The following is a 115,061-nucleotide window of genomic DNA, read 5'->3' as shown; positions in this document are numbered from 1 at the left end:
ATAATTACACTACAAATTACAATTTTAAATTTCTCAATCGTAAAGCATTTACAATTACTGAGACAGAACTCAAACTCATTGCTACAGCAGCCAACATCGGCGAAAGCAATATTCCTAAAAACGGATATAAAATTCCAGCAGCAATTGGCACTCCCAAAGTATTATAGATAAAAGCAAAGAATAAATTCTGTTTGATATTTGACATTACAGCATGGCTGAGGTTTTTGGCTTTTACAATTCCGTTTAAATCGCCTTTTACCAAAGTAATTTTAGCACTTTCGATGGCAACATCAGTTCCCGTTCCCATTGCAATTCCGATGTTGGATTGAGCCAAAGCAGGTGCATCATTGATTCCGTCACCCGCCATTGCTACAATTTTTCCTTGTGCCTGAAGACGTTCGATTTCTTTTAATTTATCTTGCGGAAGACAATCGGCTTTGAAAGAACTCAAGTGCAAATGTTCTGCAACTGCTTTTGCGGTATTATGATTGTCTCCTGTCATCATAATAACCTCAACGCCCTGAGAAATTAACTCTTTAATAGCTTTTGCGCTATTTTCTTTAATAGCATCGGTAATGGCTACGAAACCTAAAACGCTTTTTTCAATAGCGATGTACGAAATGGTTTTTCCTAAATTTTGCTCAGAAATTACTTTTTGTTCTAAATCATTAGAAATAGGAGCACCAATTTCTTCCATTAGTTTTTTATTTCCTAAAGCAACTTTTATATTTTCTATAGTTCCTAAAACACCTTTTCCTGCAATAGTTTCAAAACCGTGAACTTCTTTTAATGAGCTATTTTTTGCTTTCGCGAAATTTACTACGGCTTGCGCTAAAGGATGTTCGCTATGCTGATTTAGAGAAGCAATGTTTTCAAGCAGAAAATCTTCGTCATTATTGATGGCATAGATTTTTTCTACGGATGGTTTTCCTTCAGTGATCGTTCCTGTTTTATCGGTAATCAAAACATCAATTTTATTCATGTTTTCCAATGCTTCGGCATTTTTAATCAAGATTCCGTTTTGTGCCCCTTTTCCAACTCCAACCATAACGGACATCGGAGTTGCCAGTCCAAGTGCACAAGGACAGGCAATAATTAAAACGGCAATCGCATTAATTAATCCGTAAACATAAGCGGGTTCTGGACCAAATTTTGCCCAGACAAAAAAGGTTATAATTGAGATGATAACTACGGTCGGTACAAAATATTTAGAAACGCGATCGGCTAATTTCTGAATTGGAGCGCGAGATCTGCTGGCATCATTGACCATTTGAATAATCTGCGAAAGCATCGTTTCTGAACCTACTTTTTCGGCAATCATCACAAATGATTTTGTTCCGTTTATAGTTCCAGAAATTACTGCATCGCCTGTTTTTTTATCTACCGGAATTGGTTCTCCCGTAATCATCGATTCGTCAATACTGCTTTCGCCAGTAGTTATTTTTCCATCAACGGGAATTTTTTCTCCAGGTTTTACACGGAGCAAATCGCCTTTTTTAATGTTGTGAATGGAGATTATTTTGTCAATTCCATTTTCAACCAAAGTTGCTTCAGTAGGAGCTAATTTTAATAATTCTTTTATGGCACCATTGGTTTGTCCGTGAGCTTTGGCTTCTAATAATTGTCCTAATAAAACTAAGGTGATAATTACCGTTGCCGCTTCAAAATACAAATGAATGGTTCCGTGATGTGATTTGAATTCGGATGGAAAAATATTTGGAAAAAACATTCCCACGATACTAAATAAGAAAGCAACACTGGTTCCAATTCCGATTAAAGTGAACATATTTAAATTCCAAGTCACAATTGATTTGTATGCGCGAACGAAAAACATCCATCCGGCATAAAACAAAACGGGAATCGAAAACAAAAGCTGAACCCAATTCCATTTTTCAATCGACATGATATTGTACAATGGATTATTCGGAATCATTTCTGACATTGAGATGATGAAAATTGGAAGCGTAAACAAAATCGCAATTTTCATTTTCTTCAATAAATCAGAATAGGTTTTGTTTTCTTCGCTTTCAGAAGCCTGCATCGGAACTAAATCCATTCCGCAAATTGGACAATCGCCTGGTTCGTTTGAAACAATTTCTGGATGCATCGGACAAGTAAATTGTGTTGCAGTTATAGCAACTTGTGGTACTAAGTCCATTCCGCAGACCGGACAATCTCCGGGTTTGTTATATGTTTTGTCGCCTTCGCAATGCATTGGACAATAATAAACGCCATTTGCACTGTGCTGATGTACTTTTTTAGTTGCTGTTTTATGATGACTATGATCGTGATTCTCTTTTTTATGACTTGAACAGCAAGATTTAGTTTCTCCGTGATTTTTGGGAGAATCCATTTCAATGGTATAATTTCCTGCAGCAGATAAAACTTCTTGAAATTTTTCTGTTGGAACGTGCTTATCCATTGTTATGGTTGCTATTGGCGGATTCAAACTAACTTCTGCATGAACGCCTTCAACTTCATTTAAAGTTTTTTCGACTTTGGTTCGGCATCCATTGCAAGACATTCCTGAAATTATATATTGATGAGTCATAGTATTGGTTTTTAAGTATTACAATGCAAATTTCCGAAGTATGTGCGAGTTCGGTTTGTAGAATTTTGGGAATGATTTGTAAGATTTACTAAATGCTGTTTTTTAACGCAAAGGGCGCAAAGAATTTACGCAGAGTTCGCTAAGTTTTTATTTAGTTGAGATTTTTAAAAGTTGACAAAGCTTTGTGTGAATAATTCTGCGAGCTGTATTTAAACATAGCCCAAGGTTTCAACCTTGGGTACACAAAGATTGGAACACGGTGCGTTTCCCAAGGTTGAAACCTTGGGCTATGTTCTGAATAAATTACGAAATCGTTATGTGAAAAGTTAGCCACAGATTAAAAAGATTAACACAGATTTTAAAATCCTTTTAATCCTTATAATCTGTGGCTAAAAAACTTTGCTCCCGATAGCTATCGGGATTGCGTAAACTGTAGCGCTCTTTGCGATTAAATAAAAAACTACAAATTCTCAATCTGAATACGCATTTTATCTTTTGATTGTTTGAACGAAGTAGGAGTAAAGCCAGTAATTTTTTTGAATTGATTGCTTAAATGCGCCACATTACTGTAATTTAAAATATCGGCAATTTCGCTTAACGAAAGTTCATTGTAAATCAATAATTCTTTTACTTTTTCAATTTTCTGGCTAATGAAATACTTTTCTATTGTAGTATTTTCAATTTCAGAAAATAAATTGCTCAGCGAATTATAATCTTGGTTGAGATTTTCTGCCAGATATTCTGATAAGTTGATTTTTAAATCATTGTTTTTATGATGAACCAAATCGATAATCAGATTCTTTATTCTTTCAACCGTTTTCGTTTTTTTATCATCAATTAAATCAAAACCTAAAGATTGAAGATTTTCTAATAAAACTTCTTTTTGGTTATCGTTGATTTCTTCGTTCAGTTCGACTTCTCCTAATTCTACAGCAATAGGTTGAAGTCCGAGTTTTTCGAACTCAGACTTCACTACCATTTTGCATCGGCTGCACACCATATTTTTGATGTAGAGCTTCATATTTATTTGATCGTTTCTACCACGTTACCGCAAGTTAGCATCGAAGAACCGTAGTACGGATTCTTAACTGCTTTTTCTTTGCTTAACCAATCAGCATCTGCCATTGGGCAATATTGCTTGTAGATTGGTTCAGTCGGACTTGAAACTTTAATTAAATCGTAAGTGCTTTTAGATAAAGATTTAAAAGTCTCACGCTGTTTTTTAAGATCTGTAGTTGACGAAATACTTTTGGCATCGGCAGTTAATTTTTTTACCACTTTCATCCAAACCGTATGTTCGTTGCTTTTTAGTTTGTCCATTTTTACTGCAGAAATCGCTGTCAGTAAAGTTGCCGCTTTCGCCGAAGTCAATTTGCTGTCACTTTTAATAAGCGCATCTTTTACTGAAAAATAAGCATCGTAAACAGATTGCAGTTGAGAATCTGTAATTTCGATTGCTGTTAATTCAGCATTATTGGTTTTTGCTTGAATTGTATTTGCGTTAAATACTACTGTAACTGCTATTGCTAAAGCTATAATTGATTTTTTCATTGTATATAATATTTGAGTAAAGGATTATTTCCTTTAAAATTAATTAAAAAATTTGATTTCAAAAAGACCCAATATGGGCTGTCACAAATACAATAATTATATTTTCGGCTTTAGCCAGATAGAAGTAAATCCAGAAGAAATAGTAGAATTACTATAAGATGAAATGGTATTTTTTAAAGAAAAATTGAAAACATCGTTTTGCAAATCAAAATCATTTGAAGTTAAAAAGATGTTTAATGTTGAGGTATTACAGCCCGAATGACGGCACTTTCCATCACAATTATGTTTTTCTTCTTTTGAAGTTTTCTTTTCGCAGCATTTTTTAGAACAGCTGTCTTCTTCTTTAGAGGCAATTTCTTTAGAGTGTCCAGTATGGCATGCGTAAGTATAACTCGGGTTCAAAAAGAAACTGAGCGTTATAAAAAGCAGTATTATATGGATTTTCTTTTTCAAAGAAATTGTTTTTAGTAGCACAAATTTAGCTAAAAATGTTTGAGGAAATTACTTTTTAAGATTTCGCTAACTAGAGTTTCTTGAAATCGGTTGGCTTCATGTTTTTACGTTTCTTGAAATAATTGGTTAAATGGCTTTCGTCGGTAAAACCAAATTCGTACGCAATCTGTTTAATCGGCAATTGGTTGTTGTGAAATCTTTTTTCGATTAAAGTCAATCTTAAATTATGAATGTATTCGCGATAACTAATGCTGAAAGTTCTTTTAAAATAAGCACTAAAATAAGTTTGGGCAATATTAAAATGCTCTGCAATCACTTTTATCTGAACCAATTTGGGCTGATAAATATTCTGATGAATGTAATTGGCAATTTGTTCATTATCCAGATGTTTGGATGTCATTTGCAAGTTCATGCATCTAATCGTTTCTTTAATCAATCCAAAAATGGAAAGTATTTGATAAAATACAATAGGAGAATTGGTAACATCAATATATTCACCATATTTTGTTATGTTCTCAACAGTATTCTTTAGAATAGTTTTGCAAGGTTCATCAAATTTTAAAACAGTTTCTTTTAAAATCTTATCGCGCATGAAACTTTCTGGCGTGTGAATTAGAAATTCATCACAGGTTAGATTTTGCTTCGAATTAAAATAATTATCGGTGAATTTTATAAAAATAAAACGAGTGCTCTTTTTAATATCAAAGTAATGTTCGTCATCAGGCGAAATCACAAAAAGATCTCCTGCTTTATAATGAAGCAGATTATTATTTATATGATGAATGCCGCTTCCTTTCTTGATATAAATGATTTCGTAATACGTATGCGTATGCGGAGGAAGATGAAATTTTTCTTCTTCAAATTCATCAAGAACAAGTGTTTTAAACTGATTTAATTTCGGCATAACTTAAATATACAATTTTATATCGCAAATATACAATTTTTTATTCGCTTAACGGTGTTAATTTTGCCTCGTAGAAATCTATTCCTTTCTACATTAAATCAAAATGAAAAAAAGTCTTATTGCACTCTCTTTAGGAGGGTTAACTATTGGAATTACAGAATTTGTAATGATGGGATTACTCCCAGATATTGCTTCAGATATGAAAGTTACAATTCCAGTTGCCGGATATTTAATTTCCGCTTATGCACTTGGAGTTGTTATTGGAGCACCTTTATTAGTAATCGCAGGAAGAAATTATGCGCCTAAAAAAATGCTTTTAATTTTAGCTTTAATGCTGGCTGTTTTTAATGCTTTGTCAATTATTGCTCCCGATTATAATGTTTTATTTGCATCTCGTTTTCTTTCTGGACTGCCTCACGGAGCATTCTTTGGGGTGGGAGCGGTAGTCGCAAGCCGTTTGGCAGATAAAGGAAAAGAAGCGCAGGCAATCTCCATTATGTTTGCTGGTTTAACAATTGCCAACTTAATTGGTGTGCCAATTGGAACTTATATAGGTCACCACTTTATATGGCGTTATACTTTTGTTTTAATTGCTCTTGTGGGATTATTGACTTTGCTGGCAATTTATTTTTGGATGCCAAATTTAGAAAAAGGAGAAAGTGTTAATATGAAAACACAACTTCAGTTTTTTAAGAAAACGGAAGCTTGGCTAATCATCGGAATTACAGCAATTGGGTTTGGAGGTCTATTTGCATGGATCAGTTACATTGCGCCACTTTTAATTAATGTTTCAAAATTTGCACCAGAAGATGTTTCTACAATTTTAATCTTAGCGGGATTAGGAATGGTGGTTGGTAATTTTGTGGGAGGTAAACTGGCAGATCGTTTTTCACCAGCTCCAACAACTCTAGCTTTATTGCTTGTTATGTCTACCGATTTGGTTTTGGTTTACTTTTTCTCATTTAACCAATATATATCTTTGTTTCTAACTTTCTTAACGGGGGCTATTTCATTCTCAGTAATTGCTCCAATTCAAATGTTGATGATTCGTACAGCAAAAGGAGCGGAGATGATTGCTTCAGCTTCTCTTCAAGGAAGCTTCAATATTGGTAATGCTTTAGGTGCTTTTCTTGGTGGATTACCCTTGGCAGCGGGATTCAGCTATTCTTCTCCTAATCTTATTGGAGTAGTAATGTCGGTTATCGGAATGATTATTACATTCATATTGATGAGATTACATCAAAAACAGGTTCAGGTTCAGCGGATATAAATCTAAAATAATCAAATTTTTAAGCCCTTAACTTTTGTTTAAGGGCTTTTTTTGTGCTTGTAAATGCGCAAGCTTATAGTCAAAACTACCTTTTCTTTTTCTTTATTGATTGTATTTATAGGTAAAATCATTATAAAATTTAAGCTCTTAATAGATTTTTTTTAATTTTTTTTGGCTTGACTTTAACTTTTTAAGTGTAAAAATAACACCTGATGATTTCGTAATTAACATTCCTGTAATCGATTGTTTTTTTTGCAATAATCGAATCAAATGAACGAATAATAATAATATTTTTAATATTTTAAAGTGATATAAATTATACATGTCACATAAAAAGGCGATAAAAATTTTATTATATAGTTTATTTTGGGATTTTTTTGGCAAATTTTATTTTTCGTTTAAAAAAAATATCTATGTTTGTGTAATCGATTACAACATTTTTTTTGCAATGCTTCGAAATCGATTAAGTAATAAGAAGGAAAAATAAAGCTTGAATAAAGTTTTGTTGAAAAAATAAATAAATTATTGTTAAATCAAAACCGCAAATGTTAACTATAAAATGAATTGAAAGTAACCACAAAAAACCACTTAAACCAAAAAGAAAAACTTTTAATAACTTAAACAATCAACCATGAACTTTAAAGAACTATTAAACAAAGGAGCAGATTTTTGCTTTAAACTTGTTTTCTTACTGTGCTTATTGATCGGTACTCAAGTATACGCGCAGGGCACAACGATAGAGGGAACCGTGAAAGATGCCGCGGGACTTTCTCTTCCTGGGGTAAATGTCTTAGAAAAAGGAACTAAGAACGGAACTTCTACCGATTTTGATGGGCATTACAAAATAAAACTGACCAATCCGAAAGCAGTATTAAGCTTTTCTTTTATTGGGTTTAAAAGCATTGATATCTCTACAGATGGGAAAACAAAAGTAAATGCAACAATGTCTGAGGATTCTAATAATTTAAATGAAGTTGTGGTAATTGGATATGGAACTTCTAAGAAATCTGATTTAACTGGAGCTGTTGCAACTTTCTCGGGAAGTGAAGCTCGTAAAATTCCTGTTCCAAACGTAGCGGAGGCTTTAACAGGGCGTATTGCCGGAGTATCAGTAAGCAGTTCTGAAGGTTCGCCAGATTCAAATGTTCAGGTTAGAATTCGTGGAAACGGGTCTTTAAGCCAAGACGCTTCTCCATTGTATATTGTAGATGGATTTCCAGTAAATAATATCAATGATATTTCTTCTTCAGATATTGAAACGATGACCGTTTTAAAAGACGCGTCATCTACAGCAATTTATGGTTCTCGAGGAGCTTATGGTGTTATTATAGTTACAACTAAAAAAGGTAAAGATGGTAAAATAGCAGTAAACTTCAATATGTTTTATGGGATGAAAAAACTGGCTAATACTATCGATGTTACTTCTCCAGAGGATTACGTAAAATGGCAGTATGAATATGCTTTGCTTGATCAAAATGATAAAACTATTTTGAGTAATCCAGTTTCTTATACCAAGTATTTTGGTAATTGGCAAGATTATGATATGTACAAAGGCATGAAAGGAAATAACTGGCAGAAACAAGTTTTTGGACGTACAGGAGAAGTACAAAGCCGTGACTTATCTATTCGTGGCGGAAGTGAAAAAATGAACTATAACTTCAACTATGCGCATTATGATGAAAAAGCAATTATGTTGGGGTCGGACTTTAAGAGAAATAACTTGTCTCTTGCTTTAAATAGTAAAGCTTCAGATAAAATTGATTTAAGTTTTACAGTACGTTACTCAGATACTGAAATTAATGGTGCTGGTATGAATGAACAGAATGAGGCTTCTTCTGCAGATTCTCGTTTGAAAAATATTGTTGGATATGCACCAATTCCTGTCCCAGGTTTAACTACAGATGATACAGATGAAGCAGTTTCTAATAATTTAACTCATCCTTTTGTCGCTATTACCGATAACAATCGCCAACAGTTTAGAAAGAACTTCAATACATTAGGAAGTTTTTCTTGGAAACTTACTTCTGATTTAATTTTTAAAACGGAATTAGGTTTAGATAATTATAATTTTCAAGATTATCGTTTCTATGGACGTACAACGTATTATGTGAAAAATAATCCAGCGGCAGAAAGACAAGGTATGCCTGCATTGATAATGTCAGATAGAAAGGATACTCGTTTTAGAAATGCAAATACTCTTAACTATGATTTGAAAAAAATAATGGGAGAAAACCATAGCTTAAAATTTCTTTTAGGAGAAGAGTCTATAAACTATGATAGAAATGATTTGATAAATACAATTCACGGATTACCATTGTCTTTTGAGTTAGATGAAGCTAAGAAATTAACTACACAAGGAACACCAGTTTCAGTTGATAATTTCTATTTCCCAGATGATAAATTACTCTCTTTCTTCGGACGTGCAAATTATGATTATAAAGATCGTTATCTTTTAACAGCGACTTATCGTGCCGATGGTTCAAGTAAGTTCTTAGGAAGTAACAAATGGGGATTTTTTCCAGCAGCAGCAGCAGCTTGGAAAATTTCAGGAGAAGAATTTATGAAAAATGCTTCATGGGTTAATTTGCTTAAATTAAGAGTAAGTTATGGTGAAGCAGGAAACAATAATATTCCGACAGGACAAATGGTACAAAGTTTTGCATCTACTACATCTACATGGATTAATGGAGTAGATAGCTATTGGGCAGCTTCAAAAACAATGGCTAATCCAGATTTGAAATGGGAAACTACTGTAACACAAAATATTGGTTTAGATTACGATCTTTTCAAAAATAAAGTAACGGGATCTGTTGAGTTTTATAAAAACAAAACAAAAGACTTGCTAATGAATTTCCCAATTTCTGGAGGTTATGATTATCAGTATAGAAATATGGGTGAAATTCAAAACAGTGGTGTAGAGGCAACTTTAAACCTTAACTTAATTGAAAGACCTAAATATGGAGTAAGCGTATCATTTAATGCCGCATTCAATACTAACAGAATTAACTCTCTTGGTGTAATGAAAGATTTTACATGGTCAAGTGGATGGGCTTCTTCTTCAATCACAGCAGATTATCTAGTAAACGTAGGACAACCTCTAGGAATTATGTATGGGTATAAAAGTGATGGACGTTATGAAGTTTCAGACTTTGATTATAATGCAGGAACTTATACTTTAAAAACAGGAGTTGCAGATGCTAAAACTGTCGTTGGTCCAATGAAGCCAGGTGCTATGAAATTAAAAGATATTAATGGTGACAATGTTGTAGATAGCAAAGATCTTACTGTTATAGGAAATGCGAACCCAAAAAGCACTGGAGGTATGGTGTTAAATGCTAATGCTTATGGATTTGATCTTTCTGCAGCTTTTAACTGGAGTATTGGAAACGATGTATACAACGGAAATAAAACAGAATTTTCTACTTCAGTTCCTAATGGACAATATAGAAATTTAGGTTCTGAAATGGCAGATGGAAAAAGATGGACAAATCTTGATCCTAATACAGGACAACTAGTAACCGATCCTGCTCAATTGACTGCTTTAAATGCGAATACTACAATGTGGTCTCCATACATGCCTCGTTATGTTTTTACTGATTGGTCTGTTGAAGATGGGTCTTTCTTAAGACTTAACAATTTAAGTTTAGGTTATACTACACCAGATGCTTTAACTTCTGCTTTAGGAGTTTCTAAGTTGAGATTTTACTTGACAGCTAGCAATGTTTTTGTTTGGACTAAGTACTCAGGTCAAGACCCAGAAGCTTCAACTAGAAGAGCGACACCGTATACTCCAGGGGTTGATTATTCAGCTTATCCAAGAAGTAGACAGATGATATTTGGTTTAAACCTTAATTTCTAATTCAGTTAAATTTTCACAAGATGAAACATAAAATATTAATAGCAGGAATGTTTGTTGCAAGTTTTTTTACTTCTTGCTCAGATGATTACTTAGATGCCCCAGCAAAATCAACATTAGATGAATCAGTTATTTTTTCTAATGTAGGATTAGCTGAAGGCGCAATTGATGGAATAAAAATTCCTTTTGCAGAAACTAATTCATACAGAGGTCGTTTTCTTCCTTTTTATGGTATGAATACAGATACAGAATGGTATAACTCTTCTCAAACGGTAAGTGATGCGTCAGACTTATGTACTTATGATGCACAGACAGTTAACTCTCAAATGAATACAACTAATAATGCTTGGGCAATGATGTATTCTGGTATTGAACGTGCTAATATTGCCATTAGAGGTTTGCGTACTTATGGAAATCCGACACCTGGATCAGATTTAGGATATTTACTTGGTGAAGCATTAACTTTAAGAGCGATTTATTATGCTGACTTGGTAAAAGCGTGGGGAGATGTGCCTGCACGATTTGAACCATTAAATAATGCAACTTTATATGTTGCTAAATCAAGTCGTGATGTGATTTATAAGCAAATTATTGCCGATTTAGGTGAAGCTGCAACATTAGTGCCTTGGCCAGGCGGAAGCTCTGCGACTAGTAGTGTGGAAAGAATTAATAAGGCATTTGTCAAAGGATTCCGCGCTCGTTTGGCAATGGCTGCCAGTGGTTACCAACAATATCCTGACGGTATCAGAAGAAGTACAGATCCTGAATTGTCAGTTGCAAATATGTATGCTTTAGCATTAGCAGAATCTCGTTCTGTTATTGCAAGCGGTTCAGCACATTTGGAGCCTTCGTTTGAAACATTCTGGAAAAAATACAATCAGGAGTACATAGTTGCAGGTGGAGAATCTTTATGGGAAATACCTTTTTCAGACGGTAGAGGGCGTATGTTGTTTACTTTTGCTGTAAAACATACAACGAACGACCAATTTCATGCAAATGGGGCTAATCGTGGAGGAACTGCAGGACCACTACCTAATGTTTTTTATGATTATGACCAAGAAGATACGAGAAGGGATGTAACATGTGTTCCTTATAAATATGGTACAGCAGTAAATAATGTCGCTAAACAAGAGTTAGGAGCATTAAATACTTGGTATTTTGGAAAATATCGTTACGAATGGATGACTCGTTTTGTAACATCAACAAATGATGATGGTGTAAATAAAATTTATATGAGATATGCCGAAGTCCTTTTAATAGCAGCAGAAGCTGCAAATGAATTAGAAGGCCCAGCTTCGGCAGCTCCATATCTAAAAGAAATTAGAAGAAGAGCATTTCCAGCAGCATCTCAGGCTGCTAAAGTTGAAAACTATGTAAACTCATTAACTAGTAAAGAAGCAATGTTTAATGCTCTTGTTAATGAAAATAAATATGAGTTTACAGGAGAGATGGAACGTAAACAGGCTCTTATACGTTGGAATTTATTAAAAACAAAATTAGATGAGGCTAAAGTGAAAATGAAAAGCTTATCTGATCGTACAGGTGATTATGCTGATGTTCCATCAACTTTATACTACAAATATAAATCGGATAATGTGACTTTAGATATTTATGGTCTTAATCGTGGAGAAACTGCAAATCCAGGAGCAGATTATTCGCAATTCACATGGACTTGGACTGGCTCTACAGCAGATACTAAAATCAATACCTTATACAAACCAGGGGTTGATCCAAACAATAGACAGTTTTGGCCAATTTGGAAAGTTTTTATTGAGGGTAGTAATGGGATGCTAACAAATGATTATGGATACGAATAACGAATAGTTGTAGTTAGTGACTTGAAAATTAATAAAGTATATTATGAAAACAAAATATAAAGTAAAGGGGTATATTGCTGTTATGTTACTTGCTCTCACTTTTTCAAATTGTGAGACTTTTAATGAGCCTGTTATTGAAAGTTTAGATGTTAGTAGAGCTTTTTCACCTGTGGGCATCTCTGCTGTAGTTAGAAATAAAACTACAGTCGAATTAAATTGGATGGTTAAAGAAGATGCAGATCATTATGTTGTAGAAATAAGCGCAGATGATCCTAATTTTAATACAATTTATAAAACTTTGAAAGTTGCTCCAACTGAGCTTCCTGTGCAAGTGGCATTAGAAGGAGAAACAGTTTATTCAATAAGAGTAAAATCTGTTAACGCAGCAGGATTAGAAGATTCTAAATGGTCTGTTATTAAGGCTACTACTTTGGCAGAAGAGCTTTTCTTGCCAATTCAGGACGGCGATGTAGAGGCTAAACAAGTTACATTAAGATGGACTCCTAATAGTAATGTTACGCAGATTGTTGTAAATCCAGGCGCTATAACACATGCGATTACCCCAGCAGAAAAAACTGCAGGAGTTGCAGTTGTTACTGGATTAACCGCAGAAACAGCTTATACAGCCGAGTTAATGAATGGTACTAAGAAAAGAGGTACAACGACATTTACAACCGGAATCGATATTGGAACTGGAATTCTAATTAAACCAGAAGACGATTTGAATGCTAAAATTACTGATGCTGCTTCAGGATCAGTTCTAGTATTAATGCCTGGAGATTATACTGTATTTACAGGCGAGATCGCATTGAACAAATCGATAACACTAAGAGGACTTCGTACTTATGATAAACCGAAGTTGCATGTGAAATTTACAGTTAATTCTGGAACAGCAAATCTGTCGTTGATCGATTTAGATTTGGATGGAACAGGAATGGATAATGCGGCCGTAATTACTATCTCTGGAGCAAATTCAACTTACGGTGATTTCTTAATTAGCAGCAGTAAAGTACATGATTATACTCGTGCGTTAATTGCGGCAAACGCAGCTGGTTCTAAATTGTCTTCTTTCACAGTAGATAATAGCATTGTAAAAAATGTAAACACAAATATAGGTGCAGATTTTATCGATTTTAGAAATACGTATGTTGCAAGTATTGTTCTTAAAAACAGTACATTCGATACTTGTTCGACAGGACGTGACTTTGTAAGAGCAGATGCAGTGGTTTCTCCAAATGGTTTCTCTGGAACTGGATTAACTACAAATGTTTTAATTGAAAGCTGTACGCTTTATGCTGTTTCAAATACAGTTGCACCAAAGAGAATATTATATGTGCGTTTTGCAAATAATACCTCAACAGTTAAAAATACGTTGATTACTTCAACAACTGCAATTTATACCAACCAGCCATTGACAACGCAGCCAACATTTAGTAAAAACTATTATAATGATGCTCCAAGTTTTATAGATGGAACAATTACAAACAATAAAATTGATGCATCGGCAACTACTGCAAATCCGCAGTTTGTTGATCCAGCAAATGGAGATTTCACAGTTAAAAATCAAACGTTGATTGATAACAATATTGGAGATCCAAGATGGTTAAAATAAAATTTCATGGTTAGTTAATAGAAAAGCGGAATACAAAAATGTATTCCGCTTTTTTTATGAATCTATAATTTTCGCAAAAATGATATCGAATTTATTCAATTAGTAAATCGAATTTTGCAAGTAATCCTGCGAGGGCTGTATGTGAAACCTTAGTGCCTTTTATTTTGTTTTCTGAGGGATCAAAAGAATAATTTTTAGAAGTTCTAAAATCAGTTTTCTCCAGAATACTTTCCACGAAAGTGGCGCCAGAAAGATCACAATTTTTAAAAACCGCCAAAGACAAATCACTATTAGATAAATCCGTTTCTTTCAAAGAACAATCGATGAAATTTGTCTTCTTGAGCTTTTTATAAATGAAAGTTGAATAGTCTAAAATGCAATCTTCAAAATTCATCGAAAACAAAAAACTATTGCAAGCGCTGAAATCAAGCCCCATCAATTTGCATCCAATAAATTTGATGTTTTTCAATCCAGTGTTTTTTAAAACTGCCAGCGAAAGATTACAGTTTTTAAAAGTAGAATCTAGAAAATCATTATGACTCAATTCACTTTTAGAAAAGTTACAGTTAATGAATTCGCAGTTTACAAATTCGGTATTGGCCAAACTTTGTTCCGAATAATCGATCGATTCAAAAGTTCGGTTTTGGTATAATTTTGATTCCATATTAAATTTTAAAAAGGCGTATAAAGTTTTATTCTAATTCGATGCAATCAAAAACAGGATTGTTTTGAAGTAATGCTGTAATATTCAATTCACTGTCAACTCTAAGGATATTATCGCAATCTTCGAGATCAAAATTCCACAGAGAATTAGGCAATAATTCATTTAAGAATACAGAAGCCGCTTCAAATTTGGCTTGACTATCAACGGAAGTTTTAAAAACATAAATCATAATTTGCATTTTTGAGGAAGCAAATTTCTGAAAAACACCTACATATTTGTTAGGATTCTATAATCAATAATTAGGACTTATCAATCATTTTTCGGTATCGAATAGGAGAGATTCCTTCTGCTTTTTTAAAAAATCGGCTAAAGTAAGATTGATCTTCAAAGCCTACTTGCGTTGCGATTTCACCTACAGAAAGAGTAGTTTGAAACAGTAAATATTTAGCTTCTAATAATATGTTTTCGTCAATCCATTTAACTGCCGATTTTCCTGTTACGGTTTTGACACATTTGTTTAAATGGTTTGGAGTAACATTTAATAGCGAGGAATAATAATTAACTTGGTGTTGGACCTTTATATGATCATGAATCAGCTCTTTAAATTTTCCCGTAATTACTTCTGCCGCCGAAATGCTTTTAGAAGTTTTTACCGCATTTTTATTCATTTCATAAAACAAAGTAATCAGATACGATTGGACAATATTCAAATCTGTAATTGTGGTTTCTGAATATTCCTTTTTCAATCGTTCCAAGATATTAGTAATTGGGGCAATATCTTCAGGAGCAAGTTTAATTTTTGGATTTCCTGAAATCTTTAGAAAATCAAAATCATTTAGCAGTTCGCGGCTGCCATATTTTCGAATTAAAATATCGGGATGAAACTGGCAGATATAACCTTTATGAATATTGTTGACATTTTCAAGCGAAAAAATCTGTCCAGCAGGAACCATAATCATTTCGTTATCAGTTGTGATGTATTCCTGATAGCCTAATTTCATAACATGCTGACCTGAGGAAATGAAAATTAAAGTATGGCAAGAATGTTTAGAAGGTGGAACAGGATGTTGCATCTGCATCATCTCTTCGATTTCAACACAGAAAAAATGATCAGAATTTGACTTGAAAAGCAAATGAATAGGATTGTCTTCTCCTAAAAACTTTTCTCGAAATCCTTTTAGATTATAGGTTTTTATTTTCTCTGCTGGCTTCTTTTTCATTTTTAATAATATAATCTAAAATCAAGCAGTTTGCATAGATTGTAATGTTTGGCATAAAGATCTTCGACCACTTCAATCAAATTATCGTTTTCCTGATACAAACTAAAAAAAGCTTTATCAATCGTGCTGCAGCTTGCAATTTTATTATAAGTTGATCCGTACCCTGAAATTGCTCTCGCTCCCGTTATGTCTAAAAAATATTGTGCTTCTTCTTCATTCAAATCTAAAACTTTAAGATTCGCAAAATGAATGATTTTGCCTTTCATTTTACCTTCAAACAATTCGGCAATTTCTTCGATGCTGTAATAATAATCGTGAAGACAAATATTGTTTTCCTGACCTGGCATGGCAAGATAAATAATTTCATAGTCTTTGAAATTATGATCTTCGTAAAGTAAAATATTCAAACTTTCTTCCAAACCTTCGATTGTATCACAAGTTTTATGAATGCTCGAAATTCCTTGGTCAATGGCCAATTCTTCCAAACATTTTACCACATTAGTTGGGGTATGATCGTCTATATCTCGGACGCCTTCAAGGCAGAAAATAAATTTTTCATTATCCATGCAGTTTTTCTTTCTGGTATTTAGGGATTGAAATTCTTCTTTTATGATTCTAACAAAAGTATTTTTTCTGAAATGAAATCTAGCATAGAAAATAGAATTTAACGTGCTTTTTAGTTTTTAAACTTTGGTTAAAGCCGAGTAAATTTTTAAGCGTATTTTTGTAAACCGAAAATAAATTACACATGATACAAATTAATCAGACGGCATCTTTTGCTTTCGAAGATATATTATTCTCTTTTGCTCTTGAATCTGAGGCAGCAGAAGTTTTTAAAGGACACAATGTTTTAATTACTGGAATTGGAAAAGTAAACGCAGCTTACGGATTGACAAAAGCGATTCAAAAGAAAAGACCTTCTGTTATAATAAATTTAGGATCGGCAGGAAGCAGCTGTTTTCAAAAAGGCGAAGTAATCTGTTGTACCAAATTTGTACAAAGAGATATGGATGTTCGAGGTTTGGGATTTGCATTATATGAAACGCCTCTTTCTGGTTTACCACCAGTTTTAGAATATGGTTTATTAATGGACAATCTTCAAGAAGGAATCTGTGGAACAGGAGATAATTTCGAAATGGAACATTGTTCAGACGCTTATAATGTGGTTGATATGGAAGCTTACGCTCTGGCCATGATTGCCATGAAGGAAAACATTCCGTTTTTAAGTTTAAAATATATTTCTGACGGAGCCGATGATAATGCTGCCGAAGACTGGACGGTTCAAGTTCATAAAGCAGCAATTGCTTACGGCAAAATTTTGGGATTAATAAAAGAATCAGAAGCCATTTCTTAATTGAAGTGGCTTTTGTTTTTTTAGGAAGTTGCTCCAGCGGAGCAAAATATTTGTAGCATAATTCAAATCCTCAAATTCAAAAAGCTCCAGCGGTGCGACATATTGAGAATACCTAATTTTAGTATGAATAAAGAATGAAAAGCGACTAAATACGCCTCATACAGTAAAACTGATAAGTATTTGATGGGGTATTTTGAAGAAATGGATGAGGTTGATTTAATTATGCTTTAAAGAAACTTTTTAACTTTATAGTTTTCATTTTTGATGAAAAACTAATTAACTATTGAAACCAAAATGATTTTAACTATGAAGAAAATTGTAATGCTGTGCTGTACTTTTCTGTTTATTGGAAAAGCAATGGCACAGGAAATTTCGCTACTATCTAATATTTCAGCCAGAAACAATATTACGCTAAACGGAAAATGGAGATATATTGTAGATCCTCTCGAAAACGGATATTATAATTACCGTTTAGAACCTTTTAAAAACAACGGATTTTTCGAAAATAAAAAATGGAACACCACAGAATTAAGCGAATATAATTTTGCAACTTCAGCAGTTATGGACATTCCGTCTGATTGGAATTCGAAGGATCAAAGATTGTTTTTTTACGAAGGAACGGTTTGGTTTCAGAAAGATTTCAATTATAAAAAAGATTCCAAAAGCAAAGGAATTCTTCATTTCGGAGCGGTCAATTATGATGCAAAAGTTTATGTAAACGGAAAATTGGCAGGAACACATATTGGAGGTTACACACCTTTTAATTTTGACGTAACCAATTTATTAGTTGACGGAAACAATTTCGTAGTATTAAAAGTCGATAACAAACGCCATAAAGACAATGTGCCAACCGTAAATATGGATTGGTGGAATTACGGCGGAATTACAAGAGATGTAACTTTGGCTCAGGTTCCGAATACTTATATTGAAGATTATTTGGTTCAATTGGATAAAAAAGAAAAAGGAAAAATTTCGGGCTGGATAAAACTAAATAGCGAATCGGCAAATCAGTCTGTTTCGGTTTCAATTCCAGAATTAAAAATCAAAAAGAACGTAACAACAGATTCTAAAGGAATGGCCTATTTCGAAATAAAAGCCAATCCTGTTTTATGGACGCCAGAAAAACCAAAATTATATGATGTTACCATTTCTAAAGCAGATGAAAATATTGCCGATCAAATTGGTTTTAGAACCATTGAAACCCAAGGCAAAGAAATTCTGCTAAACGGAAAAAAAGTCTTTTTACGTGGTATCAGTATTCACGAAGAAGCGCCTTTTAGATCTGGAAGAGCATGGTCTAAAGATGATGCCATAACTTTGTTGAATTGGGCAAAAGAATTGGGCTGTAATTATGTTCGTCTGGCACATTATCCACACAACGAAAACATGGTAAAAGAAGCCGAAAAAATGGGATTAATGATTTGGTCTGAAGTTCCCGTTTATTGGACTATTTCGTGGACAAATCCTGATACGTATGCTAATGCAGAACGTCAGCTCCACGATATGATTTATAGAGACAAAAACCGTTGCGGAATTGTAATCTGGTCAATTGCCAATGAAACGCCACATGGAGATGATCGAGATGCTTTCTTAAGCAAATTGGCAAAATACGCACGCACACAAGATAATTCTCGTTTGATTAGTATGGCGATGGAAGTTACTTCGAGTTCAAATAATATCAATACGCTTCACGACAATATGAACGAGTTTGTAGACATTGTAAGTTTTAATCAATATTTGGGTTGGTATAGAGGAACAAACGAATCTTGCAAAGACATGCAGTGGGTAATCCCATACAACAAACCGGTTATCATCAGCGAATTTGGAGGCGAAGCTTTACAAGGTTTGCACGGAGATAAAAAGGAACGTTGGAACGAAGAATATCAAGAAGAATTATACATTCAAAACACACAAATGTTCAATCGCATTGAAGGCTTGGCAGGAGTTTCTCCTTGGATTTTGGTTGACTTCAGATCTCCAAGAAGGCAGTTGCCAAATATTCAGGATTTCTTTAACCGTAAAGGATTAATTTCAGATCAGGGAATTAAAAAGAAAGCTTTTTATGTAATGAAAGATTGGTATGCGCAAAAAGAAGTAGAATATAAATAAAGATAGACCAAGTAGAAAAACCTTCAAAGTCATTTTGATTTTGGAGGTTTTTTTATGTTTTTTCCTTAATTTTATTTGAAAAAATAGAAGATTTTAAATGGAAGTAGAAATTGTCATAAGGTTGCTTTTAGCGGCGTTTTGGGGAGCCTTAATTGGAGCAGAAAGAGAATATAGAGGAAAAGCAGCTGGCCTTCGAACTACAATAATGATTTCTGTTGGAGCTTGTTTTTTTACATTTATGTCAGAATGGATCGGTGGAGCAGGAAATCCTGACCGAATAGCTTCTAATATTGTGACAGGATTAGGTTTTCTTTGTGCAGGAGTAATCTTTAGGTCAGATAATAATGTTAGTGGTATTACAACCGCAGCCACAATATGGTCGGTTGCAGCTGTAAGCATGGGAGTAGGAGCAGGATATTATTTTGCATCGGCTTGCGCAGCTTTGATGATTCTTTCAATTCTTACAGTGCTTACATTTCTTCAAGATAAAATTGATTTCATCAATGAGCATAAAACTCTTCGAATAACTTTTAAACGTTCAGACGAGGGACACATAAGATGCAAAGAACTTTTTGTCGCTCACAATGTAAAATCAAAACTAATCACACAGCGTCGCAATTTGGATCATGTAGTTTTAGAATGGCAGATACACGGACCTAAAAAAAATATAGAATCTTTGTATGCAACACTTCTGCAAGAACCTGTTTTTGAGGAATTAGTATTATAACAGCAAAAAATATGAATTTTAGTTTACAGCCCATTTTAGAAAATGATCTTTGCATTTTGTCTCCTTTAGAAGAAAAAGATTTTGAAGCTTTGTATAAAGTAGCTTCCGATCCTAAAATTTGGGAACAGCATCCAAACAAAGACCGATGGAAAAAAGAAGTTTTCGAAAACTTTTTTGAAGGAGCCATGAAAAGTAAAGGCGCCTTTAAAATTATAAGTAAAGAAACAGGAGAATTTATCGGAAGCACACGATTTTACGATTTCAATCCAGAAGATGATAGTATTTTTATCGGCTATACTTTTTATGCGGTTTCATGCTGGGGAAAAGGTGTGAACCAAAATGTAAAAAAGACTATGCTGGATTATCTTTTTGAATATGTTACGAAAGTGAAATTTCATATTGGTTCAGAAAATATACGATCGCAAATTGCAATTTCGAGAGTAGGAGCAGAAAAAGTTGCTGAAGAAGAAGTGGCTTATTTTGGAGAAAAGCCAAAACTGAATTTTGTGTATCAAATAAATAAAGAAGATTGGAAAAGACAAAAGCCTTAAACATTTCGTTTAAGGCTTTTGTCTTGTTGTAAAATAGATTTTTTATTTTACCAAATAATCAACTTGATCTGCTTCGCAAAGTCTGAAATAACCAAAAGCGAAATTGTTAGCATCGGAAGTATTTACAATGTTTCCTCTAATATTTCCTGGAGGAACAAGAAACGGATTTGAACTTGAAGCTTCTAGTATTAATTTCCAATAATTGTAGAAGTTTTTAGAAACGCCTCTATGTGTAATTTTTACAGTATTTCCAGATTTCATTTTGTCTTCATGAGAATATCTTGTACTGATTTCGTTTCCGTTAAAGAATTCATCATTCGTGATTTCATATTCTGGGTATATCAAAAATGAAGCTTGATAATCGGTTACATAATAATTGATCTCATCTGCAGGATCATTATAATAAAAGGTCAGTTCAATAATATCTTTTCCGCTAAAATCGGGAACAATATTTTGCTCTATTTTATTAATTGGCGTTACAGAAGTTAGTTTTTCAACTGCTGTGAAACTTTGCCCTTCGGCAGTAATAAATAATTTGTAATCGGCATTAAGAACAGGAACAAAATTAGTGCATTTGTAAACGCCAGCTTCGGTTTCGTTAAACGTAAAAACATCTCCGTTACTGTTTTCTATTCTTACTTGCGCACCAGAAACTTTTGGTGTAGAACCACTATAATATGGAGCCGTTTTGCTGATTTTTATGGTTTGTTCGTTTCCATCAGTTCCTTTTTTCCAGATAATTTCGGCATCAATAACAAGTTTGGTTTCGCCAGTTTCCAGATCCAGATTCACCACATCTTCGCAAGAAGCAAAAGAAAAAACAAAAAGAAGACTTATTAATGCCAGCGCTCTATTCATTATCGTATATTTTTTCAATTTATTCATAGCATTAAAATTTAAAATTATAAGAAACCCCAGGAACAATTCCGAAAATAGAAAGTCTTCTGGTTTCATTTGCTCCTGTATCTTCATTGGTTGTAAAACTCATAGAAGCAGCATTTTTTCTGTTGTAAATATTGTAAAGGCTAAATACCCAATAGCTTTGCCATCCTTTCTTTTTGTCTGGTTTAGGAGTATAAGTTGCTGCAACATCCAAATGATGGAAAAGCGGTAAACGGTTTTCATTTCGCAGAGAATAATTAGGAATATGAATACCCCCCATTTCATAATAGCCATTTGCATACGTTACTGGCTGGCCAGATTGTAAAGTGAAATTTCCGTTAAAAGACCATTTCGGATTCAATTCATAACTTCCCACAATGCTCAGATTATGCAATTTGTCATAACCAGATAAATACCAGTCACCGTTTGCAATTCCAGGTTCTTCAGGAGTTCTTCCTGGAGTTTTTTGTTCAGCACGAGATAAAGTATAAGAAACCCATCCGGTAAAAACGCCAGTGTTTTTTCTGAATAACAGTTCCAAACCATACGATCTGGCTTTTCCGTTTAAAATAACCTGCTCAATATTGTTGTTAGCCAAAACATCAGCGCCGTCAATATAGTCAATACGATTTTGAACATTTTTATAAAATAATTCGGTTTCTAAAGAGTAATCTCCGTCTTTGAAATTTCTGAAATAACCCATCGCATACTGATCCAAAAGTTGAGGTTTTGTAAAAGGTCCGCTTGGCGTCCAGATACTCATTGGCAGTGGAGATTGAGTGTTTGATAAAATATGAATGTACTGCGCCATTCTGTTGTAACTCGCTTTTATAGAAGTTTCGTCGTTAAAGGCATAAGACAAAGCAGCTCGAGGTTCAAAATTATTAAACTTGCTGATGGTTTTTCCTTTTCCATACGAAATGCTTCCGTTTGGCGTTCCCTCCTCATAAATTTTATACAACGGATTATATACTACCGCTTGACCATTTTCGTAAGTGCTAATAGTTTCGTCTCCTAAACGATAAAACATGCTGTAACGAAGTCCGTATCGGAAATTCAGTTTCTCTGTAATCTGATTTTCAAAATCAACAAAGGCAGAAGCTTCTAGAGCATATTTTTTATCCAATTGCATATAATTAAACTGAGAATCTGGAGAAGTCGGTTTTACAACTCCAGGATTGAAATTGTAATACAAACCATCAATCCCGTAATTGATTTTGAATTTCTCAGATTGTTGGAAATTCCAATTGTATTTCAATCCGTAACTCGCAATATTGCTATCCCATTTAAAACTTTCAATCGGAATTTCTAGATTAAATCTGTAATCACTGTAATACGTAGATAAATTGTTGTTTAAACGATCTGAAAATTTATGTTTCCAGCTTAAAATTCCCATGGTGCTTCCGTAAGTGCTTGCAAAACGATCATTGATATCGAATATATCATTTCCGAAATAACCGGAAAAAGACAATGTATTTTTAGCATTAAAACGATAATTCAATTTGGCATTCAAATCATAAAACATGGCTGAGTTGTTATTATCAGCCAGTTTCATGAACAAATGCGCGTACGAAGCTCGTCCAGAAAGGATAAACGAACCTTTTTCTTTTTGCAACGGACCTTGAACTAAAAGACGGCTCGAAATGATTCCGATTCCCCCATTTACTTTATATTCTTCAAAGTCTCCAGTCTGCTGCGTAACATCTAAAACAGAAGAAACACGTCCTCCAAATTTTGACGGAATTCCGCCTTTATATAACTCTAAACCGTTCACAATATCGGCGTTGAAAATAGAAAAGAATCCAAACATGTGCGAATCTGCGTAAACAGGCGCGCCATCCAAAAGAATCAAGTTCTGATCGGCAGCACCTCCGCGGACATTAAAACCCGAAGAAGCTTCACCTGCATTGGTAACTCCCGGCAATGTCAAAATTGATTTTAACGGATCAGCCTCTCCCATTGCAACAGGAATTCTTTTGATTTCCTGCATTGTAAGCTTATTAACACTCATTTGAGTGGTTTTAATATCAACCGCTTTATTGTTCATGACAATAACTTCGCCCAATTGCTGGCTGTCAGCATCTATGTTGAAGTTGGTTTTGGTGTCGTCTGAAACCGAAACACGTTTTTCTTCATTTTTAAATCCAACATAACTTACCTGTACTGTATAAGTTCCGTTTGGGACATCAATACTATATTTTCCGTTAGCGTCTGTTACAACTCCCGTTTCCAGTTCTTTAATATAAATATTGGCACCAATTACAGGCTGTCTTTCGTCATCATAAACATGACCGGTCAGCTTACTTTTTTTTTTGGCAGGTTTCGTAGTTTGAGCTTTCTGCTTTACAAAAATATTGTTGCCAACAATAGAAAATTGTACAATAGAAGTTTGGTTTAATTCTGTAATTAGCTTGCTGATTTCAATATTCTTATAAGTATTTTTCTGTGTAAAATACTTTTTATTGGTGTCGATCTGATCTGTAAAAGCAAATTTAAAATTGGTTTGGCTTTCAATCTGTTTGAAAAATTCTTTTAAAGTTACATTTTGATCTACAGTTACTGTAACGCTCTGTGCAGACATACATAAACTGAATAAAAAAAAGCACGCTGAAATTATATGCTTCATGAAATTTCGTATTTTTGAATATTATTAAATGGATAACTTAATGTTATCTTGAACATTAGGAGGATGTGTAGTTTCGCGGCTTGCATCCTTTTTTGTTTTTTTATTGAAAAGTGATCTGTTTTAAATCTTCATTTATTTCAAAGTTTAGGTTATACATTTCGGATAGTAATTGTACAATTGTTTTTAAATCTTCTCTTTTATTGATTCGGATAGTGATTTTCTGATCGAGATTCTCTTTCGGAATATTGACTTTATAACCATAGTTTTCTTCGATATATTGACTGATAACAGACAATTTTTCGTTATCAAAATCTATAAAACGGCTAAATTCTGATACTGAAGCAGTTTGGTTTCCGTATGTAAATTTTTCTCCCGGTTTCAAAATCCATTTTTGGTTTTGGCCTTTTACATTCATTTGAACACTTCCTTCAAAAAGCTCAACAGTCACTTGTTCGTTTTCAGTTTCTTTAACTATAAAAGAAGTTCCTAAAACAGTCGTTGTGGTTTCGTCACAAAAAACCTGAAAAGGATGCTGCTTGTCTTTCTTTACTTTAAAATAAGCTTCACCGTCAATTTGAATTTTTCTGTTTATAGCAAAATTGTTTTCGTAAATAATTTTAGAGTTCGGACTCAATTCTACTTTTGAGCTGTCTGGTAAAACGACATATTTTATGGCTGAGGTTGTGTTTTCAATTACATTTTCAGCTAGAACAACATTTTCAGCAGTAGGGTCTTGGTTAAAATAAATTCCAGTTCCAATAAGCGCAAAAAGTAAAACTGAAGCCGCCGCATAAAGATGCCAAGGCTTATATTTTCTTTTCTTCTTAGAAAATGTTTTAGCATGAAATTGTTCCCACGAAGCTTCTTTATCGCTGTCGGAATGAGATAGGGGAGATTCTTCCCATAACTTTTTAAATTCTTCGTCAAATTTCTCCTGATCCATTTTTCTTAGATATTAAATAATTTGACAATGAAAACCTTGTTTGGTAAAAACGCCGTAAACCATTTCTTTAATGTCTCTGTTAGTTTCTATTTTAAGGATGTTTTCGCGTCCCTGGCGATCAAAGTTTATGATACAGTCAGAAATGACAAACTGAAGATAAGCTACAAGCAAGCTTGCATCTTTCTTTGTTTTTACATTAGTTTTATACGCTTCGATATGCATTTTTAGTTCTTGTTTTTTAGTATAACAAACGAGAACTAAAAAGTTCCTAATGGTTTTCGATTTTTTTTCGAATAAATTTACTGGCGAGATAAATATGATTGGCAATGGTCTTTTCAGAAAGATCCGTTATTTCTGCAATCTCCTTATAACTAAGGTTTTCCAGTTTGTGTAAAGTGAATATTTTTTGCTGCTGTTCTGGAAGCTGATTAATAAAATTTTGAAGTTTTTCTTGTCTTTCTTCAAAAATTCCTGAATCACTTTCTTCATCTAGCATTTCAACTTGAGAAGGATCAAGCTGTATTATTTTATTCTCTCTGTTAACATGATTGATTATAATGTTTTTGCAGATAACAAATATCTGTTTGTCAAACAGCACCTCTTCGTTAAGCAATTCTCTTTTGTTATATAATCTAATGAAAGTTTCTTGGACAAAGTCTTCGGGAGTAAATACAGAAGAATTGAATCGTTTGGCAATATTTATAAGTTTATCGTAATAACTGAAGTAAACTTCTTTGAAAGCTGCTTCATTACCTTTTTTTAAACTTAAAATAAATTTTTTATTGTCCATAACGAAAATATCGCGACTAGCTTCCTAGTCTAAACTCATAGGTTTCAATATTATTGTACTCAGAAATTGAGTAATATTAATCAGGAATGTAATAAGTTACAAAGAACCGTAATTTAATCCAAGATTTGACGCTTTTGTAGATTAAATGTTACAATTTATTTCAAATAAAAACCCCTTAACAGAAATGTCAAGGGTTCTACTTTTTTTGTTTTTTGATTCTATTAATCTAAAAATTAATGTTTAGCAGCATTTTAATGTCTACTCTGTCATAAGAAGAAGAGATGCCTGTTATTTCTTTAAAACCTAATTTCTCATACAGTTTAATAGCAGGTTTTAGTTTAGTGTTGCTTTCTAGAGAAATTTTAGAAGCTCCTTTGTCTGCAGCCCATTTAATTGCCGATTGAGCCAGTAATAATCCGACACCTTTTCCTTGCGCTTTTGGACTTACAGCCATTTTTGCCAATTCGTAATCATACTCTTTTCCGTCACTTTTAATTAAAGCGCAAACACCTAAAACCTTAAAACTTTTTTTGATACTCAGGTTTATAAGTTACTATTTCTACTTGCTCTTTATTTTTCATAATACATTAAATACTGTTTTATTACGCCCGTCTTAAAAAAAGAAAATCCTTGAACATTTATTTATTCAAGGACATTTAATTTAAAGACTGTAAAGTTTTATTGTTGATTTTCTTTTTCCAAATCTGCAGCTGAGATCTGATCTAAGATATTGGTCTGATTTGGCGAAATGTAATTTTTGTTTTCAGTAACCTGTTCTTTCTTAAAAAGAAGGTCTAGTGCATTGTAAAGCTTTAATAAAACATCTTTGTCCTCTTTTTTAATATCTAAAACAGAATTGAAATTAAAAACATAATTATTTGAATTGCGTACTTCTACTTTGATTGTTTTAGATGTGATTTTAAATTTTACTATGTCCATGTTCTGTGTAAATTACTTGTTGCAAGATACTAATTTAATAAAATCTGTACTTAAAGAAGGGTTAATTTAAATAAAAAACCCTTAAACATTTCTGTTTAAGGGTTTTATCTTCTAAGTAGCGAGGACGGGAGTTGAACCCGTGACCTCAGGGTTATGAATCCTGCGCTCTAACCAACTGAGCTACCTCGCCTGGACTGCTATCATGAATTCCTGATTGCGGGTGCAAAGATAGAAATAATATTAAAGCACGCAAGCATAAAATGAAGAAAAAAAAATATTTTTAAAAATGCATTGTTTTTGGACATATATTCTTATATTTCGAAAAAAATTAAAGTAGCACATGGAGTCAAAAATACGTTACGAAATCGAGTTTCCGATCAATTCTTCGCCACAATTATTGTATCAATATATATCAACACCGTCAGGTTTACAAGAATGGTTTGCTGACAATGTTAATTCGAGAGGTGAATTTTTTACTTTTATCTGGAATGATTCGCAAGAGAGAGCACGTTTAGCTTCAAAGAAATCTGGGGAAAAAGTAAAGTTTAAATGGGTTGATGACAGCAGTAAGGATACTGAGTATTTTTTCGAACTCCATATTTTAGTTGACGAATTAACTAAAGATGTATCGCTTATGGTGGTAGATTTTGCTGAAAAAGAAGAATTAGGCGAAGCTAAACAATTGTGGGAGAACCAGATCTCAGATCTAAAACATCTTATAGGTTCGGTTTAGTAAAAGTCTATTTTATACCTTATATTTGCCCTGAACAAAATTCAGGGTTTTTTTATGATTAATTTTAACGGAAACATAGGGAAAGAGGATAATATACTAACTCTAAATCGTGCCTTTTTGTATGGTGACGGAATATTTGAAACGGTAAAAATTGTCAACGGAAAAATCTTGTTTCTTGAAGATCATTATTTTAGGCTAATGGCTTCTATGCGTGTGGTTAGAATGATGATTCCTATGGATTTTACAATGGAATATTTTGAAGAGCAGATTCTTAATTTGGTAAACGAACAAGGAATTGCAGCTTCGGCACGTGCAAGAATTACCGTTTTTAGAAATGATGGCGGTTTATATCTTCCAAAAAGCAATGATATTTCATTTTTAATCAACGCTATTTCTCTTGGAAATAAAGCTTACTCTATAAATACAAATGAATATGAAGTGGATTTGTATAAAGACTTCTACGTAACAAAGCAATTATTGTCGTCTCTTAAAACTACTAATAAGATGATTAATATTACAGGAAGCATTTATGCAAACGAAAATGACCTTGCCAATTGTATTTTGCTGAATGACAGCAAAAATGTTGTGGAAGCACTTCAGGGCAATATTTTTATGGTAACGGGCAATAAGCTTATTACACCTCCGGTTTCAGAAGGTGCTTTAAACGGTATTATGCGTAAACAAATTTTAGCGCTGGCTAAAAAAGTAGAAGGCATAGAAGTAGTGGAAGAAGTAATTTCGCCGTTTGATCTTCAAAAAGCAGATGAATTATTTCTGACCAATGTAATCACAGGGATACAGCCGATAACTAAATATCGAAAAAAGGAGTTTAAAACAAATTTGGCGCATTTATTAGTGCAGAAACTAAATGAATCCATCTCTGAAAATTAATTCAGATATGGATTTTCGGGTGCATTAGACCATATAAGATAATCGCCGCCAAGCTCAATAATCTGCTCTTTCCAAAAATGAGTAGTAGATTTTCCGATAATTTTATTTTTATAATTATTATCAGCAATAATCCAAGAGTTTCCTTGCATCTCATTCTCAAGCTGATTTTCTTCCCAGCCAGTATAACCTAAGAAAAAACGAATGTTGTTTTTACTAATAGATCCGTTGTTTATTAGGTCTTTGGTGGACTCAAAATCGCCTCCCCAATAAATTCCGTTTGAAATCTCAACACTGTTTGGGATTAAATCAGGAATATTGTGAATAAAATAAAGGTTGTCTTGTTCTACAGGGCCGCCGTTATATATCTTAAAGTTAGCATCAATCTCGGGAATCAAGTCATTAATAGTATATTTTAATGGCTTGTTAATTATAAAACCTATTGATCCTTCTTTGTTATGGTCTGCTAATAAAATTACCGATCTGTTAAAAGATAAATCTCCAATTATTGAAGGCTCGGCAATAAGCAGGTGTCCTTTTTTTAATTTTTCTGAAATCATACGGTTACAATTTTTATTAAATTTAATCATAAAAAAATTAAAATCACAAAAAAAATCGTTAAACCGCATAAAAAAACCTTCCAGAAGGAAGGTTTTAATTATATTATAAGTTTAGAGAACTTTCTTACTTAGTTCACTGCACCTTCTAATTCAGCACCAGCTTTAAATTTTACAACGTTTTTAGCTGCGATTTTGATAGTTTTTCCTGTTTGAGGGTTTCTACCGTCTCTAGCAGCTCTTGAAGATACTGACCATGATCCAAAACCTACTAATGAAACTCTTCCACCTTTTTTCAAAGTAGTTCCTACATTACCTAAAAAAGACTCTAAAGCTAATTTCGCCGCAGCTTTTGTAATTCCTGCATCAGCAGCGATAGCATCGATTAATTCTGATTTGTTCATAATAATTAGTTATTAATTGTTGGTTAAAAAAAATTGTTAATACACAAATTTAGTAGGAAATCCGTTGCGTGCAAGTGTTTTCTTTATTTTTAGCAAAAATTGTTGATAACTTGCTTTTTTTGTTCATAAAGAGTGTTGTTTGTCGATGAAAAACAAGTACAAACCCCTGTTTTACTGACGTTAATACACTTTTGCAGCATCCGAAAAACTCACTCCATTTAATAATTCTGAAGCAAGCATTCGCTTTTTTCCTGGAAATTGTAGACTTAATAACTGAATAAAGCCCTCTTTTATTGCAATCTTGATTTCTTTTTTACTGCTAATTAGCTTTCCAATCTCATAAGAATGTGATTCTGAGACTAATTTGGCTTCATAAATTTTAATGTTCAATTCTTCATTTTGGTCTTTCAAGAAGCACCAAGAAGCTGGATACGGACTTAAACCGCGAATTAAATTATTGATTTCTGCTCCAGATTTTGTCCAATCTATTTTACAGTTTTCTTTATTTAATTTATAAGCCGTTTTGATATCGTCGTTATCTTCTTGAATTTTGGTTACGACATTTCCGTTTTCAATAACTTTTAAAGTATCGATAACAGTTGTGCTTCCTAAATGCATCAAACGATCGTGTAATTGTCCTGCGGTTTCTTCTGGCTCAATATTGATTTCAGAATTTAAAATCATAGCGCCAGTATCAATTTTATCATCAATAAAGAAAGTGGTAACACCAGTTTTAGTTTCCCCATTAATAATGGCCCAGTTAATAGGCGCTGCACCACGATAATTTGGAAGCAATGATGCGTGAAGATTAAAAGTTCCTAAACTTGGCATTTCCCAAACCACTTTTGGAAGCATTCTAAAAGCAACTACAATTTGTAAATTGGCATTTAAAGCTTTTAATTCTGCTAAGAAACTTTCGTCTTTCAAATTGGTTGGCTGTAATAAAGTGAGATTGTTAGCAAGCGCATATTCTTTTACAGCTGAATATTTTATTTTTTGTCCGCGTCCTGCTGGTTTATCTGCAGCAGTAATTACGCCAACAACTTCATAGTTATGTTTAATAATGGTGTCCAAAATACCAACGGCAAATTCTGGCGTTCCCATAAATATAATTCTCAATTTCTCCATTATGATTTTAAAGTGTATTTATTATTCGCTTGTATGATAATATGATTGTTTTCGAGCAATTCCTGAAGAACCGATAAAATATCTTTTGTATCCATTTTAATCTGATTCTCAATTTCTCTCGAAGTCAAAGAAGCTGTTCTAAGCAAAGACAAAATCTTATCTGCAATCGAATCGGCTTCTGTAATTTTTCCTTTTTGTGTAATGCAGTACGAACAAATACCGCAATTTTCATTTGTTTCTTCTCCAAAATAATCCAAAACCAATCTGTTTTTGCAAGTTTTGGTGTCCTTTATATAGTGAAGAACAGATAAAAGCTGTTCTTTTTTAACTTCGTTTTGTTTTTCTAAATATTTTGAAACCCTATTTATAGTATGATCGTCCTCTCGAACTTCATTAAATAATATAGTAGCGTCATTGTTTTTGGATTTGTATTCGATGATTTCCTTTTCTTTTAATTTTTCTAAAAGCGCGATAACCTGTTCTTCAGATCGATTCGACTTTTTGGCAATTAATCCTAGATTCAAATTAGATTTCACTTCATAAACTCCAGGATAAGTTCTTAAAATCGCCAGAATAATTTCTTCATCATTTGGATTTAAACTCATGTATCGAATCACTTCTTTGGATTCAATCAAAAACTGAATGCTGATTTTTTCTGAGAATTCCTGAGACATTGTAATAATTCCCTGCTGATTCAAAAACTGTAATGCATTATACGTTTTCAAAGTTGGGAATTCGTATTTATTGCAAAAATGATTCAGTTTAAAAGAAAAAGATTCGTCCAAACCTTCTCCGTAAGCAATCTGAAAGTAGTTGCAAAGTTTATTGTACATCGTTTTCAGAAACTTTTTGTCTGGTAAAATATTTAAAAATTGCTGTTCGGTCTGAATGGAATCCGAATTGTTATAAAGCAAAACTGAAAAAGCTTTGGCGCCATTTCGTCCTGCGCGCCCAGATTCCTGATAATAATTTTCTAAGTTTTCTGGAAGTTGTGTATGAATAACCGTTTTAACATTGTCTTTGTCAATTCCCATTCCAAAGGCATTTGTAGCAACAATAACCTGAGCTTGTTCCGACATCCACAACTGCATGTTCTTGTCTTTTTCTTTTGACGAAAGTCCACCATGATAATACGTTGCCGTAAAGCCAAGTGACTGCAATTGCGAAGACATGTTCAAGCACGCTTTGCGATTTCGCACATATATAATAGAAGGTTGCGGATTTTTTTTAAGAATTTGTTCCGTGCGGTACAATTTGTCTTCGACTTCAAAAACCATATAAGCGATATTTTTTCGCTCAAACGACTGCTGGAAATGTTTTGGATTTTTTAATTCTAATTGGGTTCTAATATCTTCAATAACTCTCGGAGTTGCTGTCGCGGTCAAAGCCAGAAACGGAATTTTTGGAAAGTATTTTTTCAGTTCCGAAATTTTAAGATAGGCAGGTCTAAAATCGTGGCCCCATTGCGAAACACAATGCGCTTCGTCAACAGCAATTAAATTGATAGGTAAATTTTTAATACGCTCCAGAATCCAGTCAGATTGCAGTCTTTCTGGCGACAGGTATAAGAATTTGTAATTTCCGTATTGGCAATTATCTAGAAGATCAATTAATTCTTCGGTGTGAATTCCGCCAGTAAGAGCAATCGCTTTAATGCCTCTTTTCTGCAAATTCATCACCTGATCTTTCATTAAAGCAATCAAAGGAGAAATAACAAGACAGATTCCTTCTTGCATCATTGCGGGGACCTGAAAGCAAATCGATTTTCCGCCTCCCGTCGGAAGTACTGCAAAAGTATCCTGTCCATCAAGAACAGAATCGATAATTTCTTTTTGCAACGGTCTAAAACTGTCGTGTTTCCAGTATTTTAGAAGAATATCCTGCGCTCCGAGCATTGCGTTTGTTTTAAAGTTAAAAATTTAGAAAGCAGTTCCTAGTTTTACAACTTTAAAACCTTTTGCTAAATTTTGTCTAAGATATAAAGAATTCTGTTTTCAACTGTGTCTTTTGGAACCTCAATAAGTTCGTAACCATATTTTTTATAGGTCTCTACAAGATGCTCTTGGATTTTTACTGCCTGATCAAAATTTTCATAACGTTCAGAATCACTTTGGTAAATTTCTTCCCAAGGCGGTAAAATAAAAGTTTTAGAATATTTATAATCTTCGCAAGCTTTAACGAAACTCTCGGGATATTCATCGCCAATATAATCCATATAAGCTACTACATCTGGAATTCCGCGGTCAATAAAAACCACGTTATCAGGTTCTTCTAGAGCATTTTTGTATTGTTCAATACGACCTTCCAATAACATTTCGCTAAACAAAAGTGGCTGTTCTAGAAACAACTGCTCAATGCCTTCTTGTTGCGCTTTCATGGTAACCTGTCTAGAGATTTCTGGATAGCAACAAAAGCCACGAGCTACCAATTCGTTAATAAGTGTTGATTTTCCAGTACCAGGTCCGCCAAGCAAGACTATAATTTCTTTTTGCACTATTCTAAAAATAAAGCGCAAATTTACCTAAACTTATTTATAATTAAAAAGAATATTTATAAGAAACGAAAGATTTGGCATTTTTAGTCATCATGGGTTCCTGCTGTCCGCTCCAATCTTTTGCTTTTTAAAGAAAAAAGCAAAAGGATTTCCGCTTCCATCAGGGTTAAAAAGGAGAGATGGTTTTGTTTTTGGAATTATAAAAAAAAATATAAGCTTTCACAAAAAGAAAGTCCCAGAGGGACGACATATTTATAGAAAAATATGAGCGTTATAAAATAGCTCCAGCGGAGCGACACATTTAAAGTGATTTATATGTCGCTCCGCTGGAGCTATTTTGAAATTTAAAATCAAAAAGAAATTTTATGCACTTCCTGAAATACTTAAATCTGAATAATTATGTTTAGTCAAATTAATTATTAGACTTACATTGCAATTTCCACCATCATCCATTTGTATCAAGGAGTATTTATAGTCTTTTTTGTTATATGGATCTTTACAATAAGAATTTATTAAAACTTCTTTTTCTCCTTTTGTAGTTGTTACAACAATGCATTGGTGTATGTATTTATCGAAATTTTCAAGTTTTGATTTTTTCTCAGAAAAACATTTTTTCAAAATCTGATCAAGTTCGATTAATTCTTTCTGATCTAAATCTGCTGATTTTAAAGTTTTTGTTTTCTCATGAAAATATCTTTCATGGAAATTTGGTTCAAAAATAAAAAACGCATAGTCATTAAACTTTTCAAGATTTAGTTTGTTTTTTGTTTGAAGAAGATTTTTTGTTATCTCAATCTTTAAAGGAAAATCTCCTCGAATAAATTCAATATAATTATTTTTAATAACTGCCTTATCACTTCCGTTATAAAGAAATCTTGTTTGACTGAAATAGATAGTGTCGTTTTTTGAGTAACAGAAATCATTAAATGTCTCAAATTTTTCATGATTTACATCTTTGTCAATAATTGTAAAGACATATGAACTATCTGAGAAATACTGAAATTTAAAACTTGACTTGCCAAAGAAATTATAATGATTTATAGCAGAGATTTGCTCAATCTTTTGTTTGTTTTTTTTAGATTTAGCTTCTTTACATTGAATGCATAATCCTAATATTATTAATGATAATATAGTTTTTACTTTCATAAATTTTTATTTACTCACAAAACAAATACTTCCCAGAACTTTTTCCGTTTTTAGAAGGAACAATCAAATGCGATTGGAACTTTTTGCCATTCAAAACATCATTTACAAAATCCAAAACATATTGCTGTCCTTCGTGAAAAAGATAGCCTGAAAATTCATGTCCGCCACCGCAGAAAGTAATCAGTTCGATATCTTTATGTAAATCGGTCATTTGATTGTAAACCGCATAAGAACCAAAAAGAATCAGCCAGCCAGAAGCATTTGTTGGGCAAGAACGATGCGAACCAGCCGCGTATGGAACTGTGTCATCATTGCTTCCGTGAGCCAATAACATCGGAATCGCTTTTTCTTTTGTAATCAAATTAATATCCTGAATCGCTCCCGAACCTCCAATAAAACCTTTGTATTTAAAGTTTTCAGGAAGATTGTTTTTGTATAAGTTCATTAATTTATAATCCCAAAACGAAGCGTGGAAACCAATTTCAGCTCCAGCACTAATTCCAGAAATAAAGATTTTTGAAGTATCAAGATTGTATTTATCTGCATTCTCAATTAAGAAAGCTGTTGCTTGCCACATGTCGCTTACGCCAATTTGAATCGCTTTTATTTTTTCGGTCAAAGTTCCTTTACAGCCAAAATCTTTTCCCTTCATGTATAAACTATACGAAATGCTCGCAACCGCATAGCCATTTTGCGACATGAATTTTCCGAAATCTTTTTCGCTTGTACGCTCTCCACCAGAAAAACCTCCGCCAAAAGCAAACATGATCAAAGGAATTTTCTCGCCAGCTTTTTTCTTTGGCAGATACAAATCTAAATCTAGTTTTAAAGTGTCGTTTTGGAAATAAGTTAAGGTTTTAACTTCTTGTGCTTGAACTGAATTTAAGGTAAGAGCGATAAAAAGTAAAAGGAGTTTTTTCATTGTAATGTGTTTTTAATCTCGCAAAGCCGCTAAGTCGCAAAGTTTTTCTGCCACGACTCGAGCGATAGCGAACAGGCGAAGCAATTTCACGAATTTTCGCTAATTATTATTTTTTGATTTGCCAAGTTAATTAAAATTAGGGAAATTGAATTTTAGGATTTAATAATTTGTGTTAATTAGTGTAATTTGTGGCAAAAAAACAACCTCATTTTTAGAGTCAAAAAATCTAAAATCTAAAATCATAAATCTGAAATCAAAAACGTATATTTGCGTTTATTTTTAATTACGAATGGAGAACGATAAAGAAAAAAATACAGCCGAATTTTACGAAAGATTAAAAGTCGAGCTAGATAACGCAAATACTTGGCCAGCAGAATACTTGTACAAATTTATTGTGCCTTCTGTAGCAGATAATGTTGAGCGTGTTGAAAAAGCTTTTGATAGAATGGGAGCAGTTATTAAAACAACAAAATCAAAAACAGGTAAATTTACTAGTGTTTCTGTTGACGTTACAATGCACAGCTCAGATGATGTGATCAGCAAATACAAAGAAGTTTCTACAATAGAAGGTATAGTTTCATTATAAACTTATGATCGAAAAATATAAAAGAGAAGCAGCAAGCGACGTTGTGTATAATTTAGAATACAATTCTGAAAGACAGCGTTTAATTATCCCAGAATATGGTCGTCATTTACAAAAACTGATTGATCAGGCAACCGCAATCGAAGATGATGAAACGCGCAATAAAGCCGCAAAATACATCATTCAGGTTATGGGAAGTCTGAATCCGCATTTGCGTGATGTGCCAGATTTTCAGCACAAACTTTGGGATCAGCTTTTTATCATGTCTGATTTTAAATTGAATGTTGAGTCTCCTTACCCGATTCCGTCAAGAGATGTTTTGCAGCTAAAGCCAGAGATATTGCAGTATCCGCAGAATTTTCCTAAATACAGATTTTATGGCAATAATATCAAATACATGATAGAAGTTGCCAATAAATGGGAAGAAGGCGAGATGAAAAATGCACTGGTAATGGTAATTGCCAATCACATGAAAAAATCTTTCTTAAGCTGGAACAAAGACACTGTAAAAGACGATGTGATTTTTGAGCATTTATATGAATTATCTGGTGGTAAAATCAATTTATTGCACAGTACAGAAGAGCTTTTAAACACAACAGATTTAATGCGTACCAATAAACGCATGTCTAATAAAACAGCTTCTGGAACACAGCCAAAAATCCAGAATAACAAAAACAACAAAGGCGGTCAAAAAAAGAATTTTCAAAAAAACAATAATCAGAAGTAAAAAAGGTGCTAAGAGGCTAAGCTTCTAAGTTGCTAAGTTTTTTACTTTGACACTTTAAAAAAACAAACAAAAACAAAAACAAAAATAAAAAAAGCTGCTAAGCTGCTAAGCTACTAAGTTGCTGAGTTTTTTTACTTAGAATCTTAGAATCTCAGAATCTTAGAAACTTTGAAAGAACCTAAAAGAAATCTATGGGAATTTTTAAAATCGAAGGAGGAACTCCTTTAAAAGGAGAAATCACTCCACAAGGAGCAAAGAATGAGGCATTACAAATTTTATGTGCCGTGCTTCTAACAGGAGAGAAAGTGAAAATTAATAACATTCCTGATATTATAGACATCAATAAATTAATCACTTTGTTGGGGAATTTAGGGGTGAAAATTCAACGTAACGAACCAGGTTCGATTACTTTTCAAGCTGATGAAGTTAATGTTGGATATTTAGAAACAGAAGCTTTCAAGAAAGAAGGTGGAGCGCTTCGCGGTTCTATTATGATTGTTGGTCCGCTTTTGGCTCGCTTCGGAAAAGGATATATTCCAAAACCGGGAGGAGATAAAATCGGTCGCCGTAGATTAGATACACACTTTGAAGGTTTCATCAATCTTGGAGCAAAATTCAGATACAATAGAGAAGATCATTTTTACGGAGTAGAAACTCCTGAAGAAGGTCTTAAAGGAACAGACATGCTTCTTGACGAAGCTTCTGTAACTGGAACTGCAAACATTGTAATGGCTGCTGTTTTAGCAAAAGGAACCACTACAGTTTACAACGCTGCTTGTGAGCCATACTTGCAGCAATTGTGTAAAATGCTTAACTGTATGGGAGCTAAAATCACTGGAGTTGGATCTAACTTGTTGACTATCGAAGGTGTTGAAAGCCTTGGTGGTTGCGAGCACAGAATTCTTCCGGATATGATTGAAATCGGTTCTTGGATTGGTCTTGCAGCTATGACAAAAAGCGAAATCACAATCAAAAATGTAAGCTGGGAAAACTTAGGATTGATTCCGAATACTTTTAGAAAACTTGGAATTACAGTTGAGAAACGTAATGATGATATTTACATTCCTGCTCACACAAATGGGTACGAAGTAAAAACAGACATTGACGGTTCTATCTTAACTATTGCCGATGCGCCATGGCCAGGATTTACACCTGACTTGTTAAGTATTGTTTTGGTTGTAGCAACTCAAGCAAAAGGAGATGTTTTGATTCACCAAAAAATGTTCGAAAGCCGTTTGTTCTTCGTTGACAAATTAATCGATATGGGAGCAAAAATTATGTTATGTGATCCGCACAGAGCTGTGGTTATGGGGCATAATTTCGAATCTCAATTGAAAGCAACAACCATGTCCTCTCCAGATATTCGTGCGGGAATCTCATTATTGATTGCGGCGCTTTCTGCAAAAGGAACAAGCACAATCCAGAATATCGAGCAAATCGACCGTGGATATGAGCGTATCGATGAGCGTTTAAGAGCAATCGGCGCAAAAATCGTGAGAGCTTAAATAAAAGTTAGCCACGAATTACACAAATTGCACTAATTTTTAATTTTTGAAATTCAATTACACGAATTTAATTTTTAAAAATTAGTGAAATAAAACACAATGTTAGTCTTCGTGTAATTTGTGTAATTCGTGGCAAAAAAATAAATGTCTTTAAATGACAAATGAACAAAAAGCTATAAAAGCTACTATTTTTAGTATAATAGGAAATACCTGCTTGGCCCTTATAAAAGGTCTCGCAGGTTTTTTTGGCAATTCTTATGCCTTAATTGCAGATGCAATTGAATCAACGACGGATATATTTGCGTCATTTTTGGTGTTGTTTGGAATCAAATATTCGAATAAACCAGCAGATGAAAATCATCCTTATGGCCACGGTCGTGCAGAGCCACTTATTACCTTTCTAGTTGTTGGATTTTTAATTACTTCTGCTACTATTATTGGTTATGAAAGTATTGCCAATATTGGCACTTCGCACGATTTGCCTAAATCTTGGACATTATATGTTTTAGGAGCCATCATTATTTGGAAAGAATACTCTTTCCGTTTGGTAATGAAGAGAAGTAAACAGACTAATAGCACTTCACTAGCAGCTGACGCTTGGCATCATAGAAGCGATGCTATAACTTCTGTGGCTGCATTTATCGGAATTTCGATTGCTTTAATTATGGGAAAAGGCTATGAGTCTGCTGATGATTGGGCAGCACTTTTTGCAGCGTTTTTTATTCTCTATAATAGTTATAAAATTTTCAGACCTGCGCTTGGCGAAATCATGGACGAAAACCTTCATGAAGATTTGGTTGAAGAAATCCGTGTTGTAGCACTAACGGTTCCAGGGATTTTGGGTACTGAAAAATGCTTTATCCGTAAAGCTGGAATGAAATATCATGTTGATTTGCATGCAATTGTTTCGGCAAAAATTTCGGTTAAAGAAGGGCATGATTTGGCACATTTATTAAAAGATACTTTAAGAAAAGAAATTCCAGAACTTGGACATGTGTTAATTCATGTTGAACCAGATGATTATTCCTAAGATTCTAAGGTTCTGAGATGCTAAGATTCTAAGCTTTTTCCTTGTCAAAGTTTTAAACTTTGACAAGGATTAATTTAAAAATCAGCTTAATTTACAATCTACTTGAAACCAGATTATAAATTAAGCTGATTTTTTTTAAGATTGAAAATCTTTGTGAGGGCTTCGACTTCGCTAAGCTTGACAAGAATAACTATTAGGTATTAAAAGAAAAACTTAGAATCTTAGCATCTCAGAACCTTAGTATCTTTTTTTAATCTAATGCATTTAAGATTTTCAAGCCAAAAACCACCCCGTTTTGCTGAATGCCACCTTGATAAGAATGCACATAATCTACTCTGAATAATTTGAATTTTCCAAAACCTAAATTATCTAGACCGATGGTGAACTCAGAATATGGTTTTCGATCGGGAATTGCTAAAGCATGAAAGCCAATATTCATAGTCGATTTCAAAAGATTTAACAGCGGAATTTTATTCATGATAAAACCAGTGTCATTATATTCAGTATGCATTTCGAAATAACTGTCATTTGTGCTATTTGAGTAATAAGGCATCATGTTAAAAACATTCAAATAACGGTCACTTGTTTCTATATGAGTCTGATTTCCGTTAAAATGTCTATAATCAATAAATGAGATGTTTTCTGCATTAAAGAATTTTCCCGCTCTAAAATTGGTTCCTAAAAGACCTTTGTTTCCAAATGATAAATCATATTGGACAGAAGCACCAATTCTTTCATATTCATACTTTTTTTCGCTTGCCGCGAATGCTTTTTCGAACGCTAAATAAACTGTTGGATATTTATCGTTTTTAAAATTATATCTTCCGTCAGGTCTTGATATATATTTATTGCCAAAATTTATTCTCGTTGTTACAAGGGCTTTGAACAAATGATGCTGGTCAAAAGCTGGAGTTGTAAAATCGTTTGGCGCCAAAGGATTGTTTGAAGAATAAATGTCATCTTTTTTAAAGAAAGAATAATCAGTTGTATTGAAAAGCGGTTTACGCTGTTCGTAACCAATTTTTCCAGTAAAATTTATTCCGTTTGCAATATCTTGTCCATAATTTATTTCTGCAAATTCCAAGTTGTACAGTTTCATGTAGTTGTCTTTAAAAAACAAAGAACTTATAGAATTGACAAGTTTAGAAATGGGTTCGGCGCTATTAAACTGAGCTGTTTTTACACCGCCAGAGCCCCATATTGTAGCATAATTTATAGTGTTGAAACGATGGCTGAATTGGCCAATTGCACGAAAACGTTCATCAGAAAAGCCATAATTGAAAGTAGTGCTTATCGAAGTATTTGTTCCTTTTTCTTCATCCCATTTTTTGAAAGAAAACCCAGAATCTAAATTAAAACCTTGAACGGTATTGAAACTCAAAGAAGCTATATTCAGTAAGCCTTTATAATCAAAAGAATATTTTTTGAATGTGTTTTTGTAGTCATAGCCCATTAAAATATCCCAGACCTTAAATTTGTTGTTTCTGGCATCAATAGAATCGGTATACTTTTTTGATTTTCTAATCGTCTGCAAACTGTCTTTTTTGGCATAATCAGAGCTTTCTTCAATAGTTAACGGTATTGGGCGAATTTCATTCCAGAAAGCATCGTCTTTTTTGTTGGCATTAAGTTCAAACGCCACGATTTCGTTTCCGAAAGTTTTTTTGTCAAAAGAATTAGGAAATTCATAATTCGAATAAACATAATTGAAGTTTCCAGAGAATTTTATTCCAAAAATACCTGCTGTAAAAGAAAGCGTCTGTGCATTTTTAGACCAGATTTTGTTTTTTGTGTTATAACTAAAACTCTGTTTTAGAGTCATCACTTCTGTAAACTCGTTTTTCATTCGATACCCTTTAATGTCTAGATCAATGGCATAAATCGCAAAACTGTCATCTACAATATAAATGTAACCTTCAAAAACGGGTTCTTTATCTCGTTTAGGAATAACTTTAATTTTGTTTATCTGTTGATTGTTGTCATCATAAAAAGTGCTTTCCAATTTGTATTTGTAATAATTGAAAGCATTGTCGGCAATAGGAGAGATGAGTTTTACATCAAAATCTAAAGTATTGTCGTAAAAATCATAAGTCGATAAAGCAGCTGTATTATAGCTATAACCGCGATTGTTTCCTGAAATTTTTGAAGCAATAATTTTTTCTTTTAGTTTATCTGGTTTTTCAAAAGTCACTTTCGAAATGGTTTCAGATAAATACAAAATTCCCGTTCCAGTAGAATCTAGATTCGAAGCCATGTCATCGCCCAATTCTACTTTTTTGCCTAGAATTTTTTTAGGAAGATCTTTAACTTTAAACATACCTTTCGAATAAAAATCGGCTGTATATCTTCCTGTTTTATCTGAGTTTTCTTTTTTATTTGCTATGGCGCTTTTTATAATTGCGTTTGCAGGATTGTTTTTAGGATCAATGATTACTTCGTTTAAAGCAAAACTTTCTTCCTCAAGACTAACATCTACATTGACTATTCTTGTCGCAGCAAGAATGGTTATTTTTTTAGTTTTATAACCTAAATATTGAAAAGTGATAACGTTTCCGCCAATTTCTTTTACATTCAGCTGATATTTTCCCTGTTCATTTGTAGTGGTTCCAGCATAAGTGTTTTCTTCAAAAACGGATACAAAAGGAAGCGGATTTCCTTTATCATCAGTTACAGTTCCTCTGATTTGAGCAAAATTAGAAAGTGAAAAAAGTAGAAAGGCAAGTAAAGTATAGTTTCTCATACAAATGTGGTATATCTTACAAAAATATAATAAGTTAAATCTGAGCTTATTAATAATTTGTTAAATTGAATGAGATGATAGTTTGTCTCACTGAGCGAAGTCGAAGTCGAATTCTCAGTCCAGAATAACATTATATTATAAAAAAGACTGTATAGCCAATTCGTAACTTTTTAGTCCGAAGCCTAGAATAACACCTTTTGCATTTCCAGATAAATACGATTGATGTCTAAAGCTTTCGCGCGCATATGTATTTGAAATATGAACCTCAATGACTGGCGTGGTAACGGCTTTCATAGCATCGCCCAAACCGATGGAAGTGTGTGTGTACGCTCCAGCATTCAGAATAATTCCGTCAAATGAAAAACCAACTTCTTGAATTTTGCCAATCAATTCGCCTTCAATATTGCTTTGGTAATATGAAAGTTCAATGTTTGGGAATTTTTGTTTCAACGTTTCAAAATAATCTTCAAAAGTCTGGCTTCCGTAAACTTCTGGTTCGCGTTTTCCTAAAAGATTCAAATTTGGTCCGTTGATAATGCAGATTTTCATAAGTTTTTTTTATTTTGAGATATTGACATTGCAATTGATTTTGCAATTGTCATTGAACTTTGTAAAAATAAAAAAAACCGCACTAATAAATAGAGCGGTTTTTATAAAAGTATGTGATATTCTTTTAGAACATATATCCTGCTGAAATTTGGAATACTGAGTTTTTAAAATCAGCTTCTTCTGAAATTTCTGTTAAACCTATTCCATAACGTGCTTGAACAAAAAGACCTCCAACAACTTTTAATCCTAAACCAGCATTAAGAGAGAAATCAAATGTTTTTGGATCTGCAACATCAAATTCTTTTTTATTGCTAACAAGGAATGATGCTTGTGGACCAAGTTCTAAACTAAGAGATTTAGTCATGTAGAATTTTGCCATTACAGGAATAGCGATATAACCCATTTCGTTTTTAAAATCCTGTACAGCACTTTTGTATTCTGCTCCTTGTGTAGTATATAAAAGTTCTGGCTGAATTGAGAATTTTTCTAATAATTTAAGTTCTGCTACAAGACCTGCGTGGTAACTTGTAATACCTTCTTTGTCAACGGAAATTCCATCAAAATCAGAACCTCCAGTTTGGTTGGCAAAGTTAACCCCTGCTTTAACCCCGATTTGTACAAATTGTGCGTTTACTGCCGCTGATGTTGCAATGAACATTACAGCTGCTAAAATTATTTTCTTCATAAAAAGGTTTTTAAAAATTGGTATTTTAAAATGTTATTTAAAGTTCAAAACTACATATTTAGCATTTTATTGCATTATAATTTGGATTAAATAATTACTAAAATTCCCACTCAAATTGCTTTTTCTTGTCTCATAAATGCCTTTTCTTCTTTCAATGCTTTGATTTTCAATTAGTCTATATCGATTTCATTTTTGTCTTATTTTAATACTTTTTAAACTTATTGCGGAGTTTATTTTGTAAGTCTAATCTTAGTTTTGTCGAATGTTAATCAAATAATATTTTAAAAATTATGAAAAAAATTGTTTTGGCTGCTATTGCAGTATTAGGCTTTACATTTGCTAATGCACAAACGGGAGGATTCGCAAAAGGAGATACATTTATTTCTGGAGCATTGAATGTGAGTTCAGAAAAAACAGGTGATGCTAAAAGTAGCGGTTTCACAATTGAGCCAAAAGTAGGTTATTTTGTTACTGAAAATATTGCGATTGGAGCAAAATTAGGATTTGGTTCAGATAAAGTAGGTGATGATAAAACAAACTCATTTACAGCTGGAGCTTTTGGTAGATACTATTTTACGCCTGCTTCTCAATTTTCAATCTATGGACAAGCTGGTCTTGATTTTACAAATTACAAGTACAAGCCAAGTGATGCCAAATCGAATGAAATTGGAGCTAACCTGGGTTTAGGTTTGAGCTATTTCTTATCTAATCATTTTGCAATTGAAGCAACTTGGCTTGGTTTAGGATACAGCGTAAACAACAATGGAGGACATGGAGCTGACAAAACTAATTCTTTTGGCTTTGGTACAGACTTAAGAGATGTAAGTTTCGGAGTTGTTTATAAATTCTAAAAAAAAGATTTAGTTAATTTTTTTTAAGCTTTTCTCATAATGAGAGAGGCTTTTTTTGTTGTTTTTTGTAATGTGAAAAATTCTAATTTTTAAATTGATTTAATCTAGAATTAACAATTAGCCTGTTAGTTACTATTTTATTTGTTAAATTCCTAATGTAGATTTATGAAGAATATTTTTATATTTGGCTCATTAATTTAACCCAAAACAAATTAGAATGAAAAAAATTATTTTATCTGCCATTGCAATTATGGCTTTTGCATTCACAAATGCTCAGGAAACAAGATTTGGAATAAAAGGAGGTCTTAATATTACAACTTTTGCAGGCGGAAATTATTGGGATGCTAACTCTTTAGTAGGTTTTCAAGTAGGAGGTTTTGCTGAGATTAAAGTTATTGAAAGATTATCTATTCAGCCAGAGCTTTTGTTCTCTACTCAAGGCGCTAAATTGAAGTTTGCAGGCGATAAATTTGATACTAAATTAAATTATATTAATGTGCCTGTTTTAGCGAAGTTTTATATCACAAAACAATTTACTGCTGAGGCTGGACCACAATTAGGATTTTTAGTTTCTGCTAAAAGTGAAGGCAGAGATGTGAAAGATGGTTTCAAATCTGTTGATACGGGATTTAATTTCGGACTTGGATATAACTTTACTGATAACTTCTCAGTTGGTGCTCGTTATACAGTAGGTTTGTCTAATATTGCAGATAATGATGCAGATACTTGGGACGAATATTACGATAGTCCAAAAAACAGTGTTTTTGCTATAACTGCGGCTTATAAATTTAATTAAAACATTAAAATATTAAAAAAAAACCTTCCTAAATAATGGAAGGTTTTTTTATGTAAACTTTTTTTGTAATATAAGTTAGTAAGTAAGTATATTTTTATATTTGACAGAATTTTAACCAAAACAAATAAAAATGAAGAAACTTTTTTTATCTGCGGTTGCAGTTATGGTATTTACTTTTGCAAATGCGCAAGACGGAAACTTTAAGGTTGGAGCTCACGTCGGAGTCGTTCTAGGAGATTTAAAAGATTCCTATTCTGCGAATTTAGGTGTGGATGTTGCATATCTTTGGAATGTTGCTGATAAATTTAGCGTTGGTGCAACTACAGGTTATACCGCTTATGTTCCTAAATCTGACAGTTATGATTATGGGGATATATCATACAGAATTAAAAGTCCTAATGCTGGTTTTGTTCCATTGGCAGCAACTGCACAATATTCGATAACAGATAATTTGTTTGTTGGTGTTGATTTAGGTTATGCAATCTATGCATCAAGCGGTAGCGGAGATGGAGGAGTTTTGTATCAGCCTAAATTTGGTTATCAGAATAAAAAAATTGAATTGTTTGCCTCTTATAAAGGAATATCTGATGATGCTACTCTATCTTCTTTAAATATTGGGTTTAATTATAAATTTTAGTTTATAGTTTAATAAATTTTATGGAACCTTCTCCAAGTAGAGAAGGTTTTTTTATGCCAAAAAAATTACTTACTTTGTAAATATGAATTGGAGCAGATATATAAAAGATTATCAGTCGTATTTGAGGATAGAGAGAGGTTTGTCTAAAAATACAATCGAAAATTACGGCTTTGATATTGAACGTTTATGTCTTTTTTTAGAAACGAATCAAATAGATGTTTCGCCAATAAAAATTTCTGATGAAACATTACAGCAGTTTATTTATACAGTAGCTAAAGAAGTAAATCCGAGATCACAGGCGAGGATTATTTCTGGGCTTAAAAGTTTTTTTAATTATCTGGTTTTTGAAGATTATAGAAATGACAATCCTTTAGAATTAATTGAGGCGCCAAAAACAGGCCGAAAATTGCCTGACACTTTATCGCTTCAGGAAATTGATGCGCTGATCGAAACAATTGATTTAAGCACCAATGAAGGCGAGAGAAACCGCGCAATGCTCGAAACTTTGTATGGTTGCGGATTACGTGTTTCTGAATTGATTACGCTTAAAATTTCAGATCTTTTTTTTGATGAAGGGTTTATTAAAATTACGGGAAAAGGAAACAAAGAAAGATTTGTTCCGATAGGGCCTCTAACTCAAAAATATATTGATATATATAGAAATGCGATTCGTTGCAATCTCAATATTAGAAAAGGCGCAGAAGATACTTTGTTTTTAAATCGACGTGGGAATCAGTTAACTCGTGCAATGGTTTTTACCATCATTAAAGATCTTGCACAGAAAATGGGCCTGAAAAAAAGTATAAGTCCGCATACCTTACGTCATTCATTTGCAACGCATCTGCTTGAGAATGGTGCTGACTTAAGATCTATTCAGTTAATGCTTGGTCATGAATCAATTACAACAACAGAAATTTACGTGCATTTAGATCGAAGCTTTCTAAAAGAAGTGATGCATAGTTTTCATCCGAGAAAATAATTTCTCAATTTTGCATGTAATATTGCAAAAATTTATATATTGTGTTAAAATCTTGTTGTAATAAAAGCAAAACAATAATATGTTGTGATTTTTCTCTCTTTTTAAAGAAGAAGCTTGAAGTATTTTATTTACATTAAAAGGTAGTATATGGTTTTTGATTTGTATGGAAATGAAGATTGCTTAGAGGTAAATAATTTTTATAAAAAATTGTTGGCTGAAATGCCTGACCTGCTTTTTCAATTTGTTATTGATGCTGATAATAATTACACATTTCCCCTTGTAAGTAAATCAGCAGATGAAATATTTGAACTTTCTGCAGCCGATTTTAATAACGATATAAAGTTTATAGTTTACGATCGCATTTTACCTCAAGATCGCGAACTTTTTTTTCAGTCTTTGGTTACAGCAAGAAAAGAAATAAAGCCTTGGGAAATCGAATTTAGAGCCACTCTACCCAAAAAAGGAATTCGTTGGTTTAAGATTGCAGCAAAAACAGAATCTGCAGTAAATGGAAATGTTGTTTTTTACGGACACGTTTCGGATATTACCGAACTAAAAGATAAAGAAGAAAAGCTTCGAATTTCTGAAGAGCGTTTTCAATTTGCCTTAGATGCTTCTACTGCCGGAATTTGGGATTGGGATATGGTCACCAATAGGGTTTTTTACTCTTCTCTGTCTCTTAAAATTTTAGAACTGGAATCGACTGATATTTTTGATGATCCAGAACGATGGGATAAAATTGTGCATCCAGATGATCTTCCGAAATATTATTCGGATATCCACGAACATTTTGATAATAAAATTCCGTTTTATGAAAATTATCATCGTGTAATGACTTCCAGCGGTAATTATAAATGGATTCTGGATCGTGGAAAAGTTATCAAACGTGATGAAAACGGAAAGCCTTTGCGTGTAATTGGAACGCATACAGATGTTTCAGCTCAAAAAGAAAAAGAGTTGGAGCTTATGAAAACCATGAAACTGTATAGTGATCAAAATAGTCGTTTATTGAACTTTTCTCATATTGTTTCTCATAATTTAAATACTCAGGCAGGAAATATAAAATCGATTTTAGATCTTATTGATGCAGATGTTAGTAAACAGACCGTGACAGAAATGCTGGAATATTTACGCACCGTTTCTAATGATCTGAATGAAACTATTTCGAATCTTACCCAAATTGTAAAAACGCAGAGTAATATTAATATTGCGGTAGTGCCACTAAAACTTTGTGAATATATCGAGAAAACTATTTCAACGATTAAAGGGTATCATAAAGAGCGAAAAGTCACCATTATAAACAACGTTCCCAAGTATTTAACGATTAATTTTAATCCGGCCTATATGGAAAGTGTTTTGTTGAATTTTGCAACAAACGCAATTAAATATGCCCATCCAGATCGTGATCCCGTAATTACTTTTGATTTTGCAATCGAGCCTGAAGGTTTTAAATCGCTTAAGATTACAGATAATGGTCTAGGGATTGATTTGAAGGTGTATGGAGATTTATTGTTCGGAATGTATAAAACCTTTCATAAGCATGAAGAAGCTCGAGGTATTGGTTTATACATTACAAGAAATCAAATTGAAGCGATGAAAGGAACGGTTGAAGTGGAAAGTGAAGTAGGGGTTGGGACAAGCTTTAAAATCGTTTTTAATGATATGTAAACCTGCAAAGAGCTAAATAAAAATAAAGGCTGTCAATTGACAGCCTTTATTTTTTTCTATATATTATCTCCCAGATTATTTAGCAATGTTTACAGCTCTAGTTTCTCTAATAACTGTAACTTTTACTTGTCCAGGATAAGTCATTTCTGTTTGAATTTTTTGTGAAATTTCGAAAGATAAGTTTGCTGCATTGTCATCAGAAACTTTTTCGCTTTCCACAATTACACGAAGCTCTCTACCAGCTTGGATTGCATAAGCGTTTTTAACTCCGCTGAATCCGTAAGCTACATCTTCAAGGTCTTTCAAACGTTGGATGTAAGAATCGAGAACCTGACGTCTAGCGCCTGGTCTAGCTCCAGAAATAGCATCACAAACCTGAATGATTGGAGACAATAAAGATTTCATTTCAATCTCATCGTGGTGAGCTCCAATTGCGTTGCATACTTCTTCTTTTTCACCGTATTTCTCAGCCCACTGCATACCTAAAAGTGCGTGTGGCAAATCGCTTTCTGTATCTGGCACTTTTCCGATATCGTGTAATAAACCAGCTCTTTTTGCTAATTTCACGTTCAATCCTAATTCTGCCGCCATAATACCGCAAAGTTTAGAAACCTCTCTCGAGTGCTGTAATAAGTTTTGCCCGTAAGAAGAACGGTATTTCATTCTACCTACAACTTTAATTAATTCTGGGTGTAAACCGTGAATTCCTAAGTCGATAACCGTACGTTTACCAACTTCAATAATTTCGTCGTCGATTTGTTTTGCAGTTTTAGCCACAACTTCTTCGATACGTGCTGGGTGAATACGTCCGTCAGTTACTAATTTGTGTAAAGACAAACGAGCAATTTCTCTACGAACTGGATCAAAGCAAGAAAGAATAATTGCTTCTGGCGTATCATCAACAATAATTTCAACTCCAGTTGCAGCTTCAAGCGCTCTAATGTTACGTCCTTCACGACCGATAATTCTACCTTTTACATCGTCAGATTCAATGTTGAAAACAGAAACGCAGTTTTCTACCGCTTCTTCCGTTCCGACTCTTTGAATAGTATTGATGATGATTTTTTTAGCTTCTTGCTGTGCAGTCAATTTTGCCTCTTCAATAGTTTCTTGAATATGAGACATTGCTTTTGTTTTAGCTTCAGCTTTTAATCCTTCTACCAATTGTTCTTTAGCTTCCTCAGCAGAAAGACCAGAGATTACTTCTAATTGCTGTAATTGGCTTTTGTGAAGTTTGTCAACTTCAGCTTGTTTTTTGTCTAAAACTTCAATTTTATTGTTGTATTCGGCTGTTTTAGCTTCAAAATCTTCGTTTATTTTTTTAGCTTTAGAAAGTTCATTAGAAACTTGAGATTCTTTATCGCGAACGCGTTTTTCTACTTCAGCAACTTTTTTATCACGCGCTAAAATAACTTGTTCGTGTTCTGATTTTAGTTCGATAAAACGCTCTTTTGCTTGAAGAATTTTATCTTTTTTGATGTTTTCAGCTTCTAAATTTGCGTCTTTTAAGATAGAAGCCGCTTCTTTTTTAGCGTTTTTAATTAGGTTTGAAATATTACTTTTCTCGATAATTTTAGCTATTGCAAATCCTGCCGCAATACCTACAATACCAATAATGATCGTTATGATGTCCATGTTTGTTAGGGTTTATATATAAAAAAAGCCTACATTAATTGCTTGTATAAACTCGTAAAGACAAGTTTTGAGCTAACTCACTGTTCAAGTTTCCCAGCCAAAAGGAGGGCATACTATAGTAGCGACGATTTGCTCATTCTAAATTGTTAGTGTTGAGTTTACCAAATGTGAACTAATGTAGGCAGTATCTTAGTTTCTGTAAAGAACGTTTAATTTTCGAGATATTGATCTAAAAGCGTATTTAATCTTTTAATTCTTTCGATAGTTTCTTCTCCATCGATTGCATTATCAATCTGTTTTTGTTCTACCTGCGATGCAAATTGCAATGCACACATAGCTAGAACATCTTGTTTGTCACGAACCGCGTAATTTTCTTCGAACTGCTTGATCATGGCATCAATTTTTTTAGAAGCACTTCTAAGTCCTTCTTCCTGAGCCGGTTCAACCGTAAGTGGGTAAACGCGGTCGGCAATTGATATTTTAATTCTAAGCTTTCCGTCCATGTTATTAATCTGATAGTTGCGCTATGCAGTAATCAATTTCGCGAATTAATGAATTTATTTTAAGCTTTGTCTCTCTCTTGTTATTGTCGCTGCCAAGCAACGAATTGGCTATCTTAAGTGTTTCATTTTGCTTCTTCAAAGCTTCCATTTCCTCAGATTGTTTCTGGATAATTTGCGCAGCTTTGGCTAGTTCTAATCGTAGAGCTTGATTGTTTTGTTCAAAGGCTTTTGATTTCTCAAAAAGCTTTTCAACTTTATATTCAAGAGTATCAATTATTTCTGCAATTACACTCATTATACATCCTATTCATTACTTAATCCTACAAAGTTAATATTCCTTTTTATTAATGCAATTTTTTATCGATTTTTTTGCATTATTTTAGATAAATATATTGTAATTCAATTAATTGGGTTTTTGAAGCTTTTTTCTTGCTTTTGTTGGCTTATTTTTGCTTATCTTAGCAAAAATGTTGTTTATGAGAATATATGTACTTGCCCTTTTAATTTGTAATTCTGTGTTTGGTCAAACACAATATCCTAAAGATTATTTCCGTCCCCCGTTAGATATTCCAATGCAACTTTCCGGTAATTTTGGGGAGTTAAGACCGAATCATTTTCATGCTGGTTTTGATTTAAAAACCAATCAGAGAGAAGGTTTAAGCGTGCATGCAATTGCAGATGGATATGTTTCGCGAATTAAAATTTCGACTTTTGGAAACGGAAAATGTATTTATATAACGCATCCAAATGGATATACTTCTGTCTACGGGCATTTGCAAACACCAACTGGAACAATTTTAGATTATGTAAAAAAAACGCATTACAAAGAAAAAGCCTATGAGATTGAAATGTTTCCAAAGCCAGATGAGCTTCCAGTTAAGAAAGGCGATATAATCGGGCTTTCAGGAAATACAGGTTCGTCAGAAGGACCGCATCTTCATTTTGAAATTCGTGATACAAAAACAGAGTTTGTGATCAACCCAATTTTCTTTGGCTTTGACCAAAATTTAAAAGATACCAAAAAACCAACTTTGTCTAGTTTGTATGTTTATCCTTTAGATAATGCAACGGTAAATCAGTCAAAACAGCCTTTGTTGGTAAATATGGCACTTCAAAAAGACGGAACTTATCTAGCTTCAAAAGTTAAAGCTAACGGAAAAATTGGTTTCGGAATTAATGCTGTCGATACGGATGATGTGTCGCATAATAAAAATGGAGTTTTTAATGTTTCGACTTTTTTAAACGGTAATCAGAATTATAATTATCAGTTTAATACGTATTCTTTTGATGAAATGCGTTATATCAATGCTTTGATCGATTATTCACGATATAAAAAATCGGGACAGCGAGTACAAAAACTTTTTATGAAAACGCCTTTTGCGTTAAGCATCATCAAAACAGATTCGCTTCGCGGTATAGTAAAAGCTGAACCTAATCTAACTTCAAATTACAAAATTGAAGTTTCAGATTATTTTGGGAATATGAATTCGATTACAGTTCCAATTGAGTTTGATGCTGCGACAACACTTGTAGAATCGGAGTCAACAAACGGAAAGTATTTTATTAAGTATAATAGAGATGCCAATTTTGAGAAAGACAATATGTCAGTTTTCTTTCCTGCTGGAACTTTTTACGATGACTTCAATATGAATTTTGATGTGAGAAATAACAAAATTTTTATTCATGACGATACTGTTCCTGCACATTCTAATTTTACGATTACCATAAAAGATGATACTTATCCAGAATCTTTACGAGATAAACTTTATATTGGTAAAGGAACAAGTTATAACGGAACAATCAGAAAAGGTGATGTTTTTACTGCAAAAGCAAAAATATTAGGGACTTACGGTTTAGTTCTCGATACGATTCCGCCAGTTGTTAAAATTGCAAAACCAATTGAAGGAAAATGGATTAGCGATCAAAAGAAAATCGATTTAACAATAAGCGATTCTTTGTCTGGAATAAAATCTTATAACGGATATTTGAACGGAAGTTGGGTTTTGTTTGAATACGAAAATAAAGCGAGAAGAATTACGCATACTTTTGATGATCAGTATTTAGCAGAAGGAGAAAACGTATTAAAAGTTGAAGTTGTTGATAATGTAGGAAATACTACTATCTTTGAAACTCGTTTTTTTAGAAGTCAACAAAAATAAAACCCAAAATCTTTGAGTTACAACAGGTTTACATTCGTATTTCTTTTTTTATTTTTCAGCTGTATCGCATTAGCTCAGAACGCTCGTATTAAAGGGCTTATTTTAGATAATGAAAAACATCCTGTTGCAGGGGTAAATGTTTCTTCGCAAGATATTACAGCGCAATCTGATTCAAATGGTTTTTATGAAATTGAAATTCCGTCAAACAAAAAGGTTTCGCTGATTTTTACTCACGTTTCTTTAAAAATGATGAGTTTGACTGTCAGTTTAAAAACAAATGAAGTTTTTGTTTTTAATCCGATTATGAGTAATTCTGAAGAGCAAATGGGAGAAGTTTTTGTTTCTTCTGGAAACAGAAAACGAGTTCAAGGAATAACTTCTGTTGATACTGAAACCATAAAAAAGATTCCGGGTGCAAATGCAGGAATAGAAAATATTCTGAAAACACTTCCTGGCGTTAATTCAAATAACGAATTAAGTACGCAATATATGGTTCGTGGCGGAAATTATGATGAAAATCTAGTTTATGTAAACGAAGTAGAAGTATATCGTCCGTTTTTAATTCGTTCAGGACAGCAGGAAGGATTAAGTTTTACCAATACAGATTTGGTTCAAAATGTTGAATTTTCTGCTGGTGGATTTCAAGCGAAGTTTGGAGACAAATTATCTTCTGTTTTAGATATTACGTATCGTAAACCAACTCAGTTTGGTGCTGCTTTTGAAGCCAGTTTTTTAGGTGGAAGTGCTGCGGTTGATTTGGTTTCTAAAAATAAAAAGTGGTCAGCCGTAACAGGGGTTCGTTACAGAAATAATAGTCTTTTGGTAAATAGTCAAGATACGGAGACGAATTATAAACCAACTTTTGCCGATATTCAAACCAATGTGAATTATGATATTTCTGAAAAATGGCAAATGAGTTTTTTAGGAAATATTTCTCAGAACAAATATTCGTATGAGCCTTTGGTGCGCCAAACTAATTTTGGAACAGCAGATCAGCCGATGGCACTTGCAGTTTATTACGATGGACAGGAAAAAGATCAATACGATACTTATTTCGGCGCTTTAAAAACCACTTATAAAGCTTCGCCTACGCTTACTCTTAAATTGATAGGTTCGTTATTTCACACGACAGAAAAAGAACATTTTGATATTTTGGCGCAATATCGTTTAGGCAATGCAAATGCTGAAGATCCAGAAAACGCATCAGCAGTTGATTTTACTCGTGGAATTGGTTCTCAATTAAATCATGCTCGAAATGATTTGGATGCTTTAATCGCAAATATTGAACTGAAAGGAACTAAAGACTGGAAAGAAAGCCAATTGGAATTTGGTTTAAAATATACCAGAGAATCAATCCGAGATCGAGTAGTGGAGTGGGAAGTTATTGATTCAGCTGGATTTTCTATAAATCCGCCTTTGGTTATTCTTCCAAAAAACAACGAACCTTACACGCCTTACACGGGACCGCTTTTGCCATATCAAAATATCCGCGCAACAAATTTTAATACTATAAATAGATTTTCGGGTTATGCACAATGGAACAAGCAGTTGGAAATTGGTTCAAGTCAGATTTGGTATCATTTAGGAGCGCGTTTTCAAGGCTGGAATGTAGCGGGAGCTTTAGAGGAAGGAAAAACGCAGTTTGTGGTAAGTCCGCGTGCGCAATTTGCCATAAAACCAGATTGGGACCGCGATATGGTTTTCAGAATTTCGGGCGGATTGTATCATCAGCCGCCATTTTATAGAGAATTGCGTGATTTGGATGGAGTTGTAAATCCGAATGTGAAAGCTCAGGAAGCTATTCATGTGGTTTTAGGAAATGATTATAATTTTAAAATGTGGAATCGTCCTTTTAAATGGGTAACAGAACTTTATTATAAATCGCTTTCTGATGTAAATGTGTATTCGATTGATAATGTCCGAATCCGTTACGTTGCCAATAATAATGCGAAAGCGTATGCGCAAGGTCTTGATTTCAGATTAAACGGAGAATTTGTTCCAGGAACAGAATCTTGGGTAAGTTTTGGGTATATGAAAACAGAGGAGAATTACGAAAACAAAGGATATATTGCCCGTCCGACAGATCAGCGATTGAAATTTGCGATGTTGTTTCAGGATTACATGCCGAATATTCCAAGTGTAAAAGTGTATTTGAATTTGGTTTACAATACAGGTTTGCCTGGAGGTGCGCCAGCATATTCTGATCCGTATTTATATCAAAACCGATTAAATGATTACAGGAGAGCAGATATTGGTTTTGCAAAAGTTTTTGTAGACGCTAGTACGCAAAATACAAAAAAAGGCTGGCTGAAAAACTTTAAAGAATTGGCTGTTGGACTGGAAATTTTCAATCTTTTCAATAATCAAAATGCTATTACCAATACTTGGGTTCGTGACGTGTATTCAAAAAATCAATATGCCATTCCAAATTATATGACTTCGAGGGTTTTTAACGTTAAGATAAATGCGAGGCTGTAATACTGCTTCGTAATTGTTCAGTAAAATTCAATAAAAACAAAAATTACAATCAAAAATAGTATATTTGATAATCGTATATAATCATTGTAGATGAAAAAGTATTTTAAATATATCGCGCTAATACTTGTCGGAACAGTAATCAGCTGTCGAGAGGAAGTTCAAAAACCAAAAGTAAGTTATGGCGCTTCAAACAAAGTAAGTGTTACTAAAGCCGATACAACTCAAATTGAAATTGCAGATTTGCCAATTCAAATGGAAGGAACAAGTTATTTAATTCATCCAGTTGGAGATTTAAGGGTTTTTGAAAGAGGATCTAAGGCGCGTTATGGTTCTTCGAGCGTAAATGATGTGAGTTTTACAATTTCTAATTTAGGCGAATATGAAATTACAGGATATCTTCAGAATTTAAAATTTCAAAAAGTAGATTCAGATTCTATCCGACCATTATCAGATAAACCGGTTTTGATTTTAACGGCTACGTATTTAAAAACGGTTGCAGACAGAACGCATAATAATGTGATGGTTTACACGCTGACAGATTCAGATACTAATAAAGATGGTAAAATAGACACGAGCGATATTAAAACTTTATACTTAAGTGACATCAGCGGAGAAAATTTCACCAAAGTTTCAGCAGATCTTCAAGAGTTAGTAGATTGGAGCTTAATCGAATCTAAAAATCGTTTGTATTTTAGAACTATTGAAGACACTAATCAAAACGGTCAGTTTGATAAAAATGATGTTCTTCATTACAATTATATAGATTTGGCTTCTAAAAAATGGGAAGTGAAGAGTTATAAACCGATTTAAGTTGCTAAGATACTAAGACACTAAGATTCTAGGTTTTTTAGCCACAGATTAAAAGGATTAAAAAGATTTTCATAAAAGAGAGGCTGTATCAATTTATTGATACAGCCTCTCTTTTTTTAACTGCTTTTGTTAATGAAACAGCATTTTTCATTTTGATGCATCAAGTTGTCATTCCGTAGGGATGTCTGGTCGGTAGAAAAAAAATGATGACCAATCAATTTACGTTCCGTAGGAACGTTTGGCGTTGCATTGTTTTAAAAAAAAACATACCAAAAATCAAACGTTCCTACGGAACGTATAATAAGCGTAACTATATAATTTTTCTACCGATGAAATGTTCCTACGGAACATAATCAGAAACGTGAAAAAATCTTTTTAATCTTTTTAATCTGTGGCAAGAGAAAAACTCAGCGCCTCAGAACCTTTAAATCAATATGTCGCTCTCTAGATCCGATTTTTCAATTTCGAAACCAAAACCTAAGCGTTCTACCAATTCTATTACTAATTTTTTGTACCAGTTTTCAGATTTTGGGTGAATGTATATTTTTTCAATTAATTGATTGATGTCGACGTTGATCTTTAATCCATCGTTTAATTTGATGTCGCTTTTAGAAGTGTCACTCAGGATACGGACTTCTCTTTCGTATTGAAAACTTTTTCTTTTAAATAAGAACGGAAAGAATAAATCATCAAACGGAATGTATTCTTTTTTATAGTCAATGTAGTTTACTTCGCCAATAAACTGATCATAATTGTTTTCTGGCTTTACAGCTTTCTGAAGTCTTCTTATGGTGGACTGAATGGCCAAGCCTTCATTGTTTTTGGTGAAAATCTGCCACATGGCAAATGATTCGTATTCGTTAATATGCCAACTGCTAATCGCTACTTTTTCGCGATGCGTTTTGTAATAACTTAAAAACTCGGAATTATCTGCTGCAAGTTTTTTAATCTCTTCGTAAGTAGGTTCGCTGAAAGTTCCTTCATATTGATCTTCAAACTTGTCTGAACGCGACATAAAAAGTTTCTTCGAAAGCAATAAATCTAGAAATTTGGATAGGTCTAGATACTTCCAAACAATAGTATCGGGATCGTCGGGAAGTTTTATGTTGGGGTTGTTAAGATACATTTTCTGAAAGAATTAAATTTCAATCTTTAACTATCCTAAAGTTATAAAAATAAACACAGATTAAAGAAATTAAACTGAGTTTTAATATTTCCTTAATCTGTGTGAGATTATTTTTTATGTGAAAAACTTACGATTCGAAAGACTGCATTGTTACCAGCTTATTGTAAGTCCCATTTTTTGAAATTAATTCATCGTGTGTTCCTTGCTCAACGATTTTTCCTTTTTGCATAACCACAATTAAATCTGCTTTTTGAATTGTGGAAAGACGGTGTGCAATTACGATCGATGTTCTATTTTGCATCATGTTTTCCAATGCAACCTGAACAAATTTTTCACTTTCTGTATCCAATGCAGATGTTGCTTCATCCAAAATCATAATCGGTGGATTTTTCAATACGGCGCGTGCAATAGATAAACGTTGTTTTTGACCTCCTGAAAGCTTGTTTCCACTGTCTCCAATATTGGTGTAAATGCCTTTTGGAAGATCTTTAACGAACTCATAAGCATTTGCGATTTTTAAAGCTTCGATAATTTCATCATCAGTAGCGTCTAATTTTCCTAAAGAAATATTGGCTTTTATCGTATCATTAAACAAAATGCTATCTTGCGTTACCAATCCCATCAAACTTCTAAGTGAGTGAAGATTCATGTCTTTAATGTTGATTCCGTCTATAGAAATAGAACCTTCATTTACGTCATAAAAACGAGTCAATAAATTCGCAATAGTACTTTTCCCGCTTCCAGATTGTCCAACAAGTGCAACAGTTTGTCCTTTTTTAATTTCAAGAGAAAAGTCTTTTAAAACATTTTCATTTTCATATTTAAAGTTGATATTCTGAACGCTGATGTTGTCATCAAAAGTTGTTTTTTCGATGGCGTTTTCTTTAGAAACAATAGTATTTTCTTGGTCTAAAACTTCAAGAACACGTTCTGCTGCTGCGTTTCCTCTTTTTACTCCGTATGAAGCTTTAGAAATTGCTTTTGCAGGAGTAAGAATGTTATAGGCTAATCCCATGTAGGCAATAAACGAAGGGCCGCTTAGAGTTTTGTCAATTAAAACCATTTGTCCTCCATACCATAATAGAATAGCAATAACAGTAATTCCCATAAATTCACTTGCAGGAGAAGCTAAGTTCTGACGGTTTCCTATTTTATTTGATAAATTAAAAAAGCGCTGAGTTGAATTTTGAAAAACAGTATTGAAATAGTTTTCAGCATTATATCCTTTTACAACTTTTAATCCGCCAATAGTTTCCTCAATCGTAGATAAAAAAGTGCCTTGCTCTTCTTGTGCTTTTGTTGATTGCTTTTTCAATTGTTTTCCGATTAAAGAAATGATATAACCAGAAATCGGAATAAAGATGAATACAAATAAGGTTAACTTGGTGCTGATGATCAGCATTGTTGTGATGGTGAAAATGATAGTTAAAGGTTCTTTTACTATAAGCTCTAATATGGCTAGAAAAGAGTTTTGCACCTCGTTTACGTCAGCTGAAATTCTTGAAATGACATCTCCTTTTCTTTTTTCAGAATAAAATGCCAAAGGAAGTTCCAGTGTTTTCTTGTACATAGCATTTCGCATGTCTTGTAAAACTCCATTTCGTAAAAAAGTGATAAAAAACATAGCTAAATAATCGGCTAAGTTTTTTAATAAGAAGATCGAAATTATAATTGTTACCATTATGGCTAAAATATAACCTGGGTCATGATTGCCTTTTGTTGTAGTAATGTAGTAGCTTAAATAGTCTTCACCATATTGCTGCAATTTTAAAATACCTTCATAAACCGGTTTTTCGTGTCTGGCTTTTGTCTGGTCAAATAAAACCTGAAGCATCGGAATTAAAGCCACAAAAGAAAGTGTGCTGAAAAGCGCATACAAAATATTGAAAAAGATATTTAAGAACGCATACTTCTTATAAGGGTATATAAAAGGAACTATTTTTTTGAAATTACTCATTTATTTTTGGATGTTATTTTTTTCTGCTTGGTTATGCTTGCTTGAGTTTTATCACTATATTTTTTGTTATAAGAATTCATGTTGACGAATTTTTACTGCACAAAATTAATCCAATTGGACTGTTTTCAATTTCTTTTTAGTTTTTTTTATAAAAAAAACTCTGATTTTGCATCTTTAAGAAATGCAAATCAGAGTTTTAAATATTGGACTCCTTGTTTTTAAAGACTATTTGCAAATGGCAGTTACTTTCAAAAAAAAGGATTTATTTAATTCAACTGCATATCTGCAATAATGTTTTGAATTTTTTGATCTAAGAAGCTTTCAGCTTCATCAAAATCAGAAACCGATTCGATTTCGGCATTCACACTAATGTAGAATTTAATTTTAGGTTCAGTTCCGCTTGGTCTTGCGCAAATTTTAGAACCGTCTTCAGTATAATAAATCAATACATTTGATTTCGGAATATCCATTGTCGATTCTGAACCGTCTAATAAATTTAAAGCAATAGACGATTGATAGTCTTCAACCATTACCACTCTTTGTCCGTTAATTTCTTTCAAAGGATTTTCACGTAAATCGATCATCATTTGATTGATTTCCTGTAAGCCTTCCATTCCTTTTTTGGTTAAAGAAACTAAGAATTCTTTATAAAAACCATTTTCAACATAAAGCTGTAAAAGTTCTTTATAAACAGAGCTTCCTGCAGCTTTAGCTTGAGCGGCAACTTCGCATATTAATAAAGTGGCAGCAACTGCGTCTTTATCTCTAACTGCGTCTCCAACCATAAATCCGAAACTTTCTTCACCGCCTCCGATAAATTCTAGTTCAGGAAAATCTTTGATCATTTTTGCGATCCATTTAAATCCTGTCAAACCAACTTTGCACTCAACGCCATAACTTGTTGCCAATTCCATCATCATTGGAGTCGAAACGATTGTTGAACCAACGAATTGTTTTCCGTTAAGTTTGCCTGCTTTTTTCCATTGTTTCAATAAGAAAGAAGTCATTAAAACCATCGTTTGGTTTCCGTTCAATAAAATCATTTTGCCATCATTGTTACGAACAGCAACTCCTAAACGGTCGCAGTCAGGATCTGTTCCTACTACAATGTCAGAATTTGTTTTGTCAGCCAAAGCTAAAGCCATTGTTAAAGCTTCTGGCTCTTCTGGGTTTGGAGATTTTACTGTTGGGAAGTCTCCGTCTGGTACAGCTTGTTCAGGAACAATATGAACATTTTTATATCCAGCTTGCGATAAAACATCTGGAATTGATTTTATAGAAGTTCCGTGCAATGAAGTAAATACAATATGAAGATTGTCTTTAGCTTCAGCTGGAGTATTAAAACTTGCGTTTTCGATAGATGATTTTATAAAGGCTTTGTCAAGTTCTGTGTCAATGTACTGAATCAAACTTTCGTTTGCATTAAATTTGATTTTGTCATAACCTAAACTTTCAATCACATTGACAATTTCTTTGTCTTGCGGAGGAACAATTTGTCCGCCATCTTGCCAATATACTTTATAACCGTTGTATTCTGGCGGATTGTGAGAAGCTGTTAAAACAATTCCGCATTGGCATTTTAAATATTTAAGAGCAAAAGACAATTCTGGAGTTGGTCTCAAATCGGAGAATAAATAAACTTGAATTCCGTTTGCTGAGAAAACATCAGCTACCACTTTTGCTAACGTGTTACTATTATGGCGACAATCGTAAGCAATGACTACTTTTAAAGGTTCGTTTGGAAAAACTTTATGCAGATAATCAGATAATCCCTGAGTATTTTTTCCAAGTGTATATTTGTTGATTCTGTTGTCGCCAACACCCATAACACCGCGCATTCCTCCAGTTCCGAATTCTAAGTTTTTGTAAAAACTCTCTTCAAGTTCTTTTGGTGAAGTCGTCATTAATTCTTTAACCGCGGCTTGCGTTTCTTGATCAAATGTTGGCGTCAGCCATTCGTTTACAGCATTTAATATATTTGGTGCTATATTCATTTAGATTTCGTTTTATGTTTGTTTAAAAATAGTTTGTTATTGAGAGTTTAAGGTGCTTTATGGAATATTTTTATATCTTAATTAGACGTAGATTTAAAAATATACCTTAAAAAAGTTTTTTAAAAATTAACCTCTCGTGCTACTTTATATCTTGCTTCGTTATTTTTTGTTCTTAAAATAATTTCACCCAAGAATCCTGCTAAAAATAACTGAGTTCCCAAAATCATGGTCGTTAAAGCAATATAAAACCAAGGATTGTTGGTAACCAAGCTATATTTCATTCCAGTATACATATGGTACAGTTTAGAAATTCCAATGTATCCAGCTGCTAAAAATCCGATAATAAACATTAAAGAACCCATAGCGCCAAATAAATGCATTGGTCTTTTTCCGAATCTCGATAAAAACCAAATGGTAATCAAATCTAGGAATCCGTTTATAAAACGCTCCATTCCAAATTTAGTTTCACCATATTTTCTAGCTTGGTGAATTACCACTTTTTCGCCAATTTTTGCAAATCCAGCATTTTTAGCCAAAACAGGGATATAGCGGTGCATTTCTCCAGAAACCTCAATGTTTTTTACCACGACATTTTTGTAAGCTTTCAATCCGCAGTTAAAATCATTCAGTTCAACACCAGAAGTTTTTCTGGCAGCCCAGTTGAATAATTTTGACGGAAGATTTTTTGCCACAACAGAATCGTAACGTTTCTTTTTCCAACCAGAAACCAAATCGTATTTCTGATTCACAATCATTTCATACAATTCAGGAATTTCATCTGGACTATCTTGCAAGTCAGCATCCATTGTAATAATAACATCGCCTTTTGCTTTTGCAAAACCAGCATGCAAAGCCTGAGATTTACCAAAGTTTTTCATGAAACGAATTCCTTTTACATTAGGATTTTCGTTAGAGAAACCTTCAATAATCTGCCAAGAATTATCTGTACTACCATCATCTACAAAAATGATTTCATAAGAGTAATTGTTAGACTGCATCACTTTAATGATCCAAGTGTAGAGTTCTTTAAGTGATTCCTCCTCGTTTAGAAGCGGTATAAGTATAGATAAATTCATTTATAGTTTTATTCTTGTGTAGATTTGCTTTTGAAAAATGCTGCGAAAATTAATCCAAAAATGGCACTAATTACGATTGCAAAAATAGATCCTTTTAATAATTCGAATGTAGAATAAGGACTGCTTTCTTTCATCTTAGCAACAGCTTCATTAATTGCTGAGGCTGGTGTGCCAAATTTCTGCATCATACCAACAGTATATTTGATCATAATTTCGTTCAAAGTCTCCTTTGCGCCTGGATCAATTACATTAAATAATACAATGTTGAAAGTTGTTGATATTAAAATACCGATTACTGCAGCTATAAAATAAGTAGTAAAAGCATCTTTAAAAGGAAAAACACCGTTTAAATCTTTCTTAGTTTTAGAAAGCAAAATGATACTAATTGTAAGGCTTATTACGATTCCTAGTATTCCCATCCACCAAGCGGTAAATAGGTTTAAATCAATAGCATAGATTGTAGCAGTAACCAAAGCCGATGCAATTCCGATCATTACACCATACGTAACTCCATTCTTTTTTATAACTTCATTAATCATATTTCGATATGTTTAAAATTAATCCACAAATATAGTAATTCCCACTATAATCGGATATAAAAAAAGCTTTTCGAAATAAACTAAAAAAAAGTAAGCTAACTGTTTGTTTATTAAAAAAGAATTGTAAATTTGCACACTCAAAAATAATTAAATTTTTAAACAAAAAAGAGTATTATTTGTTTACACCTTTTTCTAACCATGAAAAAGCTTCAAAATAAAAGTGCTCCAAACAATAAATAAAAGAAAAGATGAAAAAAGGAATTCACCCAGAAAATTACAGATTAGTTGCATTTAAAGACATGTCGAATGATGAGGTTTTTATCACTAAATCTACTGCAGATACAAAAGAAACAATTGAAGTTGACGGAGTTGAGTATCCAGTTGTAAAAATGGAGATTTCTAGAACATCTCACCCTTTCTATACTGGTAAATCTAAACTTATCGATACTGCAGGACGTATTGATAAATTCAAAACTAAATATGCTAAACACGCTAAAAAATAATAGCTGTTTTAAATTATACAAAAGCCTTCCAATTCTGGAAGGCTTTTTTTATGCGTTAAATATTACTTTTCGTTAAAACGGTTTTTAATTAAACCCGTAAAATATTTGTAACTTTGAAGCCAGGTAACCAAATCAAATTTTAACAAACACTCAATTATTTATGAACTACATTCTTTTCGACGGTCCCGTTCGGAATGCTTTATTACCCTTTACTTTTACACGGCCGGTAGCTGATATTTTGGTAGGAATTATGACTATTCGCCAGAAATGGGAAAAATATCTTGGTTCGACAATCACGACTATAACAGAGGAATATTTATCGGAGAAATTCCCAATGGTTGAAATGGAGGAAAATGTAATGATCAACGCAGCGTATTTGCCAAATGATACTCTTGCAGAGATGGTTTCTAATTTGACAGAAAACCAGGCAATCTTTAAAGGGGAGGACGTAATTGCGTTTTTTGCGAACGAAAATCAGGAAGAAGTCGATTTTGATTCTTACGAAATTATTCAGTACAATGAAGATTGTATCACGATCGAGCATACTTGGGATATTTTTTCTAAAAACGATGCTGCGATTCGTCAGGATTTTAAATATCTGACTGAAGACCGAACCTCTCAGCCAATTCCTAAGAGTGTTAATGTAATTTCGCCAGAGAATATTTTTATCGAAGAAGGAGCAAAGCTAGAGTTTGTAACTTTAAATGCATCGACTGGTCCTATATATATAGGTAAGAATACCGAAATTATGGAAGGAACCGTAATTCGCGGGCCATTCGCTTTATGCGAAAATGCAATGGTAAAAATGTCTGCTAAGGTTTATGGAGCAACAACTGTTGGACCTGGAAGCCGAATAGGAGGCGAGGTTAAAAACTCGGTTCTTTTTGCTAATTCAAATAAAGGGCATGAGGGATTTTTAGGAGATTCAGTTTTAGGAGAATGGTGCAATATTGGGGCAGATTCTAATAACTCGAACCTGAAAAATAATTATGAAGAAGTGAAATTATGGAGCTACGAAACAGAAGGTTTTGCAAAAACTGGACTTCAGTTTTGTGGTTTAATGATGGGAGATCACAGTAAATGCGGAATCAACACGATGTTTAATACAGGAACTGTGGTTGGGGTAAGCGCTAATATTTTCGGAAGCGGATTTCCTCGCAACTTTGTTCCAAGTTTTTCTTGGGGCGGCGCGGCTGGATTTACAACTTATGTAACTAAAAAAGCTTTTGAAACAGCAAGATTGGTAATGAGCCGAAGAAATATAGAATTCGATGCAACTGAAGCTGCAATTATGGAGCATATTTTCGAAGAAACTAAAAAATGGAGAAAAGACTAATTAGATAATTAGTCAATTTGAAAATTAGATAATTTTTTGCAAACCCGACAGGTTTTTAAAACTTGTCGGGTTTTGTTATTTTGAGGTTTTAGAGAATTTTCTAATTTTCTAATTGACACATTTTCAAATTCAACTTATTTGTCAATCTTAATAAAATCTCCTTTCATATTGAATTTTAATTCTAAACCATTGGTTAGTTTTGTTTCATAACCAGAAGATTCGATTTCTATTTTGGTTACGTCTTCTTTAGGGAAATTTTCTTTTATATAAGAAGCAATTTTTTTTGGAACAATAGATTTTGGGACTTTGCCAGTTTTGGCGTCCACTTCTTTCCAATTTCCTTTTTTGTCAAATTCAATTTCAATTTTATTGTCAAACTGAACTTTGTATTCTGTAGAAAGAATTTCTTTGTCTTGTAAAATATAGCTCGGTTTTTTAGATCCAAAATGTGTTTTTAAGAAGGTTTGTGCATTTCCAGGTAAAGCTTCTTTTTTAATTACAGTTTTTTGAGCATTTGCAGAAAAACCAATCATCAGTCCTGCAATTACGTAAACAGCCAGTTTTAGTTTCGTTTTCATATTTTGCTGATTTTTAAATTCTTATACAAGGTAAGATTTAAATTTTAAAAATAGAAACAAATCGATTTGGTTTGATTCTTTGCAATTTAGGCTTTGTTTAATTCTTTTAAATTTTTGCATTATCAAATTGTCTCATTGGCAAATTATCTAATTATCACATTTTCAAAATTATCTAATTATCAAATTGGGACATTATCTAATTAAATCTATCTTTGCAGCACGAAAAAAATGGGTAGTCAAATAAACGATTAACCGATTAAACAAAATTCACAAACACAAATGATTACAGTTAACGATATTTCGGTTCAGTTTGGCGGAACTACACTTTTTAGCGATGTTTCTTTTGCTATTAATGAAAATGATAAAATTGCCCTTATGGGTAAAAATGGTGCAGGAAAATCTACACTTTTAAAAATAATTGCTGGTGTAAACAAACCTTCTACAGGAAATATTTCGGCTCCAAAAGAAGCTGTAATTGCCTATTTGCCTCAGCATTTGCTTACTGAAGATGGTGCGACAGTAATGGAAGAAGCATCTAAAGCATTCAGTGAAATTTTTAAAATGAAATCTGAAATCGATGATATCAATGAGCAGCTGACAGTTCGTACTGATTATGAAAGTGACGAATACATGAAATTGATCGAAAGAGTTTCTGACTTAAGCGAGAAATTTTATGCTATCGAAGAAGTGAATTATGAAGCCGAAGTTGAAAAAGTATTATCAGGTCTTGGATTCGAACGCGAAGATTTTACACGTCAGACTTCTGAGTTTTCTGGAGGATGGAGAATGCGTATCGAATTGGCTAAAATTCTTTTAAGAAAACCAGATTTGATTTTGCTAGATGAGCCTACCAACCACATGGATATTGAGAGTATTCAATGGTTAGAAGACTTCTTGTTGACTCAAGCAAAAGCCGTTGTGGTAATTTCGCACGATAGAGCGTTTGTAGATAACATTACAAACAGAACTATCGAAGTTACAATGGGAAGAATTTACGATTATAAAGCAAAATATTCTCATTACTTAGAATTAAGAAAAGATCGTAGAATTCACCAGCAGAAAGCATACGATGAGCAGCAAAAAATGATTGCTGAAAATCGTGCTTTTATTGAGCGTTTTAAAGGAACATTTTCTAAAACAGATGCAGTACAGTCTCGTGTGAAAATGCTTGAAAAATTAGAAATTGTTCAGGTTGACGAAGTAGATACTTCGGCATTGCGATTAAAATTCCCTCCAGCACCACGTTCAGGACAATATCCGGTTATTGTAAAGGAAATGTCTAAATCGTATGGAGATCACGTTGTTTTCAAAGATGCCAATATTGTTATCGAACGAGGTCAAAAAGTGGCTTTTGTTGGAAAAAATGGTGAAGGTAAATCGACAATGATTAAAGCGATCATGAAGGAAATCGGCGTTGATTCTGGAAGCGTTGAAATCGGACATAATGCGCAAATTGGATATTTTGCGCAAAATCAAGCTTCTTTGTTAGATGAAAATGCAACTATTTTTGAAACCATCGATAATATTGCTGTTGGAGATATTAGAACACAGATTAAAAATATTTTAGGAGCTTTCATGTTCCAAGGTGATGATATTACAAAAAAAGTAAAAGTGCTTTCTGGAGGAGAAAAAACTCGTTTGGCAATGATCAAATTATTGTTGGAGCCAGTAAACTTGTTGATTCTGGATGAGCCTTCAAACCACCTTGATATGAAAACCAAAGACATTATTAAAGATGCTTTGCGTGATTTTGACGGAACTTTGATCCTAGTTTCTCACGATCGTGATTTCCTTGACGGATTAGCAACTAAGGTTTTTGAATTCGGAAATAAACGAGTAAAAGAACATTTTGAAGATGTGGCAGGTTTCTTAGCGCATAAGAAAATGGACTCAATTAGAGAAATCGAGAAATAATATTTTTCATTAAAATTTGAAAAAGGGCATAAGTTTTAATCTTATGCCTTTTTTTTTGTTATTGTAACAATATTTTAATGCAATTTTTTTTACATAAAATATCTTTTTTTGTTATTTTAGTACTTCCATTTTCCTGTTGACTTAAGCAGTTAACTTTTGAACTCAAGAATAAAGAGCTGATTTTTAAATCGCTATATAAGCATTAATGTTTTAATTTATTTTAAGCCTATGAGTAAAAGTCTACTAATGCCATTTTTTTTTCTTTTTTTTATCACGCCAACTTTTTTACATGCCCAAGGCGATTTGAATCAAGGAGTAGATAAAACCGATAAAAAAGAGAATGATGAAGTAAAATATCCGCAGTTTCAGTTAAAAGGACTCCTTCAGGCGAGATATTTAGAAAGTTTTGGAGATAATGTAGATGTTTTAGGAACTCAGCATTCAACAGGAGATGCAGTTCAAAGTTCTTTTGATATAAAAAGAATGCGTGTGGGATTAAATACCAAATTAAGCGAAACCACAGAAATTGTTATTCTGGTTAATTTGGCAGATTTTAAGTCAGATACAAAAGGTAAAGTTCTTGAAAATGCCTACGGAAAATATACTTTCAATAAATATATTGCTCTAACAGGAGGGCAGTTTCGTCCAGCTTTTGGTATTGAAGAGCTTGTTCCAGTAGATATTATTAAGTCTTTTGACTTTTCAAATCAATATTATGAATTCGGGAAAAACGGATGGACAAGTTTTCAAATTGGAGCCTCGGCAACTGGAGCTTTTGATATTGGGAAAATTCCAGTGAATTATGCTATTTCGGTTTTAAATGGAAATGGGAAAAATCAGGAAATGGATAAAGATAACGGAAAGCAATATTCTTCAAGATGGGTTTTTGGTTTGTCAAAAGAACATAAAATTAATCTGGGCTTGAACGGTGGTTTTGGAAAAGTTTTTAAAGAAGATGTCTTTGCAATTGGAGCCGACATTACGAGTGATTTTAAAGTGACAGATAAACTTAGTTTTGATTTGCAAATAGAGTATAAACAGGGAACAAACCATAATTTATATTATTCTTTGCCTGTTGAAAGCCGAACAGATAATGTTGCCGATTATCAAATGCGTGGCATTTATTTCTTGCCAAACTTTAGATATGAGGTAAATTATCAAAAACTTACTGCGCTTGAATTGTCGTGTCGTTACGAAACTTTCGACCCTAGTTATAAAATCAATTCAAACGTGCGTACCACTTATACGCCAATGATTAGTTTAGAATTCGGAAAATCGTATACAGGCCGTATCGAAATGGGATTTGAGATTGACAGATTCGATAAAAGCATCCCAGATACATCAACCTACAACGATAATTTATTTTTAATTCAGTTACAGCTCAGAATTTAATTCACTTAATTTTTGTTTTATGAAAGAAGTAAAAATTCCACAGACCCTAATTACGCTGGCAGTTTTAGTTGCCATTTGGTTTATTCCAGCTCCAGAAGGCGTTGTGACAGAGGCTTGGCATTTATTTGCCATTTTCGTAGCTACTATTTTAGGAATCATCTTAAAAGCAGCTCCGATGGGAACTATGTGTATGATTGCAATTGCTTTGACAGCTATGTCTCAGGTTTTGGCTCCAGGAGATCCTGGAAAATCGATCACATTAGCATTAAAAGGATTTGGCGATAAAGTAATCTGGCTGATTGGAATTTCGTTTTTCATAGCAAGAGGATTTATAAAAACAGGTCTTGGAAATAGAATTGCTTTTTTATTCATAAAAATATTTGGGAAAAGTTCTTTAGGATTGGCTTATGGTTTAGGATTGGCAGATTTGGTTCTAGCGCCAGCCGTTCCGAGTAATACCGCTAGAGGAGGAGGAATTGTTTATCCGATTATGAAATCAATGTCAATGAGTTTTGGTTCAATGCCAGACAAACCTGAAACACATAGGAAATTAGGGGCATATTTGACATTGAATAGTTATAACATGAATTTGATTGCTTCTTCTATGTTTTTAACAGGAACTGCAAGTAATCCAATGTGTCAGAAGTTTGCTTTGAATTTAGGGATAAAAATCAGCTGGATGTCATGGGCAGCTGCTGCGATTGTTCCGGGTTTGTGTGCTTTTATTGTAATTCCATTTGTGCTTTACAAAATTTATCCTCCAGAATTAAAAAAAACTGGTGATGCTCCGCAGATAGCAACGCAGAAATTAAAAGAAATGGGGGCGATAACAAGAAATGAATGGATGATGTTGCTAACATTTTTTATTCTGCTTTTCCTTTGGATGACAGGAGATTTATTTTCTATCGATGCAACTACAACTGCCTTTATAGGGTTGGTAATTTTGCTTTTGACTTCAGTATTGACTTGGGATGATGTAAAAGCCGAAAAAGGAGCTTGGGATACTATAGTTTGGTTCTCTGTTTTGGTAATGATGGCCAGTTCGCTTAACGAATTAGGTTTTATTGCTTGGTTTAGCGATTTAGTGAAAGCAGAAATTGGCGGGTTAAGCTGGCAGATGGCTTTTCCGATTATTATATTAGTGTATTTCTTTAGTCATTATCTTTTCGCAAGTGCAACCGCACACGTTGCAGCAATGTATGCGGCTTTACTTGGTGTTGGTGTTTCGCTCGGAATTCCTGGGTTACTGCTAGCATTTATGCTTGGTTTCGTCGGATCTCTTTACGGAACTTTAACGCATTATGGTCATGGCCCGGCACCCGTATTTTTCGGGAGCGGCTACGTTGACCTAAAGAGTTGGTGGGTCAAAGGGCTTATAACCGGTTTGGTTATGCTCTTGATCTATATGGTAATTGGAGGATTGTGGCTCCGAATTATTGGATATTTTTAGATTCTAATTCCTGGAGGAAGTAACTCTTTATATTTAGGGTTTTTCTTGAAAAATGAAACAATCTTTGGATGGATAGGAACTACTCTGTAATTTTTTTCAGAACTTAAATCTAAAATATTCTTAAGTAAGGTATTGATCGTTTCTTCGTTTTCGTACGAATCAGGTTTGTTGATTTTGGTTAAAAAGATTTTCTTTTCTTGAAATTGATACTCAACTGCTAACATTCCTTCAGGGATGATAGTTTCGAATTGGCGTGCAAATGTGTTGTCTTTGATTTCCATAGTTACAGATGTTTCCATAGTAATTTCTTGTTAGGTTATTGGTAAATAGTGAATTTGGGATTCGAAATACGTATTGAAAGAAAATTCTTTATAAGATTTAAGTCCAAAAAATATTTCGAAATGCAAAGGTAATCATTTGATTTTCAATATTAAATTATTTTTTGCAGCTGTAAACTTTAAGTTATTGTTTTGAAGTTTGATTTTTTGAGTCAGATGTAATAAATAGGTCTGAAATTTGATTATCATGATATTAAAAGAAGTAACTTTATTTTTTAAGAATAAATATCCCAATGGTAATTTCATTTTAATGTTATGAGTAAAATTCCAGTTTATTTTATGCCGGGTCTGGCAGCGAGTTCATCTATTTTTGAAAGGATAAAATTGGATGAAAATATTTTTGAAACGCATCTTCTCGAGTGGGAAATTCCAAACCCAAAAGAATCTTTATCAGATTATGCGCTTCGAATTAGTAAAAACATAAAAGAAGAAAATCCTGTTTTAATCGGAGTTTCTTTTGGAGGAATTTTAGTTCAGGAAATTTCGAAGCATATAAAAGCGCGAAAAGTCATTATTATATCAAGTGTAAGAAGCAATCATGAATTTCCTAGAAGAATGAAAATAGGAAAGCGAACAAAAGCTTATAAACTAATTCCGATGCAGTTGATTCTTAATATTGAAAAGCTTGCCAAGTTTTCTTTTGGAGAAAAAGTCAATAAGAGAATAAAATTATACGAGAAGTTTCTATCTGTACGCGATTTAGGTTATCTGCAATGGGCTGTAGAAAGTGTGATCTTATGGGATCGAGATAAAATTGACGAAAATGTAGTGCACATTCACGGAGATCAAGATGAAGTTTTTCCAATTAAATATATTGATAAATGCATTTTGGTTAAAGGAGGAACGCATATTATGATTCTCAATAAATATAAATGGCTGAATGAGAATTTACCTTCGATAATACTAGATTAAATTCCAATTTTAAAAAATCCAAATTCCAGTACTTTGTGGATTTGTAATCTTTATCAAAGTTTAAAACTTTGATAAAGATGTATTTAAGAATTTTACACGCAATCTTGTCATTTCGACCGTAGGGAGAAATCTTCGCAAGTAGCTCGACAAAGATTGGTAATTTACTTTGCGGAGTTTCTTACGGAGATCCTTCGTTCCTCAGGATGACAAACTATGCGGAAAATGTCAGTTAAGAAAAATCTAAAATCTAAACTCAAAAATCTACAATAAAAAAATCCCAAACTCTTTTGGAATTTGGGATTTCTAATATTTTAGAATTTAAAAAATCGTTAGATTTTTTTCATTTGTTCTTTCATCATAGAGATTTGCTCTTTCAGCATTCCTTGTTTGTCTAATTTTTTAGCTTCGTTAAGTAAATTAGTCGCTTCCAGTTTTCTTCTGCGAGACATTGCAACTCCTGCAAGGTTTAATTTAGCTACAGCTAAATCCATATCCATTGATAGTCCAAGTTCGATTGCTTTTTTAAAATGTTTCTCTGCCTGGTTGATGTTCGTTTGAGATAACATGATACCTTGCAAATAGTTTAAGTATCCTTGTTGTTTTCTTACTAATGCACCTTCTGGATTTTTGATATATGATAACCATTTATTAGCTCCTGCGAAGTCTTGTTTTCTTAATTTAAGGAAAGCTAAAAGGATAAATTCGTTTTTGAAATAAAGAAAAATCGGAATTGCAGTCAATAATATAAGAAAGATTCCATTTCCGATATTACTTTCTGTAAATTGCCAAATGCCCGCCACTACAAGAAGTCCGGCCAAAATAAGTTTAATATTTTTGTGAAACATAATTAATGTAAATTTGTGATTGCAAAGATAGTAAAAGGAATTAAAAATATTTTTATAAAAGTACTTGCTAGAAAAAAAAGTCTTTGTATATTTGCACTCGGTTTTTGAATAACGATATCAAAAACAAATTAATAAGTTAATAGATACCATTTTTAAAGATACAAAGCAATGAGCAAAAGAACATTTCAACCATCGAAAAGAAAAAGAAGAAATAAGCACGGATTTATGGACAGAATGGCTTCTGCGAATGGAAGAAAAGTTCTAGCGCGTAGAAGAGCAAAAGGAAGACATAAATTAACTGTTTCTAGCGAGCCTAGACACAAAAAATAATGTTTGTATAAACATACATAAGGCGATTACTTTTTTAGTATCGCCTTTTTTTATACCTTTTCGGTACAAATTTTTTCAACTTTCTAGTTTATAACGCACTAGAGAGGTTTTTAAATCGTAAATAACTACACAATACATACAAAATGCCTAAAGACACATCAATAAAATCAGTTTTAATAATAGGTTCAGGACCTATTGTTATTGGCCAAGCTTGCGAATTCGATTATGCGGGATCTCAATCTGCACGCTCGATTCGTGAAGAAGGAATTGAGGTTATCTTGATTAACTCGAATCCAGCGACGATTATGACCGACCCATCTATGGCCGATCATATTTATTTGAAACCTTTAACGACAAAATCGATTATTGAGATTCTTAAGGAACATCCGCAAATTGATGCAGTTCTTCCAACAATGGGTGGGCAAACTGCTTTGAACTTGTGTTTGGAGGCTGAAGAAAAAGGAATTTGGCAAGATTTTGGAGTGAGATTAATCGGTGTTGATGTAAATGCAATTAATATTACTGAAGACAGAGAGCAATTTAAACAGCTTTTAGAAAAAATTAATGTGCCAACTGCGCCAGCAAAAACAGCTACTTCTTACTTGGAAGGAAAAGAAATTGCTCAAGAGTTTGGCTTCCCGCTTGTAATTCGTCCTTCGTTTACACTTGGAGGAACAGGAGCAGCTGTGGTGTACAAAAAAGAAGATTTTGATGAGCTTTTAACTCGTGGACTTGAAGCTTCTCCAATTCATGAAGTTTTGATCGACAAAGCTTTGATGGGATGGAAAGAGTACGAGTTAGAGCTTTTAAGAGATAAAAATGACAACGTTGTAATTATCTGTTCGATCGAAAATATGGACCCAATGGGAATCCACACTGGAGATTCGATTACAGTAGCGCCAGCGATGACTTTATCTGATACAACTTTCCAAAAATTACGTGACTACGCTATCTTAATGATGAGAAGTATCGGAAATTTTGCTGGAGGATGTAACGTACAATTCGCAGTTTCGCCAGACGAAAAAGAAGATATCGTAGCAATCGAGATCAACCCTCGTGTATCTCGTTCTTCTGCTTTAGCATCAAAAGCAACGGGTTATCCAATTGCAAAAATTGCTTCTAAACTAGCTTTAGGATACAACTTAGATGAATTGCAAAATCAAATTACTAAATCTACTTCGGCTCTTTTTGAACCAACTTTAGATTATGTAATCGTAAAAATACCACGTTGGAACTTCGATAAATTTGAAGGTTCAGACAGAACTTTAGGACTTCAGATGAAATCTGTAGGTGAGGTTATGGGAATCGGACGTTCTTTCCAAGAAGCGCTTCACAAAGCAACTCAATCTCTAGAAATTAAGAGAAACGGTTTAGGTGCTGACGGAAAAGGATACAAAAATTACGAACAAATTATCGAGAAACTAACTTATGCAAGTTGGGATCGTGTATTCGTAATTTACGATGCAATCGCAATGGGAATCCCGTTGAGCACAATCCACGAAATTACAAGAATCGATATGTGGTTCTTAAAACGATACGAAGAGCTTTATACTTTAGAAAAAGAAATTTCAAACTACAAAGTTTCGAATCTTCCTAAAGAATTATTGCTTGAGGCAAAACAAAAAGGTTTCGCAGACAGACAAATCGCTCACATGATGAGTTGTTTAGAAAGTGAAGTGCACACTTTGCGTATGAACATGAACATCAACCGTGTGTTCAAATTGGTTGATACTTGTGCGGCTGAGTTTAAAGCAAAAACACCTTATTACTACTCAACTTTTGAGGCAGAAATCGAAAAGGCAAACGGAGAGCGTTATGTAGATAACGAAAGTATCCTTACTGACAGAAAGAAAGTGATTGTTTTAGGTTCTGGACCAAATAGAATTGGGCAAGGAATCGAGTTTGATTACTCTTGTGTGCACGGAGTTTTAGCTGCTAAAGAATGCGGTTACGAAACCATCATGATTAACTGTAATCCTGAAACGGTTTCTACAGACTTTGATACTGCTGATAAATTATACTTCGAGCCAGTTTTCTGGGAGCATATTTATGACATTATCCAACACGAAAAACCTGAAGGTGTAATCGTTCAGCTTGGTGGTCAGACAGCTCTTAAATTGGCGGATAAATTATCTAAATACGGTGTGAAAATCATCGGAACTAGTTTTGATGCACTTGACTTGGCTGAAGATAGAGGACGTTTCTCAGACTTATTGACTGAATTACACATTCCTTTCCCAAGATTCGGAATCGCTGAAACTGCTGACGAAGCTTCAAAATTAGCAGATACTTTAGATTTTCCACTTTTAATTCGTCCTTCTTATGTATTAGGAGGTCAGGGAATGAAAATTGTAATCAACAAAAAAGAGCTTGAAGAGCATGTTATCGATTTGTTGAAAGCAATTCCAGGAAACAAATTACTTCTGGATCACTATTTAGCAGGAGCAATCGAAGCAGAAGCTGATGCGATCTGTGATGCTGACGGAAATGTTTACATCATCGGAATTATGGAGCACATTGAGCCTTGTGGAGTTCACTCTGGAGATAGTAATGCAACATTGCCTCCTTTCAACTTAGGAGAATTTGTAATGCAACAAATTAAAGATCATACGCATAAAATTGCTAGAGCTTTAAAAACGGTTGGTTTAATCAATATTCAGTTCGCGATTAAAGATGATACAGTTTACATTATCGAGGCAAACCCAAGAGCTTCAAGAACGGTTCCGTTTATTGCAAAAGCTTATGGAGAACCTTATGTAAACTATGCTACAAAAGTAATGTTAGGTCACAATAAAGTAACTGACTTTGATTTCAACCCACAATTAAACGGTTATGCAATCAAACAACCAGTTTTCTCTTTCAGCAAATTCCCGAACGTAAACAAAGCGTTAGGGCCAGAAATGAAATCAACAGGAGAAAGTATCTTGTTTATTGATGACTTAAAAGACGATCAATTCTACGAGTTATACTCTAGAAGAAAAATGTATTTGAGTAAATAATCTCAGATTCTATTATAAAAGAAAAGCTCCAATGTAAATTGGAGCTTTTTTTGTTTTATACGTTTAGATGTTCCATAGGAACATTTTGTTGGTAGAAATATTGTGTTGGTAGAAATATTGTGTTGTTGTCGTTATATTACGTTCCGTAGGAACGTTTGGTATTGACATCATTTTTTAAACAACCCAATAATCAAACGTTCCTATGGAACGTAAATATTGCTGTTAGCTGTTTTTTTCTACCGACGGGACATTCCTACGGAATGAAAGCTCAGTATAAAAATACAACGCTAAAGTTGTGTTTCATTAAAGGGATAAAATAACAAAGGGGCTGTTTCAGTATTTGAAGCAGCCCCTTTAGTATTTTAAATTAATTATAAATCTTATTCGTTTTGATTAAAATTCATATTGTCTCTTGTATTTTTTTGTACTGAAATTGCACCGAACAATGCTAATAGGAAAGCAAAAGCATAAAAACCTTTTTCGCTTGGTAAAATAGTTGCATTCCATAATCCGACAACTAAAAGAACGATTGATAATAATGTTCCAAACCAGCAGATTCCGTAGTAAATATCAGTAACAGGAAGTTTTTCTAATCGGTCTCTTACGCTTTTTTGTAAAGAGACAACGGCAAAAAGTCCGAACATTAAAACGGTGAAATAATATCCTTTTTCGTTTAAAAGCATTTCGGCTCTGGCAAGTCCAACAATAAAACCGATTGTTCCAGCTCCAAGCGCAACCCAAGATGCCGCGATAAAGGCATTTGATGTTTTTTGTATCATAATTTATTATTTTGGTAAGCCACAAATATAATTAAATTAGATTCATGCCAAAATAAAACGCTGTTATTTTGTTCAGTAAAATCTTTCAAACATGTAAAAGAAAAAGCTCCATGATTGGAGCTTTTCTCCTTGCAAAAAAGTAAGATGTTTTATTTTTTTAGCAATTGCTCTAAAGGTTTTAGCTGTTCCATGTCTATTTTTGAATTTTGCAAAACAGACATTAAGGTCATAATGTTATTCGGATTCATATCTTCGCCTAACACACGGACTACTGCAAAACCATTTTCTTTTCTGTTGGCAAAAATGACAAACTCTTTAATATTGTCGTCACTTCCAACATAGCTTACAGAAGCACCTTCTTTACCTGAACCAAACTTCATTAATTCCTGATACTTCGGATCTTTTAATATGGCTTTTACTTTGTTTCTTTCTGTTTCAAACTCTGTTTGATTGTTCTGATCAGCTTTGAAAGCCAGAATATTCATTTTATCAAACGAATTCAGGGCTTCGTTTTGCTCTGCCGATAATTTTGTTTTATCGACATTCAAAATATTTGGTGAAATATCCAAAGCAATAAAATCTTTTTTCTCCGAATTCTCTACAAAATATTTTTGCAGTGAAGGTTCAGAATTACAGCTTCCCAAAGTTAGAAGAGCTGTAAGTGCTAAGATGAAGATATTTGTTCTCATTTTTATTTTTTGCCTTTAGAAGCTTTCTTTAGGTCTGTACCGCCAGGAAGCTGCATTTTATCTGTTAATACTGAAATCTCGTTTAAGTCAAAATTACCAGTTAGTGATAATAAAACGGTTTCGTCATTTTTTGCACCGTCAACATACATTAAAAGTTCTTTTATCTGTGTATCTGTAGCGCCAGATTTTACCATTATTCTAACATTTTTTCCGCCATCATTTACGCGCATTAATTCTTCTAAACCGGCAGTTTTTACATATTTGTCGGCAGTAGCTTTCATGTCGGCTTCGATTTTTGGATTTTTAGTGGTAAACACTTTTAAGTAATCCAGTTTTTTGATTAGAGCAATATATTGCTGCGTCTCTTTATCAGAAGCGTCAGTTTTTACTTTGCTCATTAAATCAAACATTTTTTTGTTTACAATTACTGAGGTTACGTCATCCTGACCATCAAATTTATCAAAAGCACTTTGTGCATAAAATGTGGTTGAAACGAATGCGAAGACTAAAGTTATAATGAAATTTCTCATGATTATTTTGTTTAATTACTGTTTAAAGATTTTGTTTTTTGATTGTTCATATTCTTTAATGTAGTGCACACTTTCAATACCTACATTAACATTGTTTGATAATAAAGCCAAAGCTTTTTGAGTCGCTTTTAAAGCTTCTTCGGGATCATCGTAAGTTCCTAATTCGGTTTGCGAAGCTACTGCAGTAGTGTCATTTTTTTCGCTAACAAAAAAGTAAGTTCCGATTCCGAGCAAAACAACAGCAGAAGCTGCAATCGATAACCACGCTACGTTTCGTTTCTTAGTTTGTAGTGGAATCTCATACGTCGATTTCTGTTCTCTTGCTTGAGAGAAATAGTCAAACATAGGTTTGTATTGCTCCAAATGCTGCGCAACATTTGATGAAGAAAAGTATTCTTTTAATTGATTTTCTTCGGCAATAGAAGTTTCTCCCTGAAAGTATTTTTCTAATATCTCTTCTATTTTATTTAGTTCCATAAAGGTGTGTATTTGTCATTGATTCTCTAATTTTTTTTCTCGCTCTCGAAAGTGCCACTCGTATTGCTGTTTCGTTCATATTTACGATTTTGGCTATTTCTTCAAATTCATATTGTTCAACATCCCGAAGCTGAATTAACAGTTGCATTTGTTCGGGCATTTCGTTTATAATTTTTTCGACCCATTCTAAACTGTCTTGGTCTTCTAATTTTTTATCTAATTGCGGTTGCCGATCGGTAAAATTATTATGGACAATTTGCAGATTACTGGCTCTTTTAGATTTTAGCTGATCGAGGCAATAGTTTTTTGTCATTGTCATAGCCAATGCTTCGACGCTATTGTAGCTTTGCAGATTATCTTTTTTGTTCCATAATTTTACCATTACTTCCTGAGTCGCATCTTCTGCTTCTTCGGTGCTAGTAAGCAATCTTTTTGCCAGACGAAAAACTTTGTCTTTAAAAGGATTTATTAATTCTATAAATACAACTTGGTTCATTAATATGATGGTTAATCGTTAGCTTATATATTCAAGACGATGCACAATTATATTTGTTACAGCAAAAAAGAAATTTTTTTTATGTAAAAAAAATACTGCTTTAACGATAAAGGTAAAACTAAAGATACTACTTTTACGTTTATTCAGAATATAGATAACCTACACGATATGAAAACAACTTTAAAGAGCGTTCTTTTTCTCTTTTTATTCGCATTTGCTTTACAGTCTTGTGAAGATCAGGATGATGTAGCTGCGCCAGCAGACTTGCAGATTAATAATTTTATCTGGAGAGGATTAAATGAAGTTTACTTATGGCAACAAGATGTTCCAAATCTAGCCGATGGACGTAATTTACAACCAGATTTCAATCAGTTTTTGAGAGGATACTCTCATCCTGAAGATTTGTTCGAAGATCTATTGAACAAACCAGTAAGCAAATATCCTAACGGAGATGCGATTGATCGTTTCAGTTGGATTGTTGACGATTACACTGTTTTAGAACAAGAATTAGGTGGTGTTACTAAAAATAATGGTGTCGATTTTAGATTGAGTCGTGTATCATCAGGATCAAACGATGTGGTGGGTTTTGTGCGATATATTATTCCGAATTCTGATGCTTCTACTAAAGCAATTAAACGTGGTGATCTATTTACAAGTGTGAACGGAACAAAACTTACGGTTTCAAATTATCAGGAATTATTGTTTAATAAGGACAGCTATACATTAAACTTAGCAGATTATAATGGAAGCAGTTATGTTTTGAATGGAAAATCGGTTGATTTGACTAAAACTGTTTTAGAAGAAAATCCAATTTTTATTAATAAAGTAATAACTTCTGGAGGTCATAAAATTGGTTATTTAATGTATAATGGATTTTATTCAAGTTATGATGATAAATTAAACCAAGCTTTTGGAGAATTAAAATCTCAAGGAATTACAGATTTGATTTTAGATCTTCGATATAATGGAGGAGGAGCGGTACCTTCTGCTATCAGACTTTCTAGTATGATTACAGGACAATTCGATACTCAGGTTTTTGCCAAAACGCAGTTTAATACAAAATGGATGAAAGATATGACTGCCGAGGATTTAGAGAGTTTGAATTATAGGTTTGTGAATAATATTGATGGTAAACCATTAAACAGCTTAAATTTAACTACAGTTTATATTATTACAACTGCGAGTACAGCGTCTGCAAGTGAATTGGTTATTAATGGATTAAAACCTTATATTAACGTAGTTCAGGTTGGAGAAACTACAACAGGTAAAAATGTTGGTTCATATACAATATATGATTCTGAAACTCTTTTTACTAAAAAAGGAATCAATCCAAATCATAAATATGCAATGCAGCCTTTGGTTTTTAAAATTTCAAATTCTGCGGGTTTTGGAGATTACCAGCAAGGTTTACAACCAACGTATCAGCAGTACGAAAGAGTAAGTACCTATGGTGTTTTAGGAGAAACTTCAGAACCTTTGCTTAATTTAGCTATTTCCAAAATTACAGGTTCTTCTGCTAAGAGAATTTCGGATGATTCTGCACCAAATACACCTTATTTAACAGATTCAAAAATCATAAATGGATTAAGACATGGAATGTACTTTCAAGATGTTCCAAGAAAATAAAATCTAATAAATAGAAAAGGCTTTCAGAGATGAAAGCCTTTTCCATAAAAAAAACAAAAACTAATTCTAAGGATAAATTAATCGTTAAAGTAGAATCCGTTTGGACCTACACCAACAGTTAATTCTTTTAATAAGCTTCCGCTTAAGTTATAAATGTATGCTTTGCTGTCTTCTTTAAAGTTTCCGCCATCGGCAAGGAAAATACGATTGTCTTTTACAGCAAATCCGTAAAGGTATCCAATGCTTGAGCTGCTTTCGAAGATAGGAGCAGCAGCAGCTGTCGTTGCCGATGTAGCGATTGAGTATACAGAATTTCCAACAGTATAATATACTTTGTTATCTTCGATATCTAAGAATCCAGCAACTCCTTGAGATTCCGGAATCTCAATAGTAGAAACAGATTTGTCAGCGATTTTTACTTTTGTAATTGCACTGCTTGATGTGTATGAAATTTTTAAGATATATAGAGTCCCATTTTCTTCCTCAATAGAATCTGAGCCAGAACCAATTGTAATTGGAGCTTCTAAAGTCTTTGTAGTAAGATTGTAGATAGAAAGTTTGTCAGTACCCATTGGATCTGTAATGTATAATTTTCCGCTTTCTTCTATAATTCTATTTCCAGTTGTATTTAATGAAATTTTAGATTCAACAAGATTTGTTGCCAAATTGATTACTGCAATATAATCATCTGTAACAGAATCGTATGAATTTGCATTTGTAACGTAAGCTTTGCCATCTTTTGTAACACCATATCTAGGATTAGCCAAACCGCTGTCAACTTTTGCGATTAATTTAAAAGTATAACGGTTTACAATGTTTATCACATTTGATCCGCCTGAGATAATGTAAGCTTTGTCTCCGTCAAAAAAGATATTTTGAACAAATTTTCCAAGCACATCAGATCCGTTTTCTGCTTTGTAAGCGTCTTTTGTAAAGATGCTGAAATCATCACTAGAAAAAGAAACAGTTCCTGCATCGGTACTTCCTTCATTTAAAATGAAAAAACCATTGTCGTAAGCTCCTTTTGGGGCATCATCATCGTCACTAGAACAAGAAACGAATAACGAAATGCTTAACGCTATTAAAAGTAATTTACTAAACTTCATATATTAAAATTTTAAGGTTAAATACACATTGAAATTGCGGCCTGGCATCGGTCTATTCTCCAGACTTTCATAATCTTTATTGAAAAGATTCAAAACTTGAAAACCGACCTTGAATGAATCTAAAAATTTAAGATCATAATCGATTCCGATATTTGAAATCATGTAATCGTTAATAATTTCGTCAGGATTATTATCGGCTCTTGTATAAACAAAACCGTTGTAGAGAATTTGATAATAAGCACTTATTTTATTTCTAGAATACGAAACGGCTCCTGTTGCTTTATTAAATGGCACAAAGAACAATTGGTTCTTAGTTTTTTCATCTTGCGAAACCGTATAAGCGTAAGTGGCGTTTGCTGAGAAAGTGTTCTTGCCGTAACTTTTTTTCCAGCCCAACATAGTTTCTGTTCCGTAACTGATGACTTTGTCTTGGTTCTGTGGAGTCCAGATGCCATTTGCTCCAGGAACCCATTGCAGCATATCAGTAATTTTCATGTAATAAAAATTCTGCGTCCAAGACCAATTTTTAAATGTAAAGACATTGCCAATTTCCCCCTGATAAGAACTTTCGGGTTTCAAATTCGGATTTCCTCCCTGATCCCAATACAAATCATTGTAAGTTGGAATTCTGAAATTTCGAGACACATTCAATTTTAAATTGTACCAATCGTTGAACTTGTAGGAAGATCCAAGATTAAATAAAACTGGCGATTTATAATTGCTCGTAAATTCTTTGCGAACCCCAAGTTCGTTTTTCCAATTTGAGCCAATATCTTGTCGAACCAATAAAGAAGCTGAACTGATTTCTCGAATATGGCTTCCAAAACTGGTTCCGTAACCGTTCGTTCTGCTATAATCTACAATTCCGTTAAGATGTGTTGATTTAAATAGATGATAATCGACATCTAGTTTTGTAATCAAGTTTTCGGTTTTTCCGTATGAGTAATTTTTTAGACTATTATCAGCAAAATATTGATAGTTTTCGAAAATGTACGCTGTCTTGAAATTGGTTTTAAGTTTTCCAAAACTTCCGTCATATTCCAGTAAGTTTCTGTTGAAACCGTTGATGTATTTGCTTTTGGTTTCCGATTCTACTACAAGAGAAGTATTACGGTCAGTATTTGAACTCTGACTATAAAGCTTTAAAATATGATTTTCGTTGAATTTATATCCAGCGTTAGCACTCAAAGTAATAACATCATATTGTCCATTTTGATTCCAGCGCTGTTCGCCTTTCCAGTTATACTGATTAAGATATTTATAATCATTAGTCGAGCTGTTTTTCGAAAGTCCGATTTGAGCACTCCATTTTTTATTAGAAATTGACGTTTTGTAATTGACTCCAATTGTATTGAAACTGCCGTAATTTAGTCTTAAATTATTCTCAAATCGATTAGAAAATAACAAATCGTTATTTAGATGCACCGTTCCTCCAACTGCTCCACTTCCATAAATAACACTTCCGCCACCTGCTTTTACGCTTATAGAATTATAATCAGAACCCGAAATGGTATTAAAATCGGTACTTCCGTTCATTTGAGAATTAATATTAATTCCGTTCCAAATTACTGCTGTTTGAGAAGAAGTTGTTCCTCTAAAAGCTACCGTAGATAACATTCCACGCCCATATTCTTTAAAATAAATCGTAGAATTAAAATTTAATAAATCGGTTAAAAGGGCTTCGTTTTTACTAATAACAGAGTCATTTAGTTTTAAAACAGATTGTGAAACCGAATAGGATTTTAAATTTTTATCTGAAACCAATACCTCTTTCAGACTGGTAATAGAATCGTTTTGCGCCGAAATAATTTGGCACATTACAAATAAACAAAAAGCAAAAAGTCGTTTTAAAGTCATAATTTCTTCACTCTTTTTCCCGAGAGTTCGATAATTGTTACAAAGGCAGGTCTCCTGGCTTGCGTCTTGCTGTTTACCTTCCCATCACGCAAGGCGTGACAGTGGTTTGTAGTTAACAGCAAGCATTCGTTTAGAACTTAGCTTACAGTTGCGGGTACAGCTCAAGAATTTACTTGATTCCCTTTTAATGTGTTTTTAAATCAAAAACACAACCTTAATTTGCTGCAAAGATAAAGTTAAAAATATTGATTATTCAAATTTGTTTTGCGATTCATGAAAAATTATAAATTATTTGCATTAAAAATCAATTTTTATAACTTGTCCGAAATCAACTTTATTATTGAAAGCATCCTTTAAAGGCAGTAAACTCTGATGGCATAAAATACTTCTGATGATTCCGGCATGAGCAACAATAACGATTGGCTGATTTATTTTTGAAATGGTTTCAGATAAAAAATCACCAACTCTTTCATGCAGTTCAACAAAAGATTCTCCGTTTGAAACTTTGATATTTACAAAATCTTCCATCCACGGATTAAGTTCTTCCTGCGGAATTTCATTCCAGCTTTTTAATTCCCAATCTCCAAAATTCATTTCTTTTAAACGTTCGTCTTCTTGATAAGAAATGGTTTTAATATTTTTTTGAATGTGTTTTGCCAGAATAACACAACGTTTTAAAGGGCTAGAGAAAATAAATGCTTCAGAAGGAAGCTCAGAAATTATTCTTTCAAAAATTTCATCAAACGGAAGTGCAATATCAACATCAGATTGTCCGTAACAGATTCCTTTTTCGCAGATGGTTTCGGTATGACGAACTAGATAAATTTCCATAAAAATAAAATGCTTAAGTAAAATACAACTTCGCAAACTTGTTGCGTAGCTCCAAGACAATCTCCCGTATAACCGTCAATCCATTTCTGGAAGTAGCGTGCTAAAAAATAGCGTGCTATAAAAACAGGAATTATAGCAAGAAGAAATTTCAAATTAAAATAAGAAAATACAATCAGCGGAATTAAACCAAAAAAGAAAGAACCAAAAACTTCTTTCCAAGTATATTGTTTTGCAATGGGTTTACTTTTGCTCGAAGCATCTTCACGAGAATATTCATGCGTGAAAATAATACTGATTGCTGCTAAACGACTCAAAGAATGTGCAGAAATGAATAAAAGGAAAATTAGTAAAATGTTATTAGTGAAAAGTAAAATGGATTCGGAAAGCAATTTGAATTTTAATAGAAAAAGTAAAACCAATCCGATTGCTCCATAGGCGCCAATCGCACTATCTTTCATGATCATTAAGATTTTTTCTTTGGTCCATCCTCCGCCAAATCCATCACAGACATCAGCAAATCCATCCTCGTGAAATGCACCAGTAGTTAAAATAGAAGCAATAATCGCTAACATAACGGCAATTTCTATTGAAAGAAAAAATGAAAAAAGATAAAAAGCCAGAAAGGAAATGCTCCCAACAATCCATCCGATAAAAGGAAAATATCTCGTAGCTTTATTTAAATAATCTGGATGATGTGTAATGTTTTTTGGACATGGAATTCTGGTGTAAAACATTAAACAGGTGAAGAAAATGTGTAGTTCTTTTTTCATTTTTTATAATTGGTTTTCCATTGAGTATGTCATTTCGACGAAGGAGAAATCTTCGTAGGATATTCTACAAAGATTGGATTTTCGTTGTGGAGCTACTTGTGAAGATTTGCTTCGCCAGTTCGCTATCGCTTGAGTCTCCTTCGTCGAAATGACAAAAATGAGAATTAATCACTATGTAACATAATTGTTTTTTAGAAATACAAAACTATTTCCTACTCACTCCCGCACTTTCAAAACTAGCCATCTCATTCAAAAAAGCCTCAGCCGATTTTAAAATCGGAAAAGCAACAGCACATCCAGTTCCTTCTCCTAGACGCAAATCTAAATTTAAAATAGGTTTTGCTCCTAGATAGTTCAATAATTTTGAATGCGCTTTTTCGGCAGAACAATGGCAGAAAACAGCATTTTGCTTGATATTCGGATTTATTTTAAAGGCAATCAAATAGGCAACAGTACAAATAAAACCGTCAACCAGAATTAGCATTTTATTTTCAAAAGCAGTCAGCATTCCGCCAGCCATTTGAAGAATTTCAAAACCTCCAAAATAGGAAAGCTGTAACATCAATTCGGCTTGACCAGAATAACTTTCAATTGCTTTTTTAAGTAAATTCTGTTTTAGAAGCAATTTTTCGTTTTCAACTCCCGTTCCTTTTCCGATACAATCTTCAATAGGAAAACCTGTTAAAATACTCATTAAAACAGAAGCGGTAGAAGTATTTCCAATTCCCATTTCACCAAAACCAATGCAGTTTGAGCCAGATTTTGCGATATTTTCAACAATCGATTTTCCTTTCTCAAAACATAACTGGACTTCAGATTCGCTCATTGCTGGAACATGGAGAAAGGACTGAGTTCCTTTGGCAATTTTTGCATCGATTAATTTTGCATTGGTTGGAAAATCATAATTAACGCCCGAATCTACAATTGATAATTCGATATTATTCTGATTACAGAAAACGTTTATGGCTGCGCCGCCATCGAGGAAATTATTGACCATCTGTCGAGTAACATCTTGCGGATAGTCACTTACACCATGATTTGCAATTCCGTGATCGGCTGCAAAAACTACGATGTTGGGTTTTACGATTTTCGGATTTAAAGTTTCAAAAACCGTTGCCATTTGGAAAGCCAAAGATTCTAATGTTCCCAAAGAACCGACAGGTTTTGTTTTAGAATCTATTTTGTCTTGTAAAAGAGCATAGAAATCAGATTTGTCTTGAATTTTATTTTCTGATTTCAAATCAAAAGCAGGAACATTTATTTGATGAATTTCTTTAATTTCAGAGCAAATAGGAGCTTCCGATTTTTGTTTCCAATGCAATTGCTGCAGCATTGGCTGATTGTTATAATTGGTTGCTGGTTTTCCAATGCAGAAATAACCAAGCGGTTCTATATTTTCGGGTAAATCGAGAATTTTTTTAAACTGATAATAATTAAGAATCGAAACCCAGCCCATTCCGTAGCCTTGTTCTGTTAGCGAAAGCCAAATATTTTGCGCCGCACAAACCGAACTAAATTTCACGGCTTCATTACTGCCAATTGTTCCAATCGTAAACTGATTTAAAACAGAACGGTCATAAGCAATGATGAGTCCAATTGGCGCTTCTTCGATAGCTTCTAGTTTTAGCGATCTGTAAAGTTCTTTCTGTTCGGGATTGTCGGTTAGTTCCTCGGCTTTTTTATTGTAGTCTAAAAAAAGCTTTTTAATAGACGTTTTAACTTCATCTGATTTAATGATATAATATCTCGTTGCATCGGTTAGTCCTACAGATGGAGCCCAATGTCCAGCCTGTAGAGCTTTTTGGATTACTTCATCAGGAACTTCATCGGCTGTAAAATGTCGTGTGTCGCGGCGTGATTTTAATATATCGTCTAAATTACTCATTTCTTTAAATTCCAATTTTTAAATTCCAAATTCAAATCTGAAAATGGAAAGATTCTAGTAAAGGTAAAGCATAGCTTTGGAATTTGGAGTTTAAAACTTAGAATTTCGTTTCAATTTATTGGGATTTGGAATTTTTTGTATTGGAATTTATCTCTTTATTTTAACTGGAATTCCAGAAATCATCAATACAACTTGATCTGCGTTTGCGGCAAGAAACTGATTCATCCAGCCTTGAAGTTCAACAAACTTTCTTCCGATGTGTGTTTCTGCATGAACGCCCATGCCAATTTCATTTGTCACAATAATGATATTCGCATTTTCGTGTTTAGCGATAGCAAGAAATTCTTTTTTTGCTTCTTCCAAACTTAACTCTACGTCATTTTTAGTATCAATAAAAAAATTAGTTAGCCAGAGCGTTACACAATCAATTAAAGCAGTTTTTCCAGAAAAATCAATTTCACTTAAATATTTTTCCTTTTCAATATTCGTCCAATGTTCGTCTCTTTCCTTTTGATGACGGTCAATTCGATTTTGGAAATCATCATCCCATTTTCTGGCAGTTGCTACATACAAAGGAGAGTTGGAAAGTTCTAAAGCCAATTTCTGTGCATAACCGCTTTTTCCAGAGCGCTCGCCGCCAGTTACTAAATAAATCATTTTTTATTAATTATGAGTTTTGAATTATGAATTATGAGTTTGGGCAAGTTATAAAATAATTATGAAGACTAACTCATAATTTATCACTCATAACTCCTAATACGGGCAATGTCGGCAGTTATTTTCACAACAGGTTCCTCTTTTTAGGTGAAACCAAGCTTTAAAAACATAATTGCCATTTTCGATGTAATAATCAATCCCTTCAATTAAATGATCCGTTTTGGGCAATAGCATAGCCTTGTTTTTAAGAGCCTTTTCTGGAGTTATGGTTTCGATATAAGCTTCAATTTTATCTTCGCATGCTTCCTTAAAGCACACAGGACAAAGGCAATCGCCTCCTTCTGAAAGATTGAAAATAGGTGGATAATCATTACACCAGCACTTATTTTCGGGTGAAGTGTCGCCGCATGAAAAAGCGGTCTCACAACTGGAGCAGATTTTTGTTCTTGGTACAGTCATCAAATAAAAAGGCTATTTGTTTAAATTTGTACGAATAAAGGTAAACAAAAAAAATAGAAATTGATTTACCTTTGTGCCCACACAAAACATAAAATATGAAATATTTTTTCCATACATTATCAGTCGTTTTTTTGCTTTTTATAGCAATCGGATGTAAAAAGAATGAAAATTTAAGTACTGCAAAATCTACTGTTGCCAAAGAAAGCATTGAATTTGCTTCGGGACTTTCAATTGTGAAAAACGAAGGCTATTCGATTGTAAATGTGGTGAATCCGTGGCCAAATGCTAGAGGAAAATTTACTTACATTTTGGAAGAAAAAGATGCACAAGTTCCAGACAGTTTAAAAAAATATCCAATTATAAAAGTTCCTTTAGAAAGTGTTGTGGTAACTTCAACAACAAATATTCCTTTTCTAGAAATGCTCGAAGTGGAGAATAAATTGGTCGGATTTCCGCATACCGATTATATTTCTTCGGAAAAAACTAGATCATTAATTGATAAAGGTTCTGTGAAAAACGTTGGACAAAATGAAAAACTGAACATCGAACAATTAATAGAATTGTCGCCAGATTTGATTGTTACTTTTGGAGTTGATAATAATAATCCGATGTTGGATAATTTGAAAAAAAGCGGTTTGAAAGTGCTTATTCAAGGCGATTGGATGGAACAGTCTCCGCTAGGAAAAGCAGAATGGATTAAGCTTTACGGCGCTCTGTTTGGAAAAGAAGATAAAGCAAAAGAACTTTTTGATAAAATCGTAGAAAGTTACAATCAAGCAAAAAAGCTCGTTGCCGATAAACCTGCAACTTCAAAAGTGTTATACGGTTCAATGTACGAAGATGTTTGGTACGTTGCCAAAGGAAACAGTTGGGTGGCGCAGTTTATGAAAGATGCGAAATCTAATTATTTATGGGCCGATTTAAAAGGAACAGGAAGTGAAGGTTTGTCTTTTGAAAAAGTTTTAGATAAAGCGAAAACGGCTAATGTTTGGATTGCTTCTGGATCTTTTAAAACTTTGGATGAATTGCAAAAAGCAAATCCGCATTACGCAGAATTTGACGCTTTTAAAAATAAAACAATATACAATTTTGAAGGAAAGCTAGGAGCGACAGGCGGAACAGTTTACTATGAATTGGCGCCAAGCCGTCCTGATTTGGTGTTGAAAGATTATATCAAGATTTTTCATCCAGATTTATTGGCGGGCTACGAATTTACTTTTGCATCAAAACTGAATTAAATTGGCGAATAAAAAACGAAATACCATTTTATTTGTCGTATTGACTTTAGGACTTTTTCTAATGTTTTTTGCGAGCATTAGTTTAGGATCGGTTACCATTCCGTTAAAAGATGTTTTTGCGAGTTTAACTGGTGGTCATGCTGCAAAATCGACTTGGGAATATATTATCATTAATTATCGTTTGCCAAAAGCGATTACGGCAGTTTTGGTCGGAACAGGACTCTCCATGAGCGGACTTTTGATGCAGACTTTATTTAGAAATCCGCTTGCCGGACCTTATGTTTTAGGTTTAAGCTCCGGAGCAAGTCTTGGTGTTGCATTTGTTATTTTGGGAGCAGGATTTCTACCTTCTTTTTTGAGTGTAATTGCATTGTCTTCTTACGGAATTGTTTTGGCATCTACTTTAGGAAGCACGTTGGTTTTATTTCTAGTTTTAGTAGTTTCGCAGCGATTGCGAGACACAATGGCCATCTTGATTGTAGGTTTAATGTTTGGAAGCTTCACCACTGCAATTGTAAGTGTTCTGACTTATTTTAGCACGGCAGAACAGCTACAGAAATTTACTTTTTGGTCAATGGGAAATCTCGGAAATCTTTCTTGGACAACTATTGTAATTTTGACTTTCTGTGTTGGAATTGGATTGCTTTTAAGCGCCAAAAGTATCAAACCTCTAAACGCCTTGCTTCTTGGAGAAAACTATTCAAAAAGCATGGGATTGAATTTTAAACAAGCAAGATTAGTCATCATTTTTGCAACGAGTATATTATCAGGAGCGATTACGGCATTTGCTGGTCCGATTGCTTTTGTGGGCTTAGCAGTGCCTCATATTGCAAAGCTGACTTTCCAGACCAGTAATCATACTATTTTGTTTTGGAGCACTTTATTTTTTGGTTCCATAATAATGCTGTTTTGCGATATTGTTTCGCAAATGCCAGGTTTTGATGTTACGCTTCCAATAAATGCCGTAACTTCTATAATTGGCGCGCCGGTGGTTATTTGGCTTTTAGTTAGAAAAAGGAATTTTAAATAAATTTTAGCCACAGATTAAAAAGATTTGCACAGATTTTTTAATCATTTTAATCCTTTAATCTGTGGCTTAAAAGAAAAAAAACTTAGAATCTCAGCATCTTAGTAACTTAGAATCTCAAAAAATGAAAAACATTCTATCAACCTCAAACTTAAGTATTGGATACAAATCCAAGAAAGGCGTTACGGCTATTGCTGAGAATCTTAATCTTAATCTTGAAGCTGGTAAATTAATTACTTTAATAGGAGCAAACGGAATCGGGAAGTCAACTCTATTACGAACGCTTACAGGTATTCAGAAACCTTTATCAGGAAATGTTTATTTGAACGAAAGAAATATTTCAGACTATCAGCCTTTAGAATTGGCGCAAAATCTCAGTTTGGTTTTAACCGAAAAACTGCCGCCAAGTAATCTTTCTGTTTTTGAATTAGTCGCTTTAGGCCGTCAGCCGTATACCAATTGGGTTGATAAATTGTCCGACGAAGATATTCTAAAAGTTCAGGAAGCAATGAGTTTGACGCAAATCGAACATTTAGCTTCAAAAAAACATTTTCAGATTAGCGACGGACAATTGCAGAAAGTTTTAATTGCAAGAGCTTTGGCACAAGATACGCCGTTAATCATTTTAGACGAACCAACAACGCATCTTGATTTATTACATAAAGTTTCTTTGTTTAAATTATTGAAAAAACTGACACAAGAAACTCAAAAAAGCATTTTGTTTTCCACACACGATATCGATTTGGCCATTCAGTTAAGTGACGAAATGATTATGATGACGCCAGAAAGTATAGTGCAAGATCAGCCATGTAATTTAATTTCGAATGGAAGTTTCAGCAATTTGTTCAAAGACGAACATATTATTTTTGATGCTGAAAAAGGGAAGTTTATTGTGAGTTAAAATTCTCGGTTTTCCTGCAAGTTTTTCAAAACCTTGTAGGTATAAAAATTTATAAGTTGGCAATTAAAAAAAAAGGCCTACAAGGTTTTGAAAACCTTGCAGGAGATGGAATAATTATTTCTTCAAACCAATTTGTCTCTTCGCTTCACCAACTACAAAAGCAACCGAATTAGCAATATTAAAACTGCGAATAAGCGGTGACATCGGAATCGTCAAATGATTTTCGAATCTAGACATAAATGCTGCGCTCAATCCAACACTTTCTTTTCCGAAAACTAGCCAGTCCCCATCTTGAAATTCATTTTCTAAATACGATTTTTCAGAATGCGAACTCATTAAAAATACACGAGAATGATCTGGAATCTGAGCAATCCATTCGTCTACATTTTGATATTCTGTTACATCAAGATGAACCCAATAATCTAATCCCGAACGTTTCAGGTTTTTGTCATTGATAACAAATCCAAAAGGATGAATTAAATGAAGACGGCTTTCTGTGCCTACACACAATCTGCCAATATTTCCGGTATTATTTGGTATTTCTGGTTCTACAAGAACAACGTTTAACATCTTTTTGAGTTATGAATTATAAGTTATAGGTTATGAGTTTCTGGAAATTATCTAATTGACACATTTTCTAATTAACTAATTATCTAATTGAAAATCGGAAACTTCTAAAACTTCACCTGCTTTCAGGTTTTGCAAATATACATTTCCTATTCTAACGCGAACTAAACGTAACGTCGGAAAACCAACTGCGGCAGTCATTTTCCTAACTTGACGAAATTTTCCTTCCCTTACCGTGATGGATGCCCAAGAAGTTGGACCATGACGCTCATCTCTTATTTTTTTCGCTCTCGCTCCAAAATCGGGAATTTCGGTAACGATAGATGCTTTGCAGCGTTTCGTTTTGTATTTTCCGCCGTCAAGTCCAATTTCTACACCATTTTGTAATTGTTCAATTGCTTCTTGCGTAATTAATCCATCAACCTGAACATAATATTCTTTTTCAACCTTTTTACTTCGAACAAGTTCGCTCATATTTCCATCAGTTGTCAAAAGAAGCAAACCTTCAGAATCTTCATCTAATCTTCCAATTGCCATTGTTCCTTTTGGGAAATCGTACAATTCGCCCAAAAGCTTTTTCTTTCTTTTTAATTCATAAATAAATTGGCTTAAATAGCCGTAAGGTTTAAAAAGAATGAAGTGTCGGTGCATTTTTAATTTTTTGCAAAGATAGTTTCTTTCTTAAACTAAATCTTATAACTGCTTTTCAGATTTCATTTTTTTCAGCCATTGGTAAACAAACCAAATTACGGTTACGGCAAAAATGACAATTAAAACTGAATAATAGTTTTCGAAAAATTCATGAAAATAACTGCCAATTAAAATATAAGCAGAAGCCATGCAAAGTTTAATCAAAAAAAATTCAGAATTGGACCAGCTGGTTTTAATTTTGAAGAAATTCATAATTGTTTAAGGTTGTTAAGTTGCTTTGAATAAAGGTAATAAATAAAAAAGCAGATGGCAATTATAAAAGAAAAGCAATATGAAGTAATAATTTTTTCGCGCTTAGAATTCGTAATATTATAAAGTTGAATGTAAAAAAAAATAATGCCATGGAAACGAATAATTTAGGAACGAAAAAAATAAACGGAACGCAGAAAAATATTGACGAATCTAAAGGAAAAAACGTTTCGCACGATAAAGAACTAAAAGATGCCAAATTGAATAAAGAATTGATAACTGATGCAGATGGAGATAAAAAAATAGTGGAGCGAGCGCGAAATGAGAATGAAGACATTAACCAAAAGCTTCGTAAAACAAATCCTGATAACCCAAATGCGAACCGTGGAGTTGAAACGGAAGAAGAGGCAAAAAAAACGGTAGAGAACAAAGACCGTAATTCTGATGTGACACCAAATAGATATCCAAATTCACATCCAGACAATCATAAGGACCGCGGAAATATGAAATTGGATGAAGAGGAATAAGACAATACAAAATTTTAAGCAAAATAGAGTCAATTAAATGTCAAATAACATAACATTAGCGGTTGGCGTTAATGTTATTGTAAACTCATTTCAAAGCTTTTGTATCGGTTGATATCTTCGTAAATTAGAGGTATCAATTTAAAAACATATATAAAATGGCACTTTTAGAAAATAAAGTAGCTTTTGTATCTGGCGGTGGTTCAGGAATTGGACGCGCTGTAGCAAAAGCATACGCTCGAGAAGGAGCAAAAGTAGTAGTAGCTGATATAAATGTAGAACACGGTGAAGAAACCGTAAAAGAGATAAAGGAAAAGGGCGGAGAAGCTTTTTTCATAAAAGGAGACTCGTCTAGTGCGGCCGACAATAAACATATGGTTGAGGTGACGGTTTCAAAATATGGCCGATTGGACATTGCCTGCAACAATGCGGGAATGGGAGGGCCAGCAAAACCAACTGGAGAATACGAGCCAGAAGCTTGGGATAAAGTTATTGCATTAAATTTAAGCGGTGTTTTTTATGCTTGCCGTTATCAATTGGAGCAAATGGAGAAAAATGGCGGAGGAAGCATTGTAAATATTGCTTCAATTCATGGACAAGTTGCTGCGCCAAATAGTGTTGCATATACAGCGAGTAAACATGGTGTGGTTGGTTTGACAAAAAATATTGCAGTAGAATATGCACAGAAAAACATTCGATGCAATGCTGTTGGACCAGGTTATATTGAAACAGCACTTTTAAAAGATAATCTTAATAAAGATATGATGCAGGCTGTTGCAGCAAAATCTGCAATGAACCGTTTAGGAACCGCAGAAGAAGTTGCCGAACTGGTAGTTTTTCTAAATTCTGATAAATCATCATTCACAACAGGAAGTTATATTATTGCTGATGGAGGTTATACCGCAGTTTAATATTTTTTATTAGAGAATATTATTTTGAATTAGTAAAAGGCAGTAAGGGAAAGCTTACTGCTTTTTTTGTAGATGAAAAATGATTTTTAAAAATAATGTTATTAAAAATAAAATCAATTATAGAATAGAAAACTGGCCGATGTGTGACTTTCTTTTTTACGCAAATATATTTTTCAATTCCACTAAATCAATTTTGCTTTGATCTGAAAAGTTGAAAAAATAATTCAATTGCCATTTCTGCGTTTTCTGTGCCTGTTTGCTTGTAGTTTCATCCCACGGAGGATAAACTCTTGTGGCTCTGATACCTTCTTTGTTTTGGGTAGAAAAAATGCCTTTTTCTAATAATGTTTTTTTCGGAAAAATAAACTGTCCCCAATTTTGATCTTTTCGAACAGTTACAATTACAAAATCAATAGTATCGGAATAATCAAAAGGCTCAATTATTCCCGATTGATTTCGTTTCCATAAAGTCACAAATTGTCCTATCTTGGTTGGGGTAATTTTAGCCTCTCTATAGCAAATGTTGTTATTGTTTAACTGAAAACGAAATGCACTGTATTCCTCACTTTCGCTTTCTTTTTGAAAAGTGGTCATTTGCAAACCAGCTTTGTCAAAAATAACTTTCTTGCTCAATAATAAATCAAGCGAATCAATTGTAAAATCCATAAAAAATCTATTCTAAATATAGCCTGAAAATTACTACAAATTTGCTTTAGAAATTGACATTTAGCCCAAAATTTAATCCCCATTGGAACTGGTTGAAAGACTGGCTGTTTAGTGGATTGATGTAATAATTTACCGCAGGCTCAACAAAAACATTGGTCTTTTTGTACACGCGATATTGAACGGTACTGCTCAAAGTAGAACCATAAACATAATTATTCGCATTGACATTTTCCCCAATAGTATGCCCGTCTAAAACTACATTGTTTGAAATCAATTTACCTACAAAACCTCCAGTGTTTACGTTAATGCTCGCTTTATTTTGATTAAAAACAGAGTAAGAAACTTCTAGTGGCATTTCTACATATCTTAAATTTTGATCTAATTTTCCAGTTTGAACATTTTCATTTTTCAAAGCTTCTTTTGTGCTATTAGAAATTAGAAGGTAATCTTGAGTAGGTGAGTTAGCTGATGCAACAGGATAGCTGTCAGGAGTAAAAAAAGCATTGTTTTTAGCACTCACATAAGATACATTGGCAACACTTTGTCCTAATTCGCTGATTTTTAATCCAGAACCTACAGCCCATTTATTGTTAATACTATATTTAGTTTTTACGCCATAAGAATTAGATTGTTTAGAATCGTTTACGTTCCCTAATGTTTTATCGTTTTTGGTATTTTCAGAACTTGCTATGCCTGCAAAAACGGCAACTGCCCATCTTTCCTTTTTATTGATAAGATTGTCTTTTTTCTCTTTTTCTTCTTTTTTCTTTTCTGGAGCTAAAATCCTTTTTTCTAAATTTTGAAGCTCAGCCAATTGTATAGAGTCTGTTTTGCTCAAACTATTAGCAATCTTCACATCGTCTTTTATGATCACCGCTTTGTCAGTTCGTTTAGTCTCATTTGTACTTAATGCATTTTTGTTCGAATTATATGCATTGCTGTTTGTTAAAGAGTTAGTATTTGCGGAAGAACTATGATTATTGAGTGCTAAACTTTTATTGTTTTTCGCAGAAAACTGTTCTTCAAAAATAGAATTTGAAAGCTGTTTTTTTACTGTCGAATTAAATTTGCTTTGTTTTCCAAATGCAATTCGTTCTTCAGAAATTCCTTTATTAGAAGATTTTGTATTATTTTCTAAAATAGATTTTTTGGAAGATTTTAGAATCGACTTGTTTTCTGATGAACCAGAATTCTGATACGCAATAGGTTGATTTGTAGTATTTTCTAGAGCTACTGTACTAGATTTTTTAGAAGATTTTATGCTAGATTTTTCTTCTGATAAACCTGAGTTTTGATACGCAACAGATTGATTCGGAGCATTTGCTGGAACCACTACATTAGATTTCGAATCTTTTTTACTGCTTTTGTTCTTAGAGTTTGTTTCTGCTACAGAAGTCTCTTGAACTTGAATTCCTGATTCATTATTGAATTGATTCTTCGTATCATTTCCATTTAAAGAATCTATTTTTTTGTCAGTATTTTTAGTTCGGACTAAATTTCTGTCGTTAGAATTATCGTTTGTGTTTTTGTCAAGAACAATACTATTTCTGCCGTTTTCTAAATTGCCATCGTTGAGGTTATTGTTTTTAGACGAATCAGTAAAATGTAAAATTGAAGGCAGAAGCAACCCTAATAATAAGCATGCAGCAGCCGACCACCAAAGAATAACTCTCTTCTTCTTTTTAGGTTTGTCTAATTTTTTTTCAATCTGACTCCATAATTCTGGAGGCGGAACACTCGAAAAGTCTTCCATTGATGAAAAAATATCTTCTATTTTGTGCTTCTTCATGCTATCTTAAAATTTTTTATGCTCAAAATTCGCTTTTGTAATATGTGTTTAGCGCGATTTAAATTTGATTTTGATGTTCCTTCGGAGATTTTTAATAGTTCGGCTATTTCTTTGTGTTTCATTTTTTCGAATACATAGAGGTTAAAAACTGTCCGGTATTGATCTGGTAAATCTCGAATGTATTCCAGCAGTTTTTCCTGTTCTATCGGAATTGCTTCCAGTTCCTCTTCTTCTATAAAATCGGTATCGGGATCAAAAACATCTAAAAAGAAACTCTCTTTTTTCTTTTTGTTTAAAGTTTCGATGAGTTTGTTTATAAAAATACGTTTCAGCCAGCCCTCAAAACTTCCTTCAAATTTATATTGGCTTATTTTCTGAAAGGCAATTACAAATGCTTCCTGAAAAACATCTTTCGCGTCATCTTCGTTCTTCATATATTTCAAACATATACCATATAAAACAGGAGAGAACAACTGATAAATTTTCAGTTGTCCCTCTCTGTCATTTTTCATGCACAGTTTGATATATTTTTCTAACTCGTCTTTCAAGAAATGGTTCAAATTTGATTTTGCAAAAATAGTTTTAAATAGCGTACAAAACTATCTTTTAAAAATAGCTTGAGTACCATCTTGACTGTTGCTTACAATGGTTAGGTTTTGATTGTCAAGGTTTTCTATTATGTAAGTTTTGCCTTCAAACGTAATTAAGTCACATTCTGAATGGTCAAAATAACTCTTTCCTTTTTCTATCTGATAGGCACTGTTTCTAATCTCTATATTATTTTTATAAGTAATAATTCTTCCTTTTTCAGTAAAGACAATTTTCTTATTAAATCCAATTGTTTTTGGTGTTGCTATGTAAGGGTTATTAGAACCTCCAATAGATTTTTTCCAAATCCAAGTATTTATAATTGATTTTGCGGTTTTTTTTGAATCATTTATAGGAATCATTGATGAAAATAAAAAACAGATAATAAAAGAAAAAAAGAGTTTCTTCATGATAGAATTATTTTAAGCTTGTAATTTTTTCCTGAATTGCTTTTTTGAAAAGTTTTATTTCTGAACTTTGATCTGAAGTATCGTTATTATCAATATAAATTCTGGTAACGCTTGCTCCTTGACGAAGCTCAAAATAAATTCCGCCTTGATTCGCAGAATCTGGAGAACCATAAGTTTTAGTTTGTCCTTTTATAGCTAAAATTTCTGAAGGAACACTTTTTAATAATAAACTATATTCGCCTCTTTTAATTGTCGGAGTATATTTGTATTGTCCGAAATCGTATTTACCAGCTCCAACGTTTAAGAATTTTAAAATGTTATACTCGTTAAGCTGATAAAATTTTTGGCAGTCTGCACCTGTACATTCATTATGGAAACTTCCAATAATTATATTGTCAGCGACTTCTGTTGTTTTATTGAAAATCATTCCTTTTGTTGTTTTCGGGATCAAAACAAAATCAGAAGGATAAGTAGGAGTTTGCGTTACGTCTTCACCCACAGCAGGGGCTTTTTCGTAGTAATTAACAACGATTTCACAATTATTTTCTACTATGGAGCTAATTACGATGTCATAGCCGCTTGTAGGTTTGGCGCCAGCAAAAATCCCAACTAAATATTCTTTTGTAAAATCAATATTTGGATCACTTGCAACATGACAACTGTTTGCATGTTTTGTAAAATACTGATCCATTTTTTCTTGAGATGGAATAATAACTGCTGCAGCATTATTTGGTTGAGATTTTACACTATAATTACACAAGAAAGGAAAACCAGTAAAATTTACAGTTGTATTAGCTCCACAATCTACATAATTATTATTTCCGTCACTAAGCGAACAAGCACTGAATCCAAAGGCTACAAATAAGCCAAGTATTAATTTTTTCATAATTATTTTAATAGGTTTATATCTTGTAGATAGTGCTTTTAAAAAAAGGTTGCGTAGAGGTTGATTTTTTTTTGAAAATAAAATGTTGGTTTAGTTTGATTTGAATATGAATTAGTGAAATTTCTATTTTAAAAAGTAAGCACTACGTATTATTGCGTACTTTTACGTAAAATTAACTTAGTTATGGCTGATTATTTACCGTTTTTATTAGGTTTTGTTGTAGCGCTTTTTACAGGGATATACATAGGAAGAATGCTTTCGTTATCCAAATTTCAATCAGAAAGAGCTATTTCTGAGGAAAGATTAAATGCATTAAATAGTCAATTGCAGATGTTGAAAGAGCAGTTTGAAAGCGAAAAAAATAACTTTCAGAAACAATTGCAGTTTAATATTTCTGAAAAAGAAAATATTCGTACAGAAAAAGACAGTTTAGCAATTCAGCTTTCTAAAAAAGAAGTAGATTTTGAAAATTTATGGGAACGCCATAAAGAACAAAAAAGCGAAATTAATGAGCTTCAGGAAAAATTTACCAAAGAATTTGAAAACCTAGCCAATAAAATCTTAGAAGAAAAATCGGCAAAGTTTACCGAGCAAAATACTGTAAACATGAAAAATATCCTGACGCCTTTGCAGGACAAAATTCAGGTTTTTGAACAGAAAGTAGAGCAGACTCATAAAGAAAGCATCGATTATCATGCAGCGCTTCGCCAGCAGATTATTGGCTTAAGCGAAATGAATGCGCAAATGAGCAAAGAAACCTTAAATCTTACGAAAGCATTAAAAGGCGATAGCAAAATGCAGGGAAATTGGGGAGAATTGGTTTTGGAACGTGTTCTAGAAAAATCGGGATTAGAAAAAGGAAGAGAATATGAAGTGCAGCAGAGTTTTACCAATAGTGAAGGCAATCGCGTTTTTCCAGATGTGGTAATCAATCTTCCAGATGGTAAAAAAATGATTGTTGATTCTAAAGTATCGTTGGCCGCTTATGAAAAATGGGTAAACGAAGAATCAGAACTGTTAAAAATAGAATTTCTTAAAGAACACGTTATTTCTATTAAAAGACATGTTGAGCAGTTGGGCAGTAAAAATTATCATGATTTGTACCAAATGGAAAGTCCAGATTTTGTTCTGCTTTTTATTCCGATGGAGCCTGCTTTTGCCATTGCATTAAACGAAGATCCTACATTATACACCAAAGCTTTTGACCGAAACATTGTTATTGTAACGCCAAGTACGCTTTTGGCAACGTTAAGAACGATTGACAGTATGTGGACCAATCAGAAACAGCAGGAAAATGCCTTAGAGATTGCAAGACAAGCAGGAGCTTTGTATGACAAATTTGAAGGTTTTGTAACCGATTTAGTTCGAATTGGAAATAAAATAAAAGATACCAAAACAGAATACGAAAGTGCAATGAATAAATTGGTTGACGGCAAAGGAAATCTGATTTCGAGTGTAGAAAGACTGAAAAAAATGGGAGCGAAGGCAAAGAAGTCACTTCCAGATAATATTATTGCAAGAGCAGCGAGTTCAGATGAAAATGAATTATTGAATTAGAAGAGAAAGTAAAAAGAGAAAAGACGCAAGAAAAAATACCAACCAAATATAGAATACAACTAATCAAAACATTCCAAAAACAAAAACATGAGTACAGATTTTAAACCAGTTTCTTCATCAAAAGTTAGTATATCAGAATTAATGCTACCATCGCATACTAACTTTAGCGGAAAAATTCACGGGGGATATATTTTACAATTACTAGATCAGATTGCTTTTGCATCGGCATCAAAATTCAGCGGAAATTATTGCGTAACAGCTTCTGTAGATACGGTAAACTTTCTGAAACCAATTGAAGTTGGAGAATTAGTAACCATGAAGGCCTCTGTAAATTATGTTGGAAGAAGCTCTATGATTGTCGGCATTCGCGTAGAAGCAGAAAATATTCAGACAGGAGTTGTCAAACATTGCAATTCGTCTTATTTTACAATGGTTGCCAAAGATAAAGAAGGTAAAAGTGTTCAGGTTCCAGGATTAATCTTGTCAAACTTAGAGGAAGTGCGTCGTTTTAGAAAAGCAATAAAACATATTGAAGTTAGAAAAGAAGTAGAAGAGCACGAAAAATTGGCCAATATAAATTCTATTGAAGATTTGGCGAGTTTAGAAAAATATAATGTCCTTTTAGAAATTAGCTAAATTTTCTTATATTTAGTAGATACACATTAAATATTAGAAATTATGGTCAAGTTTGGATATACAATTTTATACGTTGAAAATGTCGAAGAATCTATCGTGTTTTATGAAAATGCTTTTGGGTTTTCGAGAAAATTTGTCACGCCAGAAGGAGATTATGGCGAATTGATTACAGGAGAAACAACACTTTCTTTTGCTTCGAAGAAATTAGCCTCAAAAAGTTTACCTGATGGTTTTATCGAAAGCAGTTTAGAAGACAAACCTTTTGCCATAGAAATTGGTTTTATTACAGATAATGTTCCTGAAGTTTTACAAAAAGCAACTTCTTTTGGCGCTGTTATCGTTTCTGAACCTGTAGAAAAACCTTGGGGACAGATTGTGGCTTATGCAAGAGACTTAAATGGTTTTTTGATTGAGATTTGTACAGAGGTTAAAGCATAGAAATTCGTTGTCAAAAATTACAGTAAAGTCCCTACGGGACAAAATGTGGGTGAACCAATATTTTTTTCTACCGATATATAATTCCTAGCGGAATATTTGAAAATGATATTGTGGAGAAATATCTCGTAGAGATTACATATCGGTAGAAAAAAAATTACACACACCGATATTTTGTCCCGTAAGGACTTTTTCCACAATCCCTTTAATGAGGTAAAAATTCACAAATTTTTAGCATTGCTCTCAGAACTTTTAATGGGGAAATTTCGTAACTTTAAGTGTAATTATTGGGTTACGGAATTTTTTCACTGAGTATTGCCGTTCGATTTTTCAGATTATTAGGATCTGATTTTTTATTTTCTCTTAGTCAGAACAAATTGAATGACATAATTGTTTAAATGTAGACGATTATGAAAACAACTACCTTACTATTTTTATTTTTTACCGCCTTTTCTGTCATTGCCCAAGACAAATTTTTTACTAATACAGGAACAATAAATTTTGAAGCCTCTGTTCCAATGTTTGAAGAAATTAGAGCAGTAAATAGACAAGTTGCCATACTGTTAGAACCAAAAACAAGTACTCTTATATGTACTGTTATCGTTAAAGATTTTCGCTTTAAATTGAATTTGATGCAAGAGCATTTCAATGAAAATTATATGGAAAGCAATCGCTATCCAAAAGCAGTTTTTAAAGGAAAAATAGAAAAATTTGATTTGAAAGATATTAATGAGATTGAAAAACAATATCAGATAAAAGGGAAACTGAATTTACGCGGAAAATCAAAAGAGATTATCGTAAATGCTTTGATTAAAAGAGTTCCAGAAGGAATTCGGATAGTTTCGGATTTTCCGATTGAGGTTTCCGATTTTAATATTCATATTCCAACTCCTATAGCTTCCAAAATTGCCAAAACAGCAAATACAGAACTGACTGGAATAATTCGCAGTGATGAAACAATGCTGACTTTGAAATAAGACTTACTTTATACAATTAATAAGCGTCTTTTCTAAATCAGTAAATTGAAATTCAAAACCAGTTTTCTGAATTTTCTCTGACGAAACCCGCTGTCCGGTTAATACGGCGACGCTCATTTGTCCAAGCATAATCTTTAATACAAAAGGAGGAACTTTGGGCAACCATATAGTATACTCATATAGTTTGGCAAGTGTTTTAGAAAATCGAGCATTTGTTGTATTATCTGTTATACAAGCATTGTATGCGCCTTCTAGTTTGGTGTCTTCAATGCTTTTTAAATAAATCTGACATAAATCTTCAATATGAATCCAAGGCAGATATTGCTTGCCAGAACCTAAAACAGCTCCAAAACCTGATTTAAATGTGGGAGTCATTTTTTTTAGAAAACCTTCGTTTTTACCTAAAACGATGCCAGTTCTAATTTTAACGGTTCGAATATTTAAAGAACCGATTTTATCTGCAGCATTTTCCCATTTCTGGCAGGTTATGCCTAGAAAATCATCGGCAGGTGGTGTGTTTTCAGTGCAAATTTTATGGCTTGTTATAGCGCCATAAATTCCAATACCCGAAGCAGAAACAAATGCTTCCAGTTTTTTATTGTTTTTCTCTAAAACAGAATAGATCATTTCGACAGGTCTAACGCGACTTTCGATAATGGCTCTTTTACGTCTTTTGGTCCATCTTTTTTCGACAATGCCTTCACCAGCGAGATGAATAATGTAATCAGCATTTAGAACCGCATTTTTGTCAATATAGTTTTTCTTAATATCCCATTTGTAATACGTAACTCTTGGAGTATTTTCTCTATCAGAACGGCTCAAAACAGACACAGAAAAGCCTGCTTCGATGAGAACATCTGTTAAATGTTTTCCAATGAAACCACTTCCGCCTGTTAATAGAACATTTTGAGCCATAATAGTTTATAATATATTTAACAGTCTAACTTGTTTAAGGATTAGTAAAGGTACTTAAACAATCCTTATCTTTAGGGCGAATTCTAAATTATAATGAAATGGCGACTAAAAAAAAGACAATCACAAAGGATGATATAGTCTCAAAATACATGAATGAAGTTTTAGAAAAAGGACAAAAGCCTAAATCGGTTTATCATTTTGCAAAGGAAAATGATTTTACAGAAGCTGAGTTTTATGCTTTTTTTGGAACATTAGAAGGTTTAGAAAAAGAAATATTCCGACTGTTTTTTGAAAATACAGTCAATCTTCTTCATAAGAACGAAGAATATCAAGGATATGATATGAAAAACAAAATGCTGAGTTTTTATTTTACTTTTTTCGAAATACTTACTGCCAATAGAAGCTATGTCTTGCAATCGCTTAAGATTGACAGAAATCCGCTTAAAAATTTAGTACAGCTAACCACACTTCGAAATAGTTTTAAAGAATATGTTTCTGAAATCCTGACAGACGATTACAGACTAGAACAGGAAAAGTTTCAAAAGTTTCAGGAAAAAGCCATTCAGGAATCTTCTTGGTTGCAATTAATGTTGACAATTAAATTCTGGATGGAAGATGAATCTCCTGCTTTTGAGAAAACCGATATTTTCATTGAAAAATCAGTTAATGCATCGTTTGAATTAATGAATGTAGCACCAATGAATCATCTGATAGATTTCGGAAAATTTTTGTTCAAAGAAAAAGTATACAGCAGATAATGAAAACAATCGATTATATTCCGACCTCAAAAATAGAAAGAGCAGGAAAATTGGTTCAGACAGGTGCTAAAATTGGTGTAAACTATGTAAAGCATTATGCTGAAAAAATAGTAAATCCCGATCTGACGCGTGATAAACTAAACGAGAATAATGCCGAAGATATTTATGACGGACTAAAAAGCTTGAAAGGAAGTGCACTAAAAGTAGCGCAGATGTTAAGCATGGATAAGAACTTTTTGCCACAGGCTTATGTAGAAAAGTTTTCTTTATCTCAGTTTTCAGTTCCTCCGCTTTCTGCTCCGCTAGTTTTAAAAACTTTCAAAAGCAATTTTGGAAAAACGCCATATGAGATTTTTGACGAATTCAATCCAAATTCTGTAAATGCGGCAAGTATTGGTCAGGTACATTTGGCAAAGAAAGGCGATAAAAAACTGGCTGTTAAAATTCAATATCCAGGAGTTGCCAATAGTATTTCGTCAGATTTGGCTTTGGTAAAACCTATTGCGATTAGAATGTTTAATCTGCAAGGAAAAGATTCTGATAAATATTTCAAAGAAGTTGAAGACAAACTAATTGAAGAAACAAACTATTTACTGGAATTAAAACAAAGTCAAGAAGTTGTAGAGGCGTGCAGTAAAATAGAAAATATCAGTTTCCCGAATTACTATCCAGAGTTTTCGTCAGAGAAAATCATTACAATGGATTGGATGACGGGAATTCATCTTTCTGAATTTACAGATGTAAATAAAGATCAAGAAGTGGGCGACAAATTAGGTCAAGCACTTTGGGATTTTTACATGTATCAAGTGCATGTTTTGCGAAAAGTGCATGCAGATCCGCATCCGGGAAATTTTTTGGTAGATGATAAAAACCAATTAATTGCTTTGGATTTCGGTTGTATGAAACAGATTCCAGATGATTTCTACATTCCGTATTTTGAATTAATCAATAAAAACATACTCTCAGATCCAAATCTTTTTAATCAAAAATTATTCGAATTAGAAGTTCTAAGAGCAGATGATTCAGCTTCAGAAATAGAATATTTTACCAATATGTTTTTTGATTTGCTGTCTCTGTTTACGAAACCCTTTCAGAATGATTCCTTTGATTTCTCAGACGAGAAATTTTTTAATGACATAGCAGTATTAGGAAAACGTTTTTCAACCGACACTAATCTTAGAAAGATGAACGGAAACCGTGGGTCTAAGCACTTTATTTATATGAACCGTACTTTCTTTGGCTTATATAATTTAATGTTTGATTTGAAAGCGAAGATTGTGGTTGATAATTATTTGAAATACTAGAAGTTTAGAAATTCCAATTTTTTAAATTCCAAATTCCAATTTTATATGCATAGGCCTTTGTTAAAGTTTCAAGCTTTGACAAAGGTTTTTTTAGTTTAGTTTGTCATCCTGACGAAGGAAGGATCACACTTGCAAATCGACAAAGGTCGGCTACATTCTGTGTGGAGTTTCTAGTGTGATCCTTCCTTCGTCAGGATGACAAAAATGAGAATAAATCTGCTAGATCTGCAAAATCTGCGAGAAACAAAATTTAAGCGTCAAGAAAAAACTTGAAACTTTAAACCTGAAACAAAAAAAAACTATTTCAAAATCCCAGCCTTGTAAGTAGCAATCGCACGATCTCTTGCAAAAGCATGATCAACCATTGGTTCATTATAGCCTAAATCAAATTCAGGAATCCATTTACGGATGTATTCTCCTTTTGGGTCAAATTTCTGCTGTTGGATTTCGGGATTAAAAACTCTGAAATAAGGCGCGGCATCGCAACCTGTTCCTGCTGCCCATTGCCAGTTTCCTACGTTTGAAGCCAGTTCAAAATCTAAAAGTTTTTCGGCGAAATAAGCTTCGCCCCATCGCCAATCGATAAGCAAATGTTTGCATAAAAAACTCGCTACAACCATTCGAACGCGATTATGCATATAGCCAGTTTCGTTTAACTGACGCATTCCAGCATCGACCATCGGATATCCTGTTGTTCCAGAACACCAGCGTTTGAAGTCCTCTTCGTTATTTCGCCATTGAATGCCGTCGTAATTCGACTTGAAATTATGATTGACACAATTCGGAAAGCTAAACAAAATCTGAATAAAGAATTCTCTCCAGATTAATTCGCTTAAAAAAGTCTGATTTTTTCGGTTTGCCCAATTTACCAATTTACGAATACTCACAGTTCCGAATCGCAAATGTGGCGAAAGATAAGAAGTGCTGTCTAAAGCGGGAAAATCTCTTGTTTCTTTATACTGGGCAATTTGTGTTAAGTTGTGCGGCTTGACTTTTATATCGCTTCTTTCAAAACCAATTTCGGCTAAATCAGGAAAAGTAAATTTATTTTTCGCGAAATTGCTTTGAAACGGAACTGAGTCACATTCCGTAGCAGAGCCTAAAAAATGATATTTCTCCAGCCATTTATTTTTATAAGGTGTGTAAACAGTGTACGGAAGTCCGTCAGCTTTTGTGATTTCTTTTTTCTCAAAAATAACATGATCTTTATAAAAGAAAGTTTCAATGTTGTTTTCTTTTAATAAAGCAGTTATTGCTGTGTCGCGTTTAACGGCAAAAGGTTCGTAATCTTTGTTAAAGAAAACCGATTGAATATCAAATTTTTCGATAAGTGATTTCCAAACGTCTTTTGTTTTTCCTTTTTTTATTAAGATGGAAGAGTCAAATTGATTTAATTCTGAATTTATCTTTTCGAGAGAATCGTAAATGAAAGTTACTCTAGCATCATTTTTTGTAAGATGTTCTAAAATGTCATCGTCAAAAATGAATAATGGAACAACAGGAAAATCTGATTGCAAAGCATGAAATAATCCCGTGTTGTCTTCTAAACGTAAATCGCGTCTAAACCAGAATAAAGTAACTTTTTGTTTTGTCATTATTGTATGAGATTTTTAAACACATCGAAACATAGATTTTCTTTTTCTTTTAAGAGTTTAGAAAGAAACTAGTTTCTAACACATAGCTATGTGTTTAATTTTTAAGTTTTTTAGAATTAAATAATTCTTCGATCTTATTAAATCTATAATCGAAAATACTTTTCAATTTATTTTTTACTACCAATCTATTCATGATTCTTCCCAAGATTCCGAAAGGTAGAGCATAATGAACAATATCTGTCATTTTGGTTTCGCCATCTGGCGTTGGTTCAAAGAAATGTTTATGATGCCACAATCTATAAGGGCCAAATTTCTGAATGTCTACGAAATACTCGTTTTCTTGACAAGCGGTAATTTCGGTAACCCAAGACATTTTGATTCCGAAAAGAGGTTTTAAGGTGTACGTGATAATCTGTCCCTGATACATGCGTCTACCATCGTAATCTTGAATTTGGAAATTCATATTATCGAGCGTAATGGTTTGAAGGTTTTTGGGACTCGAGAAAAAATCCCAGCAATCTTCAATACTTGCATTGATATGTTGTACGGTTGCTATCTTGTATAATTTCATAATCTCAAATCTTTTTTGAAATACGTGAGCGTTAGGGATTGAATTGAAGCTCTATTTGCGGCAGGCTTTTTCTGCCTGACATAAAAAAGCGGGAACGAAAAGCCCGATCCGGCGCTGCGGAAACGCCCAAATAATTTTACATTTTATAATATTTGAATGGTACGAATAGCATTCCAAAACATTCTCCTTTTTCTTTGCCTAAATGTTTGTGGTGTATTTTATGCGCCTTTCTAAGTCCGATGAGGTATTTGTTTTTGGTATTTTTAAACCATTTAAAACGCTGATGGATTAATACATCATGAATTAGAAAATAACAGATTCCATAAAGTGTGATTCCGCAGGCAATAAAAAACAAATAATTGAATCCGCCTTGAACACCGAAGTAGAATAAAATAATACTCGGAGTGGCAAAAATGACAAAGAAAATATCGTTGCGCTCAAAAGTGTTTTCGTATTTCGGCTGATGATGATCGGCATGAAAATACCACATAAAACCGTGCATAACGTATTTATGAGTTAGCCACGTCACACATTCCATAAGGAGAAAAACGCCTAAAAAGATTAAAAAAGAAATCATTTTATAAATGTTGATGTTTTAAAATTATTGTTTTATTGTTGTTGAGTTTAGCTTTGGATTATAAAAGATTGACTCAAAAGAGTTTTTTTATTGACGATTCCCTCATTTTTGTCATTTCGACCGAAGGGAGAAATCTTCGCAAGTAGCTCCTCAACAGTATGCCAATCTTTGTGGAGTTTCTCGTGGAGATTTGCTTCGCCAGTTCGCTATCGCTCGAGTTTCCTTCGTCGAAATGACAATTTTGGGCTTAAATGTAATGCTTTACAAGATGAATTTCTATACCAACTTCAATTTGTAAGTCACAAAAGACTGCGCCAAAAGTCCTGCTTTTGTATAATTGGAAACTCGAATTCTTGAATTTCCAATTTCATAGTAAGGTGTGTTTTTTAGCTTTTTCAATAATTTTTTATAATAAACATAAGCTGTGTAAACACCGAATTTGGCTTCGATAGGAAGTTTTACAATTCCTTGATAAGCAATTCTGAAATCTTCTTCGATTTCTTTAATGATTTGTGTTTTAGAGTCTTCTGTGAAATTATTCAGATTTACACCAGGAAAATAAGTTCGATTCAGGATGGTATTGTCATCTTTTAAATCTCTCAGGAAATTTACTTTTTGAAAAGCCGAACCTAAATGCATAGCTTCATTTTTCAATTGTTCGTATTTGTGTTCTTTTCCAGAAACAAAAACTTTCAAGCACATCAGTCCAACGACATCTGCAGAGCCGTAAATGTAATCTATATACTCAGCTTGTGTTTGATAATTTGATTTTATCAAATCCATTTTCATACTTTTCAAAAAAGCCTGAACCAAGTCGTCTGTAATGTTATATTCTTTTACGGTCTGCTGAAATGAATTTAAAATAGGATTTAAACTGATGCCTAATTGTATTGCTTTGTAATATTCTTTTTCAAAATCTTCAATGAGATATTCTTTTTCATAATCATGAAAAGAATCTACAATTTCATCAGCAAAACGAACAAATCCATAAATGCTGTAAATGGCATCACGAATACTTGGTGAAAGCATTTTAACAGCAAGTGAAAATGATGTACTGTAATTTTTAGTTACGAGTTTGCTGCACTTGAAAGAAACGGCGTCAAATAGTGATTTCATTTTTTAAGATCTAAATGATTTTTGAATTAATTCAGCTGCTAGTTTTCCTGAAATTAAAGCAGGCGGAACACCTGGCCCAGGAACAGTTAACTGTCCTGTAAAATATAGATTCTTGACTTTTTTGCTTTTTAATTTTGGTCTTAGAAAAGCCGTTTGTAATAGAGTGTTAGCCATTCCGTAGGCATTCCCTTTGTAAGCGTTATAGTCGTTTACAAAGTCATTTTTGCAGAACGACCTTTTAAAGATAATGTTATTTTTAATTTTTTGTTGTGTAAGTGCTTCAAAACGAGTGATTATCTTTTCAAAATATTCTTCTCGTAAGTTTTGATTGTCTTCAATTCCGGGTGCGAGCGGAATTAAGAAAAATCCAGATTCCATTCCGTCTGGCGCTGTAGTTTTATCTGTTTTGGATGGAAAATTAGCGTAGAACAACGGTGCTTCCGGCCATTTTGGATTATCGTAAATATCTGCTGCATGCTGATTGAAATCGACATCAAAAAATAAAGCGTGATGTGAAATGTTTTCTATTTTTTTATCGAAACCAACAAAAAATAGGAGAGAAGATGGGGCAAAAACTCTATTTTCCCAATATTTTTCAGAGTACATTCTGTGCTCTTTTTCGAGTAGAGTTTCAGAATGATGATAGTCGGCACCACTTAAAACAACATCTGCTTTTATGGTTTCGCCATTAATTATAATTCCTTTTGCTGTTTTGTTTTCAACGATTATTTTTTCGATTGCCGCATTGGTTTTAATAGTAACACCAAGTTCTAATGCCAATTTTTCTATTCCTCGAATAACATCAAACATTCCAGTTTTAGGATGCCAAGTTCCTAAGCCGAAATCGGCATAATTCATAAAATTGTAAAAAGATGGTGTCTTAGTCGGTTTTGCTCCAAGAAATAAAACTGGAAACTCGAGAATCTGAATTAATCTTTCGTTCTTAAAATTTTTCCGAATATCAGTGCTTACGTTTCTAAAAAACTGATTGAGTTTTAATGTAGTTTCTTTTGTAATTAATTCAAGAGGCGAAATTCCAGGGCGATAAACCAAATCTTTAATAGCAATATCATAGTTGCTTTTGGCTTGGTCGATAAAGATTTGCAGTTTTTGACCGCTACCTTTTTCAATGGTTTCAAAAGTATATTTTATTTCCTCGAGATTGTCATAAATGCTGATGAAATCGTTAATTCCAAAATACACTCGATATGCTGGACTCAATTTTATCAGCTCGTAATAATCAGAAGGTTTTTTATTGAAATCTTGAAAAAAGCGTTCGAAGACATCGGGCATCCAATACCAGCTTGGCCCCATGTCAAATGTAAAACCTTCTTCTTTGAATTGTCTAGCTCGCCCTCCAATAGTACTATTTTTTTCATAAATAGTTACTCTGTTTCCTTGCTGGGCAAGGTAACAAGCGGCTGCCAAAGAAGAGAAGCCAGAACCTATTATTTGGATAGTTTTTCTCATTTGTTTAACAAATATAAGAAAAACTTAAACAAAAATAAATTAAAGCATGTTAATAGTTTCTTCCATTGAGTCAAAAACGCGTATTCTGTCTGTAAGGACTTTTGGGTCTATATATTCAACCATTTTACCCATCAGCCAGATTTCGTTGGTTTCTTGCAATAATTTCTGTGCCATCGATTTTACGTATTGATTTATTACGCTTCGATCTGGTTGAACGGTCATGAAAGAAACAAACGTAATGTTTTCAAAATGTTTAGTTAAATCTTGCAGGTTTTCAATAGGCATGCTTTCTCCAAGATAAATGGTTTTGTAGCCTTTATCAAGAATTTCATATTGCAGATATAACAATCCAATTTGATGTATTTCGTTTAGTGGAAGCGATAAAACAAAAATTCGATCAGTTTTGGTTGGTTTTCTAATCTGTAGGCTTTCTGTGTAAATCAATATTTTTTGCTTAATTAAATGACTCATAAAATGTTCATTAGCAGGAGTAATGGTTTCAGATTGCCATAATAATCCCAGCTCTTTTAAAAGAGGTAAAAAATGTTCTTTAAAAACTTCTTTAAAGGTCTTTTCTGTAATAAGCCAATCGAATGTGTTGAAGAATAACTCTTGGTCAAAATTCATCATTGCCATTTTAAAAGAAGTAATGGCGTAGTTTTGAGAGTTTTTCTTCGAAATTATTTCGCGTACCAACTGCGGTATTTTTTCTTCAGGGTATGTTGCAATTTTAGAAATTTTATACCCGTATTCGTGCAGTAACGTAATATTTAAAAGTTTCTGTAAATTGTGAAGATTGTAAAATCTAATATTAGTATCAGTTCGCATAGGTTCAAGGATATTGTATCTCTTTTCCCAGATGCGTATAGTATGCGCTTTTATTCCAGATAAGTTCTCAAGATCTTTAATGCTGAAAACAGTTTTTATATTGTTTATCATTTTTCGCGATTAAGTCAACAAATGTAAAATAAAATCTTAGATTCGGCCTTAAAACTACATTAAAAAGATAGAGAATTAGTGGTTTACGTATTTAAAATATATTTTTTACCTAAAATCAGGTATATAATTTTTAAGAAATATATTACTTTGGCAAAAAAGAAAGGTCTGCATATTTTTAATATGCAGACCTTTTTTGAATTCATGAGTTTTTTATTTACAAAAAGTAGCTTTGTTTTTTATAGCGCTTTGGCTTCCAAGTTCAATTGCTTTGCTAAAATCTTTGCAAGAGTTTTTCTTGTCGCCAATTTTGTTGTAAGCTAAACCTCTTAAGTTGTAAGCAACGTAATCTTTTGGGTTTAAACCTAAAGAAGACGTGCAATCCTCAATAGTGCCTTGATAATTCTGTAGTTTGTAGTTGACATTGGCTCTGCCTGTAAAAGCATCCGCATTCATGCTGTCCAGTTCGATTGTTTTGCTAAAGTCGGCTTGAGCTCCTTTTAAGTCGTTTAGCTTGAATTTTGCGACACCGCGATTCTGATAAGCTTCAACGAATTTAGAATTCATGCTAATGGCTTTTGTGTAATCGGCGATTGCGCCTTTGGTGTTGCCAGCTTCAGCTTTTTTCATGGCTTTGTCGAAATAGCCCGTTGCAGATTGTGCCCAGATAGAGCAGGTCATCATTATAAATGATGCTAATAGTAGGTTTTTCATAAAACTAATTTGGGATTAGTGGTTTAATTATTTCCCAACGAATTTAAGAAAGTTTTTATTTTGTAAGAGATTTTCTTTTTAAATAATTGCTACTAAAGATGTAAATGATAAAGCAAGATTAATTTAGGTTTTTTAAAGTTGTATTTTTGAGACATGGATATTTCCTAAAAAGAAAAAAGGTCAAGTAAAATAAATTACCTGACCTTTTGTGACCCGACTGGGGCTCGAACCCAGGACCCCATCATTAAAAGTGATGTGCTCTACCGACTGAGCTATCGAGTCTTCATTTCTTCAATGAGGGTGCAAATATAAGTACTTATTTTAGCTTATTGGCTGTTTTTTGAAACGAATTTTAAATTAATTTCAATAAAATTTATAAATCCTTATTTTACAGTAAAATAGCTTTTTTAGTTTTTTAAGTGACCATGGAGGGATTTGAACCCTCACGCCCTTGCGAGCACCACCCCCTCAAGATGGCGAGTCTACCGTTTCTCCACATGGCCTAAAAAGAAAAAAGGTCGAGTAAAATAAATTACCCGACCTTTGTGACCCGACTGGGGCTCGAACCCAGGACCCCATCATTAAAAGTGATGTGCTCTACCGACTGAGCTATCGAGTCATTGCTTTCAAGAAATTTAATTTGTTAATCACAAAATTTGTGACCCGACTGGGGCTCGAACCCAGGACCCCATCATTAAAAGTGATGTGCTCTACCGACTGAGCTATCGAGTCATTTAATTTCTTGAATGCGGGTGCAAATATAAGGAGTTTTTTTTGAAGTTTCCAAGCTATTTTGTCATAAATTTGTCTTTTTTTTGGAAAAATCTCCAATTGCTTAGTTTATAAGGTTTTATTAATATGAAAAAAATTGTACTGTTAGGTTACATGGGCTGCGGAAAGTCCACAATCGCCCAAAATTTGTCAAAAATTACAAATATTCCGTTCTTAGATTTGGATAAATGCATCGAAGAAAGAGCAAAATTATCCATAAATGAGATTTTTGAGAAGCATGGGGAAGTCTATTTTCGAAAATTGGAGCACGAAATGTTTGTTGAATTGCTGCAATCTTCTGAAAATAATATTATCGGATTAGGAGGAGGAACTCCATGTTATGCCAATAATCATGAACTGTTAAAAGGAGATGACGTTGTATCTATATATTTGAAAGCATCAATTGATACCTTATATAATAGATTGGTGCATAACAAAAGCAAACGCCCTTTGATTGCTAATATGAATGAGGAGGAAATGAAAGAGTTTATCGCGAAACATTTATTCGACAGAAGTTATTATTACAATCAAGCAAAACATAAAGTTTCTGTAGATGATAAATCTGTCGAAGAAACGGTTCAGGATATTTTAGAAATCTTAGCTTAGAGAGGCATAATCGCCGTTTTCTGAATTGAAAACTACTTGAACATGCTCTAATAAAGAAGTTGAAAGTGAAATTCCTTTAAAATCTGCCTTTACAGGATATTTTTTATGGTTTCGGTCAACAAGTACTGCTGTTTTGAATTTTTTAAGCGGAACGTCTAAGAAATGACGAACAGCATAAATTAATGTGGTGCCAGAGTTTAAGACATCATCAACTAGAACAAGACCTTTGTTTTTATAATCTTCAGGGCTTAAGGAAGTTTGTATCGCTTCTTGCGGATTTTGTTTGTTTACTTTTACTTCGCAGATAGAAACCTTTAAGGTAGAAATGCTGCTAAGTGCCGAAGCGACTTTTTCGGCGAAAACAAATCCGTTAGAAGCAATCCCTGCAATAACAACTTCTTCTTCGTCAACAAAAGTCTCGTAAATTTGATAAGCGATACGTTTTATTTTATGTTCGATTTCCTGATGTGTTAGGATAATATTGCTGCTCATAGTGTTTTTTTTGCTAATATAATTAAATTAAAATCCAAGATAGAAAATCCAAATTCCAATTCTTGAGATAATTTTATTTTGTCGATTTGAAATTGGATTGTTCTTTTAGAGTTTGGGATTTAAAAATGGAGTTATTCAGTTTCATTTTCTTCTTCATCCTCATCGTAAAAATCGTCTCCGTAATCGTCAATGTCTCTTCGGTCCTTTTTAGTCGGACGTCCTGCGCCTGTTCTTCTAGAATGTTCTTTAGATAGCTTTAACATCTCTAGATGAGCAAAAGCTTCTGGCGGAGTTTCGTTTTTTTGATAAATATCTACCAACTTTGCTCCAACACGATTTTGCGGAATGTCTAAAACTGTTATTATTTGTGTAATTTGATCTTTTCTAAAGGTAATTCGATCTGTAGGAAAAACTTCTTTTGAAGGTTTTGCAATCTGCCCATTTACAGTGATCTGGTTCTTTTTGCAGGCTTCAGTAACCATGTTTCTGGTCTTGTAATAACGTACGCACCACAAGTATTTGTCTATTCTCATAATTTTTCTAAAATCCAAGTTAATTTCTTTACAAAAATAAATCAATATTGTATCTTGCGCACCTAAAAAAATGCTAATAATGAATAAATTTAAATATTATTTTGTTTTATTGCTTGCTGGTCTTGCCATCGTTTCTTGTAATAAAAAGGATGAGGATGATCCGGTGATTGTTCCTTTAAGGGATTATCAAGAACAATTTAATACTGATAATGCAGATATTGAAGAATATTTAAAGACCTACTACATCACAGTTTCTGCAGATATGGATGTCACTTTTACGAAAATAACAGACCCAGCAGCGCAACCTTCTATCATGTCATATTTGAATAGCCCAACCTTTCCAAAATTGCTTTTAAGAGAAATTCCGTATGTACATGGAATAACTTATAAAATGTATTATTTGGTTTTAAGAGAGGGTGTCGGGATTTCTCCTATGAATACCGATGGAGTTGTAACGGCGTATAAAGGGGAATATATGAAACGTGTAGATGCAACAGCTAAGGATCCTTCATATGTAACAACTACATTTTTTGAACAAGTAGTTTATCCGAAAGTAAGTCTGGATCTGTATACAACTATTATGGGTTGGAGCGAAGCTTTTCCTCAATTTAAAACAGGAACAACTACTTATAATGCTGATGGTACTGCTAATTATCAAGATTTTGGAGCTGGAGTTTTATTTATTCCTTCTGGTTTAGGATATTATGCAGGCGGATCGGGCTCAATTCCAGCCTATTCTCCATTAGTTTTTACTATCAAATTATATGATATTAGAAGAATGGATCATGAAAATAATGGATATAGCAGTGTTGGGGAAGTAATATTAAATCCTGATGGTGTTTTTGATTATCAGGAAGATATTGATGGTGATGGTTATGTGCGTGATTATAGAAATACAACTTTATATCCAAAACCTCCAGCAAACCCTGATGACAGTGATAAAGATGGAATTCCTGATTTTTTAGATCAAGATGATGATGGAGATGGTTATACAACTCGATTTGAAATTACAAAGCCTAGCGATCAGGTGGGTTGGGGAACACTAGATGGAAATGCTTTCTATTTTGGAATAAGAAACTATTATCCTTGGGATCCATTGACGGATGATGCTACTACGCCAAATGTTGATGAAACAGAGCCAAGAGGAATTCCTAGCAGGCCAAGTGGAGATCTAACTGATCCTACGAAACCTGAATCAATAACAAATCCTGCTAAATTTGTTCCAGAAGATTATACGAAACCTGGACGATTGAGAATTCATCTGGATAAAACGTATCCTTATCAGAAGAAGTAAAGTAAAATATAAAAAAATAAAATAAGATTCCTCGAAATGTAAGTTTCGAGGTTTTTTTATGAGAAAAATCTAGATGAATTTTTGATCTGTCAGTTTTTAAGAAACGGCAATGCAATAAAAAACCTCGAAATGTGAATTTCGAGGTTTTTTTATAAAGTAAGAGAGTTTAAGAATTTACTTTCTTTTGATTACTCTTTCTACAGCTTCAACAATTGCTTGATTGTTTAATTTGTATTTCTCCATTAATTGCTCTGGAGTTCCAGATTCACCAAAACTATCTTTAACAGCTACAAATTCTTGTGGAGTTGGATTGTTTAGGGCTAATACTCCAGAAACACTTTCTCCTAGACCTCCAAGGTAGTTGTGCTCTTCTGCAGTAACTACACATCTTGTCTTAGCAACCGATTTAAGAATTGCTTCTTCGTCAAGAGGTTTGATAGTGTGGATGTTGATAACTTCAGCAGAAATTCCTTTTGCTTCCAGTTTTTCAGCTGCGATAAGAGCTTCCCAAACTAAGTGT

General features: G+C 33.4%; 112 protein-coding genes, 5 tRNA genes and 1 riboswitch (1 of these 118 only partly in view). Of the genes, 44 read left to right on the top strand and 73 right to left on the bottom strand.

Annotated features, from left to right (window positions below; translation table 11 throughout):
• Positions 1-16: 16 nt before the first annotated feature.
• From ACNRYB_RS00855 to ACNRYB_RS00835, 5 genes are all read right to left on the bottom strand, one after another.
• Positions 17-2,551, bottom strand: a complete 2,535-nt coding sequence (locus tag ACNRYB_RS00855; protein WP_473728978.1) for a heavy metal translocating P-type ATPase — start codon at positions 2,549-2,551, stop codon at positions 17-19.
• A gap of 460 nt (positions 2,552-3,011) precedes the next feature.
• On the bottom strand, positions 3,012-3,572 hold the full coding sequence (locus ACNRYB_RS00850; protein WP_473728977.1) for a helix-turn-helix domain-containing protein: 561 nt from the start codon (positions 3,570-3,572) through the stop codon (positions 3,012-3,014).
• Positions 3,573-3,574: 2 nt separating this feature from the next.
• The gene (locus ACNRYB_RS00845; RefSeq protein ID WP_473728976.1) at positions 3,575-4,102 is read right to left on the bottom strand and encodes a DUF3347 domain-containing protein; all 528 of its coding nucleotides are present in this window, start codon (positions 4,100-4,102) and stop codon (positions 3,575-3,577) included.
• 96 nt (positions 4,103-4,198) lie between these two features.
• Positions 4,199-4,555 carry a hypothetical protein gene (locus ACNRYB_RS00840; protein ID WP_473728975.1) on the bottom strand — a complete coding sequence of 119 codons (357 nt, stop codon included), beginning with the start codon at positions 4,553-4,555 and terminating at the stop codon, positions 4,199-4,201.
• Between the two features lie 70 nt (positions 4,556-4,625).
• Positions 4,626-5,459: an AraC family transcriptional regulator gene (locus ACNRYB_RS00835; RefSeq protein ID WP_111363629.1), complete on the bottom strand. Its 834-nt coding sequence runs from the start codon at positions 5,457-5,459 to the stop codon at positions 4,626-4,628.
• A gap of 103 nt (positions 5,460-5,562) precedes the next feature.
• Between ACNRYB_RS00835 and ACNRYB_RS00830 the strand changes: the two genes are divergently transcribed.
• From ACNRYB_RS00830 to ACNRYB_RS00815, 4 genes are all read left to right on the top strand, one after another.
• Positions 5,563-6,729, top strand: a complete 1,167-nt coding sequence (locus ACNRYB_RS00830; RefSeq protein WP_473728974.1) for an MFS transporter — start codon at positions 5,563-5,565, stop codon at positions 6,727-6,729.
• Between the two features lie 631 nt (positions 6,730-7,360).
• Entirely contained in the window at positions 7,361-10,588 is a 3,228-nt protein-coding gene (locus ACNRYB_RS00825) for a SusC/RagA family TonB-linked outer membrane protein (protein ID WP_129748015.1), read from the top strand.
• Positions 10,589-10,608: 20 nt separating this feature from the next.
• On the top strand, positions 10,609-12,402 hold the full coding sequence (locus ACNRYB_RS00820; protein ID WP_129748016.1) for a RagB/SusD family nutrient uptake outer membrane protein: 1,794 nt from the start codon (positions 10,609-10,611) through the stop codon (positions 12,400-12,402).
• Positions 12,403-12,445: 43 nt separating this feature from the next.
• Positions 12,446-14,014 carry a DUF5123 domain-containing protein gene (locus tag ACNRYB_RS00815; RefSeq protein WP_473728973.1) on the top strand — a complete coding sequence of 523 codons (1,569 nt, stop codon included), beginning with the start codon at positions 12,446-12,448 and terminating at the stop codon, positions 14,012-14,014.
• A gap of 91 nt (positions 14,015-14,105) precedes the next feature.
• On the opposite strand, the gene ACNRYB_RS00810 is transcribed toward ACNRYB_RS00815, so the two are convergent.
• From ACNRYB_RS00810 to ACNRYB_RS00795, 4 genes are all read right to left on the bottom strand, one after another.
• The gene (locus ACNRYB_RS00810; RefSeq protein WP_473728972.1) at positions 14,106-14,678 is read right to left on the bottom strand and encodes a pentapeptide repeat-containing protein; all 573 of its coding nucleotides are present in this window, start codon (positions 14,676-14,678) and stop codon (positions 14,106-14,108) included.
• A 28-nt stretch (positions 14,679-14,706) separates the two neighbouring features.
• A complete protein-coding gene (locus tag ACNRYB_RS00805; protein WP_473728971.1) occupies positions 14,707-14,907 on the bottom strand; it encodes a hypothetical protein in 201 nt (66 codons plus the stop codon).
• Between the two features lie 70 nt (positions 14,908-14,977).
• Positions 14,978-15,898: a helix-turn-helix domain-containing protein gene (locus tag ACNRYB_RS00800; RefSeq protein ID WP_473728970.1), complete on the bottom strand. Its 921-nt coding sequence runs from the start codon at positions 15,896-15,898 to the stop codon at positions 14,978-14,980.
• A 2-nt stretch (positions 15,899-15,900) separates the two neighbouring features.
• The gene (locus ACNRYB_RS00795) at positions 15,901-16,464 is read right to left on the bottom strand and encodes a DUF6642 family protein (RefSeq protein WP_129748020.1); all 564 of its coding nucleotides are present in this window, start codon (positions 16,462-16,464) and stop codon (positions 15,901-15,903) included.
• A 182-nt stretch (positions 16,465-16,646) separates the two neighbouring features.
• Here ACNRYB_RS00795 and ACNRYB_RS00790 point away from each other — a divergent pair, with 182 nt between their 5' ends.
• The 4 genes from ACNRYB_RS00790 (at position 16,647) to ACNRYB_RS00775 (ending at position 20,639) form a co-directional block, all read left to right on the top strand.
• On the top strand, positions 16,647-17,252 hold the full coding sequence (locus ACNRYB_RS00790; protein WP_473728969.1) for a 5'-methylthioadenosine/S-adenosylhomocysteine nucleosidase family protein: 606 nt from the start codon (positions 16,647-16,649) through the stop codon (positions 17,250-17,252).
• Positions 17,253-17,558: 306 nt separating this feature from the next.
• A complete protein-coding gene (locus tag ACNRYB_RS00785) occupies positions 17,559-19,361 on the top strand; it encodes a glycoside hydrolase family 2 protein (protein ID WP_473728968.1) in 1,803 nt (600 codons plus the stop codon).
• A gap of 97 nt (positions 19,362-19,458) precedes the next feature.
• Positions 19,459-20,088 (top strand): MgtC/SapB family protein, encoded by a 630-nt coding sequence (locus tag ACNRYB_RS00780; RefSeq protein ID WP_473728967.1) that lies wholly within the window; start codon positions 19,459-19,461, stop codon positions 20,086-20,088.
• Between the two features lie 11 nt (positions 20,089-20,099).
• Positions 20,100-20,639, top strand: a complete 540-nt coding sequence (locus ACNRYB_RS00775) for a GNAT family N-acetyltransferase (RefSeq protein WP_343707479.1) — start codon at positions 20,100-20,102, stop codon at positions 20,637-20,639.
• A 42-nt stretch (positions 20,640-20,681) separates the two neighbouring features.
• On the opposite strand, the gene ACNRYB_RS00770 is transcribed toward ACNRYB_RS00775, so the two are convergent.
• The 8 genes from ACNRYB_RS00770 to ACNRYB_RS00735 form a co-directional block, all read right to left on the bottom strand.
• A complete protein-coding gene (locus ACNRYB_RS00770) occupies positions 20,682-21,524 on the bottom strand; it encodes a DUF4249 domain-containing protein (protein ID WP_473728966.1) in 843 nt (280 codons plus the stop codon).
• A 4-nt stretch (positions 21,525-21,528) separates the two neighbouring features.
• Positions 21,529-24,147 carry a TonB-dependent receptor gene (locus tag ACNRYB_RS00765; RefSeq protein WP_473728965.1) on the bottom strand — a complete coding sequence of 873 codons (2,619 nt, stop codon included), beginning with the start codon at positions 24,145-24,147 and terminating at the stop codon, positions 21,529-21,531.
• Between the two features lie 100 nt (positions 24,148-24,247).
• A complete protein-coding gene (locus ACNRYB_RS00760) occupies positions 24,248-25,090 on the bottom strand; it encodes a FecR family protein (protein WP_473728964.1) in 843 nt (280 codons plus the stop codon).
• A gap of 12 nt (positions 25,091-25,102) precedes the next feature.
• On the bottom strand, positions 25,103-25,312 hold the full coding sequence (locus tag ACNRYB_RS00755; protein WP_119792834.1) for a hypothetical protein: 210 nt from the start codon (positions 25,310-25,312) through the stop codon (positions 25,103-25,105).
• A gap of 46 nt (positions 25,313-25,358) precedes the next feature.
• Positions 25,359-25,880 carry an RNA polymerase sigma factor gene (locus ACNRYB_RS00750; protein WP_129748028.1) on the bottom strand — a complete coding sequence of 174 codons (522 nt, stop codon included), beginning with the start codon at positions 25,878-25,880 and terminating at the stop codon, positions 25,359-25,361.
• 226 nt (positions 25,881-26,106) lie between these two features.
• Entirely contained in the window at positions 26,107-26,343 is a 237-nt protein-coding gene (locus tag ACNRYB_RS00745) for a GNAT family N-acetyltransferase (RefSeq protein ID WP_473728963.1), read from the bottom strand.
• Between the two features lie 215 nt (positions 26,344-26,558).
• Entirely contained in the window at positions 26,559-26,819 is a 261-nt protein-coding gene (locus ACNRYB_RS00740) for a hypothetical protein (RefSeq protein ID WP_473728962.1), read from the bottom strand.
• 116 nt (positions 26,820-26,935) lie between these two features.
• Positions 26,936-27,009: transfer RNA gene (locus tag ACNRYB_RS00735), tRNA-Met, on the bottom strand.
• Between the two features lie 150 nt (positions 27,010-27,159).
• Between ACNRYB_RS00735 and ACNRYB_RS00730 the strand changes: the two genes are divergently transcribed.
• Both ACNRYB_RS00730 and ACNRYB_RS00725 read left to right on the top strand, forming a co-directional pair.
• Entirely contained in the window at positions 27,160-27,552 is a 393-nt protein-coding gene (locus tag ACNRYB_RS00730) for an START-like domain-containing protein (RefSeq protein ID WP_008464757.1), read from the top strand.
• A gap of 54 nt (positions 27,553-27,606) precedes the next feature.
• Positions 27,607-28,443, top strand: a complete 837-nt coding sequence (locus ACNRYB_RS00725) for an aminotransferase class IV (protein ID WP_473728961.1) — start codon at positions 27,607-27,609, stop codon at positions 28,441-28,443.
• Here the strand turns inward: ACNRYB_RS00725 and ACNRYB_RS00720 are convergent.
• The 7 genes from ACNRYB_RS00720 to ACNRYB_RS00690 all read right to left on the bottom strand — a co-directional run bounded on the left by ACNRYB_RS00720 (position 28,440) and on the right by ACNRYB_RS00690 (position 35,091).
• Positions 28,440-29,000 (bottom strand): YqgE/AlgH family protein, encoded by a 561-nt coding sequence (locus tag ACNRYB_RS00720; protein WP_129748031.1) that lies wholly within the window; start codon positions 28,998-29,000, stop codon positions 28,440-28,442. The two genes, ACNRYB_RS00725 and ACNRYB_RS00720, sit on opposite strands and share 4 nt — an antisense overlap.
• Positions 29,001-29,128: 128 nt before the next feature.
• Positions 29,129-29,401 carry an HU family DNA-binding protein gene (locus ACNRYB_RS00715; protein WP_008464760.1) on the bottom strand — a complete coding sequence of 91 codons (273 nt, stop codon included), beginning with the start codon at positions 29,399-29,401 and terminating at the stop codon, positions 29,129-29,131.
• Between the two features lie 180 nt (positions 29,402-29,581).
• Positions 29,582-30,529 carry a methionyl-tRNA formyltransferase gene (fmt, locus tag ACNRYB_RS00710; protein ID WP_129748032.1) on the bottom strand — a complete coding sequence of 316 codons (948 nt, stop codon included), beginning with the start codon at positions 30,527-30,529 and terminating at the stop codon, positions 29,582-29,584.
• A complete protein-coding gene (locus ACNRYB_RS00705) occupies positions 30,529-32,424 on the bottom strand; it encodes a RecQ family ATP-dependent DNA helicase (protein ID WP_473728960.1) in 1,896 nt (631 codons plus the stop codon). Before ACNRYB_RS00705 ends, fmt begins: the two co-directional genes overlap by 1 nt.
• A gap of 65 nt (positions 32,425-32,489) precedes the next feature.
• A complete protein-coding gene (locus tag ACNRYB_RS00700) occupies positions 32,490-33,023 on the bottom strand; it encodes an AAA family ATPase (protein WP_129748034.1) in 534 nt (177 codons plus the stop codon).
• Positions 33,024-33,386: 363 nt separating this feature from the next.
• The gene (locus tag ACNRYB_RS00695; protein ID WP_473728959.1) at positions 33,387-34,169 is read right to left on the bottom strand and encodes a hypothetical protein; all 783 of its coding nucleotides are present in this window, start codon (positions 34,167-34,169) and stop codon (positions 33,387-33,389) included.
• A gap of 10 nt (positions 34,170-34,179) precedes the next feature.
• Positions 34,180-35,091 carry an alpha/beta hydrolase family protein gene (locus ACNRYB_RS00690; protein WP_473728958.1) on the bottom strand — a complete coding sequence of 304 codons (912 nt, stop codon included), beginning with the start codon at positions 35,089-35,091 and terminating at the stop codon, positions 34,180-34,182.
• A 289-nt stretch (positions 35,092-35,380) separates the two neighbouring features.
• On the opposite strand from ACNRYB_RS00690, the gene ACNRYB_RS00685 reads away from it, so the two are divergent.
• The 4 genes from ACNRYB_RS00685 to ACNRYB_RS00670 all read left to right on the top strand — a co-directional run bounded on the left by ACNRYB_RS00685 (position 35,381) and on the right by ACNRYB_RS00670 (position 38,936).
• The gene (locus tag ACNRYB_RS00685) at positions 35,381-35,677 is read left to right on the top strand and encodes a DUF493 family protein (RefSeq protein ID WP_066033683.1); all 297 of its coding nucleotides are present in this window, start codon (positions 35,381-35,383) and stop codon (positions 35,675-35,677) included.
• Between the two features lie 4 nt (positions 35,678-35,681).
• Positions 35,682-36,401, top strand: coding sequence for a DUF4290 domain-containing protein (locus tag ACNRYB_RS00680; protein WP_343707461.1), 720 nt, complete (start codon positions 35,682-35,684; stop codon positions 36,399-36,401).
• Positions 36,402-36,592: 191 nt separating this feature from the next.
• Positions 36,593-37,906 (top strand): UDP-N-acetylglucosamine 1-carboxyvinyltransferase, encoded by a 1,314-nt coding sequence (gene murA / locus ACNRYB_RS00675; RefSeq protein WP_473728957.1) that lies wholly within the window; start codon positions 36,593-36,595, stop codon positions 37,904-37,906.
• Positions 37,907-38,060: 154 nt separating this feature from the next.
• Positions 38,061-38,936, top strand: coding sequence for a cation diffusion facilitator family transporter (locus ACNRYB_RS00670; RefSeq protein WP_473728956.1), 876 nt, complete (start codon positions 38,061-38,063; stop codon positions 38,934-38,936).
• A gap of 250 nt (positions 38,937-39,186) precedes the next feature.
• Here ACNRYB_RS00670 and ACNRYB_RS00665 read toward each other — a convergent pair whose 3' ends face one another.
• The 3 genes from ACNRYB_RS00665 to ACNRYB_RS00655 all read right to left on the bottom strand — a co-directional run bounded on the left by ACNRYB_RS00665 (position 39,187) and on the right by ACNRYB_RS00655 (position 42,910).
• Positions 39,187-41,676: a DUF5686 and carboxypeptidase regulatory-like domain-containing protein gene (locus tag ACNRYB_RS00665; RefSeq protein WP_473728955.1), complete on the bottom strand. Its 2,490-nt coding sequence runs from the start codon at positions 41,674-41,676 to the stop codon at positions 39,187-39,189.
• Positions 41,677-41,811: 135 nt separating this feature from the next.
• Complete coding sequence (aroQ, locus tag ACNRYB_RS00660) at positions 41,812-42,225, bottom strand: type II 3-dehydroquinate dehydratase (protein ID WP_066035150.1); 414 nt, start codon at positions 42,223-42,225, stop codon at positions 41,812-41,814.
• A gap of 124 nt (positions 42,226-42,349) precedes the next feature.
• Positions 42,350-42,910, bottom strand: coding sequence for a porin family protein (locus ACNRYB_RS00655; RefSeq protein ID WP_473728954.1), 561 nt, complete (start codon positions 42,908-42,910; stop codon positions 42,350-42,352).
• A gap of 290 nt (positions 42,911-43,200) precedes the next feature.
• Here ACNRYB_RS00655 and ACNRYB_RS00650 point away from each other — a divergent pair, with 290 nt between their 5' ends.
• From ACNRYB_RS00650 to ACNRYB_RS00630, 5 genes are all read left to right on the top strand, one after another.
• The gene (locus ACNRYB_RS00650; protein WP_473728953.1) at positions 43,201-43,761 is read left to right on the top strand and encodes an outer membrane beta-barrel protein; all 561 of its coding nucleotides are present in this window, start codon (positions 43,201-43,203) and stop codon (positions 43,759-43,761) included.
• A 217-nt stretch (positions 43,762-43,978) separates the two neighbouring features.
• The gene (locus ACNRYB_RS00645; RefSeq protein ID WP_066033688.1) at positions 43,979-44,557 is read left to right on the top strand and encodes a porin family protein; all 579 of its coding nucleotides are present in this window, start codon (positions 43,979-43,981) and stop codon (positions 44,555-44,557) included.
• Between the two features lie 130 nt (positions 44,558-44,687).
• A complete protein-coding gene (locus tag ACNRYB_RS00640) occupies positions 44,688-45,194 on the top strand; it encodes a hypothetical protein (RefSeq protein ID WP_473728952.1) in 507 nt (168 codons plus the stop codon).
• A gap of 82 nt (positions 45,195-45,276) precedes the next feature.
• Positions 45,277-46,173 carry a site-specific tyrosine recombinase XerD gene (gene xerD, locus ACNRYB_RS00635; RefSeq protein WP_473728951.1) on the top strand — a complete coding sequence of 299 codons (897 nt, stop codon included), beginning with the start codon at positions 45,277-45,279 and terminating at the stop codon, positions 46,171-46,173.
• Between the two features lie 147 nt (positions 46,174-46,320).
• A complete protein-coding gene (locus tag ACNRYB_RS00630; RefSeq protein WP_473728950.1) occupies positions 46,321-47,841 on the top strand; it encodes a sensor histidine kinase in 1,521 nt (506 codons plus the stop codon).
• A gap of 75 nt (positions 47,842-47,916) precedes the next feature.
• Here the strand turns inward: ACNRYB_RS00630 and rny are convergent, their stop codons facing one another.
• The 3 genes from rny to ACNRYB_RS00615 all read right to left on the bottom strand — a co-directional run bounded on the left by rny (position 47,917) and on the right by ACNRYB_RS00615 (position 50,274).
• Positions 47,917-49,476: a ribonuclease Y gene (gene rny, locus ACNRYB_RS00625; RefSeq protein ID WP_111363704.1), complete on the bottom strand. Its 1,560-nt coding sequence runs from the start codon at positions 49,474-49,476 to the stop codon at positions 47,917-47,919.
• Positions 49,477-49,685: 209 nt separating this feature from the next.
• A complete protein-coding gene (locus tag ACNRYB_RS00620) occupies positions 49,686-49,979 on the bottom strand; it encodes a cell division protein ZapA (protein WP_008464801.1) in 294 nt (97 codons plus the stop codon).
• A 4-nt stretch (positions 49,980-49,983) separates the two neighbouring features.
• Positions 49,984-50,274, bottom strand: coding sequence for a hypothetical protein (locus tag ACNRYB_RS00615; RefSeq protein WP_111363708.1), 291 nt, complete (start codon positions 50,272-50,274; stop codon positions 49,984-49,986).
• Between the two features lie 181 nt (positions 50,275-50,455).
• Here ACNRYB_RS00615 and ACNRYB_RS00610 point away from each other — a divergent pair, with 181 nt between their 5' ends.
• The 3 genes from ACNRYB_RS00610 (at position 50,456) to ACNRYB_RS00600 (ending at position 55,426) form a co-directional block, all read left to right on the top strand.
• Complete coding sequence (locus ACNRYB_RS00610) at positions 50,456-52,138, top strand: M23 family metallopeptidase (RefSeq protein WP_473728949.1); 1,683 nt, start codon at positions 50,456-50,458, stop codon at positions 52,136-52,138.
• A 12-nt stretch (positions 52,139-52,150) separates the two neighbouring features.
• A complete protein-coding gene (locus ACNRYB_RS00605) occupies positions 52,151-54,616 on the top strand; it encodes a TonB-dependent receptor (RefSeq protein WP_473728948.1) in 2,466 nt (821 codons plus the stop codon).
• A gap of 90 nt (positions 54,617-54,706) precedes the next feature.
• Positions 54,707-55,426 carry a CREC-EF hand family protein gene (locus tag ACNRYB_RS00600; protein ID WP_066033694.1) on the top strand — a complete coding sequence of 240 codons (720 nt, stop codon included), beginning with the start codon at positions 54,707-54,709 and terminating at the stop codon, positions 55,424-55,426.
• 424 nt (positions 55,427-55,850) lie between these two features.
• Here the strand turns inward: ACNRYB_RS00600 and ACNRYB_RS00595 are convergent, their stop codons facing one another.
• From ACNRYB_RS00595 to ACNRYB_RS00575, 5 genes are all read right to left on the bottom strand, one after another.
• On the bottom strand, positions 55,851-56,552 hold the full coding sequence (locus ACNRYB_RS00595; protein WP_129748049.1) for a hypothetical protein: 702 nt from the start codon (positions 56,550-56,552) through the stop codon (positions 55,851-55,853).
• Positions 56,553-56,679: 127 nt separating this feature from the next.
• Positions 56,680-58,509 (bottom strand): ABC transporter ATP-binding protein, encoded by a 1,830-nt coding sequence (locus ACNRYB_RS00590; RefSeq protein ID WP_129748050.1) that lies wholly within the window; start codon positions 58,507-58,509, stop codon positions 56,680-56,682.
• A gap of 266 nt (positions 58,510-58,775) precedes the next feature.
• The gene (locus ACNRYB_RS00585; protein WP_129748051.1) at positions 58,776-60,503 is read right to left on the bottom strand and encodes a phospho-sugar mutase; all 1,728 of its coding nucleotides are present in this window, start codon (positions 60,501-60,503) and stop codon (positions 58,776-58,778) included.
• A gap of 119 nt (positions 60,504-60,622) precedes the next feature.
• Positions 60,623-61,579 (bottom strand): glycosyltransferase family 2 protein, encoded by a 957-nt coding sequence (locus ACNRYB_RS00580; RefSeq protein ID WP_129748052.1) that lies wholly within the window; start codon positions 61,577-61,579, stop codon positions 60,623-60,625.
• 8 nt (positions 61,580-61,587) lie between these two features.
• Positions 61,588-62,118 carry a DUF4199 domain-containing protein gene (locus tag ACNRYB_RS00575; RefSeq protein ID WP_129748053.1) on the bottom strand — a complete coding sequence of 177 codons (531 nt, stop codon included), beginning with the start codon at positions 62,116-62,118 and terminating at the stop codon, positions 61,588-61,590.
• Between the two features lie 248 nt (positions 62,119-62,366).
• Between ACNRYB_RS00575 and ACNRYB_RS00570 the strand changes: the two genes are divergently transcribed.
• On the top strand, positions 62,367-62,621 hold the full coding sequence (locus ACNRYB_RS00570; protein WP_008464817.1) for a type B 50S ribosomal protein L31: 255 nt from the start codon (positions 62,367-62,369) through the stop codon (positions 62,619-62,621).
• Positions 62,622-62,781: 160 nt separating this feature from the next.
• A complete protein-coding gene (locus ACNRYB_RS00565) occupies positions 62,782-63,957 on the top strand; it encodes a GlmU family protein (RefSeq protein ID WP_129748054.1) in 1,176 nt (391 codons plus the stop codon).
• 134 nt (positions 63,958-64,091) lie between these two features.
• On the opposite strand, the gene ACNRYB_RS00560 is transcribed toward ACNRYB_RS00565, so the two are convergent.
• Complete coding sequence (locus ACNRYB_RS00560; RefSeq protein WP_129748055.1) at positions 64,092-64,535, bottom strand: PepSY-like domain-containing protein; 444 nt, start codon at positions 64,533-64,535, stop codon at positions 64,092-64,094.
• Positions 64,536-64,814: 279 nt separating this feature from the next.
• Here ACNRYB_RS00560 and ACNRYB_RS00555 point away from each other — a divergent pair, with 279 nt between their 5' ends.
• The 3 genes from ACNRYB_RS00555 to ACNRYB_RS00545 all read left to right on the top strand — a co-directional run bounded on the left by ACNRYB_RS00555 (position 64,815) and on the right by ACNRYB_RS00545 (position 69,291).
• Complete coding sequence (locus ACNRYB_RS00555; protein WP_473728947.1) at positions 64,815-66,449, top strand: ABC-F family ATP-binding cassette domain-containing protein; 1,635 nt, start codon at positions 64,815-64,817, stop codon at positions 66,447-66,449.
• Between the two features lie 246 nt (positions 66,450-66,695).
• Positions 66,696-67,841 carry a porin gene (locus ACNRYB_RS00550; protein WP_129748057.1) on the top strand — a complete coding sequence of 382 codons (1,146 nt, stop codon included), beginning with the start codon at positions 66,696-66,698 and terminating at the stop codon, positions 67,839-67,841.
• Positions 67,842-67,860: 19 nt separating this feature from the next.
• Entirely contained in the window at positions 67,861-69,291 is a 1,431-nt protein-coding gene (locus ACNRYB_RS00545; RefSeq protein WP_008464830.1) for an anion permease, read from the top strand.
• On the opposite strand, the gene ACNRYB_RS00540 is transcribed toward ACNRYB_RS00545, so the two are convergent.
• Positions 69,288-69,590 carry a GNAT family N-acetyltransferase gene (locus ACNRYB_RS00540; protein ID WP_473728946.1) on the bottom strand — a complete coding sequence of 101 codons (303 nt, stop codon included), beginning with the start codon at positions 69,588-69,590 and terminating at the stop codon, positions 69,288-69,290. The two genes, ACNRYB_RS00545 and ACNRYB_RS00540, sit on opposite strands and share 4 nt — an antisense overlap.
• Positions 69,591-69,884: 294 nt before the next feature.
• Between ACNRYB_RS00540 and ACNRYB_RS00535 the strand changes: the two genes are divergently transcribed.
• Positions 69,885-70,541: an alpha/beta hydrolase family protein gene (locus ACNRYB_RS00535; protein WP_035691271.1), complete on the top strand. Its 657-nt coding sequence runs from the start codon at positions 69,885-69,887 to the stop codon at positions 70,539-70,541.
• Between the two features lie 329 nt (positions 70,542-70,870).
• On the opposite strand, the gene ACNRYB_RS00530 is transcribed toward ACNRYB_RS00535, so the two are convergent.
• Positions 70,871-71,386, bottom strand: a complete 516-nt coding sequence (locus tag ACNRYB_RS00530) for a hypothetical protein (protein ID WP_008464839.1) — start codon at positions 71,384-71,386, stop codon at positions 70,871-70,873.
• A 168-nt stretch (positions 71,387-71,554) separates the two neighbouring features.
• Between ACNRYB_RS00530 and rpmH the strand changes: the two genes are divergently transcribed.
• A complete protein-coding gene (gene rpmH / locus ACNRYB_RS00525) occupies positions 71,555-71,716 on the top strand; it encodes a 50S ribosomal protein L34 (RefSeq protein WP_008464848.1) in 162 nt (53 codons plus the stop codon).
• Positions 71,717-71,859: 143 nt separating this feature from the next.
• A complete protein-coding gene (gene carB / locus ACNRYB_RS00520; RefSeq protein WP_473728945.1) occupies positions 71,860-74,715 on the top strand; it encodes a carbamoyl-phosphate synthase large subunit in 2,856 nt (951 codons plus the stop codon).
• 380 nt (positions 74,716-75,095) lie between these two features.
• Here the strand turns inward: carB and yiaA are convergent, their stop codons facing one another.
• The 5 genes from yiaA to ACNRYB_RS00495 form a co-directional block, all read right to left on the bottom strand.
• On the bottom strand, positions 75,096-75,494 hold the full coding sequence (yiaA, locus tag ACNRYB_RS00515; RefSeq protein ID WP_091497352.1) for an inner membrane protein YiaA: 399 nt from the start codon (positions 75,492-75,494) through the stop codon (positions 75,096-75,098).
• Positions 75,495-75,643: 149 nt separating this feature from the next.
• Positions 75,644-76,183 carry a DUF4252 domain-containing protein gene (locus ACNRYB_RS00510; protein WP_473728944.1) on the bottom strand — a complete coding sequence of 180 codons (540 nt, stop codon included), beginning with the start codon at positions 76,181-76,183 and terminating at the stop codon, positions 75,644-75,646.
• Positions 76,184-76,185: 2 nt separating this feature from the next.
• Positions 76,186-76,713, bottom strand: a complete 528-nt coding sequence (locus ACNRYB_RS00505) for a DUF4252 domain-containing protein (protein WP_129748060.1) — start codon at positions 76,711-76,713, stop codon at positions 76,186-76,188.
• Positions 76,714-76,728: 15 nt separating this feature from the next.
• Positions 76,729-77,190, bottom strand: a complete 462-nt coding sequence (locus tag ACNRYB_RS00500) for a hypothetical protein (protein ID WP_129748061.1) — start codon at positions 77,188-77,190, stop codon at positions 76,729-76,731.
• A complete protein-coding gene (locus ACNRYB_RS00495; RefSeq protein ID WP_008464858.1) occupies positions 77,177-77,686 on the bottom strand; it encodes an RNA polymerase sigma factor in 510 nt (169 codons plus the stop codon). The genes ACNRYB_RS00500 and ACNRYB_RS00495 overlap by 14 nt, the downstream gene beginning before the upstream one ends.
• A 168-nt stretch (positions 77,687-77,854) precedes the next feature.
• On the opposite strand from ACNRYB_RS00495, the gene ACNRYB_RS00490 reads away from it, so the two are divergent.
• Entirely contained in the window at positions 77,855-79,312 is a 1,458-nt protein-coding gene (locus ACNRYB_RS00490; protein ID WP_473728943.1) for a S41 family peptidase, read from the top strand.
• 77 nt (positions 79,313-79,389) lie between these two features.
• Here the strand turns inward: ACNRYB_RS00490 and ACNRYB_RS00485 are convergent, their stop codons facing one another.
• The 7 genes from ACNRYB_RS00485 to ACNRYB_RS00455 form a co-directional block, all read right to left on the bottom strand.
• Positions 79,390-80,418, bottom strand: a complete 1,029-nt coding sequence (locus ACNRYB_RS00485; RefSeq protein WP_473728942.1) for a YncE family protein — start codon at positions 80,416-80,418, stop codon at positions 79,390-79,392.
• A 3-nt stretch (positions 80,419-80,421) separates the two neighbouring features.
• Entirely contained in the window at positions 80,422-82,275 is a 1,854-nt protein-coding gene (locus ACNRYB_RS00480) for a TonB-dependent receptor plug domain-containing protein (RefSeq protein ID WP_473728941.1), read from the bottom strand.
• Positions 82,276-82,302: 27 nt separating this feature from the next.
• Positions 82,303-82,507: riboswitch (cobalamin riboswitch) on the bottom strand.
• A gap of 65 nt (positions 82,508-82,572) precedes the next feature.
• Positions 82,573-83,106, bottom strand: coding sequence for an alpha-ribazole phosphatase (gene cobC, locus ACNRYB_RS00475; protein ID WP_129748065.1), 534 nt, complete (start codon positions 83,104-83,106; stop codon positions 82,573-82,575).
• Entirely contained in the window at positions 83,091-83,876 is a 786-nt protein-coding gene (locus ACNRYB_RS00470; protein ID WP_473728940.1) for an adenosylcobinamide-GDP ribazoletransferase, read from the bottom strand. The genes cobC and ACNRYB_RS00470 overlap by 16 nt, the downstream gene beginning before the upstream one ends.
• A gap of 205 nt (positions 83,877-84,081) precedes the next feature.
• Entirely contained in the window at positions 84,082-85,761 is a 1,680-nt protein-coding gene (cobT, locus tag ACNRYB_RS00465) for a nicotinate-nucleotide--dimethylbenzimidazole phosphoribosyltransferase (RefSeq protein WP_473728939.1), read from the bottom strand.
• 147 nt (positions 85,762-85,908) lie between these two features.
• Positions 85,909-86,418 (bottom strand): bifunctional adenosylcobinamide kinase/adenosylcobinamide-phosphate guanylyltransferase, encoded by a 510-nt coding sequence (gene cobU, locus ACNRYB_RS00460; RefSeq protein ID WP_473728938.1) that lies wholly within the window; start codon positions 86,416-86,418, stop codon positions 85,909-85,911.
• A 96-nt stretch (positions 86,419-86,514) separates the two neighbouring features.
• The gene (locus tag ACNRYB_RS00455; RefSeq protein ID WP_473728937.1) at positions 86,515-86,877 is read right to left on the bottom strand and encodes a DUF5522 domain-containing protein; all 363 of its coding nucleotides are present in this window, start codon (positions 86,875-86,877) and stop codon (positions 86,515-86,517) included.
• 95 nt (positions 86,878-86,972) lie between these two features.
• On the opposite strand from ACNRYB_RS00455, the gene ACNRYB_RS00450 reads away from it, so the two are divergent.
• From ACNRYB_RS00450 to ACNRYB_RS00440, 3 genes are all read left to right on the top strand, one after another.
• Positions 86,973-88,115 carry an ABC transporter substrate-binding protein gene (locus ACNRYB_RS00450; protein ID WP_343707432.1) on the top strand — a complete coding sequence of 381 codons (1,143 nt, stop codon included), beginning with the start codon at positions 86,973-86,975 and terminating at the stop codon, positions 88,113-88,115.
• Between the two features lies 1 nt (position 88,116).
• Complete coding sequence (locus tag ACNRYB_RS00445; protein ID WP_473728936.1) at positions 88,117-89,145, top strand: iron chelate uptake ABC transporter family permease subunit; 1,029 nt, start codon at positions 88,117-88,119, stop codon at positions 89,143-89,145.
• 121 nt (positions 89,146-89,266) lie between these two features.
• Positions 89,267-90,043 (top strand): ABC transporter ATP-binding protein, encoded by a 777-nt coding sequence (locus ACNRYB_RS00440; protein WP_473728935.1) that lies wholly within the window; start codon positions 89,267-89,269, stop codon positions 90,041-90,043.
• A gap of 114 nt (positions 90,044-90,157) precedes the next feature.
• Here the strand turns inward: ACNRYB_RS00440 and ACNRYB_RS00435 are convergent, their stop codons facing one another.
• From ACNRYB_RS00435 to ACNRYB_RS00425, 3 genes are all read right to left on the bottom strand, one after another.
• Positions 90,158-90,613: a tRNA (cytidine(34)-2'-O)-methyltransferase gene (locus ACNRYB_RS00435; RefSeq protein ID WP_129748073.1), complete on the bottom strand. Its 456-nt coding sequence runs from the start codon at positions 90,611-90,613 to the stop codon at positions 90,158-90,160.
• Positions 90,614-90,688: 75 nt separating this feature from the next.
• Entirely contained in the window at positions 90,689-91,261 is a 573-nt protein-coding gene (locus tag ACNRYB_RS00430; RefSeq protein ID WP_473728934.1) for a pseudouridine synthase, read from the bottom strand.
• Positions 91,262-91,303: 42 nt separating this feature from the next.
• Positions 91,304-91,513: a hypothetical protein gene (locus tag ACNRYB_RS00425; RefSeq protein ID WP_473728933.1), complete on the bottom strand. Its 210-nt coding sequence runs from the start codon at positions 91,511-91,513 to the stop codon at positions 91,304-91,306.
• Positions 91,514-91,662: 149 nt separating this feature from the next.
• On the opposite strand from ACNRYB_RS00425, the gene ACNRYB_RS00420 reads away from it, so the two are divergent.
• On the top strand, positions 91,663-92,037 hold the full coding sequence (locus ACNRYB_RS00420) for a hypothetical protein (RefSeq protein WP_473728932.1): 375 nt from the start codon (positions 91,663-91,665) through the stop codon (positions 92,035-92,037).
• Between the two features lie 155 nt (positions 92,038-92,192).
• Positions 92,193-92,945 (top strand): SDR family NAD(P)-dependent oxidoreductase, encoded by a 753-nt coding sequence (locus ACNRYB_RS00415; RefSeq protein WP_473728931.1) that lies wholly within the window; start codon positions 92,193-92,195, stop codon positions 92,943-92,945.
• 156 nt (positions 92,946-93,101) lie between these two features.
• Here the strand turns inward: ACNRYB_RS00415 and ACNRYB_RS00410 are convergent, their stop codons facing one another.
• From ACNRYB_RS00410 to ACNRYB_RS00390, 5 genes are all read right to left on the bottom strand, one after another.
• Entirely contained in the window at positions 93,102-93,611 is a 510-nt protein-coding gene (locus ACNRYB_RS00410) for a MepB family protein (protein WP_129748078.1), read from the bottom strand.
• A gap of 46 nt (positions 93,612-93,657) precedes the next feature.
• Positions 93,658-95,400: a hypothetical protein gene (locus ACNRYB_RS00405; RefSeq protein WP_473728930.1), complete on the bottom strand. Its 1,743-nt coding sequence runs from the start codon at positions 95,398-95,400 to the stop codon at positions 93,658-93,660.
• The gene (locus ACNRYB_RS00400) at positions 95,397-95,912 is read right to left on the bottom strand and encodes an RNA polymerase sigma factor (protein ID WP_262708816.1); all 516 of its coding nucleotides are present in this window, start codon (positions 95,910-95,912) and stop codon (positions 95,397-95,399) included. Before ACNRYB_RS00400 ends, ACNRYB_RS00405 begins: the two co-directional genes overlap by 4 nt.
• An 87-nt stretch (positions 95,913-95,999) precedes the next feature.
• Positions 96,000-96,398, bottom strand: a complete 399-nt coding sequence (locus ACNRYB_RS00395) for a hypothetical protein (RefSeq protein WP_129748081.1) — start codon at positions 96,396-96,398, stop codon at positions 96,000-96,002.
• A gap of 7 nt (positions 96,399-96,405) precedes the next feature.
• The gene (locus ACNRYB_RS00390) at positions 96,406-97,284 is read right to left on the bottom strand and encodes a protease complex subunit PrcB family protein (protein ID WP_473728929.1); all 879 of its coding nucleotides are present in this window, start codon (positions 97,282-97,284) and stop codon (positions 96,406-96,408) included.
• A gap of 183 nt (positions 97,285-97,467) precedes the next feature.
• On the opposite strand from ACNRYB_RS00390, the gene ACNRYB_RS00385 reads away from it, so the two are divergent.
• The 4 genes from ACNRYB_RS00385 (at position 97,468) to ACNRYB_RS00370 (ending at position 100,889) form a co-directional block, all read left to right on the top strand.
• Positions 97,468-98,841: a DNA recombination protein RmuC gene (locus ACNRYB_RS00385; protein ID WP_473728928.1), complete on the top strand. Its 1,374-nt coding sequence runs from the start codon at positions 97,468-97,470 to the stop codon at positions 98,839-98,841.
• Positions 98,842-98,928: 87 nt separating this feature from the next.
• On the top strand, positions 98,929-99,477 hold the full coding sequence (locus ACNRYB_RS00380; protein ID WP_129748084.1) for an acyl-CoA thioesterase: 549 nt from the start codon (positions 98,929-98,931) through the stop codon (positions 99,475-99,477).
• Between the two features lie 42 nt (positions 99,478-99,519).
• Complete coding sequence (locus ACNRYB_RS00375) at positions 99,520-99,915, top strand: VOC family protein (RefSeq protein WP_129748085.1); 396 nt, start codon at positions 99,520-99,522, stop codon at positions 99,913-99,915.
• Between the two features lie 407 nt (positions 99,916-100,322).
• Positions 100,323-100,889, top strand: coding sequence for a YceI family protein (locus ACNRYB_RS00370; protein WP_129748086.1), 567 nt, complete (start codon positions 100,323-100,325; stop codon positions 100,887-100,889).
• 3 nt (positions 100,890-100,892) lie between these two features.
• Here ACNRYB_RS00370 and ACNRYB_RS00365 read toward each other — a convergent pair whose 3' ends face one another.
• Positions 100,893-101,804: a TIGR01777 family oxidoreductase gene (locus ACNRYB_RS00365; protein WP_129748087.1), complete on the bottom strand. Its 912-nt coding sequence runs from the start codon at positions 101,802-101,804 to the stop codon at positions 100,893-100,895.
• Positions 101,805-101,902: 98 nt separating this feature from the next.
• Between ACNRYB_RS00365 and ACNRYB_RS00360 the strand changes: the two genes are divergently transcribed.
• A complete protein-coding gene (locus ACNRYB_RS00360) occupies positions 101,903-102,562 on the top strand; it encodes a TetR family transcriptional regulator C-terminal domain-containing protein (RefSeq protein WP_111363805.1) in 660 nt (219 codons plus the stop codon).
• On the top strand, positions 102,562-103,866 hold the full coding sequence (locus ACNRYB_RS00355) for an ABC1 kinase family protein (protein WP_473728927.1): 1,305 nt from the start codon (positions 102,562-102,564) through the stop codon (positions 103,864-103,866). The genes ACNRYB_RS00360 and ACNRYB_RS00355 overlap by 1 nt, the downstream gene beginning before the upstream one ends.
• A gap of 299 nt (positions 103,867-104,165) precedes the next feature.
• On the opposite strand, the gene ACNRYB_RS00350 is transcribed toward ACNRYB_RS00355, so the two are convergent.
• From ACNRYB_RS00350 to ACNRYB_RS00300, 11 genes are all read right to left on the bottom strand, one after another.
• Positions 104,166-105,461, bottom strand: a complete 1,296-nt coding sequence (locus tag ACNRYB_RS00350; protein WP_473728926.1) for a cryptochrome/photolyase family protein — start codon at positions 105,459-105,461, stop codon at positions 104,166-104,168.
• 94 nt (positions 105,462-105,555) lie between these two features.
• On the bottom strand, positions 105,556-106,032 hold the full coding sequence (locus tag ACNRYB_RS00345; RefSeq protein ID WP_473728925.1) for an SRPBCC family protein: 477 nt from the start codon (positions 106,030-106,032) through the stop codon (positions 105,556-105,558).
• Positions 106,033-106,168: 136 nt separating this feature from the next.
• Entirely contained in the window at positions 106,169-106,609 is a 441-nt protein-coding gene (locus ACNRYB_RS00340; RefSeq protein ID WP_473728924.1) for a sterol desaturase family protein, read from the bottom strand.
• A 276-nt stretch (positions 106,610-106,885) separates the two neighbouring features.
• On the bottom strand, positions 106,886-107,725 hold the full coding sequence (locus tag ACNRYB_RS00335; protein WP_473728923.1) for a phytoene/squalene synthase family protein: 840 nt from the start codon (positions 107,723-107,725) through the stop codon (positions 106,886-106,888).
• 3 nt (positions 107,726-107,728) lie between these two features.
• The gene (locus ACNRYB_RS00330) at positions 107,729-109,195 is read right to left on the bottom strand and encodes a phytoene desaturase family protein (protein ID WP_473728922.1); all 1,467 of its coding nucleotides are present in this window, start codon (positions 109,193-109,195) and stop codon (positions 107,729-107,731) included.
• Positions 109,196-109,234: 39 nt separating this feature from the next.
• Entirely contained in the window at positions 109,235-110,134 is a 900-nt protein-coding gene (locus ACNRYB_RS00325) for a MerR family transcriptional regulator (RefSeq protein WP_473728921.1), read from the bottom strand.
• A gap of 210 nt (positions 110,135-110,344) precedes the next feature.
• Positions 110,345-110,845, bottom strand: a complete 501-nt coding sequence (locus tag ACNRYB_RS00320) for a tetratricopeptide repeat protein (protein WP_242502569.1) — start codon at positions 110,843-110,845, stop codon at positions 110,345-110,347.
• A gap of 209 nt (positions 110,846-111,054) precedes the next feature.
• Positions 111,055-111,127, bottom strand: a tRNA-Lys gene (locus ACNRYB_RS00315).
• Between the two features lie 138 nt (positions 111,128-111,265).
• Positions 111,266-111,348: transfer RNA gene (locus ACNRYB_RS00310), tRNA-Leu, on the bottom strand.
• Between the two features lie 43 nt (positions 111,349-111,391).
• Positions 111,392-111,464 (bottom strand) — tRNA-Lys (locus tag ACNRYB_RS00305).
• Positions 111,465-111,504: 40 nt separating this feature from the next.
• Positions 111,505-111,577, bottom strand: a tRNA-Lys gene (locus ACNRYB_RS00300).
• Between the two features lie 126 nt (positions 111,578-111,703).
• Here ACNRYB_RS00300 and ACNRYB_RS00295 point away from each other — a divergent pair.
• Entirely contained in the window at positions 111,704-112,222 is a 519-nt protein-coding gene (locus tag ACNRYB_RS00295; RefSeq protein ID WP_129748094.1) for a shikimate kinase, read from the top strand.
• Here ACNRYB_RS00295 and ACNRYB_RS00290 read toward each other — a convergent pair.
• Together ACNRYB_RS00290 and ACNRYB_RS00285 are read right to left on the bottom strand one after the other, a co-directional pair.
• The gene (locus ACNRYB_RS00290; RefSeq protein WP_129748095.1) at positions 112,214-112,714 is read right to left on the bottom strand and encodes a phosphoribosyltransferase domain-containing protein; all 501 of its coding nucleotides are present in this window, start codon (positions 112,712-112,714) and stop codon (positions 112,214-112,216) included. The genes ACNRYB_RS00295 and ACNRYB_RS00290 overlap by 9 nt on opposite strands.
• 131 nt (positions 112,715-112,845) lie before the next feature.
• The gene (locus ACNRYB_RS00285) at positions 112,846-113,247 is read right to left on the bottom strand and encodes an RNA-binding S4 domain-containing protein (protein ID WP_129748096.1); all 402 of its coding nucleotides are present in this window, start codon (positions 113,245-113,247) and stop codon (positions 112,846-112,848) included.
• A gap of 79 nt (positions 113,248-113,326) precedes the next feature.
• Here ACNRYB_RS00285 and ACNRYB_RS00280 point away from each other — a divergent pair, with 79 nt between their 5' ends.
• Entirely contained in the window at positions 113,327-114,541 is a 1,215-nt protein-coding gene (locus ACNRYB_RS00280; protein ID WP_129748097.1) for an FKBP-type peptidyl-prolyl cis-trans isomerase, read from the top strand.
• A gap of 174 nt (positions 114,542-114,715) precedes the next feature.
• Here ACNRYB_RS00280 and ACNRYB_RS00275 read toward each other — a convergent pair whose 3' ends face one another.
• Positions 114,716-115,061, bottom strand: the end of a protein-coding gene (locus ACNRYB_RS00275; protein ID WP_111380241.1) for a transketolase family protein. Its footprint extends 608 nt past the window's final position; the window shows 346 of its 954 coding nt (coding positions 609-954); the start codon falls outside the window, past its right edge; its stop codon occupies positions 114,716-114,718.

This window comes from Flavobacterium sp. CR10 (assembly GCF_055814415.1).
This window is presented reverse-complemented; position numbering and strand designations above follow the sequence as displayed.

What these genes read in the sequence shown, in the direction of transcription:
- ACNRYB_RS00855 (WP_473728978.1), bottom strand. Translation starts at nt 2,551, where the DNA reads ATGACTCATCAATATATAATTTCAGGAATGTCTTGCAATGGATGCCGA.
- ACNRYB_RS00850 (WP_473728977.1), bottom strand. Translation starts at nt 3,572, where the DNA reads ATGAAGCTCTACATCAAAAATATGGTGTGCAGCCGATGCAAAATGGTA.
- ACNRYB_RS00845 (WP_473728976.1), bottom strand. Translation starts at nt 4,102, where the DNA reads ATGAAAAAATCAATTATAGCTTTAGCAATAGCAGTTACAGTAGTATTT.
- ACNRYB_RS00835 (WP_111363629.1), bottom strand. Translation starts at nt 5,459, where the DNA reads ATGCCGAAATTAAATCAGTTTAAAACACTTGTTCTTGATGAATTTGAA.
- ACNRYB_RS00830 (WP_473728974.1), top strand. Translation starts at nt 5,563, where the DNA reads ATGAAAAAAAGTCTTATTGCACTCTCTTTAGGAGGGTTAACTATTGGA.
- ACNRYB_RS00825 (WP_129748015.1), top strand. Translation starts at nt 7,361, where the DNA reads ATGAACTTTAAAGAACTATTAAACAAAGGAGCAGATTTTTGCTTTAAA.
- ACNRYB_RS00820 (WP_129748016.1), top strand. Translation starts at nt 10,609, where the DNA reads ATGAAACATAAAATATTAATAGCAGGAATGTTTGTTGCAAGTTTTTTT.
- ACNRYB_RS00815 (WP_473728973.1), top strand. Translation starts at nt 12,446, where the DNA reads ATGAAAACAAAATATAAAGTAAAGGGGTATATTGCTGTTATGTTACTT.
- ACNRYB_RS00810 (WP_473728972.1), bottom strand. Translation starts at nt 14,678, where the DNA reads ATGGAATCAAAATTATACCAAAACCGAACTTTTGAATCGATCGATTAT.
- ACNRYB_RS00805 (WP_473728971.1), bottom strand. Translation starts at nt 14,907, where the DNA reads ATGATTTATGTTTTTAAAACTTCCGTTGATAGTCAAGCCAAATTTGAA.
- ACNRYB_RS00800 (WP_473728970.1), bottom strand. Translation starts at nt 15,898, where the DNA reads ATGAAAAAGAAGCCAGCAGAGAAAATAAAAACCTATAATCTAAAAGGA.
- ACNRYB_RS00795 (WP_129748020.1), bottom strand. Translation starts at nt 16,464, where the DNA reads ATGGATAATGAAAAATTTATTTTCTGCCTTGAAGGCGTCCGAGATATA.
- ACNRYB_RS00790 (WP_473728969.1), top strand. Translation starts at nt 16,647, where the DNA reads ATGATACAAATTAATCAGACGGCATCTTTTGCTTTCGAAGATATATTA.
- ACNRYB_RS00785 (WP_473728968.1), top strand. Translation starts at nt 17,559, where the DNA reads ATGAAGAAAATTGTAATGCTGTGCTGTACTTTTCTGTTTATTGGAAAA.
- ACNRYB_RS00780 (WP_473728967.1), top strand. Translation starts at nt 19,459, where the DNA reads ATGGAAGTAGAAATTGTCATAAGGTTGCTTTTAGCGGCGTTTTGGGGA.
- ACNRYB_RS00775 (WP_343707479.1), top strand. Translation starts at nt 20,100, where the DNA reads ATGAATTTTAGTTTACAGCCCATTTTAGAAAATGATCTTTGCATTTTG.
- ACNRYB_RS00770 (WP_473728966.1), bottom strand. Translation starts at nt 21,524, where the DNA reads ATGAATAAATTGAAAAAATATACGATAATGAATAGAGCGCTGGCATTA.
- ACNRYB_RS00765 (WP_473728965.1), bottom strand. Translation starts at nt 24,147, where the DNA reads ATGAAGCATATAATTTCAGCGTGCTTTTTTTTATTCAGTTTATGTATG.
- ACNRYB_RS00760 (WP_473728964.1), bottom strand. Translation starts at nt 25,090, where the DNA reads ATGGATCAGGAGAAATTTGACGAAGAATTTAAAAAGTTATGGGAAGAA.
- ACNRYB_RS00755 (WP_119792834.1), bottom strand. Translation starts at nt 25,312, where the DNA reads ATGCATATCGAAGCGTATAAAACTAATGTAAAAACAAAGAAAGATGCA.
- ACNRYB_RS00750 (WP_129748028.1), bottom strand. Translation starts at nt 25,880, where the DNA reads ATGGACAATAAAAAATTTATTTTAAGTTTAAAAAAAGGTAATGAAGCA.
- ACNRYB_RS00740 (WP_473728962.1), bottom strand. Translation starts at nt 26,819, where the DNA reads ATGGACATAGTAAAATTTAAAATCACATCTAAAACAATCAAAGTAGAA.
- ACNRYB_RS00730 (WP_008464757.1), top strand. Translation starts at nt 27,160, where the DNA reads ATGGAGTCAAAAATACGTTACGAAATCGAGTTTCCGATCAATTCTTCG.
- ACNRYB_RS00725 (WP_473728961.1), top strand. Translation starts at nt 27,607, where the DNA reads ATGATTAATTTTAACGGAAACATAGGGAAAGAGGATAATATACTAACT.
- ACNRYB_RS00720 (WP_129748031.1), bottom strand. Translation starts at nt 29,000, where the DNA reads ATGATTTCAGAAAAATTAAAAAAAGGACACCTGCTTATTGCCGAGCCT.
- ACNRYB_RS00715 (WP_008464760.1), bottom strand. Translation starts at nt 29,401, where the DNA reads ATGAACAAATCAGAATTAATCGATGCTATCGCTGCTGATGCAGGAATT.
- fmt (WP_129748032.1), bottom strand. Translation starts at nt 30,529, where the DNA reads ATGGAGAAATTGAGAATTATATTTATGGGAACGCCAGAATTTGCCGTT.
- ACNRYB_RS00705 (WP_473728960.1), bottom strand. Translation starts at nt 32,424, where the DNA reads ATGCTCGGAGCGCAGGATATTCTTCTAAAATACTGGAAACACGACAGT.
- ACNRYB_RS00695 (WP_473728959.1), bottom strand. Translation starts at nt 34,169, where the DNA reads ATGAAAGTAAAAACTATATTATCATTAATAATATTAGGATTATGCATT.
- ACNRYB_RS00690 (WP_473728958.1), bottom strand. Translation starts at nt 35,091, where the DNA reads ATGAAAAAACTCCTTTTACTTTTTATCGCTCTTACCTTAAATTCAGTT.
- ACNRYB_RS00685 (WP_066033683.1), top strand. Translation starts at nt 35,381, where the DNA reads ATGGAGAACGATAAAGAAAAAAATACAGCCGAATTTTACGAAAGATTA.
- ACNRYB_RS00680 (WP_343707461.1), top strand. Translation starts at nt 35,682, where the DNA reads ATGATCGAAAAATATAAAAGAGAAGCAGCAAGCGACGTTGTGTATAAT.
- murA (WP_473728957.1), top strand. Translation starts at nt 36,593, where the DNA reads ATGGGAATTTTTAAAATCGAAGGAGGAACTCCTTTAAAAGGAGAAATC.
- ACNRYB_RS00670 (WP_473728956.1), top strand. Translation starts at nt 38,061, where the DNA reads ATGACAAATGAACAAAAAGCTATAAAAGCTACTATTTTTAGTATAATA.
- ACNRYB_RS00665 (WP_473728955.1), bottom strand. Translation starts at nt 41,676, where the DNA reads ATGAGAAACTATACTTTACTTGCCTTTCTACTTTTTTCACTTTCTAAT.
- aroQ (WP_066035150.1), bottom strand. Translation starts at nt 42,225, where the DNA reads ATGAAAATCTGCATTATCAACGGACCAAATTTGAATCTTTTAGGAAAA.
- ACNRYB_RS00655 (WP_473728954.1), bottom strand. Translation starts at nt 42,910, where the DNA reads ATGAAGAAAATAATTTTAGCAGCTGTAATGTTCATTGCAACATCAGCG.
- ACNRYB_RS00650 (WP_473728953.1), top strand. Translation starts at nt 43,201, where the DNA reads ATGAAAAAAATTGTTTTGGCTGCTATTGCAGTATTAGGCTTTACATTT.
- ACNRYB_RS00645 (WP_066033688.1), top strand. Translation starts at nt 43,979, where the DNA reads ATGAAAAAAATTATTTTATCTGCCATTGCAATTATGGCTTTTGCATTC.
- ACNRYB_RS00640 (WP_473728952.1), top strand. Translation starts at nt 44,688, where the DNA reads ATGAAGAAACTTTTTTTATCTGCGGTTGCAGTTATGGTATTTACTTTT.
- xerD (WP_473728951.1), top strand. Translation starts at nt 45,277, where the DNA reads ATGAATTGGAGCAGATATATAAAAGATTATCAGTCGTATTTGAGGATA.
- ACNRYB_RS00630 (WP_473728950.1), top strand. Translation starts at nt 46,321, where the DNA reads ATGGTTTTTGATTTGTATGGAAATGAAGATTGCTTAGAGGTAAATAAT.
- rny (WP_111363704.1), bottom strand. Translation starts at nt 49,476, where the DNA reads ATGGACATCATAACGATCATTATTGGTATTGTAGGTATTGCGGCAGGA.
- ACNRYB_RS00620 (WP_008464801.1), bottom strand. Translation starts at nt 49,979, where the DNA reads ATGGACGGAAAGCTTAGAATTAAAATATCAATTGCCGACCGCGTTTAC.
- ACNRYB_RS00615 (WP_111363708.1), bottom strand. Translation starts at nt 50,274, where the DNA reads ATGAGTGTAATTGCAGAAATAATTGATACTCTTGAATATAAAGTTGAA.
- ACNRYB_RS00610 (WP_473728949.1), top strand. Translation starts at nt 50,456, where the DNA reads ATGAGAATATATGTACTTGCCCTTTTAATTTGTAATTCTGTGTTTGGT.
- ACNRYB_RS00600 (WP_066033694.1), top strand. Translation starts at nt 54,707, where the DNA reads ATGAAAAAGTATTTTAAATATATCGCGCTAATACTTGTCGGAACAGTA.
- ACNRYB_RS00595 (WP_129748049.1), bottom strand. Translation starts at nt 56,552, where the DNA reads ATGTATCTTAACAACCCCAACATAAAACTTCCCGACGATCCCGATACT.
- ACNRYB_RS00590 (WP_129748050.1), bottom strand. Translation starts at nt 58,509, where the DNA reads ATGAGTAATTTCAAAAAAATAGTTCCTTTTATATACCCTTATAAGAAG.
- ACNRYB_RS00585 (WP_129748051.1), bottom strand. Translation starts at nt 60,503, where the DNA reads ATGAATATAGCACCAAATATATTAAATGCTGTAAACGAATGGCTGACG.
- ACNRYB_RS00580 (WP_129748052.1), bottom strand. Translation starts at nt 61,579, where the DNA reads ATGAATTTATCTATACTTATACCGCTTCTAAACGAGGAGGAATCACTT.
- ACNRYB_RS00575 (WP_129748053.1), bottom strand. Translation starts at nt 62,118, where the DNA reads ATGATTAATGAAGTTATAAAAAAGAATGGAGTTACGTATGGTGTAATG.
- ACNRYB_RS00570 (WP_008464817.1), top strand. Translation starts at nt 62,367, where the DNA reads ATGAAAAAAGGAATTCACCCAGAAAATTACAGATTAGTTGCATTTAAA.
- ACNRYB_RS00565 (WP_129748054.1), top strand. Translation starts at nt 62,782, where the DNA reads ATGAACTACATTCTTTTCGACGGTCCCGTTCGGAATGCTTTATTACCC.
- ACNRYB_RS00560 (WP_129748055.1), bottom strand. Translation starts at nt 64,535, where the DNA reads ATGAAAACGAAACTAAAACTGGCTGTTTACGTAATTGCAGGACTGATG.
- ACNRYB_RS00555 (WP_473728947.1), top strand. Translation starts at nt 64,815, where the DNA reads ATGATTACAGTTAACGATATTTCGGTTCAGTTTGGCGGAACTACACTT.
- ACNRYB_RS00550 (WP_129748057.1), top strand. Translation starts at nt 66,696, where the DNA reads ATGCCATTTTTTTTTCTTTTTTTTATCACGCCAACTTTTTTACATGCC.
- ACNRYB_RS00545 (WP_008464830.1), top strand. Translation starts at nt 67,861, where the DNA reads ATGAAAGAAGTAAAAATTCCACAGACCCTAATTACGCTGGCAGTTTTA.
- ACNRYB_RS00540 (WP_473728946.1), bottom strand. Translation starts at nt 69,590, where the DNA reads ATGGAAACATCTGTAACTATGGAAATCAAAGACAACACATTTGCACGC.
- ACNRYB_RS00535 (WP_035691271.1), top strand. Translation starts at nt 69,885, where the DNA reads ATGAGTAAAATTCCAGTTTATTTTATGCCGGGTCTGGCAGCGAGTTCA.
- ACNRYB_RS00530 (WP_008464839.1), bottom strand. Translation starts at nt 71,386, where the DNA reads ATGTTTCACAAAAATATTAAACTTATTTTGGCCGGACTTCTTGTAGTG.
- rpmH (WP_008464848.1), top strand. Translation starts at nt 71,555, where the DNA reads ATGAGCAAAAGAACATTTCAACCATCGAAAAGAAAAAGAAGAAATAAG.
- carB (WP_473728945.1), top strand. Translation starts at nt 71,860, where the DNA reads ATGCCTAAAGACACATCAATAAAATCAGTTTTAATAATAGGTTCAGGA.
- yiaA (WP_091497352.1), bottom strand. Translation starts at nt 75,494, where the DNA reads ATGATACAAAAAACATCAAATGCCTTTATCGCGGCATCTTGGGTTGCG.
- ACNRYB_RS00510 (WP_473728944.1), bottom strand. Translation starts at nt 76,183, where the DNA reads ATGAGAACAAATATCTTCATCTTAGCACTTACAGCTCTTCTAACTTTG.
- ACNRYB_RS00505 (WP_129748060.1), bottom strand. Translation starts at nt 76,713, where the DNA reads ATGAGAAATTTCATTATAACTTTAGTCTTCGCATTCGTTTCAACCACA.
- ACNRYB_RS00500 (WP_129748061.1), bottom strand. Translation starts at nt 77,190, where the DNA reads ATGGAACTAAATAAAATAGAAGAGATATTAGAAAAATACTTTCAGGGA.
- ACNRYB_RS00495 (WP_008464858.1), bottom strand. Translation starts at nt 77,686, where the DNA reads ATGAACCAAGTTGTATTTATAGAATTAATAAATCCTTTTAAAGACAAA.
- ACNRYB_RS00490 (WP_473728943.1), top strand. Translation starts at nt 77,855, where the DNA reads ATGAAAACAACTTTAAAGAGCGTTCTTTTTCTCTTTTTATTCGCATTT.
- ACNRYB_RS00485 (WP_473728942.1), bottom strand. Translation starts at nt 80,418, where the DNA reads ATGAAGTTTAGTAAATTACTTTTAATAGCGTTAAGCATTTCGTTATTC.
- ACNRYB_RS00480 (WP_473728941.1), bottom strand. Translation starts at nt 82,275, where the DNA reads ATGACTTTAAAACGACTTTTTGCTTTTTGTTTATTTGTAATGTGCCAA.
- cobC (WP_129748065.1), bottom strand. Translation starts at nt 83,106, where the DNA reads ATGGAAATTTATCTAGTTCGTCATACCGAAACCATCTGCGAAAAAGGA.
- ACNRYB_RS00470 (WP_473728940.1), bottom strand. Translation starts at nt 83,876, where the DNA reads ATGAAAAAAGAACTACACATTTTCTTCACCTGTTTAATGTTTTACACC.
- cobT (WP_473728939.1), bottom strand. Translation starts at nt 85,761, where the DNA reads ATGAGTAATTTAGACGATATATTAAAATCACGCCGCGACACACGACAT.
- cobU (WP_473728938.1), bottom strand. Translation starts at nt 86,418, where the DNA reads ATGATTTATTTAGTAACTGGCGGCGAGCGCTCTGGAAAAAGCGGTTAT.
- ACNRYB_RS00455 (WP_473728937.1), bottom strand. Translation starts at nt 86,877, where the DNA reads ATGACTGTACCAAGAACAAAAATCTGCTCCAGTTGTGAGACCGCTTTT.
- ACNRYB_RS00450 (WP_343707432.1), top strand. Translation starts at nt 86,973, where the DNA reads ATGAAATATTTTTTCCATACATTATCAGTCGTTTTTTTGCTTTTTATA.
- ACNRYB_RS00440 (WP_473728935.1), top strand. Translation starts at nt 89,267, where the DNA reads ATGAAAAACATTCTATCAACCTCAAACTTAAGTATTGGATACAAATCC.
- ACNRYB_RS00435 (WP_129748073.1), bottom strand. Translation starts at nt 90,613, where the DNA reads ATGTTAAACGTTGTTCTTGTAGAACCAGAAATACCAAATAATACCGGA.
- ACNRYB_RS00430 (WP_473728934.1), bottom strand. Translation starts at nt 91,261, where the DNA reads ATGCACCGACACTTCATTCTTTTTAAACCTTACGGCTATTTAAGCCAA.
- ACNRYB_RS00425 (WP_473728933.1), bottom strand. Translation starts at nt 91,513, where the DNA reads ATGAATTTCTTCAAAATTAAAACCAGCTGGTCCAATTCTGAATTTTTT.
- ACNRYB_RS00420 (WP_473728932.1), top strand. Translation starts at nt 91,663, where the DNA reads ATGGAAACGAATAATTTAGGAACGAAAAAAATAAACGGAACGCAGAAA.
- ACNRYB_RS00415 (WP_473728931.1), top strand. Translation starts at nt 92,193, where the DNA reads ATGGCACTTTTAGAAAATAAAGTAGCTTTTGTATCTGGCGGTGGTTCA.
- ACNRYB_RS00410 (WP_129748078.1), bottom strand. Translation starts at nt 93,611, where the DNA reads ATGGATTTTACAATTGATTCGCTTGATTTATTATTGAGCAAGAAAGTT.
- ACNRYB_RS00405 (WP_473728930.1), bottom strand. Translation starts at nt 95,400, where the DNA reads ATGAAGAAGCACAAAATAGAAGATATTTTTTCATCAATGGAAGACTTT.
- ACNRYB_RS00400 (WP_262708816.1), bottom strand. Translation starts at nt 95,912, where the DNA reads ATGAAAAATGACAGAGAGGGACAACTGAAAATTTATCAGTTGTTCTCT.
- ACNRYB_RS00395 (WP_129748081.1), bottom strand. Translation starts at nt 96,398, where the DNA reads ATGAAGAAACTCTTTTTTTCTTTTATTATCTGTTTTTTATTTTCATCA.
- ACNRYB_RS00390 (WP_473728929.1), bottom strand. Translation starts at nt 97,284, where the DNA reads ATGAAAAAATTAATACTTGGCTTATTTGTAGCCTTTGGATTCAGTGCT.
- ACNRYB_RS00385 (WP_473728928.1), top strand. Translation starts at nt 97,468, where the DNA reads ATGGCTGATTATTTACCGTTTTTATTAGGTTTTGTTGTAGCGCTTTTT.
- ACNRYB_RS00380 (WP_129748084.1), top strand. Translation starts at nt 98,929, where the DNA reads ATGAGTACAGATTTTAAACCAGTTTCTTCATCAAAAGTTAGTATATCA.
- ACNRYB_RS00375 (WP_129748085.1), top strand. Translation starts at nt 99,520, where the DNA reads ATGGTCAAGTTTGGATATACAATTTTATACGTTGAAAATGTCGAAGAA.
- ACNRYB_RS00370 (WP_129748086.1), top strand. Translation starts at nt 100,323, where the DNA reads ATGAAAACAACTACCTTACTATTTTTATTTTTTACCGCCTTTTCTGTC.
- ACNRYB_RS00365 (WP_129748087.1), bottom strand. Translation starts at nt 101,804, where the DNA reads ATGGCTCAAAATGTTCTATTAACAGGCGGAAGTGGTTTCATTGGAAAA.
- ACNRYB_RS00360 (WP_111363805.1), top strand. Translation starts at nt 101,903, where the DNA reads ATGGCGACTAAAAAAAAGACAATCACAAAGGATGATATAGTCTCAAAA.
- ACNRYB_RS00355 (WP_473728927.1), top strand. Translation starts at nt 102,562, where the DNA reads ATGAAAACAATCGATTATATTCCGACCTCAAAAATAGAAAGAGCAGGA.
- ACNRYB_RS00350 (WP_473728926.1), bottom strand. Translation starts at nt 105,461, where the DNA reads ATGACAAAACAAAAAGTTACTTTATTCTGGTTTAGACGCGATTTACGT.
- ACNRYB_RS00345 (WP_473728925.1), bottom strand. Translation starts at nt 106,032, where the DNA reads ATGAAATTATACAAGATAGCAACCGTACAACATATCAATGCAAGTATT.
- ACNRYB_RS00340 (WP_473728924.1), bottom strand. Translation starts at nt 106,609, where the DNA reads ATGATTTCTTTTTTAATCTTTTTAGGCGTTTTTCTCCTTATGGAATGT.
- ACNRYB_RS00335 (WP_473728923.1), bottom strand. Translation starts at nt 107,725, where the DNA reads ATGAAATCACTATTTGACGCCGTTTCTTTCAAGTGCAGCAAACTCGTA.
- ACNRYB_RS00330 (WP_473728922.1), bottom strand. Translation starts at nt 109,195, where the DNA reads ATGAGAAAAACTATCCAAATAATAGGTTCTGGCTTCTCTTCTTTGGCA.
- ACNRYB_RS00325 (WP_473728921.1), bottom strand. Translation starts at nt 110,134, where the DNA reads ATGATAAACAATATAAAAACTGTTTTCAGCATTAAAGATCTTGAGAAC.
- ACNRYB_RS00320 (WP_242502569.1), bottom strand. Translation starts at nt 110,845, where the DNA reads ATGAAAAACCTACTATTAGCATCATTTATAATGATGACCTGCTCTATC.
- ACNRYB_RS00295 (WP_129748094.1), top strand. Translation starts at nt 111,704, where the DNA reads ATGAAAAAAATTGTACTGTTAGGTTACATGGGCTGCGGAAAGTCCACA.
- ACNRYB_RS00290 (WP_129748095.1), bottom strand. Translation starts at nt 112,714, where the DNA reads ATGAGCAGCAATATTATCCTAACACATCAGGAAATCGAACATAAAATA.
- ACNRYB_RS00285 (WP_129748096.1), bottom strand. Translation starts at nt 113,247, where the DNA reads ATGAGAATAGACAAATACTTGTGGTGCGTACGTTATTACAAGACCAGA.
- ACNRYB_RS00280 (WP_129748097.1), top strand. Translation starts at nt 113,327, where the DNA reads ATGAATAAATTTAAATATTATTTTGTTTTATTGCTTGCTGGTCTTGCC.